Origin of the sequence: Mycolicibacterium anyangense, assembly GCF_010731855.1 — a bacterium.
Lineage (GTDB): Bacteria > Actinomycetota > Actinomycetes > Mycobacteriales > Mycobacteriaceae > Mycobacterium > Mycobacterium anyangense.
In genome coordinates this window covers 2,745,835-2,858,583 of record NZ_AP022620.1, presented here as the reverse complement: position 1 = coordinate 2,858,583, position 112,749 = coordinate 2,745,835, and the positions used below count along the sequence as shown (strand labels likewise).

At 65.4% G+C, this 112,749-nt stretch carries 112 protein-coding genes and 1 pseudogene (2 of these 113 cut by a window edge); 70 read left to right on the top strand and 43 right to left on the bottom strand.

Annotated elements, in window-relative coordinates:
* Window positions 1-444, bottom strand: the 5' portion of a protein-coding gene (locus G6N35_RS13285; protein WP_163804671.1) for a lipid droplet-associated protein. The gene continues 129 nt to the left of window position 1, outside the view; only the first 444 of its 573 coding nucleotides appear in the window; it begins with the start codon at window positions 442-444; its stop codon lies off the left edge, out of view.
* A 53-nt stretch (window positions 445-497) separates the two neighbouring features.
* On the opposite strand from G6N35_RS13285, the gene G6N35_RS13280 reads away from it, so the two are divergent.
* Window positions 498-1,502, top strand: a complete 1,005-nt coding sequence (locus G6N35_RS13280; RefSeq protein WP_163804670.1) for a 4-hydroxy-3-methylbut-2-enyl diphosphate reductase — start codon at window positions 498-500, stop codon at window positions 1,500-1,502.
* On the opposite strand, the gene G6N35_RS13275 is transcribed toward G6N35_RS13280, so the two are convergent.
* Complete coding sequence (locus G6N35_RS13275) at window positions 1,499-2,512, bottom strand: DUF6542 domain-containing protein (protein WP_163804669.1); 1,014 nt, start codon at window positions 2,510-2,512, stop codon at window positions 1,499-1,501. The two genes, G6N35_RS13280 and G6N35_RS13275, sit on opposite strands and share 4 nt — an antisense overlap.
* Before the next feature lie 181 nt (window positions 2,513-2,693).
* Between G6N35_RS13275 and ychF the strand changes: the two genes are divergently transcribed.
* The 6 genes from ychF (at window position 2,694) to G6N35_RS13245 (ending at window position 8,166) form a co-directional block, all read left to right on the top strand.
* Entirely contained in the window at window positions 2,694-3,767 is a 1,074-nt protein-coding gene (gene ychF / locus G6N35_RS13270; protein ID WP_163804668.1) for a redox-regulated ATPase YchF, read from the top strand.
* A 46-nt stretch (window positions 3,768-3,813) separates the two neighbouring features.
* Window positions 3,814-6,513, top strand: coding sequence for a hypothetical protein (locus G6N35_RS13265; RefSeq protein ID WP_163804667.1), 2,700 nt, complete (start codon window positions 3,814-3,816; stop codon window positions 6,511-6,513).
* A gap of 78 nt (window positions 6,514-6,591) precedes the next feature.
* On the top strand, window positions 6,592-6,960 hold the full coding sequence (locus G6N35_RS13260; RefSeq protein WP_163804666.1) for a zinc ribbon domain-containing protein YjdM: 369 nt from the start codon (window positions 6,592-6,594) through the stop codon (window positions 6,958-6,960).
* A 73-nt stretch (window positions 6,961-7,033) separates the two neighbouring features.
* On the top strand, window positions 7,034-7,444 hold the full coding sequence (locus G6N35_RS13255) for a VOC family protein (RefSeq protein ID WP_163804665.1): 411 nt from the start codon (window positions 7,034-7,036) through the stop codon (window positions 7,442-7,444).
* A 156-nt stretch (window positions 7,445-7,600) separates the two neighbouring features.
* Complete coding sequence (locus G6N35_RS13250; RefSeq protein ID WP_163804664.1) at window positions 7,601-7,798, top strand: type II toxin-antitoxin system VapB family antitoxin; 198 nt, start codon at window positions 7,601-7,603, stop codon at window positions 7,796-7,798.
* On the top strand, window positions 7,795-8,166 hold the full coding sequence (locus tag G6N35_RS13245) for a type II toxin-antitoxin system VapC family toxin (RefSeq protein ID WP_163804663.1): 372 nt from the start codon (window positions 7,795-7,797) through the stop codon (window positions 8,164-8,166). The genes G6N35_RS13250 and G6N35_RS13245 overlap by 4 nt, the downstream gene beginning before the upstream one ends.
* A 12-nt stretch (window positions 8,167-8,178) precedes the next feature.
* Here the strand turns inward: G6N35_RS13245 and G6N35_RS13240 are convergent, their stop codons facing one another.
* Complete coding sequence (locus tag G6N35_RS13240) at window positions 8,179-9,288, bottom strand: sensor domain-containing diguanylate cyclase (protein ID WP_197748424.1); 1,110 nt, start codon at window positions 9,286-9,288, stop codon at window positions 8,179-8,181.
* Window positions 9,289-9,622: 334 nt separating this feature from the next.
* Between G6N35_RS13240 and G6N35_RS13235 the strand changes: the two genes are divergently transcribed.
* Window positions 9,623-10,129, top strand: a complete 507-nt coding sequence (locus G6N35_RS13235; protein ID WP_163804661.1) for a DUF1942 domain-containing protein — start codon at window positions 9,623-9,625, stop codon at window positions 10,127-10,129.
* On the opposite strand, the gene G6N35_RS13230 is transcribed toward G6N35_RS13235, so the two are convergent.
* Complete coding sequence (locus tag G6N35_RS13230) at window positions 10,130-10,810, bottom strand: guanylate cyclase (protein WP_407664621.1); 681 nt, start codon at window positions 10,808-10,810, stop codon at window positions 10,130-10,132.
* 38 nt (window positions 10,811-10,848) lie between these two features.
* Here G6N35_RS13230 and G6N35_RS13225 point away from each other — a divergent pair, with 38 nt between their 5' ends.
* On the top strand, window positions 10,849-11,049 hold the full coding sequence (locus tag G6N35_RS13225) for a hypothetical protein (RefSeq protein WP_163804659.1): 201 nt from the start codon (window positions 10,849-10,851) through the stop codon (window positions 11,047-11,049).
* A 20-nt stretch (window positions 11,050-11,069) separates the two neighbouring features.
* On the opposite strand, the pseudogene G6N35_RS27335 reads toward G6N35_RS13225, so the two are convergent.
* A pseudogene (locus G6N35_RS27335) lies at window positions 11,070-11,213 on the bottom strand (adenylate/guanylate cyclase domain-containing protein); the annotation flags it as partial.
* Between the two features lie 39 nt (window positions 11,214-11,252).
* On the opposite strand from G6N35_RS27335, the gene G6N35_RS13215 reads away from it, so the two are divergent.
* Both G6N35_RS13215 and G6N35_RS13210 read left to right on the top strand, forming a co-directional pair.
* Window positions 11,253-11,387, top strand: coding sequence for a helix-turn-helix domain-containing protein (locus G6N35_RS13215; protein WP_163804658.1), 135 nt, complete (start codon window positions 11,253-11,255; stop codon window positions 11,385-11,387).
* Window positions 11,388-11,390: 3 nt separating this feature from the next.
* The gene (locus G6N35_RS13210; protein ID WP_163804657.1) at window positions 11,391-12,296 is read left to right on the top strand and encodes a 2-hydroxyacid dehydrogenase; all 906 of its coding nucleotides are present in this window, start codon (window positions 11,391-11,393) and stop codon (window positions 12,294-12,296) included.
* On the opposite strand, the gene G6N35_RS13205 is transcribed toward G6N35_RS13210, so the two are convergent.
* The gene (locus tag G6N35_RS13205; protein WP_163804656.1) at window positions 12,240-13,697 is read right to left on the bottom strand and encodes a purine-cytosine permease family protein; all 1,458 of its coding nucleotides are present in this window, start codon (window positions 13,695-13,697) and stop codon (window positions 12,240-12,242) included. The genes G6N35_RS13210 and G6N35_RS13205 overlap by 57 nt on opposite strands.
* Before the next feature lie 69 nt (window positions 13,698-13,766).
* Between G6N35_RS13205 and G6N35_RS13200 the strand changes: the two genes are divergently transcribed.
* Entirely contained in the window at window positions 13,767-14,396 is a 630-nt protein-coding gene (locus tag G6N35_RS13200) for a TetR/AcrR family transcriptional regulator (protein ID WP_163804655.1), read from the top strand.
* On the opposite strand, the gene G6N35_RS13195 is transcribed toward G6N35_RS13200, so the two are convergent.
* Window positions 14,386-15,243 (bottom strand): alpha/beta fold hydrolase, encoded by an 858-nt coding sequence (locus tag G6N35_RS13195; protein ID WP_163804654.1) that lies wholly within the window; start codon window positions 15,241-15,243, stop codon window positions 14,386-14,388. The two genes, G6N35_RS13200 and G6N35_RS13195, sit on opposite strands and share 11 nt — an antisense overlap.
* A gap of 149 nt (window positions 15,244-15,392) precedes the next feature.
* Between G6N35_RS13195 and G6N35_RS13190 the strand changes: the two genes are divergently transcribed.
* The 8 genes from G6N35_RS13190 to G6N35_RS13155 all read left to right on the top strand — a co-directional run bounded on the left by G6N35_RS13190 (window position 15,393) and on the right by G6N35_RS13155 (window position 23,208).
* A complete protein-coding gene (locus tag G6N35_RS13190; RefSeq protein WP_163804653.1) occupies window positions 15,393-16,019 on the top strand; it encodes an Rv1363c family protein in 627 nt (208 codons plus the stop codon).
* Complete coding sequence (locus G6N35_RS13185) at window positions 16,016-16,627, top strand: Rv1363c family protein (RefSeq protein WP_163804652.1); 612 nt, start codon at window positions 16,016-16,018, stop codon at window positions 16,625-16,627. Before G6N35_RS13190 ends, G6N35_RS13185 begins: the two co-directional genes overlap by 4 nt.
* Window positions 16,628-16,629: 2 nt before the next feature.
* A complete protein-coding gene (locus tag G6N35_RS13180) occupies window positions 16,630-17,529 on the top strand; it encodes an alpha/beta fold hydrolase (protein ID WP_163804651.1) in 900 nt (299 codons plus the stop codon).
* A gap of 7 nt (window positions 17,530-17,536) precedes the next feature.
* The gene (locus G6N35_RS13175; protein WP_246224301.1) at window positions 17,537-18,790 is read left to right on the top strand and encodes a WS/DGAT domain-containing protein; all 1,254 of its coding nucleotides are present in this window, start codon (window positions 17,537-17,539) and stop codon (window positions 18,788-18,790) included.
* Between the two features lie 40 nt (window positions 18,791-18,830).
* Window positions 18,831-19,346 (top strand): DoxX family protein, encoded by a 516-nt coding sequence (locus G6N35_RS13170; protein ID WP_163804650.1) that lies wholly within the window; start codon window positions 18,831-18,833, stop codon window positions 19,344-19,346.
* 57 nt (window positions 19,347-19,403) lie between these two features.
* On the top strand, window positions 19,404-21,128 hold the full coding sequence (locus tag G6N35_RS13165) for a DUF3556 domain-containing protein (protein ID WP_163804649.1): 1,725 nt from the start codon (window positions 19,404-19,406) through the stop codon (window positions 21,126-21,128).
* A gap of 110 nt (window positions 21,129-21,238) precedes the next feature.
* Complete coding sequence (locus tag G6N35_RS13160) at window positions 21,239-22,396, top strand: thiolase family protein (RefSeq protein WP_163804648.1); 1,158 nt, start codon at window positions 21,239-21,241, stop codon at window positions 22,394-22,396.
* A 2-nt stretch (window positions 22,397-22,398) separates the two neighbouring features.
* Window positions 22,399-23,208, top strand: a complete 810-nt coding sequence (locus G6N35_RS13155; RefSeq protein WP_163804647.1) for a crotonase/enoyl-CoA hydratase family protein — start codon at window positions 22,399-22,401, stop codon at window positions 23,206-23,208.
* A gap of 3 nt (window positions 23,209-23,211) precedes the next feature.
* On the opposite strand, the gene G6N35_RS13150 is transcribed toward G6N35_RS13155, so the two are convergent.
* Window positions 23,212-23,976 (bottom strand): fasciclin domain-containing protein, encoded by a 765-nt coding sequence (locus tag G6N35_RS13150; RefSeq protein ID WP_163804646.1) that lies wholly within the window; start codon window positions 23,974-23,976, stop codon window positions 23,212-23,214.
* Window positions 23,977-24,122: 146 nt separating this feature from the next.
* Here G6N35_RS13150 and G6N35_RS13145 point away from each other — a divergent pair, with 146 nt between their 5' ends.
* From G6N35_RS13145 to G6N35_RS13135, 3 genes are all read left to right on the top strand, one after another.
* Window positions 24,123-24,644: a gamma carbonic anhydrase family protein gene (locus tag G6N35_RS13145; protein ID WP_163804645.1), complete on the top strand. Its 522-nt coding sequence runs from the start codon at window positions 24,123-24,125 to the stop codon at window positions 24,642-24,644.
* Window positions 24,645-24,713: 69 nt separating this feature from the next.
* Entirely contained in the window at window positions 24,714-25,847 is a 1,134-nt protein-coding gene (locus tag G6N35_RS13140; RefSeq protein WP_407664547.1) for an NAD(P)H-binding protein, read from the top strand.
* Complete coding sequence (locus tag G6N35_RS13135) at window positions 25,844-26,539, top strand: CPBP family intramembrane glutamic endopeptidase (RefSeq protein WP_163804643.1); 696 nt, start codon at window positions 25,844-25,846, stop codon at window positions 26,537-26,539. Before G6N35_RS13140 ends, G6N35_RS13135 begins: the two co-directional genes overlap by 4 nt.
* On the opposite strand, the gene G6N35_RS13130 is transcribed toward G6N35_RS13135, so the two are convergent.
* Together G6N35_RS13130 and G6N35_RS13125 are read right to left on the bottom strand one after the other, a co-directional pair.
* Complete coding sequence (locus G6N35_RS13130) at window positions 26,536-27,822, bottom strand: MFS transporter (RefSeq protein WP_163804642.1); 1,287 nt, start codon at window positions 27,820-27,822, stop codon at window positions 26,536-26,538. The genes G6N35_RS13135 and G6N35_RS13130 overlap by 4 nt on opposite strands.
* 123 nt (window positions 27,823-27,945) lie before the next feature.
* Window positions 27,946-28,749 (bottom strand): enoyl-CoA hydratase, encoded by an 804-nt coding sequence (locus tag G6N35_RS13125; RefSeq protein ID WP_163804641.1) that lies wholly within the window; start codon window positions 28,747-28,749, stop codon window positions 27,946-27,948.
* A gap of 91 nt (window positions 28,750-28,840) precedes the next feature.
* Here G6N35_RS13125 and G6N35_RS13120 point away from each other — a divergent pair, with 91 nt between their 5' ends.
* Genes G6N35_RS13120 through G6N35_RS13110 form a run of 3 tightly spaced genes read left to right on the top strand, consistent with a single transcriptional unit; the run spans window position 28,841 to window position 31,741 of the window.
* Window positions 28,841-29,935 (top strand): CaiB/BaiF CoA transferase family protein, encoded by a 1,095-nt coding sequence (locus G6N35_RS13120; protein ID WP_163804640.1) that lies wholly within the window; start codon window positions 28,841-28,843, stop codon window positions 29,933-29,935.
* A 43-nt stretch (window positions 29,936-29,978) separates the two neighbouring features.
* On the top strand, window positions 29,979-30,731 hold the full coding sequence (locus G6N35_RS13115; RefSeq protein WP_163804639.1) for a 3-hydroxyacyl-CoA dehydrogenase: 753 nt from the start codon (window positions 29,979-29,981) through the stop codon (window positions 30,729-30,731).
* 8 nt (window positions 30,732-30,739) lie between these two features.
* Complete coding sequence (locus tag G6N35_RS13110) at window positions 30,740-31,741, top strand: NAD(P)H-dependent flavin oxidoreductase (RefSeq protein WP_163804638.1); 1,002 nt, start codon at window positions 30,740-30,742, stop codon at window positions 31,739-31,741.
* Between the two features lie 100 nt (window positions 31,742-31,841).
* On the opposite strand, the gene G6N35_RS27610 is transcribed toward G6N35_RS13110, so the two are convergent.
* Entirely contained in the window at window positions 31,842-31,973 is a 132-nt protein-coding gene (locus G6N35_RS27610) for a hypothetical protein (RefSeq protein ID WP_156432744.1), read from the bottom strand.
* A 159-nt stretch (window positions 31,974-32,132) separates the two neighbouring features.
* Here G6N35_RS27610 and G6N35_RS13105 point away from each other — a divergent pair, with 159 nt between their 5' ends.
* Window positions 32,133-34,391, top strand: coding sequence for an MMPL family transporter (locus tag G6N35_RS13105; RefSeq protein ID WP_163804637.1), 2,259 nt, complete (start codon window positions 32,133-32,135; stop codon window positions 34,389-34,391).
* Window positions 34,392-34,425: 34 nt separating this feature from the next.
* Window positions 34,426-35,070 carry a class I SAM-dependent methyltransferase gene (locus G6N35_RS13100; RefSeq protein ID WP_163804636.1) on the top strand — a complete coding sequence of 215 codons (645 nt, stop codon included), beginning with the start codon at window positions 34,426-34,428 and terminating at the stop codon, window positions 35,068-35,070.
* On the opposite strand, the gene G6N35_RS13095 is transcribed toward G6N35_RS13100, so the two are convergent.
* Window positions 35,056-35,772 carry an NAD-dependent deacylase gene (locus G6N35_RS13095; RefSeq protein ID WP_163804635.1) on the bottom strand — a complete coding sequence of 239 codons (717 nt, stop codon included), beginning with the start codon at window positions 35,770-35,772 and terminating at the stop codon, window positions 35,056-35,058. The two genes, G6N35_RS13100 and G6N35_RS13095, sit on opposite strands and share 15 nt — an antisense overlap.
* Before the next feature lie 37 nt (window positions 35,773-35,809).
* On the opposite strand from G6N35_RS13095, the gene G6N35_RS13090 reads away from it, so the two are divergent.
* Window positions 35,810-36,175 carry an Rv1152 family transcriptional regulator gene (locus tag G6N35_RS13090; RefSeq protein WP_163804634.1) on the top strand — a complete coding sequence of 122 codons (366 nt, stop codon included), beginning with the start codon at window positions 35,810-35,812 and terminating at the stop codon, window positions 36,173-36,175.
* A gap of 4 nt (window positions 36,176-36,179) precedes the next feature.
* On the opposite strand, the gene G6N35_RS13085 is transcribed toward G6N35_RS13090, so the two are convergent.
* Both G6N35_RS13085 and G6N35_RS13080 read right to left on the bottom strand, forming a co-directional pair.
* The gene (locus G6N35_RS13085; RefSeq protein WP_163804633.1) at window positions 36,180-36,995 is read right to left on the bottom strand and encodes a class I SAM-dependent methyltransferase; all 816 of its coding nucleotides are present in this window, start codon (window positions 36,993-36,995) and stop codon (window positions 36,180-36,182) included.
* A 24-nt stretch (window positions 36,996-37,019) separates the two neighbouring features.
* On the bottom strand, window positions 37,020-37,541 hold the full coding sequence (locus tag G6N35_RS13080) for a DUF1697 domain-containing protein (RefSeq protein WP_163804632.1): 522 nt from the start codon (window positions 37,539-37,541) through the stop codon (window positions 37,020-37,022).
* A gap of 162 nt (window positions 37,542-37,703) precedes the next feature.
* Here G6N35_RS13080 and G6N35_RS13075 point away from each other — a divergent pair, with 162 nt between their 5' ends.
* On the top strand, window positions 37,704-38,900 hold the full coding sequence (locus G6N35_RS13075) for a thiolase family protein (RefSeq protein ID WP_281357003.1): 1,197 nt from the start codon (window positions 37,704-37,706) through the stop codon (window positions 38,898-38,900).
* Window positions 38,897-39,310, top strand: a complete 414-nt coding sequence (locus G6N35_RS13070) for a Zn-ribbon domain-containing OB-fold protein (RefSeq protein WP_163804631.1) — start codon at window positions 38,897-38,899, stop codon at window positions 39,308-39,310. Before G6N35_RS13075 ends, G6N35_RS13070 begins: the two co-directional genes overlap by 4 nt.
* Window positions 39,311-39,362: 52 nt before the next feature.
* On the opposite strand, the gene G6N35_RS13065 is transcribed toward G6N35_RS13070, so the two are convergent.
* Window positions 39,363-40,160, bottom strand: a complete 798-nt coding sequence (locus tag G6N35_RS13065; RefSeq protein WP_163804630.1) for an SDR family NAD(P)-dependent oxidoreductase — start codon at window positions 40,158-40,160, stop codon at window positions 39,363-39,365.
* Between the two features lie 39 nt (window positions 40,161-40,199).
* Complete coding sequence (locus G6N35_RS13060) at window positions 40,200-41,849, bottom strand: AMP-binding protein (RefSeq protein WP_246224590.1); 1,650 nt, start codon at window positions 41,847-41,849, stop codon at window positions 40,200-40,202.
* 329 nt (window positions 41,850-42,178) lie between these two features.
* On the opposite strand from G6N35_RS13060, the gene G6N35_RS13055 reads away from it, so the two are divergent.
* Window positions 42,179-43,435: an aminoglycoside phosphotransferase family protein gene (locus G6N35_RS13055; protein WP_246224300.1), complete on the top strand. Its 1,257-nt coding sequence runs from the start codon at window positions 42,179-42,181 to the stop codon at window positions 43,433-43,435.
* On the opposite strand, the gene G6N35_RS13050 is transcribed toward G6N35_RS13055, so the two are convergent.
* The gene (locus tag G6N35_RS13050) at window positions 43,411-44,457 is read right to left on the bottom strand and encodes a TIGR03617 family F420-dependent LLM class oxidoreductase (RefSeq protein ID WP_163804627.1); all 1,047 of its coding nucleotides are present in this window, start codon (window positions 44,455-44,457) and stop codon (window positions 43,411-43,413) included. The genes G6N35_RS13055 and G6N35_RS13050 overlap by 25 nt on opposite strands.
* The gene (locus tag G6N35_RS13045; RefSeq protein WP_246224299.1) at window positions 44,454-45,353 is read right to left on the bottom strand and encodes an enoyl-CoA hydratase/isomerase family protein; all 900 of its coding nucleotides are present in this window, start codon (window positions 45,351-45,353) and stop codon (window positions 44,454-44,456) included. Before G6N35_RS13045 ends, G6N35_RS13050 begins: the two co-directional genes overlap by 4 nt.
* 321 nt (window positions 45,354-45,674) lie before the next feature.
* Here G6N35_RS13045 and G6N35_RS13040 point away from each other — a divergent pair, with 321 nt between their 5' ends.
* The 3 genes from G6N35_RS13040 to G6N35_RS13030 all read left to right on the top strand — a co-directional run bounded on the left by G6N35_RS13040 (window position 45,675) and on the right by G6N35_RS13030 (window position 49,097).
* Complete coding sequence (locus G6N35_RS13040) at window positions 45,675-46,424, top strand: SDR family NAD(P)-dependent oxidoreductase (RefSeq protein WP_246224298.1); 750 nt, start codon at window positions 45,675-45,677, stop codon at window positions 46,422-46,424.
* A 106-nt stretch (window positions 46,425-46,530) separates the two neighbouring features.
* Complete coding sequence (locus tag G6N35_RS13035; protein WP_163804625.1) at window positions 46,531-47,622, top strand: NAD(P)-dependent alcohol dehydrogenase; 1,092 nt, start codon at window positions 46,531-46,533, stop codon at window positions 47,620-47,622.
* A 35-nt stretch (window positions 47,623-47,657) separates the two neighbouring features.
* Window positions 47,658-49,097, top strand: a complete 1,440-nt coding sequence (locus G6N35_RS13030) for an aldehyde dehydrogenase (protein ID WP_163804624.1) — start codon at window positions 47,658-47,660, stop codon at window positions 49,095-49,097.
* Window positions 49,098-49,125: 28 nt separating this feature from the next.
* On the opposite strand, the gene G6N35_RS13025 is transcribed toward G6N35_RS13030, so the two are convergent.
* Complete coding sequence (locus G6N35_RS13025; protein WP_163804623.1) at window positions 49,126-50,109, bottom strand: Lrp/AsnC family transcriptional regulator; 984 nt, start codon at window positions 50,107-50,109, stop codon at window positions 49,126-49,128.
* A 381-nt stretch (window positions 50,110-50,490) separates the two neighbouring features.
* Here G6N35_RS13025 and G6N35_RS13020 point away from each other — a divergent pair, with 381 nt between their 5' ends.
* Genes G6N35_RS13020 through G6N35_RS13010 form a run of 3 tightly spaced genes read left to right on the top strand, consistent with a single transcriptional unit; the run spans window position 50,491 to window position 53,822 of the window.
* Window positions 50,491-51,858, top strand: a complete 1,368-nt coding sequence (locus tag G6N35_RS13020; protein ID WP_163804622.1) for a cytochrome P450 — start codon at window positions 50,491-50,493, stop codon at window positions 51,856-51,858.
* 5 nt (window positions 51,859-51,863) lie between these two features.
* Window positions 51,864-52,043: a ferredoxin gene (locus G6N35_RS13015; protein ID WP_163804621.1), complete on the top strand. Its 180-nt coding sequence runs from the start codon at window positions 51,864-51,866 to the stop codon at window positions 52,041-52,043.
* A 42-nt stretch (window positions 52,044-52,085) separates the two neighbouring features.
* Window positions 52,086-53,822: an N-acyl-D-amino-acid deacylase family protein gene (locus tag G6N35_RS13010; RefSeq protein WP_163804620.1), complete on the top strand. Its 1,737-nt coding sequence runs from the start codon at window positions 52,086-52,088 to the stop codon at window positions 53,820-53,822.
* Window positions 53,823-54,075: 253 nt separating this feature from the next.
* Here G6N35_RS13010 and G6N35_RS13005 read toward each other — a convergent pair whose 3' ends face one another.
* Window positions 54,076-55,623 carry a GMC family oxidoreductase gene (locus G6N35_RS13005; protein ID WP_163804619.1) on the bottom strand — a complete coding sequence of 516 codons (1,548 nt, stop codon included), beginning with the start codon at window positions 55,621-55,623 and terminating at the stop codon, window positions 54,076-54,078.
* 703 nt (window positions 55,624-56,326) lie between these two features.
* Here G6N35_RS13005 and G6N35_RS13000 point away from each other — a divergent pair.
* The 4 genes from G6N35_RS13000 (at window position 56,327) to G6N35_RS12985 (ending at window position 60,615) form a co-directional block, all read left to right on the top strand.
* Window positions 56,327-57,148 (top strand): AAA family ATPase, encoded by an 822-nt coding sequence (locus tag G6N35_RS13000; protein ID WP_163804618.1) that lies wholly within the window; start codon window positions 56,327-56,329, stop codon window positions 57,146-57,148.
* On the top strand, window positions 57,145-58,878 hold the full coding sequence (locus tag G6N35_RS12995) for a nitric oxide reductase activation protein NorD (RefSeq protein WP_163804617.1): 1,734 nt from the start codon (window positions 57,145-57,147) through the stop codon (window positions 58,876-58,878). Before G6N35_RS13000 ends, G6N35_RS12995 begins: the two co-directional genes overlap by 4 nt.
* Before the next feature lie 169 nt (window positions 58,879-59,047).
* Window positions 59,048-60,043 carry a spirocyclase AveC family protein gene (locus G6N35_RS12990; protein ID WP_163804616.1) on the top strand — a complete coding sequence of 332 codons (996 nt, stop codon included), beginning with the start codon at window positions 59,048-59,050 and terminating at the stop codon, window positions 60,041-60,043.
* A 23-nt stretch (window positions 60,044-60,066) separates the two neighbouring features.
* Complete coding sequence (locus G6N35_RS12985; RefSeq protein ID WP_163804615.1) at window positions 60,067-60,615, top strand: TetR/AcrR family transcriptional regulator; 549 nt, start codon at window positions 60,067-60,069, stop codon at window positions 60,613-60,615.
* 55 nt (window positions 60,616-60,670) lie between these two features.
* On the opposite strand, the gene G6N35_RS12980 is transcribed toward G6N35_RS12985, so the two are convergent.
* A complete protein-coding gene (locus G6N35_RS12980) occupies window positions 60,671-61,717 on the bottom strand; it encodes an Lrp/AsnC family transcriptional regulator (RefSeq protein ID WP_163804614.1) in 1,047 nt (348 codons plus the stop codon).
* A gap of 760 nt (window positions 61,718-62,477) precedes the next feature.
* Between G6N35_RS12980 and G6N35_RS12975 the strand changes: the two genes are divergently transcribed.
* The 13 genes from G6N35_RS12975 to G6N35_RS27330 all read left to right on the top strand — a co-directional run bounded on the left by G6N35_RS12975 (window position 62,478) and on the right by G6N35_RS27330 (window position 73,157).
* On the top strand, window positions 62,478-63,248 hold the full coding sequence (locus tag G6N35_RS12975) for an ABC transporter permease (protein WP_099250832.1): 771 nt from the start codon (window positions 62,478-62,480) through the stop codon (window positions 63,246-63,248).
* Window positions 63,249-63,319: 71 nt separating this feature from the next.
* Window positions 63,320-64,117, top strand: a complete 798-nt coding sequence (locus G6N35_RS12970; protein WP_233211460.1) for an ABC transporter permease — start codon at window positions 63,320-63,322, stop codon at window positions 64,115-64,117.
* 18 nt (window positions 64,118-64,135) lie between these two features.
* Window positions 64,136-65,182, top strand: coding sequence for an MlaD family protein (locus tag G6N35_RS12965; protein WP_163804613.1), 1,047 nt, complete (start codon window positions 64,136-64,138; stop codon window positions 65,180-65,182).
* Window positions 65,179-66,180: an MlaD family protein gene (locus G6N35_RS12960; RefSeq protein WP_246224297.1), complete on the top strand. Its 1,002-nt coding sequence runs from the start codon at window positions 65,179-65,181 to the stop codon at window positions 66,178-66,180. The genes G6N35_RS12965 and G6N35_RS12960 overlap by 4 nt, the downstream gene beginning before the upstream one ends.
* Entirely contained in the window at window positions 66,168-67,136 is a 969-nt protein-coding gene (locus G6N35_RS12955) for an MlaD family protein (RefSeq protein ID WP_179967355.1), read from the top strand. The genes G6N35_RS12960 and G6N35_RS12955 overlap by 13 nt, the downstream gene beginning before the upstream one ends.
* Window positions 67,136-68,242 (top strand): MlaD family protein, encoded by a 1,107-nt coding sequence (locus G6N35_RS12950; protein WP_163804611.1) that lies wholly within the window; start codon window positions 67,136-67,138, stop codon window positions 68,240-68,242. Before G6N35_RS12955 ends, G6N35_RS12950 begins: the two co-directional genes overlap by 1 nt.
* Window positions 68,239-69,231: an MlaD family protein gene (locus tag G6N35_RS12945; RefSeq protein ID WP_163804610.1), complete on the top strand. Its 993-nt coding sequence runs from the start codon at window positions 68,239-68,241 to the stop codon at window positions 69,229-69,231. Before G6N35_RS12950 ends, G6N35_RS12945 begins: the two co-directional genes overlap by 4 nt.
* Window positions 69,228-70,190, top strand: a complete 963-nt coding sequence (locus G6N35_RS12940; RefSeq protein WP_163804609.1) for an MlaD family protein — start codon at window positions 69,228-69,230, stop codon at window positions 70,188-70,190. Before G6N35_RS12945 ends, G6N35_RS12940 begins: the two co-directional genes overlap by 4 nt.
* Window positions 70,191-70,241: 51 nt before the next feature.
* The gene (locus G6N35_RS12935; RefSeq protein WP_407664546.1) at window positions 70,242-70,862 is read left to right on the top strand and encodes a hypothetical protein; all 621 of its coding nucleotides are present in this window, start codon (window positions 70,242-70,244) and stop codon (window positions 70,860-70,862) included.
* A 130-nt stretch (window positions 70,863-70,992) separates the two neighbouring features.
* Complete coding sequence (locus tag G6N35_RS12930; protein ID WP_163807653.1) at window positions 70,993-71,553, top strand: hypothetical protein; 561 nt, start codon at window positions 70,993-70,995, stop codon at window positions 71,551-71,553.
* A gap of 43 nt (window positions 71,554-71,596) precedes the next feature.
* Window positions 71,597-72,100: a hypothetical protein gene (locus G6N35_RS12925; protein ID WP_246224295.1), complete on the top strand. Its 504-nt coding sequence runs from the start codon at window positions 71,597-71,599 to the stop codon at window positions 72,098-72,100.
* A complete protein-coding gene (locus G6N35_RS27755; protein WP_407664545.1) occupies window positions 72,097-72,501 on the top strand; it encodes a hypothetical protein in 405 nt (134 codons plus the stop codon). Before G6N35_RS12925 ends, G6N35_RS27755 begins: the two co-directional genes overlap by 4 nt.
* Window positions 72,502-72,611: 110 nt before the next feature.
* Entirely contained in the window at window positions 72,612-73,157 is a 546-nt protein-coding gene (locus G6N35_RS27330; protein WP_246224589.1) for a hypothetical protein, read from the top strand.
* Between the two features lie 101 nt (window positions 73,158-73,258).
* Here G6N35_RS27330 and G6N35_RS12920 read toward each other — a convergent pair whose 3' ends face one another.
* The 5 genes from G6N35_RS12920 to G6N35_RS12905 form a co-directional block, all read right to left on the bottom strand.
* Window positions 73,259-74,368 carry an LLM class F420-dependent oxidoreductase gene (locus G6N35_RS12920; RefSeq protein ID WP_246224294.1) on the bottom strand — a complete coding sequence of 370 codons (1,110 nt, stop codon included), beginning with the start codon at window positions 74,366-74,368 and terminating at the stop codon, window positions 73,259-73,261.
* Window positions 74,286-75,029, bottom strand: coding sequence for an SDR family NAD(P)-dependent oxidoreductase (locus G6N35_RS12915; protein ID WP_163804608.1), 744 nt, complete (start codon window positions 75,027-75,029; stop codon window positions 74,286-74,288). The genes G6N35_RS12920 and G6N35_RS12915 overlap by 83 nt, the downstream gene beginning before the upstream one ends.
* A 458-nt stretch (window positions 75,030-75,487) precedes the next feature.
* Complete coding sequence (locus G6N35_RS27605; protein ID WP_281357001.1) at window positions 75,488-75,619, bottom strand: hypothetical protein; 132 nt, start codon at window positions 75,617-75,619, stop codon at window positions 75,488-75,490.
* Between the two features lie 75 nt (window positions 75,620-75,694).
* Entirely contained in the window at window positions 75,695-76,660 is a 966-nt protein-coding gene (locus G6N35_RS12910) for a zinc-binding dehydrogenase (RefSeq protein ID WP_163804607.1), read from the bottom strand.
* 38 nt (window positions 76,661-76,698) lie between these two features.
* On the bottom strand, window positions 76,699-77,988 hold the full coding sequence (locus G6N35_RS12905; RefSeq protein ID WP_163804606.1) for an acyl-CoA dehydrogenase family protein: 1,290 nt from the start codon (window positions 77,986-77,988) through the stop codon (window positions 76,699-76,701).
* Between the two features lie 499 nt (window positions 77,989-78,487).
* Here G6N35_RS12905 and G6N35_RS12900 point away from each other — a divergent pair, with 499 nt between their 5' ends.
* From G6N35_RS12900 to G6N35_RS12885, 4 genes are all read left to right on the top strand, one after another.
* On the top strand, window positions 78,488-79,129 hold the full coding sequence (locus tag G6N35_RS12900) for a TetR/AcrR family transcriptional regulator (protein ID WP_163804605.1): 642 nt from the start codon (window positions 78,488-78,490) through the stop codon (window positions 79,127-79,129).
* Window positions 79,130-79,495: 366 nt separating this feature from the next.
* On the top strand, window positions 79,496-80,260 hold the full coding sequence (locus tag G6N35_RS12895) for an enoyl-CoA hydratase/isomerase family protein (RefSeq protein WP_163804604.1): 765 nt from the start codon (window positions 79,496-79,498) through the stop codon (window positions 80,258-80,260).
* A complete protein-coding gene (locus G6N35_RS12890; RefSeq protein WP_163804603.1) occupies window positions 80,250-81,458 on the top strand; it encodes an acyl-CoA dehydrogenase family protein in 1,209 nt (402 codons plus the stop codon). The genes G6N35_RS12895 and G6N35_RS12890 overlap by 11 nt, the downstream gene beginning before the upstream one ends.
* Window positions 81,459-81,472: 14 nt before the next feature.
* A complete protein-coding gene (locus G6N35_RS12885; protein WP_163804602.1) occupies window positions 81,473-82,585 on the top strand; it encodes an acyl-CoA dehydrogenase family protein in 1,113 nt (370 codons plus the stop codon).
* Between the two features lie 309 nt (window positions 82,586-82,894).
* Here G6N35_RS12885 and G6N35_RS12880 read toward each other — a convergent pair whose 3' ends face one another.
* The gene (locus tag G6N35_RS12880; RefSeq protein ID WP_163804601.1) at window positions 82,895-83,830 is read right to left on the bottom strand and encodes an SDR family NAD(P)-dependent oxidoreductase; all 936 of its coding nucleotides are present in this window, start codon (window positions 83,828-83,830) and stop codon (window positions 82,895-82,897) included.
* A gap of 282 nt (window positions 83,831-84,112) precedes the next feature.
* On the opposite strand from G6N35_RS12880, the gene G6N35_RS12875 reads away from it, so the two are divergent.
* Window positions 84,113-85,645, top strand: a complete 1,533-nt coding sequence (locus G6N35_RS12875; protein ID WP_163804600.1) for an acyl-CoA synthetase — start codon at window positions 84,113-84,115, stop codon at window positions 85,643-85,645.
* A 27-nt stretch (window positions 85,646-85,672) separates the two neighbouring features.
* Here the strand turns inward: G6N35_RS12875 and G6N35_RS12870 are convergent, their stop codons facing one another.
* Window positions 85,673-86,611 (bottom strand): Lrp/AsnC family transcriptional regulator, encoded by a 939-nt coding sequence (locus tag G6N35_RS12870; RefSeq protein WP_163804599.1) that lies wholly within the window; start codon window positions 86,609-86,611, stop codon window positions 85,673-85,675.
* A gap of 204 nt (window positions 86,612-86,815) precedes the next feature.
* Window positions 86,816-87,703 carry a TIGR03620 family F420-dependent LLM class oxidoreductase gene (locus G6N35_RS12865; protein ID WP_197748423.1) on the bottom strand — a complete coding sequence of 296 codons (888 nt, stop codon included), beginning with the start codon at window positions 87,701-87,703 and terminating at the stop codon, window positions 86,816-86,818.
* 320 nt (window positions 87,704-88,023) lie between these two features.
* On the opposite strand from G6N35_RS12865, the gene G6N35_RS12860 reads away from it, so the two are divergent.
* Entirely contained in the window at window positions 88,024-88,467 is a 444-nt protein-coding gene (locus G6N35_RS12860; protein WP_163804597.1) for a PPOX class F420-dependent oxidoreductase, read from the top strand.
* A gap of 17 nt (window positions 88,468-88,484) precedes the next feature.
* Window positions 88,485-88,661: a DUF5302 domain-containing protein gene (locus G6N35_RS12855; protein ID WP_163804596.1), complete on the top strand. Its 177-nt coding sequence runs from the start codon at window positions 88,485-88,487 to the stop codon at window positions 88,659-88,661.
* Here G6N35_RS12855 and G6N35_RS12850 read toward each other — a convergent pair.
* The 8 genes from G6N35_RS12850 to G6N35_RS12815 all read right to left on the bottom strand — a co-directional run bounded on the left by G6N35_RS12850 (window position 88,658) and on the right by G6N35_RS12815 (window position 96,450).
* Window positions 88,658-89,881 carry an MFS transporter gene (locus G6N35_RS12850; RefSeq protein WP_163804595.1) on the bottom strand — a complete coding sequence of 408 codons (1,224 nt, stop codon included), beginning with the start codon at window positions 89,879-89,881 and terminating at the stop codon, window positions 88,658-88,660. The genes G6N35_RS12855 and G6N35_RS12850 overlap by 4 nt on opposite strands.
* Window positions 89,882-89,944: 63 nt before the next feature.
* On the bottom strand, window positions 89,945-91,573 hold the full coding sequence (locus tag G6N35_RS12845) for a monocarboxylic acid transporter (protein WP_179967465.1): 1,629 nt from the start codon (window positions 91,571-91,573) through the stop codon (window positions 89,945-89,947).
* Between the two features lie 5 nt (window positions 91,574-91,578).
* A complete protein-coding gene (locus tag G6N35_RS12840; protein WP_163804593.1) occupies window positions 91,579-91,929 on the bottom strand; it encodes a DUF485 domain-containing protein in 351 nt (116 codons plus the stop codon).
* Window positions 91,930-92,074: 145 nt separating this feature from the next.
* On the bottom strand, window positions 92,075-93,802 hold the full coding sequence (locus tag G6N35_RS12835; protein WP_163804592.1) for a sodium/solute symporter: 1,728 nt from the start codon (window positions 93,800-93,802) through the stop codon (window positions 92,075-92,077).
* Window positions 93,799-94,179 (bottom strand): hypothetical protein, encoded by a 381-nt coding sequence (locus tag G6N35_RS12830; RefSeq protein ID WP_163804591.1) that lies wholly within the window; start codon window positions 94,177-94,179, stop codon window positions 93,799-93,801. Before G6N35_RS12830 ends, G6N35_RS12835 begins: the two co-directional genes overlap by 4 nt.
* Complete coding sequence (locus tag G6N35_RS12825) at window positions 94,172-94,945, bottom strand: LytR/AlgR family response regulator transcription factor (RefSeq protein ID WP_163804590.1); 774 nt, start codon at window positions 94,943-94,945, stop codon at window positions 94,172-94,174. Before G6N35_RS12825 ends, G6N35_RS12830 begins: the two co-directional genes overlap by 8 nt.
* 17 nt (window positions 94,946-94,962) lie before the next feature.
* On the bottom strand, window positions 94,963-96,141 hold the full coding sequence (locus G6N35_RS12820) for a sensor histidine kinase (RefSeq protein ID WP_163804589.1): 1,179 nt from the start codon (window positions 96,139-96,141) through the stop codon (window positions 94,963-94,965).
* A gap of 12 nt (window positions 96,142-96,153) precedes the next feature.
* Window positions 96,154-96,450 (bottom strand): DUF732 domain-containing protein, encoded by a 297-nt coding sequence (locus G6N35_RS12815; protein ID WP_163804588.1) that lies wholly within the window; start codon window positions 96,448-96,450, stop codon window positions 96,154-96,156.
* Window positions 96,451-96,552: 102 nt separating this feature from the next.
* On the opposite strand from G6N35_RS12815, the gene G6N35_RS12810 reads away from it, so the two are divergent.
* Both G6N35_RS12810 and G6N35_RS12805 read left to right on the top strand, forming a co-directional pair.
* On the top strand, window positions 96,553-97,128 hold the full coding sequence (locus tag G6N35_RS12810; RefSeq protein WP_163804587.1) for an HhH-GPD-type base excision DNA repair protein: 576 nt from the start codon (window positions 96,553-96,555) through the stop codon (window positions 97,126-97,128).
* Between the two features lie 38 nt (window positions 97,129-97,166).
* The gene (locus G6N35_RS12805) at window positions 97,167-97,313 is read left to right on the top strand and encodes a hypothetical protein (protein WP_005147085.1); all 147 of its coding nucleotides are present in this window, start codon (window positions 97,167-97,169) and stop codon (window positions 97,311-97,313) included.
* Window positions 97,314-97,387: 74 nt separating this feature from the next.
* Here the strand turns inward: G6N35_RS12805 and G6N35_RS12800 are convergent, their stop codons facing one another.
* Genes G6N35_RS12800 through G6N35_RS12790 form a run of 3 tightly spaced genes read right to left on the bottom strand, consistent with a single transcriptional unit; the run spans window position 97,388 to window position 100,474 of the window.
* Window positions 97,388-98,797 (bottom strand): wax ester/triacylglycerol synthase family O-acyltransferase, encoded by a 1,410-nt coding sequence (locus G6N35_RS12800; protein ID WP_163804586.1) that lies wholly within the window; start codon window positions 98,795-98,797, stop codon window positions 97,388-97,390.
* A 7-nt stretch (window positions 98,798-98,804) separates the two neighbouring features.
* A complete protein-coding gene (locus G6N35_RS12795; RefSeq protein WP_163804585.1) occupies window positions 98,805-99,896 on the bottom strand; it encodes an Rv1157c family protein in 1,092 nt (363 codons plus the stop codon).
* 17 nt (window positions 99,897-99,913) lie between these two features.
* Entirely contained in the window at window positions 99,914-100,474 is a 561-nt protein-coding gene (locus G6N35_RS12790) for a hypothetical protein (RefSeq protein WP_163804584.1), read from the bottom strand.
* 240 nt (window positions 100,475-100,714) lie between these two features.
* Here G6N35_RS12790 and G6N35_RS12785 point away from each other — a divergent pair, with 240 nt between their 5' ends.
* Window positions 100,715-101,899: a mannosyltransferase gene (locus tag G6N35_RS12785; protein ID WP_163804583.1), complete on the top strand. Its 1,185-nt coding sequence runs from the start codon at window positions 100,715-100,717 to the stop codon at window positions 101,897-101,899.
* Here the strand turns inward: G6N35_RS12785 and G6N35_RS12780 are convergent.
* Window positions 101,874-102,161: a 4a-hydroxytetrahydrobiopterin dehydratase gene (locus G6N35_RS12780; protein ID WP_163804582.1), complete on the bottom strand. Its 288-nt coding sequence runs from the start codon at window positions 102,159-102,161 to the stop codon at window positions 101,874-101,876. The two genes, G6N35_RS12785 and G6N35_RS12780, sit on opposite strands and share 26 nt — an antisense overlap.
* Before the next feature lie 256 nt (window positions 102,162-102,417).
* Here G6N35_RS12780 and G6N35_RS27600 point away from each other — a divergent pair, with 256 nt between their 5' ends.
* The 5 genes from G6N35_RS27600 to G6N35_RS12755 all read left to right on the top strand — a co-directional run bounded on the left by G6N35_RS27600 (window position 102,418) and on the right by G6N35_RS12755 (window position 111,270).
* Window positions 102,418-105,657: an Ig-like domain-containing protein gene (locus G6N35_RS27600; RefSeq protein WP_179967354.1), complete on the top strand. Its 3,240-nt coding sequence runs from the start codon at window positions 102,418-102,420 to the stop codon at window positions 105,655-105,657.
* 43 nt (window positions 105,658-105,700) lie between these two features.
* Window positions 105,701-106,096 carry a (deoxy)nucleoside triphosphate pyrophosphohydrolase gene (locus G6N35_RS12770; RefSeq protein ID WP_163804581.1) on the top strand — a complete coding sequence of 132 codons (396 nt, stop codon included), beginning with the start codon at window positions 105,701-105,703 and terminating at the stop codon, window positions 106,094-106,096.
* Between the two features lie 18 nt (window positions 106,097-106,114).
* Window positions 106,115-107,317, top strand: coding sequence for a cytochrome P450 (locus G6N35_RS12765; RefSeq protein ID WP_163804580.1), 1,203 nt, complete (start codon window positions 106,115-106,117; stop codon window positions 107,315-107,317).
* Window positions 107,318-107,426: 109 nt separating this feature from the next.
* Window positions 107,427-109,325 (top strand): translational GTPase TypA, encoded by a 1,899-nt coding sequence (typA, locus tag G6N35_RS12760; RefSeq protein WP_163804579.1) that lies wholly within the window; start codon window positions 107,427-107,429, stop codon window positions 109,323-109,325.
* A gap of 28 nt (window positions 109,326-109,353) precedes the next feature.
* Window positions 109,354-111,270, top strand: a complete 1,917-nt coding sequence (locus G6N35_RS12755; protein WP_170313172.1) for an ABC transporter family substrate-binding protein — start codon at window positions 109,354-109,356, stop codon at window positions 111,268-111,270.
* Here the strand turns inward: G6N35_RS12755 and G6N35_RS12750 are convergent.
* On the bottom strand, window positions 111,254-112,270 hold the full coding sequence (locus tag G6N35_RS12750) for a hypothetical protein (protein WP_163804577.1): 1,017 nt from the start codon (window positions 112,268-112,270) through the stop codon (window positions 111,254-111,256). The genes G6N35_RS12755 and G6N35_RS12750 overlap by 17 nt on opposite strands.
* 233 nt (window positions 112,271-112,503) lie before the next feature.
* Window positions 112,504-112,749 carry the 3' end of a hypothetical protein gene (locus G6N35_RS12745; protein ID WP_163804576.1) on the bottom strand. 864 nt of this gene lie beyond the right edge of the window, so 246 of the gene's 1,110 nt are visible here — the last part of the coding sequence; its start codon lies beyond the right edge, outside the window; the stop codon is at window positions 112,504-112,506.

Genomic DNA, 112,749 nt, shown 5'->3' with positions numbered 1-112,749 from the left:
CAGCTGGGCCAGGGTCAGCGATTCGTAGTCCAGCTCGTCGACGATCGCCGGGGCCGTCACCTCGCTCCTGGCGGCGGATTTGGTGACCGAATCCTGACTCCTCGCCGCACCCTCGACCCCGTCAGCCACCGAGTAGAGGGCGAACCGGCCCTCGGTGCGGCGTTCGCCGTCGGCCGGGGCCGCGTCGTCGTCGGCGGGCAGGTCCTCGTCGAAGGTGGCCCACTCGGGCTGTTCATCCTTGGGCGGGAAAATGGTCTCCAGCGCCGCATCACCCTTGATGACCAGGTCAGCGACGTCCTGCTGCACCTTCATGACCATCTGCGCGACGGTGCTGACCATCGTCATCGGATACATCAGGATGGTCTGGGGCAGCTTGCGGGTCTCCTCGATGGCGGTCACGGCCGCCCCCACCAGCAGGCGGACCCCATACGGTGCTGTTGCCATGTGCGACAGCCTACGGCTGGCCCGTCCAGCGCGCGGGAACGTACCCTGAAACCATGCCGCCAACTGTCAACATGGGGATTCCCGGTGCTTCCAGCACGGCCGCCGGACGTGACGGCGGCGCCAAACGCGTCCTGCTGGCCGAGCCCCGCGGCTATTGCGCCGGGGTGGACCGCGCCGTCGAAACCGTGGAGCGCGCACTGGAGAAACACGGCGCCCCGGTCTACGTGCGCCACGAGATCGTGCACAACAAGCATGTGGTGGAGACGCTGGCCAAGGCCGGCGCCATCTTCGTCGAGGACAATGACGAGGTGCCCGAGGGCTCGATCGTGGTGTTCTCCGCCCACGGCGTGGCCCCGACCGTCCACGAGACCGCCGCCGCCCGCAGCCTGCAGGTCATCGACGCCACCTGCCCGCTGGTCACCAAGGTGCACAACGAGGCCAAACGCTTCGCCCGTGACGACTACGACATCCTGCTCATCGGCCACGAGGGCCACGAGGAAGTCGTCGGCACGGCGGGGGAGGCTCCCGATCACGTGCAGGTCGTCGACAACCCCGACGCCGTGGACAACGTCACCGTGCGTGATCCGAACAAGGTCATCTGGCTGTCGCAGACCACGCTGAGCGTCGACGAGACGATGGAGACCGTCGCGCGGCTGCGGGAGAAGTTCCCCACGCTGCAGGACCCGCCCAGTGACGACATCTGCTACGCCACCCAGAACCGCCAGGGTGCGGTCAAGGCGATGGCGCCGGAATGCGATCTGGTGATCGTGGTCGGGTCGCGGAATTCGTCGAACTCGGTACGGCTGGTCGAGGTGGCGCTGGGCGCCGGGGCGGCCGCGTCGTATCTGGTGGACTATGCCGAGGACATCGACCCGGCGTGGCTGGACGGTGTGACCACCGTCGGCGTCACTTCCGGTGCGTCGGTGCCGGAGATCCTGGTGCGCGGCGTGCTCGATCGACTGGCTGAATTCGGTTATGGCACCGTGCAATCGGTGACCACGGCCAACGAGACGCTGGTATTCGCGTTGCCGCGGGAGATCCGCCCGGCTCGGTCTTAGCGGTCTTCGCCGGTGTCCCGGTAGCGCACCCGGGATACCGGGTGGTGGCTGCTGTCCCCGGTCGGAACGCCTGATGGCGGCCGACGGCGGGGCGGCTCATAGGCCGGGTACGGCTCGTACGACGGCCGGTACGGCTCGTACGGCGGGTAGGGCTCATGACGGCCCTCGCGTGGTTCCCGGCTTTCCCGGCGGGGCGGCGGGGCGTAGGTATCGCGGCGCTCACGCGGCTCCCGGCGCTCGCGGGCTACCCGCGGCTCCCGAGGTTCGCGCGGCTCCCGAGGTTCGCGGCGGCGCGGTGGTGGCAGGTGCGGGTCGGCGTCACGCGGCGGACGCGGGCGACGGCGAGGAGCCTCGGCGGCCGGATCGAGATCCGGCGGGCGGCGTCGGGTGGTCTGCCGGCGCGGGCGCTCCTGCGGGGCCTCGGTGATGTCCTCCAGCGGAGGACGGGCATGCCGGGACCGGGTGGGGGCAGGTCGTTTGGTGGGCCGCTCCGAGCGGGGCCGCCGCTCCGCGGTCGCCGGCCGGTCGATGCTGTGCTTGCGCCTGGGCTTGTCCTCGGCGAGCTCCTCGGCGGGCGCGCCGAACAACGAACTGACCTTGGTGGCCAGCCCGGCGAACATGCTCGGCGCGGCGACGGCCCCGTCACCGGTAGGCGCCGCACTGGGCGAGGATTTGGCCGACATCCCGAAGTACCACCGGACCAGTCCGATCAGCAGCACGGCGGCCGAGGTGAACAGCATCAGCGGGAAGCGTTCGATCAGCGGGTAGCCGTAGTTGATCAAGGTGTCCTTGATCCCGGTGAACGAGGCGCCGTGCAACAGGAAGTAGGAGCCGGGCACCGCGACGAACAGCAGCAGCGGCGGCTGGATGACGGCGGTGAACAGGCCGGACTGCCGCACCGCCAGCACCGCGGCCACGCAGCCCAGCGCGTACAGGGCGGCGAACGTGCCGCCGAGTTCCTTGTTCCCCGAGCCGGCGTCGATCGCAAAGCCGATAGTGGTGGCGATCACAGCAATGAGGACAGCCGCCCACCACGGCACCCCAGGGAGATTCGGGTGCGCGGAGCGATTTTCGGCCGCAACCGACGACCGGGTCCGCTGTGCTGACACACGTAGACCGTACCGGTTTCCGATGAATGTGGGCCGTCGGCGGCACCGGGGTGCGTCGCACCTCTCGTAGACTGTGGTCCCTGTGAGCCTGAGCCTGGGAATCGTCGGACTGCCGAACGTCGGGAAATCGACGCTATTCAATGCGCTGACCCGCAACAACGTGCTGGCGGCGAACTACCCGTTCGCCACGATCGAGCCGAATGAGGGCGTGGTTCCGCTGCCCGATCCGCGGCTGTCCAAGCTGGCGGAGATCTTCGGATCGGAGCGGCTCCTGCCCGCGCCGGTGACGTTCGTCGACATCGCCGGCATCGTCAAGGGCGCGTCCGAGGGGGCCGGGCTGGGCAACAAGTTCCTGGCCAACATCCGGGAATGCGACGCGATCTGTCAGGTGGTGCGGGTGTTCGCCGACGACGACGTGGTGCACGTCGACGGCAAGGTGGACCCGCGCTCCGATATCGAGGTCATCGAGACCGAACTGATCCTGGCCGACATGCAGACGCTGGAGAAGGCGGTGCCGCGGCTGGAGAAGGAAGCCCGCAACAACAAGGACCGCAAGCCGGTGCACGAGGCGGCGGTGGCCGCTCAGGAGCTGCTGAACAACGGCACCACGCTGTTCGCCAGCGGCAAGGACTGGTCGCTGCTGCGCGAGCTGAACCTGATGACCACCAAGCCGTTCCTGTACGTGTTCAACGCCGACGAGTCGGTGCTCACCGACGCCGGGCGGATCGCGGAGTTGCGGGAGCTGGTGGCGCCGGCCGACGCGGTGTTCCTGGACGCCAAGATCGAGGCCGAGTTGCAGGAGCTCGACGACGAATCGGCGGCCGAGCTGCTGGAGTCGATCGGGCAGAGCGAACGGGGCCTGGATGCCCTGGCGCGGGCTGGTTTTCACACCCTGAACCTGCAGACCTACCTGACGGCGGGGCCGAAAGAGGCGCGGGCGTGGACGATCCACCGCGGTGACACCGCGCCCAAGGCGGCCGGCGTGATCCACACCGACTTCGAGAAGGGTTTCATCAAGGCCGAGATCGTCTCGTTCGACGACCTGGTCGAGGCGGGCTCCATGGCCGCGGCCAAGGCGGCGGGCAAGGTGCGGATGGAAGGCAAGGACTACGTCATGGCCGACGGCGACGTGGTCGAATTCCGGTTCAACGTGTGAGGGTCCCGTAAGCACAGATTCGACAACTCCTAGTTAGAGTTCGTCCGTGGCCGCCCGTGGAGTTACGCGTTGCGATCCCGTTTTCCTCGCATGCTCTCTCATCGTCAGCGGCTATCTGATTGCAGCGGCCCACTATCTAGGTGATCCTCCGTGGATCAAGTTGCATCTGCGGCCCGTTGACGGGAGCGATGCGGCTTTGTGGCAGGTGCAGACCACGTTCCTGTCGGTCGGATTTGCCGGACTTGCCATTGCCGCACAACTGTTTGCGGAGTCCCCCCTCGCGATCGGAGCCTCGCGCAGGCGAGTGCTTGAGTACATCAGAGCTGATTGGTTCGTCGGCGTTGGTCTTGGTGCAAACGCTCTGCTTGCGATCGAGACAATCTGGTTGCCGAGCGGACTTGGCGTTCTTGCTATTTCACTCTTCTGGTTCGTCCCGACGGTCGCTCTTCTCGTGATGTCGACCGTCAAGTTGGTGGGGCTTTTCGGCAACCCATCCCAGCTCGACGAAATGATCCGAGCGTCGCTGGTTGAGTCCTTGTCTAGACGTCTCAACAGTGTGTCGCGAAAGTACTCCGAAGCGGCTAAACCGCTGGACGGACTCGTTGATTCGAGTTTGTCTCTCTCCTATCTGAGATCTTCGACCGTCACACTGAGAGTTCCCGTGCCGCGGGTTGGTGTTGTCATCAAGTCGATCAAGCCGAATGTCGTCAGGCAAGCGTTAGACCTACTCGCGCCGCGGGTGGCTGAGGGACGCTCCGAAGCGGCAGAGAGCGTGGACGTAGACACACAACTACGAATCATGCTGGCCGTTGAGCTTGGTGATCGCACCCGCCTTGGCGACACGGCATTCCGGGTTATCACGCGCGAAGCCTTGGACGTACCGATGCAGGTCCGTGTCACTCGATTACTGCAGTCGAGCATCGAGTTCGAAGCTCCGGAGGCGGTCACGGCCGATGAGGAGACGGACCGCGAGATTGCCACCCTGAAAGACGCTGTCGGAAGTAGCATCCGGTCTGGCGCTTTTTCTACGGCAGAGCGTGCCCTGGAACTGCTCGGACACGTTGTGCAGGGCGGCTGGATGATTCAAACTGCCGGCATCGACCAGTCTCGCCGTGCTCCATTCGCCCGTAGAGATTGGCTGTTTCGCAGCATCGGGGAAGTTGAGCACGACGCTGTCCTGTCGGCCCGCGCCGCGGGCATGTTCGTTAGCCAAGCAATGACGAGGGCACTTGAAGCGCCTCACACAGGTTCAACCGAGTACGTCGATGAATGTCTCCGCAGCTTCACTCGAATCTGGTTCGACGTCCTCCGGCAAGGGGGGAATGAATTCGACCTAATTCCCGAACGCATCGTCGTCTGCGTGCAGAACCTTGCTGAGTACTCCTCCCCAGACCAGTATGAGGACCTCTCCATCCGCGCGACGTGGGCGATTGTTGAACTCGTCAAACTTGCACTGGACGCGGGCGAGCCTAAAGCTGCCATCCTCGCCGCCGAGGAACTCGGCGGGCTATTCGAGCATTTGGATCAAAATAGCACTGGGAAAATGCATGCCAGGGCGGGTCAACTAGTTCTCGCGGGCTGGCTGGATTATCTAGCGGAAACGGGCGACGACCGACATCCAGCCGATGCCAAACTCCGAGGATTGGTCACGCCCAGCGGCACTTGGATTGAGATTCTCGCCGCTCGAAATCTTGCTGAAAGAGGGGCCACTCCCTTCAGCCGATGGGACTGGTGGGAGATGACGTTCAACGGCTCCCGTGGCCAGTTCCTGGAGCTCTCCCATTACATCGATAGAGCCCAACTGGCCGCGCTCGCTTTGTCGTATGGAGTAATTCCTCCGGCCAGCGATCAAGAGACGGCGTCGGAGTATCAGCGGTTCGAGCGGCTGCTCGAAGAGCGGGACCACGACCTGAGCGCAGAAGAGTCAGCGCTCATGGCGGGGTTCCGCGAACGGATCGCAGAATGGGAAGCTTCTGAGGACGTGCGATTGGCTGCTGAACCGGTGTCCGACGCAAGAGTCGACGTCTTGCGGGCTGCATTGGAAGAAACGCTCGACGCCCGACACCGACTCGCAGACAAGATTCCCAACGTGCATGACGTTGCGCGAGACGCTAGTGCGTCGCGGCCTATCCTGGGGATGAACCTCCTTGTTCCGAGGCACTATTTCGTCGATGGAACCTTCAATGCGACCTACGCCGATCCGGCGGAGCTAGGCAGAATGATCGCGCGTGGTCTCGCCGACGGCGAGGAACGCAAGATAGTTGAGCTGCTGAGGTCACTTCAAAGTGAACGACGAGAACCGTCGCCGGAGGCGATCCATGATCAGATCGAGGCGCTCGGGGAGAATGCAGGGCACTACGTCCTCCTGACCCCTTACGGAGGGCTCAGTGACTCCGTTGCCTGGTACTCGCCCGCATTCTCAGAAGCGCTCGGACGAGTGATCCACATCCAAACCCCCACGTTAGATGGGGAAGCAATCCTGTTCGACCGCCGGACAACTCTGACTTCTTGTCGTAAGCCCGAAGAGAAAGAGGATCTGGTCCCAGTCGGCGATACTTCAATCGCGCTTGGTGTTTTCGACGATGTACAAGGTGGCGGCGCGCTGAAGGTCCGACTTGAAATCGGCGAGTACTTTGTTGTGTGGTCCGGCGTCGGACCTCGCGTAGTTCGTTTTGGCGTCGACCCGGTGGATGTAAATGGTCGTACGGTGGACGAGCCACGTGCCGAGTCGGCAGCAGAGGCATGATCAGCGCACTGAGAGCAAGATTCTATTCGGTGACGAAACGTCGTCGAATTCCGGTTCAACGTCTAGGAGTCCGCCACCATGCCAGATCAGTTGCCGCCCTGTCCGGCGTGTGCCGAGTCGTTCACCTACGAGCAGGGGGCACTGCTGGTGTGCCCGATGTGCGGTCACGAATGGTCGGCTGATGAGGCCTCCGATACCGATTCGGCGCCGGTCGGGACCAGTGATGTCAAGGATTCGGTCGGCAATATCCTCGCCGACGGAGACACCGTGATCGTCGCGACGACCGTGAAGGTCAAGGGCGGCGGTGGCGGGGTCATCAAGGCGGGCACCAAGGTCCGTGGAATCCGGCTCATTACCGATGGCGTCGGCGATCACGACATCGACGCGAATGTCCCCGGCTTCGGTCGCATGCAGCTCAAGTCGAGTGTGGTGAAGAAGGTCGGCTGACCCGGGTGAACCTGTCGGTGGGTGCTCCTAGCGTGTGGGTGCCCTAGCCGTTCGCCACCCGGGAGCCCGTGCGATGAGATTCGTTTCCACCCGCGTCATCACGGCCGACGTCGGTCGCCTGGTCGGCTTCTACGAGATGGTCACCGGAGTTGCGGCCCGATGGGGTAACGAGCTCTTCGCCGAGCTCCCCACGCCGGCGGGAACTCTGGCCATCGGGAGCGAGAAGACGGTGCCGTTGTTCGGTGATGGATCAGCCGAGCCGGCAGCCAACCGCAGCGCGATCTTCGAGTTCATCGTCGACGATGTGGACGTCGAGTGGGAGCGACTGCGCGGGCAGCTCTGCGACGTGGTCACCGAGCCGACGACCATGCCCTGGGGTAACCGCGCGCTGCTCTTCCGGGACCCAGACGGCAATCTGGTCAACCTGTTCACCCCGGTGACCGACCAGGCACGGGCCAAGTTCGGGTTGTGGCTAGCCCATTGAGTGAGGAGGCGCGGCCACCTCTACTACGCCACGCACCGTAGGGCGTGCGCTCGCCCCCGAAGCTGTCTGTCGAGATGCACAGCGTTCTGGTGGGGGCTACACAAGAATGGGGTGTGGCATCATGGTTAGCATCAATGATGCGTCTGGAGGTGCACGGTGAGGACGACGGTCACCATCGATGACGAGCTGCTCGCAAAGGCTGCTGAACTCACTGGTGTGCACGAGAACGTCGCACTACTCAAGCAGGGCTTGCAAACCCTCATCCGTGTGGAGAGTGCTAGGCGCCTTGCCGCGCTAGGCGGAACGGACCCGAAGGCGACGGCCGCTCCGCGGCGGCGCGGCCAGACTCGGTGATCCTGGTCGACACCGCAGTCTGGATCGACCATCTTCACGCCCGCGAGACCAAACTCGTGGAGCTGCTGGAAGTTGATCGAGTCGGCTGCCACCCGTTGGTCATAGAAGAGATTGCCCTCGGATCTATGGCCCAACGAGGTGTGGTGCTCGACTTGCTGGAGAACTTGCGGCAGTTCCCCACTGCCGACCACGCCGAGGTTATGCATCTCGTCGATCGGCGGAAGGTGTGGGGGCGCGGTCTGAGCGCTGTGGACGCCCACCTGTTGGCATCGGTCGCAATGGTTGACGGTGCTCAGCTCTGGACTCGGGACAGGCGGCTGAAATCGGCCTGCGCAGATGTGGGTATCCCTACCTTCGACCCTCGTTGAGTGAGGACTCAGTCAACGCGAGTGCTGGGTGCCCTCGACCTCACTGATCGTGGTGACGCGGTTTCGCCCGTTCTGCTTCGCGTGATAGAGGGCGCGGTCAGCAGCGTGCACGAGGTCGAACGGAGAACCGGTGGCCTCGCCTATAGCTGCGGCACCGATGCTGACGGTGACCGTGCCGTGTTTCCACGGTGCCCGCGCAATGGTGCGCCGGAACCGCTCGCCGAGGACGAAGGCGCCCTTCATGGTGGTGTCGGGCAGCAGCACGGCGAATTCCTCGCCGCCGTACCGGAACAGGCGGTCGTTGTTGCGAAGTTCGGACTGCAGCAGCTGCGCGACCGCGCGCAGCGTCTCGTCTCCGGCCGGATGGCCGAACGTGTCGTTGAGATGCTTGAAGCGGTCGACGTCGATCATCAGCAGCGCCAGCGATGTCCGGCGCGACAGTGCCCGCTGGCACTCGTCGTCGAGCGCGAGGTCGAACGAGCGCCGATTCTGTACGCCGGTGAGGACGTCGGTGACCGATTGAGACTCGAGGCTGACCCGAAGCTTCTCCATGTCTCGCTGGTACTCGTGCAACAGCTCCACATACGTCTCCTGATCAAGGAGGGTCTGCTCCAAGGTGGAGATGCTGCGCCTCAGCTCGAGCTGGACCATCACCTCACGAGAGAGGATCCGCAGGGCTGCCTTCTGGTCAGCGGTGAGCTGGTGTGGCCGGCGGTCGATCACGCAGAGGGTGCCTAGGGCTTCTCCGGTCGGCGCCACCATAGGTGCCCCGGCATAGAACCGGATGTGCGGATCGCCGGTCACCGAGGGGTTCGTTGCGAAGCGCTCGTCCTGGGTGGCGTCGGGCACGACCAAGAGCTCGTCGGGGGCCATGATGGCGTGTGCACAGAACGCCTCGGAACGCGGTGTTTCCTCGCCGGCGAGCCCGAGGTTGGCCTTGAACCACTGACGATCCTCGTCGATGAGGGTGACCAGGGCCATCGGTGTCCCGCAGATCAGCGAAGCCAGCTTCGTCAAGTCGTTGAACGACTGCTCGGGCAGGGTGTCGAGGACGCGGTATTCCTTCAGGACGGCAAGCCGCTGCTGTTCGTTGTCTGGAATCGGAAAACCGGCGCCAGTCAAAGGTTCCCCCAAATTGCGTCTACCAACGGTGGGCACAGCAGCGCGCAGTGTAGCGCCCCGTGTCCGCCGACCGCGGGACACGAGATTCCTCCGCAACCCTGGCTGATCGGGGGATACCGCGGGCGGGTGCGGTCGAGGAAGCTGAATCACATCGGGCACGGCCCGAGCCACACACCGGCAGTGAGACAACGGGTAGCAGGGTGAGTGCACGTGCGCGAAGAACACAGACCAACTACATGAGTGCATAGACGTTCTGCTCTCTCTCATGACGACATCCACCCCTGCGGGCGCTCCCTCCCGCAGGGGTGGATGCGCTGTGCAATACGATCCGCCCATGCGCGGTGTGGTCCCCTTGGCGGCAGCAGCAGTAGTCATCAGTGCCGGATGTGCCGGCCCGAACACCAACGCGCCGGCAAGCCAGGTCGCCAGCGCCGAGACGTCGGCGACGCAACCGGTGCGCCAGGCGGTGCTGTTCGGCGCCACCGAGACGGTCACCTACGAGGGCGCCACCGCCCAGTACACCGTCGCGAACCTGCGTCAGGTTCCCGCCGATGCCCAGATCATCCCGGCCAAGGGCACCATGTACGCCGTCGACGTCACCATCGCCGCGCAGACGGGCACCACCATCTACAACGGCTTCTACTTCGTCGCCAAGGCCGCTGACGGTACGACGATCGCCCCGGCGGTCGGGGCGGTCCGGCCGGGTATCACCTCCGGCCAGCTGCCCGCGGGCCAGAAGGTCGACGGACACGTCGCCTACGACGTCCCGCAGGGCAAGTCGATCACCGCCGTCATGCTGCGCGACCCGCACGGCAATCTGCTGGCCGTCTGGGCGCAATAGTCAGCCGGCCACCACCTCGATCTCGTCGCCCAGCCGGTAACCGTCGATCAGCGGCAGCGTGTCACCGCTCCAGAACCGCCCGGGGTCGAACCAGTTCTCGTTCTTCTCCGTACGCAGCAGCCCCATCTCCTCGTAGGTGATGGCGACGGTCTCGGCGCAATAGGCGGTTTCCAGCCCGCTCTCCCGCTTGGCGGCCTTGCGTCGCTCAGCTGACTCGCGAACCTTCTTGTGCAGGAACGGGATTCCCCGCGTCCAGTCCGAGACCGTGGGTACCTGGCCGCGGATCCACCGCCCGGCCAGCCGGGCGGTGGACGGGAAGGGTGTGCCATCCATCCTGGCGATCACCTTCAGCAGCCGGTCCTCCTGTTCGCGGCTGGCGTGCGGGCTCAGCTGACGCAGCCAGCAGCGCTGGTCGTAGTGGAACAACCACTGCTCGACGGCTTCCCGGGCGTCGTTGAGTTGCACGCCGCGGTGGTTGGTCCCGGTCCACATGTCGGTGAGTTTCTGGCCGAGTTCGGCATGCCACATCAGCGGCGGCAGGTCGTCGATCGCCACCGTCATCCCGACGTGGTTGATCGGGGCGTTGGTCAGGGTCTGGATCGCCCGGTCCGGCCCGGACCCGCCGCGAAACAGCCACACATCGCCGGTGCGGGTCTCGTTGAGCGCCTGAGTCAGCGACACGGTGTGCACGGTCACCAGCGCAGCTTAATGTGAACGTCATGCGCAGCATCTGGAAGTGGATCGGGCTGGCCGGGGCGGCCGGCGTGGTGGCCGGTGGGGTTCTGGTCGCCCGGGATCAGCGCCGCCGCAACGCCTATAGCCCGGATGAGATCCGCAGCCGGCTGCACCAGCGGCTGGCCGATGCCGAATCCGCCGAGACGGGCGTTGAGTCAGAACCTACGCACAAGAACGCCGAGTAAACCTGTGTGTGGTTTCTGAGTCAACGCGAAATCACCACGGCGTAGAGCCGGTGGGTGCCCGCGAAGCCTTTGAGCTCGGCGTCGCGTCCGCCGTCGAACTCGTAGTCCTCGACGGCCTGGCGCACCGGCGCGCTCACCAGCACCTCGCCGCCGTCGGCCTGAGCACCCGCGAGTGGGAGATCGCCAATCTGGTCGCCCGCGGGATGACCAATCGCGACATCGCCGAGCGGCTGGTCGTGTCCACCCGGACCGTCGAGGGGCACGTCTACCGAATGTTCGCCAAACTCAACATCACTGACCGCGAGGGGTTGGCCGCGCTGATCCGTGGTAACGATTGAGAGATGACCGTCCTGCTCGTCGGCAGCCCCGAGCCCTCGCTGGCTGCCGAGCTGTCCCGGCGTGAGCCGCTGTCGTCGTACCCGCTGCCGGACTCACCGGCCGTCACGGTGATCCTGTCCTGCGGTGGCCCAGTGGACGCCGACCTCATCGCGGGACTGCCGAACCTCGAGGCGATCGTGAACTTCGGTGCCGGGGTGGACGCCATCGACCTGGCCGCCGCTCGTGCCAGGGGGATCGCGGTGAGCAACACCCCCGACGTGCTGACCGACACCGTGGCCGACACCGCCGTCGGGCTGCTCATCGACACGATGCGCGGATTGTCGGCGGCCGACCGCTATGTGCGGGCCGGTCACTGGCCGGTCCGCGGCCCCTTGCGGTACGCCCGCGATGTCAGCGGCAGCCGGGTCGGCATCCTGGGGCTGGGCCGGATCGGCTCCGCGATCGCCACCCGGCTGGCCGCCTTCGACTGCACGATCGCCTACCACAACCGGCGACCGGTGCCCGGCAGTCCGTACCGCTATGCGGCGGCGCCCGCGGATCTGGCCGGTTCGGTGGACGTGCTGGTCGTGGCTACCGCAGGCGGCCCGGAGACGGCGCGCCTGGTGGACCGTGCCGTCCTGGAAGCGTTGGGACCGCAGGGCTTTCTGGTCAACATCGCCCGCGGCGGCGTGGTGGACGAGGACGCTCTGGTCGAGCTGCTCACCAATGGGGGACTGGCCGGTGCCGGGTTGGACGTCTTTGCCCACGAACCGCAGGTGCCGGCCGCGCTGCTGGCGCTGGACAATGTGGTGTTGCTCCCGCATGTCGGGAGCAACACCGCTCGTGCACGAACCGCGATGGCGCGCTTGGCGTTACGCAATCTCGACGAGTGGCTGGCCCATCGCCGACTGCTCACCCCGGTGGCCTAGCGCCGCGCCGACCACCAGGTAGACGACCACCGCCAGAACCGCAGAACCCACAGTGCTCAGGTCGACTCCCGCAGCGATATCGGCCAGCGGTCCGACGTAGAGCGTCGTGTTGACGGCCAGCACACCGAACAGCGAACCCGCCGCCCATGCAGCCACCGCCGGGATATTCCAGCCGCGGGTGAACCAGTACCGGCCGCCGCGGCGACCGTGCGCGAAGGCCTGCAGGTCCACCGGGTCGTAGCCGACTGTGCGGCTGCGCAGCGCGCCGACCGCCAGCACCGCCACCCACGGTGTGATGACCGCGTTGAGCACCACCGTCATCGCGGTGACCGAACCGACGGCGTCGAAAACGAACACCCCCACGTAGAGCAACGCGATGGCCACCGCCGCGGTGATGATAGTGGTTTGCGTCCGTTTCAATTGCGGCGCAAGACCTTCCAGGTCCAGCCCGCTGGCGTAGATGCACAGCACACCCTGGCTCAGCCCGCCCAGTACCGAGATCACCACGATCGGCAGTACGTACCACGCCGGAGCCGCGGTCACCAGGTCGTCGAGGTAGGAGTCGGTAGGGTTGGTGAAACTCAGCGCCGTGTAAGCGCCGAACATGCTGGGCAGCAGCACACCGACGAACATGCCCGCACCGAGGGCCAGGCTGATCTGCTTGTCGCTGAACCGGATTGGGGAGATGCGCCGGGTGTAGTCACCGATGGTGGGGCCGTAGGAGACCGGTGCGGCGGCGAACAGTACCGCGCACAATGTCCAGGTCGGCCAGAAGCTGCCGAGCGCGTACTCGCCCGAGCTCGCGCCCGGACTGAATCCGGCGGCGAAGGCGAAGACCCCGGCGACCATCAGCGCACCGACAACCGGGACCACGATCTTCTGCATCGCCACGATGGTGGCGTGGCCGTAGAGCGCGACGGTGACCATCAGCGCGGCCACGATCGCATACCCGATGCCGCGCACCACATTGGTCTCGGGCAGCGCGAAGATCCGGTGGGCGGCCGCCACCAGGGCGTCGCCGCTGGTCCACACCGTCACCGCGGCGAATCCGAGGGCGATGGCCAACGCCAGGAAGGAGCCGATGAACCGGCCGCGGATGCCGAAGAAGGCACCGCTGGACACGGTCATGTTGGTGCCGGTGCGCGGGCCGATGACCGCGGTCGGCAGCACGGCCAGTGTGCCGATGGCGGTGCCCACCGCCATGGACGTCAGCGTCTGCCAGAAGCTCAAGCCGAACAGGATGGCGAACGCCCCGAACACCACGTTGGTCCAGGTGAGGTTGGCGCCGAGGAAGACCGCGCACAGGTTGCCCGGGCTGGAGTCCCTGGCCCGCTCAGGCAGGTACTCGACGCCGGCGGCCTCGATGGCGCCCGGCCGGTCGGTGGTGGTGTCCAGGGCCATCGGACCTCCTTGTTGATGGGTACTTCAATAGTGTTGATGTAGTGTTCAACAAGACTCCGGCATCCGTCAATGGAAAGGGCGAAAGTGGCCGCGAAGGCGATGCGAGACGCCAAACGCAAGATGCCGACCGAACGCCATGACGAGCTACTCCGTCAGGCGGTGCAGATCAGCCGCACCGACGGCCTCGGCGCCGTCACGCTGCGCAAGGTCGCCACCGACCTCGGCGTGACGCCGGGCCTGGTCAGCCATTATTTCTCGTCGGCCGAGCAGCTGATCACCGCGGTGTTCCGGGCCGCTGCCGTCGAGGACCTCGATACCGCGCGCACGCTGATGGCCGGCCAAACCACCGCGACAGACGGCATCAACGCACTGATGGACTACACCCTCGACGAGTCCAGCATGGACGCCAGCGCACTGTGGCTCGAGGCGTGGAGTCTGGGCCGGACCAACCCGGCGCTGGCGGCAGCGGCGGCCACGCTGACCGACCAGTGGCTGGACAGCATCGCCGAGGTGGTGCGGGCAGGCAACGGTAACGGGGAGTTCAGCGTCGCCGACCCCGACGTCACCGCCCGGCGGCTGCTGACGATGATCGACGGGCTCGGCGCGCAGATGGTGGTGCGCGCGGTGGACTCCCGGGAGCTCAAGCACATCGCCCGCTCCTATGTTGCCGCCGAGTTACACCTGCCGGTCAGCGGGTGACGAACGCGACGACGGCGTCGGAGAAGGCGTCGTTGTCATCACCGGCGGCGGTGTGTCCGGCGTCGGACAGCTCGACGAACTCCGCGTGCGGCACCTTGGCCAAAAACGCCGTAACCCCCTCCATACTCACGACATCGGAGAGCTTGCCGCGGATCAGCAGGATCGGGACGCCCAGGTCGGCGGCTGCCTGCTCGAGTTGCTCGACGCGCAGGAATTCCGCACCTTCGACCGGCTCGAGGAACGCCGGATCCCAATGCCAGAACCAGCGACCCTCGCGATGCCGCAGGTTCTTCTTGAGACCCTCCAGATTGGTCGGCCGCGGGCGGTGCGGAAGGTAAGCGGCGATGGCGTCGGCCGCCTGTTCCAGGTTCTCGAAGCCGTGCACATGCGCGGCCATGAAGTCGCGGATGCGCGAGGTTCCCTTTTCCTCGATCCGCGGGACCACGTCGACCAGAACCAGCTTGGTGACCTCCTCCGGTCCGGCCAGCTTGGCCACCATGATGCCGGTGAGCCCGCCCATGCTGGCTCCGATCAGCACCACCGGCCTGCCGATCTGCTCGAGCACGGCCAGTACGTCGTTGCACAGCGCGTCCACGGTATAGACGCCGTTGGGTGCGCGGTCGCTGTCCCCGTGGCCGCGGGCGTCGAGTGCAACCACATGGAAACCCCGGTCGGCCAGCACCTGGCCGGTGTTCTTCCAGGAGAACCGGTTCTGCCCGCCGCCGTGCAGCATCAGTATCGTCGGCCGATCACCGGCGCCGGAGCGATTCCACTCTTCGCCGACCAGAGTCAACCCCTGATCGCCGTGGAACTGCACGGTCTGCGCGCCGCTGGTCGTGCTGGCCACTGGCGGACTCCTCTGCGCGTGGAAGTGAGAAGCACGTTACCCAGGCCCATTGCCGACTGTCGCCCCAGGTGACTCTCACCACAGGGACAGCCGGTAGCCTTTCGCCGGAGTAGGGGCGACGGCCCCGACATGCCGATGAGGGAGCAAGCATGGCCGACGCGCCAGACGAGCCCAAGGTGACCACCGAGGTGGCCGACGAGGCCTCCCCGGAGGCCCCCGAGGAGATCGTCGAAGAAACCACCGAGGACACCATCGAAGACACTGGTCAGGCGGTCAAGGCCCGGCAGCCGTGGTCACATGTCAAGCTGGCCACGGTCGTGGGCCTGGCCATCGTGGTCGCACTGGGCGGCCTCACCGGCTGGTTGGGCTACCGGGCCTACCAGGCGCGCCAGGCCGAGCAGCTGCGTGAACTACTGGTGAGCGTCGGCCGCCAGGGTGCGATCAACCTGACCACCATCGACTTCGAGCATGCCGACGACGACGTGAAGCGCATCCTCGATTCCGCCACCGACGCGTTCTACGACGACTTCGCCAAGCGGTCCCAGCCGTTCGTCGAGGTCGTCAAGCAGGCCAAGTCGAAGTCCGAGGGCACCGTGAACGAGGCGGGCCTGGAGTCGGTGAGCGGCACCGAGGGGCAGGTGCTGGTGGCCGTCACCGTGAAGACCCAGAACGCGGGTGCGCAGAACCAACCGCCCCGTAACTGGCGAATGCGCCTGACGGTCAAGAAGACCGGTGCCGACGAAGCGAAGGTGTCCAAAGTGGAGTTCGTCCAGTGACCGCATCCGACGAGAAGCCCGAGGTCCCAGTGGAAGAGATCGGCGAGGCCGTCGAGATCGACGAGCCCAGCCCCGGGGTCGAGGAGACGGTGACCGAGTCGGCGGACCCGGCGCCGAAGAAGAGGTTCGACGCGGCGCGACTGGTGGCGTTCGTGATCCTGCCGGTGCTGGCCCTGCTCTTCGGAGCCGCTGCCGGCTACCTCAAGTGGGAGGACTCCTCGCGTCGTGACGCCGACCAAGCCGCGGTCGCGGCGGTAGCGGCGGCCAAGGACTCGACGATCGCGCTGCTGAGCTACAAGCCGGACACCGTCGACAAGGATCTCGGCGCCGCGCGAGACCGGCTCACCGGCAGCTTCCTGGACGCCTATACCCAGTTGGTCAACAACGTGGTGATCCCGGGCGCCAAGGAGAAGAAGATCTCGGCGCAGGCCAGCGTGCCCGCCGCGGCTTCGGTCTCGGCAAAGCCGGACCACGCCGTCGTGCTGCTGTTCGTCGACCAGACCGTCGTCGTCGGTGCCGATGCGCCGACCAACACAGCCTCCAGCGTCCGGGTCACCCTGGACAAGGTGGGCGAGCGTTGGCTGATCTCCGGGTTCGACCCGATCTAGCCGTGTCGACGCCACGGTGGATCGACGTCACCGCCCCGACCGTGCAGTTACGGGCGTTGACGTGGGGGCCCGAAGAGGGGCCGATTGCGTTGTGCCTGCATGGTTTTCCCGATACCGCGTACGGGTTCCGTAAGCTGGTCCCGCATCTGGTGGAGGCCGGCTACCGGGTGGTGGCTCCGTTCATGCGCGGGTATGTGCCCTCGTCGATTCCTTCCGACGGCAGCTACCACATCGGCGCACTGATGGACGACGCTCTGCGGGTGCGCGACGCCTGCGGCCCGACCGACCGGGACGTGGTGATCGGCCACGACTGGGGTGCCATCACAGCGACCGGGCTGGCGGCGATGCCGGAGAGTCCCTTCGTCAAGGCAGTGGTGATGTCGGTGCCGCCGTCGGCTGCGCTGAACCCCGGCGGCCCGGTTCGCGACCGTGGAAAGTTGTTGCGGCTGCTGCCTGCTCAGGTGGTGCGCAGCTGGTACGTCAGCTATTTCCAGTTGCCGTTCGTCCCGGATCGGTCGGGTTCGTGGGTCGTACCGCTGCTGTGGCGGCGGTGGTCGCCCGGCTACGACGCCGCCGAGGATCTGCGCCATGTCGATGCCGCGATCGGCGCGCCGGAGTACTGGCGTGCCGCACTGGGCCCGTACCGGGCCGCGATCCGCAACACCAAGCCGCCGGCCCGCTATGCCGCTCTGCACGAGTGGTGGACCAAGCCGCCACGGCTGGCCACCCTGTATCTGCACGGCAACGACGATGGTTGTATGACACCGGAATTCACCCCGTGGGTGCGTGATGTCCTGCCTGCCGGTAGCGACGTGGCGATCGTGGAGCACGCCGGGCATTTCCTGCAGCTCGAACAGCCGGATGCGGTGGCCCGGCGGATCCTGGACTTCCTCAATCCCTGAGGCTGGTATGTCCACGAGCAGACCGATGGCCGCGGTGGACGCGCAGATGTTCTGGATGTCCGCGGTCAATCCCAGCGATCAGAACGTGGTGTACGCCTTCAACGGTGCGCTCCAGGACCCGGACACCGCTGTCGCGGAACTGATGCATCGGGCGCAGGAGTGCGACGAGCTGCGGATGCGGGTGGTCGAGGCGGGCAGGTGGCGTTATCCGCGATGGCAGCGTGGCCAGGTCGGCGCTGACCAGTTCGTGCTGCACCGCGGTGGGCCAGTGCAGTGGCAGGATTGCCTGGACACCGCCGCCGGGCTGCGGTACCACCAACTCGATCTGCACCGAATGACCTGGCGGGCACAGGTTTTCCCGCATGTGTTAGGAATCCCGGGCTGCTCTGGCGCGGGCTCGGTGGTGATGCTGCAACTAGGCCATTCGTTCGCCGACGGCACCCGCGGTACGGCGCTGGCGGGGGCACTGCTGGGCCGCCGGCAGCCGGTCGCGGTCCCGGTCGGTGCGCGACACGGATTCCTGCCGGCACGAGGTGTCGCCGCAGCATGGGCACATCGCCGTCTGGTGCGCGATACCGAGGCGAGCCTGGTGCCGCCGCCGGCCCCGGGATGCCCGCTGCTGAGCATCAACCGGCGGCCCGGTGCCACCTCGGTGGTACGAACCCTGGTACTTCACCGCGACGACCTCACGCCCACTGTGACGATCGGCGCGTTGGTGGCGATCTCCGAGGCGCTGGCGGGCTATCTGACCGCGCGCGGCGAGGACACCTCGGAGCTGGGTGCCGAGGTCACCATGGCCGGAGTGCAGGAACCCGGCGCCCACAACAACTTTCGCAACGTGGGAATCCGATTGCATCCCGATGCCGAGCGCGCCGAGCGGGCGCAGCTGATCGCGGCGGAGTTGGCCGCCCAGCGTCGGCGTGGCGAGCATCCCGCGATGCGGGCCTCCGCGGCGGCCTTCGCGGCGACGCCTGCCGCGCTGTTGCGCTGGGGTGTGGGCCAGTTCGACCCGAACGTCCGTGCGCACACCGTCACCGGCAACACCGTGGTGTCCAGCGTGAACCGTGGCCCGGCCGATCTGACGCTCGGTGGATTGCCAGTGTTGTTCGCGGCCGGGTTCTCCGCACTGTCACCCATGATGAGCCTGACCCACGGCGTGCACGGCCTGGGTGACACCGTCACGCTCAGCGTGCACGCCGACCCCGGCAACCTCGATGTCGAGGACTACATCGACCGGGTGAGAATGGCATTTGGCCGCTGAGGGGCACCGTCGATGACGTGGATGCATTAGGTTGACCAGCGTGACTGCCTACGATGTCGGACTGCTGATCTTGCGACTGGTGCTGGGCCTGACCATGGCCGCGCACGGCTACAACAAGTTCTTCGGCGGCGGCCGCATCAAGGGCACGGCGGGCTGGTTCGACAGCATGGGGATGAAGCCGGGCATCTTCCACGCCCGGGTCGCCGCGACGACCGAGGTGGCAGCCGGCCTCGGTCTGGCCGTCGGGCTGCTGACCCCGGTGACGGCGGCGGGTTTCGTCGCGTTGATGCTTGTCGCCGCGTGGACGGTGCACCGGCACAACGGCTTCTTCATCGTCAAGGAGGGCTGGGAGTACAACCTGGTGCTCGCCGCGGCGGCTGTCGCGGTGGCCGCGACCGGCGCGGGCCGGCTCAGCCTGGACTACGCCCTCTTCGGGAACACCGGCTTCTACGACCTGTTGCACGGCTGGACGGGCCTGGCCATCGCCGTGGTGCTGGGCTTGGCCGGCGGTATCGGCCAGCTGGCCATCTTCTATCGCCCGCCCGCCACAAGCTAGCGCGCCCTTTCGCCCAACTGCTTACACGGGACTAGAACACGTTCTAATCTGTCCCGCATGGGATTTCTGAAGCAGGAAGTACCCGTCATCGACTTCGAGACGTGGAGCAGGGGCACGCGCGCCGAGAAGATCAAGCCGATGGCGCGGCACTGGGCCGAGGTCGGCTTCGGCACACCGGTGGTGCTGCACCTGTTCTACGTCGTCAAGATCCTGCTCTACATCTTCGTGGCCGCACTGTTTGCCCTGGCCACCAAGGGAATTGACGGGTGGAGCAATATCGGGCAGTGGTGGTCGGAGCCCATCGTCTTCGAGAAGGCCGTGCTTTACACCATGCTGTTCGAGGTGGTCGGCCTCGGCTGCGGATTCGGCCCGCTCAACAACCGGTTCTTCCCCCCGATGGGCTCGATCATCTACTGGTTGCGGCCGGGCACCATCCGGCTGCCACCGTGGCCCAACCAGGTGCCACTGACGAAGGGGGATAGCCGCGGGCCCGTCGACGTCGTGCTCTACGGCGCGCTGCTGGCGATGCTCGTGGTGGCGCTGTTCTCCGACGGCACCGGACCCATTCCCGAACTCGGCACCGAGGTGGGTCTGTTGCCGACTTGGCAGATCGTCACCGTCCTGGCGCTACTGGCCCTGGCCGGTCTGCGCGACAAGGTGATCTTCCTGGCCGCCCGCGGCGAGGTGTATGCGAGCTTCGCCGTGGCGTTCCTGTTCGCCGGTGTCGACGTCATCATCGCCCTCAAGCTGGTCTGCATGGCCATCTGGATCGGGGCGGCTACCTCCAAGCTCACCCGGCACTTCCCGTTCGTGATCTCGACGATGATGTCCAACAGCCCGGTGATGCGGCCGCGTTTCCTCAAGCGCACGTTCTTCGCCGACTTCCCCGAGGATCTTCGGCCGGGCCGGATCTCGCATCTGCTGGCCCACATCAGCACCGCCATCGAGATGGGCATTCCGTTGGTGCTGTTCTTCTCCCACGGCGGCTGGCCCACCGCGATCGCGGCGTTCGTGATGGTCTGCTTCCACCTCGGCATCCTGTCGTCGATTCCGATGGGCGTGCCGCTGGAATGGAACGTGTTCATGATCTTCTCGGTGCTGTCGCTGTTCGTCGCGCACGCCCAGATCGGCATCGCCGACCTCACCAGCCCGTGGCCGGTGGTGTTGTTTGCCGTGCTGGCCTTCTTCGTGTTCCTCGGAAACACCGTGCCACGCAAGGTCTCCTTCCTGCCCGGCATGCGGTACTACGCCGGCAACTGGGACACCACGCTGTGGTGCATCAAGCCGTCCGCCGAAGCCAAGATCGACAAGAACCTGATCGCCATCGCGAACATGCCCGCCGCACAGTTGGAGAAGTTCTACGGCAGCAAGGAAGCCGCCCAGATCCCGATCTATATGGGATATGCGTTCCGCGCGTTCAACACGCACGGCAAGGCGCTGTTCACGCTGGCGCATCGCGCGATGGCGGGGCACGACGAGGACGACTATTCGGTTACCGACGGTGAGCGGATCTGCAGCATGGCCATCGGCTGGAACTTCGGCGACGGCCACATGCACAACGAGCAGTTGATCGCCGCGATGCAGAAGCGCTGCGGGTTCGAACCCGGGGAGGTGCGGGTGGTGCTGCTCGACGCCCAGCCGCTGCACCGGCAACGGCAGGAGTACCGCTTGGTCGACGCCGCCACCGGTGAGTTCGAACGCGGCTGGGTGGCAGTGGCCGACATGGTCACCCGTCAGCCGTGGGACGACGACCTGCCGGTGCACGTGACCAGCGGAAAGTAGCCACTCGCGCCGGCTGACCGAACGGTTGGTTGGCCCCGGGCGTGGGCCCGCTCACACGGTGTGTTAGACATCGAGGACCCACATCGTCACCCAGCAGAAGGAGAAGGTCGATGGCTGAAGCGGTCATTGTCGAGGCTGTGCGTTCGCCCGTCGGAAAGCGCAACGGCGCACTGTCCGGAGTGCACCCCGCCGAGTTGTCGGCCCAGGTGCTCAACGGCCTGGTCGAGCGGGCCGGCGTGGACCCTGCGCTGGTCGATGACGTGATCTGGGGCTGCGTCATGCAGGCCGGTGAGCAGGCACTCGACATCGCCCGCACCGCGGCGCTGACCGCGGGATGGCCGGAGACCGTTGCCGGTGTGACCGTGGACCGTCAGTGCGGATCGAGCCAGCAGTCGTTGAACTTCGCGGTGGCCGGCGTCATCGCCGGGCACTACGACGTTGTCGTCGCCGGTGGCGTCGAGTCGATGTCGCGGACCCCGATGGGCTCCTCGCTGGCCAACGGTGGCAACCCCTACTCGGAGAATTTCAAGGCGCGCTACACCAAGACCCCGAACCAGGGCATCGGCGCCGAGATGATCGCCGAGCAGTGGGGCTTCAGCCGCACCCAGCTCGACGAGTTCTCCCTGCGCTCGCACGAAAAGGCCGCTGCGGCACAGGATTCCGGCGCTTTCAAGGATCAGATCGTCGGCATCAAGACCAAGGACGCCGACGGTAACGACACTGTGGTGCTCGAGGACGGCGGCATCCGCCGCGGCGGCACCGTCGAGTCGATGGCCAAGATCAAGCCGGCGTTCTCCGAGGACGGCGTGATCCACGCCGGCAACTCCAGCCAGATCTCGGACGGTTCGGCCGCCCTGCTGATCATGTCGGCGGAGAAGGCCAAGGACCTGGGCCTCACGCCGCTGGCCAAGGTGCACACCGCGGTGCTGGCCGGTGCTGATCCGGTCATCATGCTGACCGCGCCGATCCCGGCCACCCAGAAGGCGCTGAAGAAGTCGGGGCTGACCGTCGACGACATCGGCGTCTTCGAGGTCAACGAGGCCTTCGCGCCGGTTCCGATGGCCTGGCTCAAGGACATCGGCGCCGACGAGAAGAAGCTGAACCCCAACGGCGGCGCGATCGCGCTCGGCCACCCGCTGGGCGGTTCGGGTGCCCGCATCCTCACCACGCTGCTGTACCACATGCGGGACAACAACATTCAGTACGGCCTGCAGACCATGTGTGAGGGCGGCGGCCAGGCCAACGCCACCATCCTCGAGCTGCTGTAACGGTGTCGGACGTGCAAGCCCCCGCCGCTCTCTACGAGCGGCGGGGCAACGTCGCCCTGATCACCATCAACCGGCCCGAGGCACGTAACGCCGTCAACGGTGCGGTGAGCACCGCGGTCGGTGATGCGCTGCAGCAGGCGCAGGACGACACCGGAGTGTGGGCGGTGGTGATCACCGGTGCCGGTGACAAGTCGTTCTGTGCCGGCGCCGATCTGAAGGCAATCTCGCGGGGGGAGAACCTATTTCACCCGCAGCATCCGGAGTGGGGCTTCGCCGGCTACGTCCGGCACTTCATCGACAAGCCGACGATCGCCGCGGTGAACGGCACCGCACTCGGTGGCGGCACCGAGCTGGCACTGGCCAGTGACCTCGTCGTAGCACAGGAGAGCGCGAAGTTCGGACTCCCCGAAGTCAAACGCGGTCTCTTCGCGGCGGCCGGCGGCGTGTTCCGCATCGTCGACCAGCTGCCGCGCAAGGTCGCCATGCAACTGCTGTTCACCGGCGAACCGATCACCGCCGACGAGGCGCTGCGCTGGGGCCTGATCAACCAGGTGGTGCCGGACGGCACCGTCGTCGCGGCCGCGCTGGCACTGGCCGAGCAGATCGCCGCCAACGCGCCGCTGGCCGTGCAGGCCAGCAAGCGCGTCGCAGTGGGTGTCGACCTCGAAGACGGCAGGGCCACGATCACCGCCGACGAGACCGGCTGGACCCGCACCAGGCGCGAAATCGGAACGCTGATGCGCTCCGAGGACGCCAAGGAAGGGCCGCTGGCCTTCGCCGAGAAGCGTGCCCCGGTCTGGAAGGCTCGCTGAGCCTTACGCGTTCGGTGCCTTGGTGGTGGTCGGCGTGCTCGACGCAGTGGTCGTCGGCGCTTCACTCGAGGTCGAGGTCGCGGTGGACGTCGTCGAGGTGGACGTGGCGCCGGCGACCTGACCCGGGGTGAGCACCGTGTCGATCATGTAGATGTAGGCACCCTTGGCGGTGTAGCTGCACACCACCTTGGCGGTGTCGTTGACCTTGACGTCGCCGCCCTTGCCGGTGACCGAGATCAGCCGACCATCCTGGGTGGGCATCTTGCCGTCGACGTCGTCGGGGCCGAGATAGCCCAGCACCATGTGGTAGTAGACCGTCGGCAGCAGCACCGCGGGATCGCTCTTCAGTGACGCCAAGGTGGCCTCGTCGAGCTTGTCGAACGCGTCGTTGGTGGGCGCGAACACCACGTAGGGGCCGCCGTCGAGCACGGACGTGACATTGACCGCCGGGTTCAGCTTGCCGGAGATGGCCGCGCTGAACGTGCTCAAATCGGGGTTGTTGGCGATGGCCACCGAGGCGACCTCGCTGCCCATGCTGGTGATCGACCCTGGGCCGGTGGGCACCTTGTTCTTGTAGGCATCGCAGCCCGGGCCCTGCGGGTCGGGCAGCTGGGTGACGCTGGGCACCGGGATCGACGAGGTCGTCGGCGCCGCGCTGGTGGTGGTCGGGGTGGTGGGGTCGGCGTAGGCCTGAACCGCCGTCGGGATCGCGACGGCGATGGCGGCGACAGCCGCGGCTACGCCAAGGGTCTTGGTGCGAGTGCTCACATCGGCTCCTTGCTGGGTATCGGAGTCGGCGAGTCGCGGGTCCCCGGACCGCCGCGACGCCTGACGCATCGTACTGTCCGCCCGTTGACCCTCACAAAAGGGCCTGGTCAGAGCGGCCAGGAGGGGGCACGCCTACGATGTCGGCCATGGCCGAGCCCCTGATCGTCTCGCTGCACGGACGCAGCCCCGAACTGCACCCCGAATCCTGGGTCGCACCCAACGCCAGCGTCATCGGCTGGGTCAGGCTGGGCGCACGGGCCAGCGTCTGGTATTCGGCGACACTGCGCGCCGAGGCCGAGCCGATCGAGATCGGGGTGGGCAGCAACATCCAGGACGGCGCCACCCTGCACGTCGACCCCGAATACCCGCTCACCCTGGGTGCCGGGGTGACCGTCGGCCACAACGCGGTGCTGCACGGGTGCACCGTCGAGGACGGCTGTCTGATCGGCATGGGTGCCATCGTGCTCAACGGCGCGGTGATCGGCGCCGGGTCAACGGTCGCCGCCGGCGCGCTCGTCCCGCAGGGTGTCGTGGTCCCGCCGCGGTCGCTGATCGCCGGGGTGCCCGGCAAGGTCCGCCGTGAACTGTCTGACGCCGAACTGGCCGGCAACCGGGCCAATGCCGCGGTCTACGAAAGCCTGATGGAACTGCACCGCGACGCCACTTAGCGGCCGATCTCACAGCGACGTCAGGTTTGTGTCACCGGCAAACGGCCGATATTTCGTACCGTGGAAGCAATGCGCATCCTGGTCACCGGTGCCACCGGATATGTGGGCTCACGCCTGGTCGCCGCGCTCGTCCGGGACGGTCACGACGTGGTGGCGGCCACCCGCGACCCGGAAAAACTCGGCCGCTTCGGCTGGTGTGACCAGGTGGATGCAGTGGCGCTGGACGCCGATGACCCCACGGCCGTCGAGGCGGCCTTCGCTGTGGCCGGACCCGTCGACATCGTCTACTACCTGGTGCACGGCATCGGCCAGCCGGGCTTTCGTGACCGCGACAACGCCGCCGCCGCCACTGTCGCGGAGGCGGCCGCCAACGCAGGGGTGCGGCGGATCGTGTACCTGGGCGGGTTCGTCCCCGATGCCGACTCCCTCTCCGAGCATCTGGCCGGCCGGGCCGAGGTGGCCGGCGCCCTGTCCGTCGACGGCGGCGCTGAACTGGTGTGGCTGGGGGCGGCCGTCATCATCGGTGCCGGGTCGACCTCGTTCGAGATGGTCCGCTACGTCGGCGACCGGTTCTGGCTGATTCCGTTGCCGCCGTGGGCCGAACATGACATCGACCCGATCTCGATTCGCGACGTGCTGTACTACCTGCTCGCGGCGGCCGATCCGGATACCGTGCCGGCCGGTGCCTACGACATCGCCGGACCGAGCACCACCACCTACCGCGGGCTGCTGCACAGCTACGTCGATGCCGCCGGTTCGGTGCGGGCCGGATTGCCGGTCGACGACGTCGTGCCCCGCTCAGTGGTGGCCCGGGTAGCGGGGACCGTCGTACCGGTGCCGACCGGCCTGGCCACCGATCTCATCGAATCGCTGGACCACTCGATGACGGCCTCGGACACTGTCTTGCGTGACTACGTGCCGGATCCGCCCGGAGGCCTCACCGATATCGACGACGCGATTGCCGCGGCGGTGTCCAGCCCGCCGCCGCGCCCGGTGGACCAACTCGCCGATCCGCACCACCTGGCCGACAGCGACCCGGTGTGGGCCGGCGGTGACACGCTGCGTCTGCAGCGGCTGGCCGCCGCGGTGACGCCGTCGGTGGCCCGGCCCGCACTCAGGATGCTCGGCGCGGTGCCGCGCCCGCTCGCCGGTGTGGTGCGCACCGGGCTCGACTTCCTGCTCGCCAAGGTGCCCACGTTATGACGGTGCTGTCGGAGATTCGCGCGGCTGCTACCAAAGCGGCTGTGCCGCATCAGGAATGGCCGTCGGTGGTGCGCCGCCGCAAGATCATCGTGTGCGTCGTGCTGGTTGTCGGCGCGGTGCTGTTGGGGTATTCGCTGAGCCGCCGACCCGGTGACGAGACGTTCTATTGGCTGACGCTGACGCTGGCCGCGGTATGGACGGCGGGCGCGGTGGCGTCCGGGCCGCTGCACCTGGGATGTATCCGCTGGCGCGGGCGCAACCAGCGGCCCGTCATCACCGGGATCACCGTGGGGCTGGTGCTCGGCGTGGTGTTCCTGCTGGGCGGCTTGGTGGTGCGGGAGATCCCGCCGATCGCCGAACGCGTGACCCGGGTGCTGGAATACACCAACCACGGCAGTCTCACGTTGATCGTCATCATCACCCTGGTCAACGGTTTCGCCGAGGAACTGTTCTTCCGGGGTGCGCTCTACACCGCGCTGGGTGCGTTCCACCCGGTGGTAATCTCCACCCTGCTGTACACGGCGGCGACATCGGCCAGCGGCAACCCCATGCTGGGCTTCGCGGCAGTCATCCTCGGCACGGTATGTGCCTGGGAGCGCCGGGCCACCGGGGGAGTGCTGGCACCGGTGCTCACCCACGTGGTGTGGGGTCTGATCATGGTGCTGGCACTGCCGCCGGTGTTCGGCCTCTAACGCAGCGGGTGGGCGATCTCGTCGCGGCGCATGCGAGCCGCGACCAGGGCGACCGCCGCCAGCAGGACAGGCAATATGCCTGCCGCACCGAAGATGACCTCGACGGGCACGACCTTCGACAGCGGGCCCGCCACGGCCATCGACACCGGCATGAATGCCAGCGAGACGAAGAAATCCAGGCTGGAGACCCGGCCCAGCATCTCCGGCGGGACCCGGCGCTGCAGCAGCGTGCCCCAGATGACGCCGGCACCCTCAGCGAGCCCGATCAGGAATAGCGCGATCAGCATCACCGGCAGCGAGGAGGTCGTTCCGACGATCACGAACGGCAGCGAGCCGACGCCCCACATGGTCATCATCACCGTGAGGTAGCGCCGAGGCAACGGTCGCGAGGACACCACGACGGCGCCGATCGCACTGCCGACTCCGAACGCGGCGAGCATCAGCCCGAACACCTGCTCACCGTGCGCGAACCGGTCGCGCGCGATGAACGGCAATAGCACCTCGATGGGCCCCATCGCCAGGAACACCCACGTGCTGGCGAACAGCAGAGTCCAGCGCAGCCACGGCGTGTGCAGCACGAAGCGCAGACCGTCGCGCAGATCGGTGAGGACATGCGGCTTTTCGCGCTCGACAGTCAGCACGATGTGCTCACCGTCGCCTCGGCGCATCGACACCAGAAGGACCAGCCCGAGCACCATCAGCGCGGTCACCGTCACCGAGCCGAGTGCGGGGAAGGTGAGCCCGACCAGGACACCCGCCGCCGCGGGGCCGACGGCTTGCTGCAACGTGGGCCGGACCGCGCCTTCCACCCCGTTGGCGGCCAGCAGGTGCTCGGCCGGCAGGATCCGCGGCAGATAGGCGTTGTAGGCGGGGAAGAAGAAGGCGGCGCCGACGCCGAGAACCGTTGCGGCAACAGCCATGTGCCACAACCGCAATGAGCCCGTCAGGCCCAGCAGGGCAACGGCACCGGTGGCCGCGGCATTGGCCGCCTCGACGGCGATGATGATCGCCCGCTGTGGCGCGCGGTCGGCGACGATCCCGCCGACCAGCATGAAGACGAGCATTCCGCACGCCATGCAGGCCGCGACGAGCGACAGTGCGGCGGGGTCGTCGTCCAGCGCGATGACCTGAAGGGCCATCACCACGGTCCACATACCTTCGGCGAAGAGGAACAACGACATCGCGGCGATGAGCAGTCGGAATTCACGGAACCCGAAGGGCGCGAGCACCCGCCAGCGGCCGGCGGTGTTCACCGGCTGCGCTACGTCACACGGCATGCCCATGACATCGATGGTGGCCGACCGAAGGGGTCCGCGTCCAACTGTTTTCGGGTCAGCGAAACAACTCGTCGAGCGGGTTGAGCATCGGCCGGCCCGCGAGCTTGTAGCGCACCCACTGGGTGCCGTTCAGGCGTCGCTGTAGGACGGCTTGCGGTGTTCCTGGAACGCCGTCGCCCCTTCGCGGAAATCAGCGGATTCCAACAGGATCAGCTGGCCTTCGGTCTCCCGGTCGATGGCATCGTCGAGCCCGGTCAGTGTTGTCTCGTTGATCGCTTGCTTGGTCTTGCGCAGCGCGACAGCGGGCCCGGTCACCAGCGTGTCGATCACGTTTGCCGCAGCAGCGTCCAGTTCGTCGGCCGGGTGCACCGAACTCACCAGGCCGAACTCGTAGGCGTCGGCGGCCGAAATCCGTTCTGCGAGAAGGGCCATCCGCATGGCCCGGATGCGGCCGATCGCAGCTGCCACCAACGCCGAGGCGCCGCCGTCGGGCATCAACCCGATCTTGGTGAACGCCAGCAGGAAGAACGCCTTCTCGGAGGCCAGCACAATGTCGCAGGCCAGGGCCAGCGAGACCCCGACGCCCGCGGTTGCACCCTGAACGACCGCAACGACCGGCTTGGGCAACGCGACGATCGCCTGCACCGCCCGGTTGGCGGCGCGCAGGGTCTCCCCGGCGGCGTCTGCCGCGCGGGTTGTCTGGCCCTCGGCGCCGATCCCGGCGCCCGAGCTGAATGCGCGACCAGCCCCGCCGAGACGCACGACGCGAACCCGCGGATCACCGGCGGCGATCTCCATGGTCGCGGCCAGCGCGTTGAGCATCTGCGGATTCAGCGAGTTCAGGCTGTCCGGGCGTTTCATCGTCACTGACAACACCGTGCCCTCCAGCGAGACGGTGACTTCTGGGATGTCGGGGTAGGCGGGAGCGGTCATTCGGCAACTTTCGCTGGGTGGGGACAGGCCAGTCAGGGCGGACTGGTTATATGAATACGCTATCCGCGTCAACCAACTGGAAGGTAGGGCCATGGCGGGACCACTGCAGGGTTTGCGAGTCGTCGAGTTGGCCGGTATTGGCCCGGGCCCGCATGCCGCGATGATCCTCGGGGATCTGGGCGCCGACGTCGTTCGCGTCGAGCGGCCGGGCACGGTGCCGGGCATCCAAGCCCCTGCCAGTAACGACTTCCTGTTGCGCAATCGCCGGTCGGTGGCCGCCAACCTGAAGAGTGACGAGGATCGCGAACTCGTCCTGCGCCTGATCTCGAAGGCCGACGTACTCATCGAGGGCTACCGGCCCGGTGTCACTGAGCGGTTGGGTCTCGGGCCCGAAGACTGCGCCAAGGTCAACGAGCGCTTGATCTATGCCCGCATGACCGGGTGGGGCCAGACCGGTCCGCGCAGCCAACAGGCTGGCCATGACATCAACTACATCTCTCTCAACGGCGTGCTGCATGCCATCGGCCGGGCGGGCGAGCGCCCCGTTCCGCCGCTGAATCTCGCCGGTGACTTCGGCGGCGGTTCGATGTTCCTGCTGGTCGGAATTCTCGCCGCATTGTGGGAGCGGGAGCGCTCCGGCAAGGGCCAGGTGGTCGATGCCGCGATGGTCGACGGATCGTCCGTGCTGGCCACCATGATGTGGGCGTTCCGGCACATGGGTATGTGGAGCGACGAGCGCGGTACCAACATGCTTGATACCGGCGCCCCGTACTACGACACCTACGAGTGCGCCGACGGTCGCCATGTGGCGGTCGGTTCGATCGAGCCGCAGTTCTACGCCGAGCTCATCGAAAAGCTTGGGCTCGACTCGGCAGACCTGCCCGGCCAGAACGATGTGGCTCGCTGGCCCGAGTTGCGTGCGATCCTCACCGCGACGTTCGCCGAACACGATCGTGACCACTGGGCAACCGTCTTCGCCGGCAGCGACGCCTGCGTCACGCCCGTGCTGTCGTTCGGCGAGGTCGAGACCGAGGCGCACAACACCGAACGCGACACGTTCTACAGCGAGAACGGCTCCCTGTTCCCGGCGCCGGCGCCCCGTTTCTCGCGGACGTCACCGGACACCCCGCGCGCGCCCGGCGTCCCCGGCGCCGACACCGAGGCCGTTCTCCGCGATTGGGTATAGTCCCCAACCAACCAGTAGGTCGGAAACTGAAAGGAACACATCTGTGCTGATCAAGGACTCGGTAGCCGTCGTGACCGGGGGTGCCTCCGGGCTCGGTCTGGCCACCACCAAGCGGCTGCTCGACGCCGGCGCATCGGTGGTCGTCATCGACCTCAAGGGTGAAGAGGTGGTGGCCGGTCTCGGTGACCGCGCCAAGTTCGTCGCGGCCAACGTCACCGACGAGGCCGCCGTCACCGCGGCGCTCGACGTCGCAGAGTCGATGGGCCCGCTGCGCATCAACGTCAACTGCGCCGGCATCGGAAACGCCATCAAGACCCTCGGCAAGGACGGGCCGTTCCCGCTGGACGGCTTCCGTAAGGTCGTCGAGGTCAACCTGATCGGCACCTTCAATGTGCTGCGGCTGGCCGCGGAGCGGATCGCCAAGACCGAGCCGGTCGGCGAGGAACGTGGCGTCATCGTCAACACCGCCTCGGTCGCCGCGTTCGACGGCCAGATCGGCCAGGCCGCCTACTCGGCCTCCAAGGGTGGCGTCGTCGGCATGACCCTGCCGATCGCCCGTGACCTCTCGCGCGACCTGATCCGCGTCGTCACCATTGCCCCAGGCCTGTTCAAGACCCCGCTGCTGGGCTCGCTGCCGCAGGAGGCGCAGGACTCCCTGGGCAAGCAGGTGCCGCACCCCGCGCGGCTGGGCGACCCCGACGAGTACGGCGCCCTGGCCGTGCACATCGTGGAGAACCCGATGCTCAACGGCGAGGTCATCCGCCTCGACGGTGCCATCCGTATGGCTCCGCGGTAGAGCCGGCCATGGCGCTCAAGACGAAGTTCACCGAGGTATTCGGCGTCGAGCATCCGATCGCCCAGGGTGGTATGCAGTGGGTTGGTCGGGCCGAGTTGGTGGCAGCCGTCGCCAATGCGGGTGCGTTGGGGTTCATCACCGCGCTGACCCAGCCCACGCCGGCGGACCTCGCCAAGGAGATCCAGAAGACCCGCGAGCTCACCGACAAGCCGTTCGGGGTGAACCTCACGATCCTGCCGTCGATCAACCCGCCGCCGTATGACGAGTACCGTCAGGTGATCGTCGACGAAGGCGTCAAGATCGTTGAGACGGCCGGCTCCAACCCGGCGCCGCACCTGCCGATGTTCCACGACAACGGCATCAAGGTGCTGCACAAGTGCACCTCGGTGCGGCATGCGGTCAAGGCGCAGAGCCTCGGCGTCGACGGCATCAGCATCGACGGCTTCGAGTGCGCCGGGCACCCCGGTGAGGACGACGTCCCCGGTCTGGTGCTGATCCCGGCGGCGGCCAAACAGATCGAGATCCCGATGATCGCCTCCGGCGGTTTCGGTGACGCCCGCGGACTGGTGGCGGCGTTGGCTCTCGGAGCCGACGGAGTGAACATGGGCACCCGGTTCATGTGCACGGTGGAGTCCTGCATCCACCAGAACGTCAAGGAGGCGATCGTGGCCGGCGACGAGCGCGGCACCGAGTTGATCTTCCGCAGCCTGCACAACACCGCCCGGGTGGCCAGCAACGTCGTGTCGCGGGAGGTCGTGCAGATCCTTAAGGACGGCGGACAGTTCGAGGACGTCCGGGACCTGGTCGCCGGCGTGCGCGGGCGGCGGGTCTTCGACGACGGCGATCTCGATGCCGGCATCTGGACCGTGGGCACCGTGATGGGTCTGATCCACGACATCCCGACGGTCGGTGACCTGGTCAGCCGGATCGTCTCGGAAGCCGAGGACATCGTCACCGGCCGGTTGACCGGCATGATCTCCTCGGGCCACGACGCAAAAGTGCCCGCCTGAACGTCAGGCGGGCACACCGCGCCAGGTGCGCGGAACGGTTGAGAACTCCGATTGGCGCCTCGCCGCTCACGAGCGGTGGAGGCGCCTTTCGGCGTTCAGGTCAGCTGGCGGTTGCCAACGGAGGCCGGTCCTCGAACTGCTCTGAGGTGTCGCCCTCCACGAGGACGTCGCCGTGATAGAGCGCGTCAAAGTCGACCTTGATGACATCGGCACTGGTGTCGTCGATCCACATGAGCCTGATCGTATTGGTCACCATTAAGGATTCTTTGAGTCACGTTTCGGAAAATGGTGGCAATTCTTACTCCGGAGTCAGGTCGGCTCCTGTCATAAGTCACGGTTGCGTCATCGAATACTGACGTTTGAGCTGGTGAACAGCGACAAAGATGAGACTGTGCTGCACACACTGGCGCACCTGGCTCTACGCGCACCCCGGCGGATCATCGCGGTGGCGGCCATCATCATGGCCGCCACCGCGATCTTCGGCATTCCGGTGGCTACGAGCCTGTCCGCCGGTGGCTTCGGAGACCCCACCTCCGAGTCCAGCCGGGCAGCGCAGCTGCTGGGCGAGAAGTTCGGCCAGAGCGACCAGCAGTTGTTGCTGACCGTCACGTCCCCCGACGGCGCCGCCGGCCCCGCGGCCCGGGCGGTGGCCACCGGCATCGTCGACCAGCTCAAGGCCTCGCCGTACGTGCTGCGGGTCAGCTCGGCCTGGACCTCCCCGCCAGCGGCCGCCGGCGAACTGATCAGCCGCGACGGCAAGACCGGCCTGGTGGTTGCCGTGCTGGACGGCGGGGAGAACAACGCCCAGAAATACGCGACCACACTGGTCAAACAGATCGGCGAGGGCAGGGACGGCGTCACGGTACGGGCCGGCGGCACCGCGATGATCTACTCCCAGATCACCAAGCAGACCGAACGGGATCTGCTGATGATGGAGTCGATTGCGGTTCCGTTGAGCTTTCTGGTGCTGATCTGGGTGTTCGGCGGGCTGGTGGCCGCCGCGCTGCCGATCGCCGTCGGGCTGATGGCGATCTTCGGCGCGATGACGGTGCTGCGGCTGATCACCTACGTCACCGACGTGTCGATCTTCGGGCTGAACCTGGCCACCGCGCTGGGCCTGGCGTTGGCCATCGACTACACCCTGCTGATCCTGAGCCGCTTCCGCGATGAGATCGCCGGCGGCGCCGACCGGGACAGTGCGCTGTTGCGCACCATGGCGACCGCGGGGCGCACCGTACTGTTCTCGGCCACCACCGTCGGGCTGTCGATGTCGGTGCTGGTGCTGTTCCCGATGTACTTCCTGAAGTCCTTCGCCTACGCCGGGGTGGCCACCGTGGCGTTCGCGGCGGGCGCCGCGGTGATCGTCACCCCCGCGGCGATCGTCCTGCTCGGTGATCGGCTGGACGCTCTGGACATCCGCCGGATGGTGCGCCGGATGTTCCACCGGCCCGAGCCCGTCGCCAAGCCACTGGAAAGCCAATTCTGGTATCGCTCAACCAAATTCGTGATGCGACGAGCCATCCCGATCGGCACCGCGATCGTCGCGCTGCTGGTACTGCTCGGCGTGCCGTTCCTGCACATCCAGTTCGGCAACCCCGACGATCGGGTGTTGCCCAAGACGGCATCCACCCATCAGGTCGGCGATCAGTTGCGCAACGACTTCGCCAGCGACTTCTCCACCGCGGTGTCGATGGTGATCCCGGACGCCGACGGCATCGCGCCACAGGAGATGGAGCGCTACGCAGCCGACCTGTCGCGGGTGCCGGACGTGGCGCTGGTGTCGGCACCGACGGCGACGTTCGTCAACGGCAAGAAGGTCGGTCCGGCCTCCGCGCCGTCAGGCACCTCTGCGGGCAGTGCATATCTGACGGTGCGCAGCACCACCCCGCTGTTCTCGGATGCGTCCAAGATTCAGCTGGACCGGTTGCACGCGGTGCCCCAGCCGGCCGGACACGACGTATGGATCACCGGCGGTGCCCAGGTCAACCGGGACAACGTCAACGCCATCGTGTCGCGGATGCCGATGGTGCTGGGGCTGATCGCGGTGATCACCTTCGCACTGCTGTTCATGCTGACCGGTAGCGTGGTGCTGCCGCTGAAAGCCTTGGCGCTCAACGTTTTATCGCTGTCTGCCGCATTCGGGGCGCTGGTGTGGATCTTCCAGGAGGGCCATCTCGGTGCCTTCGGCACCACCCCGACCGGCACCATGGAAGCCAACATGCCGGTGCTGTTGTTCTGTATCGCCTTCGGTATCTCGATGGACTACGAGGTATTCCTGGTGGCCAGGATCCGAGAGTACTGGCTTTCCTCCCAGAAGACCCGCGAGGACAACGACGAGAGCGTGGCGCTCGGGCTGGCCCGCACCGGCCGAGTGGTGACGGCCGCTGCCCTGATCATGGCGATCGCGTTCGCCGCACTGATCGCCGCACAGGTGTCGTTCATGCGGGTGTTCGGGGTGGGGCTGACGCTGGCTGTCCTGGTCGACGCCACCCTGGTGCGAATGGCGCTGCTGCCGGCGTTCATGCACGTCATGGGGCGCTGGAACTGGTGGGCTCCCAAACCCCTGGTCCGGTTGCATCAGCGCGTCGGCTTCAGCGAAGCGCCACCGGAGCCGGTGCCCGCCACGGTGGGTGCGCCGGGCGGCGGCTAGCGTGGGAGGGACACCGGCGGGAGGACCTTCGACAATGACATCACCGACGTCACAAACCTTCGACCACCCTTTCTTCGCGCGTTTCTGGACGCTGATGTCGACCCACGAGTCGGGTGCGATGAAGACGATGCGTCAGCAGAATCTGGCCGGCCTGCATGGCCGGGTCTTGGAGATCGGTGCCGGCACCGGCACCAATTTCGAGTTCTACCCCGATACCGTCACCGAGGTCGTCGCACTGGAGCCCGAGACCCGGCTGGCGCCTCAGGCCAGGGCGGCCGCAGCGGCGGCGCGGGTTCCGATCACCGTGATCGAAACCACGGTCGAGACCATGCCCGCCGCCGAACCGTTCGACGCGGTGGTGTGTTCGCTGGTGCTGTGTTCGGTGGAGAATCCGGAAGCTGTTCTGCGCCAAGTGAAATCGACGCTCAAGCCGGGCGGAGAGTTGCGCTACTTCGAGCACGTCGCCCAGCCGGGTTGGCGTGGCGGATTGCAGCGGCTGGCGGACGCGACGATCTGGCCGCGGATGGCCGGCAACTGCCACACTCACCGCGAGACGGAGCGGGCGATCACCTCGGCGGGCTTCGCCATCCAAACCGCCCGGCACGAGGCGACATTCCCAGCCTGGGTACCGCTGCCGGTGCAGGAGGTGGCACTGGGCCGGGCGCTAGCTGCCCAGTAACTCGGGCAGCTTCTGCAGCAGGGTGGGCAGCGCGGTGCTGGCCGACTCCCGGATCGTCAGCGTGGCACTGTCCGACAGCGGGGTGGCCTCCGGATTGACCTCGATCACCACGGCTCCCTGCGCCAGCGCCACCTCGGGCAGGCCCGCCGCCGGGTAGACGATGCCGGACGTGCCGACCACCACCAGGATGTCGGCGGTGGCGACGGCGTCGACCGCCGCCTGCCACGGCTCGTCGGGCAACTGCTCGCCGAACCAGACGATGCCCGGCCTGATCAGCCCGCCGCACTCACAGGTCGGCGGCATCTTCTCCAGCTCCGGTTCCGGCATGTCGGGCAACGGGCCGTGATAGCGCGAACCGCAAGTGTCGCACCAAAATTCGGACAAGCTGCCGTGCAGATGATGTACCGGCTTGCTGCCCGCCCGCTCGTGCAGATCATCGACGTTCTGGGTGATCACCGTGACGTCGGCGTAGTCCTGCCAGGCGGCCACCGCCCGGTGCCCGTTGTTGGGTTCCACGGTGGCGACCAGGTGATGGCGCCACAGATACCAGGCCCACACCCGTTCGGGATGGCTTTGCCAGCCTTGCGTGCTGGAGAGTTCGTACGGGTCGTACTTGGCCCACAAACCGGTCTCGTCGTCCCGGAAGGTCGGTACACCGCTTTCGGCGGAGATTCCCGCCCCGCTGAGCACCGCAATTCGCACATCCACCAAAATAGCCGGTCTCGGCGATAATCAGCACGTGTCGGAGTTGGGGGATTGGGTGCGCCTGGACGTCCACGCGCCCACAGCACTGTTCGATCAGCTGAGAACCCAGATCATCGAGGGCGTTCGGGCCGGTCGGTTGCCGCCGGGCACCCGGCTGCCCACGGTGCGCGAACTGGCCGGCCAGCTGGACCTGGCCGTCAACACCGTCGCCCGCGCCTACCGCGAGCTGGAGACGGCGGGAATCGTCGAAACCAGGGGCCGGTTCGGGACGTTCGTGGCCCGGGCCGATCCAGCCGACGCGGCCATGGCCGCGGCGGCGAACGCCTATGCCGAGACCGCGCGGGCGCTGGGCCTGGGGAAGGCCGAGGCGCTGCGCTACCTCGACGCCGCGTTCGAGTGAGGGCTCAGCCGAACTCCAGCAGGGTGTAGGCGCCGCGCAGGTTCCTGGCCGGGCGGAACGCCCAGATCGCCGGGAACACCTTCTCGAAGAAGAAGCCGCGGCCCCTGGGCATCGGGATGTCGTGCACGGCCGTCACGCCGGGCATGGTGTTGACCAGAGCGGCCAGCTGATCCACCGACAGGCTGAATGGCATCGGCGGTACCCGGTAGTGCTTGGATGACCGCATGCCCTTGGGGGCCAGCTTCTTGACCAGCACCGGCGGCAGGTCGAAGAACATCTGGCCGTCGGGAAAACGCTTGGCGCACTGGGCAATCAGGTCCATCGCCTGGTGCGGCTGCAGGTACATCAACAGGCCCTCGGCGGTGATGAACACGCCGTTGCTGCTGTCCACCCGGTCCATCCAGCTGTAGTCGAGTGCGGACTGCGCCAGGTTCGTGATGCGCGGGTCGGTCGGCAGCAGGCGTTCGCGCAGTTCGATCACCGGCGCGAAGTCCACGGATACCCAGCTGAACTGCGGGTCGCTGATCGCCTCGGACAGCCGCCAGAAGCTGGTTTGGAAGCCCTCGGCCAGCGCGACCACCGTCGCCCTGGGATGGCTGCGCAGGTATCCGGTGGTGCAGGCGTCGACGGCCAGCGAACGCAGCGCCATCTCCTGGCCCTTGCGGCCGAACTTGTCGTAGTCGAACGCAATGGCGTCGCGCAGTTCGATGGCCATCGGGTCATGCAGGATCGCCCCGGGCAGGCCGGCCTGATAGGCGCGGCCGTTGAGGGTCAGCAGTGCGGTTTCGGAGACTCCGGTGAGGGTGACGGGCTGGTTCATCACCAAAAACAGTACCCGCGGGACTCAGCGCAGGACTTTGGTCAGGGTGCGCAGGTTGCGGGTGGTGGTCGAGGACTTGTAGCGCTTCTTGCCCATCGTCTTGCCGATGGTGGAGTCCAGTGTCGCGGCCTTGGGCACCTGCCAATACACGACGCCGTCGCCACGGGCGATCCTCTCGTCGGCCCCGGCGTCGGCGGCCAGCGCGGCGAGTTCGTCGAGAATCCCGGGATCGCTGACGAACGTGACGTAGGAGTGCTGACCCTGTACCTCGCGATCGAAGGGGTAGTCCTGTGCGATCTTTCGCACGGTGTCCAGCTCGTAGACCAGAACCCAGGCGTCGTAGCCGAAGCGTTCCCGCAGGGCGGTCTCGGCAGTGGTGCGGACCTTCGGCGCGGATGATGGTGACTCGAGCACGACGTTGCCGGAGGCCAAGATCGTGCGGACTCCGGTGAACCCGGCGTTGGTGAAAGCGGCTGCCACATCAGACATCTTCATCGTCGTTCCGCTGACGTTGACACCGCGCAGGAAAGCCGCATAGCGCGTCATGGTGACGATGCTATACGTCGGCCGCGACGGGACTCCGAAACCTGTGTCCGGACCTACTGCAGGCGAGCTTCGATCGCTTGGGCAACGCATATTATGCTCTGATTGGGACATTGAAGATGAACTGCGTAGCCATAGGCCAATGCCCCGGAAGGGAATCTAGACGTGGGAGTCAGTGCGCGGGACGCGACAATCGTCGGGCTCGGTATGACTGAGATGGGCAAGGTGTACGGGCGGTCCTCGACACGGCTCGCCGCGGAGGCAGTGCTGCATGCGGTGGCGGACGCAGGGTTGCAGCTATCCGACGTCGACGGCCTGTTGGTGTCGCCGGGGGTCACCAATGACCTCGGGATCGGATTGTCGGCCGTCTTGGGCCTGCACGAGTTGGCCGTTCTGAACGAAATCAAGGCCTTCGGTGCCAGCGCGGGTGTGATGGTGGCGCAGGCCGCTAGGGCTATCGCCGAGGGCGCCGCTTCCACGGTGGTCTGCGTGTTCGCGGACACCCCGCTCAAACCCAAGGTATCTGCGGGGGCATCATGGGTGGGAGCGGCGAACAAGCGGCAGAAGGGAACCCCGGCATCGGGATTCACCGGGTGGTCGCTGGTCTCCGGTGCGGTCAACCCAAACATCCTCTATGCCCTGTGTGCGAGGCGGCACATGGAACGATTCGGTACCAGCTCTACGCAACTGGCGGAAATCGCGGTGGCGCAACGGTCCTGGGCGGCCCGCAACCCACTGGCCCAACTGCGCAATCCCATCACCGTTGCCGACCACCAAGAGTCACGATGGATCGCCGATCCGCTGCACCTGCTCGACTGCTGCCTGGTCAGCAACGGAGCAGTCGCGGTCGTCGTCACCTCGGCGGAACGCGCCGTTGCGCTGGCCCAGCCACCGGTCCACGTCTGGGGCTATGGGCAGGCGCACGGGCCACGGCGAATGCATGCCGGTTCCGAGTGGGGCCTCGTCACACCCGCTGCCCGTTCGGGGCCACAGGCGATGCGTATGGCCGGGATCAGCGTCAGCGACATCGACGTCGCGGAGCTGTACGACTGCTACACCTTTACGGTCCTCGTCACGCTCGAAGATTACGGATTCTGTGCGAAGGGCGAGGGTGGCGAGTTCGTGTCGGACGGGCGGTTGGCTCCGGGCGGGGAGTTGGCCTGCAACACGGGTGGGGGTCAGTTGTCCTCTTATTACATGTGGGGTTTCACTCCACTGTCCGAGGCGATCATCCAGGCTCGTGGGGCCGGTGGCGATCGACAGGCACCGCGCAACGACGTGCTCATCGTCAGTGGCAACGGCGGCATCCTGGAACATCATTCGACGTTGGTGCTGAGCCCGCATGAACGGAGTGCCGCATGAACAGCTATCCAACTGTGCAGCGCGACGATTCGTCGGCCGCTTTCTACGATGCAGCGAGTCGCGGAGAGTTGCAGCTGAAGGCCGACCGGTCGGGAGTGATCTGGCCTCCGCAAGCATCGTTGGATCCGGGTGATCCCGACGTGACGTTGCAACCGGTGATTGCCTCCGGGGCCGGGACATTGGTGAGCTGGTCAGTGGTTCACCAGGCGCCGCATCCGCTGTTGGCCGGTGCCGTTCCGTATGTCAGCGCAGTCGTCGAACTGTCGGAGGGGCCCTGGCTGTTCGTTCGGCTATATGGTGATGTAGAGCAGTGCGTAGTCGGTGCGAAGGTCCAGGTTCGCTTCGACTCGACCGGCTCGTCGGAGCAGCCGGGTGAGGTTGTGCCGGTGTTCGAGCTCGTGTCGGGGTAGTTGTTCTCTGGCCCAACGCTTTCCCCGGGCGCGAGCGAGGCCGACAGCGTTTTCAGTGGCCGGTCATGCCGCCGTCGACGACCAGGGTAGTTGCGGTGATGTAGCTGGAAGCGGGGCTGGCCAGGAACAGCATCGCGGCGTCGATCTCGCGCTGTTCGGCGAATCGCGGTATGGGACAGGCGCCGACGAGTCTGTCGCGCCACTCCGGAGTAAGTTCGGCGGTCATTTCGGTCTCGATGAATCCTGGCGCGAGGGCATTGACTCGGATGCCCCGTCGACCCGTCCATTGATTCGCGAGATCCCGAGTCAGCCCGATCAGCCCCGCCTTGCTCGCCGAGTAGGCCGCCTGCGGCAGTAGCGACCTGGACAAGCCCATCACGCTCGCGACGTTCACGATGCTGGCCCCGGGCTCCATGACCTGAGCGCACGCGCACGCCATCTGATACGCCCCGACGAGATTTACGTCTATGACGCGGCGGAACTCGGAGACGCTCTGTTGCAAAGCCGGCGCGACAGCGCTGATGCCGGCATTGTTGATCAAGATATCCAACCGGCCGAACTCCGAGACAGCTTGAGCTGCGGCCGCTTCGCACGACGCCGGGTCGCAGACGTCCATGCTGACCACCAGGGCCCGTCGTCCATGTTGGCGGACGGCACCGGCGGTTCGGGTGAGTTCTTCCACGCGTCGCGCGGCGAGAACCACATTGGCCCCGGACTCCGCGAGCGTACGAGCGAAGCCGGCACCCAACCCGGAACTAGCGCCGGTGACCACGGCGACCCTGCCGTCGAGTCGGAAGAGATCGATCACCGACCGTGCCTCACCGTCTGGCTTGCTCAGAGCACGTGGCATAAGTTCTCCTCCTGGGATCACGATGTCACCTGAACATGCTCATCTGGACTCGACAGCCGTCGCGAATAATTGGCGTGCGGCGTTGTAATCAGCCTTACCCGATGGGGTGCGCGGGACGTGCGGCACCCGGCAGATTTGGCGGGGCACCTTATAGCCGGAAAGCCGCTCGCGGACAACGGCCACAATAGCGTCGTCCGTCGTCTGGCTCGCGTGCTCGGTGAGCTCCACCACGGCGACGACGCGTTGACCGAAACGTTCGTCGGCGACGCCGAAGACCAGACTGTCGGCGACACCGGGATGTGCTTTGATTGCTTGCTCGACTTCTTCGGGATAGACCTTCTCACCGCCAGTGTTGATGCAGTTGTTGCCTCGACCAATGAGGTGAATCGAGCCATCAGCCTCGACGGTGGCCATATCGCCGGGGACGGAATGCCGCACCCCGTCGATTACGGGGAAGGTGCGGGCGCTGCGCTCAGGGTCCTTGTAATAACCGCGAGGAACCATCGTCGACGCAATTGCCACCGTACCAATCTCGTTCGACCCCGGTGGTATCTCGCTGCCGTCGTCCCGCAGCACGCGCACACCGCGTCTGAGGCGAAAGCGCGCCGAGGCACTGCTCTGCCCTTTCCGTAAGACAGCACCACCCATTGACCCCTCCGTCGAACCCAGCACGTCGGCCACCGCGACCTCGGGTAGGTGGTGCAACAGTCGGTCTTTTACGTCATCGGAGAGCATCGCGCCGCTGGACAAGATCATCGACAGGCTACTCAGGTCGGGTTGATCGGCTCGCTCGGCGTGTCGGTCGAGGGCATCGACGATAGGGCGGCCGAAAGCGTCGCCCACGATCACCGCGATAGCGACCTGGTGATCCTCGACTACCTGGATGAAGCTCTCGCCGTCGAAGCCATGCGAATCGTTCAGTACTACCGTGGCTCCGAATAGATGTGGCGTAATCGCACCCATCCACATCCCGGCACCGTGCATTAGTGGTGGACAGGCGAACGTCCTGGTAGGCCGTTGCTCACCGTGAATCGTCAACGCGCATAGTGCTGCCTGACTCGGATCTGTGACCGGCTCGTGGTGATAAGTGCCTGTTCCACCTCGCAGGAACGAGCGTGCCATGTCGCCGATGTCGTACATCACTCCCTTCGGCAGGCCAGTGGTCCCACCTGTATAGAGCATGTAGAGGTCGTCTTCGGAACGCTCGATGATGGGCTGAGCGGTGGCGTTGCTCAACGCCGACTCATAGTCCAGCGCGCCCGGTAATGATGTGTGCCCGTTGCCCGCGCCGGTTGCGTTTGCCTCTACTTCGACCAGTAGGCGAAGCTTGGGTAGGCGATCAAGCGCCGGCTTCACCCTGGCGGCGAGACTGGAGTGATACACCAGTGCCTCTGCGTCGGCATTGTCGAGTAACTGTGCCAACTCGTCGGCCTGGTATCGGTAGTTCACATTGATGGGCACCGCCCGTGTCTTGAAGGCTCCGAACTGTGCTTCGAGGTACTCCGGGCAGTTGTGCAGCAGCAAGCCAACTTTGGAATTGAGTCCGATCCCATGGGCTGAGAGCAGGCCGGCGAACCTGGCAGCGCGCTGTTCGTATTCACGCCACGTCAGGACCCTGCTGCCCTGGATGACGGCGGGGGACTCCGGTACGGCTGCTGCGATTGACTCCCAGATGTCGGCGAAGTGCATCAACACGTGGTTCTCCTAGGTGGGGTTCCATCCGAGAATGTACGGCGGACTGGCTGCTGCCGGGGCCGGGCAAGGCCCCGAGGCGTGATAGGCAATATGCGATGCTATCAGCACCCTGTATCACGCAAAACAGCAATCCTGAGCCCGACTTATGTCGATATTCGCGTCTTCTTCGCGCTGAAATGGGGACGGCTCGCGCGATGAACACCATGCGCGCCGCGGGCACGCCATGGGGTTGATGGTCCGCGTCACCAACAACCGCATAGTGGTTTTCGCGAACCAGAACGCAAGCTGTATTCAGTCGAACGGATGTGTTACGTTTTGCATTCATGAGTGACGTTCGCGATGCCCTCCATGAGGGGGCTGACGTAACGGCCCCCTCGATCGGCGCTCCGCCGTCACCTGCTGACGCCTTGCGTGCCAGCGCCGCTCTGGTCCCCCTTGTGGGCTATTGGGCGCTCGACAGGTTGTGGTCACGCTCGCTGCCTGTGAACGCCGTTGTTCCCGGCCGGGTCGAACTCGTAACGCCGGCATGGGTGACTCGTGTGCTTCGGCCGAAATTGGGCGGAGCACGCGTCGAATCGCTTACCGTAGAACCGCATTCGTCAGGAACGTCGGTTCGGGCGCGCATCCGGTTGCGCTACGTATCATCCGGCGACGCACCATCCCTTCCTGCGACATTGTTCGTCAAGTCCACACCGTCGTTGGCGACGCGGATCGGCAACGGGCTGACGGGATGCGCCCCTGCCGAGGCTGGTTTCTACAACAGGGTGCGGCCGCTGCTGCGGATCGAAGCACCCCACGGGTACTACAGTGCCGTCCAGCCGCTGGCCTACCGGGCCATCCACCTCTTGGAAGATCTCAGCGCTACTCGTGCGGCGACCTTCTGGACGCCGACTACCGCGCTCACCAGAGAGCAAGCCAACCAATTGGTCGAGCAACTTGCCCTGCTTCATGCCCAGGCTGCCAGGACCGGCTTCCTCGACTGGCGGCGGCCGCAGTGGTTGCGCACCTATCCGCAATGGTGGCATGCGACCGGAGGGATCTCGATGATCCGCCGCTATCACCTGCGTGGTCAACAGCGTGCAGACGAGCAGGGAATCACTCCACCCCGACTGGTCGGTCTCGGTAAGCGGCTGTGGCACAGCTTCGAGGCGTCGGTCGATGCTCATCGTCGGCTGCCACACACCCTCATTCACGGTGACCCTCACCTGGGCAATTGGTACATCACCGGCGAGGGCCGAATGGGACTCTGCGACTGGCAGTGCATCTCGACTGGGCACTGGTCCCGCGACCTTGCCTACACCCTCGCTTCGGCGCTGACCGTCGACCAACGTCGTGATTGGGAGGATTCACTCATTGATTCCTACCTCGATCGTCTGGGTGAGGAAGGTGGCCAGGTAGTATCGCGCGATCGCGCTCGGGCGCTGTACCGCTTGCAACTACCTGGTGCCCTGGCGATGTGGACGACTACCCTGTACCCGCCGAAGTTCCTGCCGGCCATGCAGCCTACGGAGACGTCGGCCGAGATGCTGCGGCGAATCCTCACTGCCATCGACGATCACGATGTGCTGCGGTTGGCGTGATCACGTCTGTCGGCGGCGCTCTGCGCGTGAATGGCGTGACTGATCCCGTCAAGCAGGCCGGGCTTGACTCGGTACGGTGTGTAGAATGTCACGCGGTCAGCGAGACCCTGGTAACGCCGGTACATCTCGGCCGCAACATGCTCGGGAGTCCCGACCACCGCGAAGGCATCGAGTACCTCATCCGGGATCGCCGAGCCCATCTCATCCCACCGTCCTTGCTTGGACAGGACGTGCAGCTCGCCCTGCAGGTCGCCCCAACCGTGTAGCTCCAGGACTGGGCGGTAGGCGGGGGTCGAGGCGTAGAACGCCAGCTGCTTTTTGGTCTTGGTGACCGCGTTGGCCATCTCGCCCTCATCAGTTCCGGTCACGGTGAAGACCGGCCATGCCACCTCGGTACGGCCGCGGCCGCCCTGCGCTTGGCCGCGCTCCAACGCCGGTAGCGTCACCTGCCGGAAGTACTCCGGAGTGCTGAATGCGTGCGCGATGAATCCGTCACAGACCTCGCCGGCAACCTCGGTCATCTTGATGCCGACGCCTGCGAGGAAGACTTTTGGAGTGCCGAACTCGCTCTTCCCGGGATTGAAGAAGGGGGTCATCAGCGTGTGGGTGTAGAACTCTCCGCGGAAGTCGAGCTTGGTGTCCTCATGCCAGCAGCTCCAGATTTCGCGCATCGCCATGATGTATTCACGCATCCGCGCTGCCGGATGAGACCACGGCATCGAGAATCGGTTCTCGATATGGGGCTTGATCTGACTGCCGAGGCCGAGGATGAAGCGGCCTTGTGAGAGCCGCTGAAGGTCATTGGCGGTGACGGCCAATGTCATCGGCGTTCGTGCGAACGCGACGGCGATCGATGTGCCGATCTCCAGATGTGTCGTCTCATGCGCCGCCGCCTGCACTGCGAGGAACGGATCGTGGCTCGTCTCGGCCGCCCAGGCACCGGCGTACCCGGCGGTCTCGGCGTTGCGCGCCGTCTGAGCCGCTTTTACCGGGTCCGCCGCGATTCCTCCATCTACCTTCATGACACTTTCCCACTGCTTGTTGTATCGAATACCGCGGGCCGACGTTCGATGACGGCCGCGACGGCCTCCCGCTGCTCGCGGGTGCCGAAACACAAAGATTGCGTACGATCCTCGAGCGCGATTGCGTTCGCGAGGCTCGGTGCTTCCAAGTTCGACCACATGACCTCCTTGGTCATGCGAACGCCGAACGGGCTGTTGGCGGCGAAGCTGCGAGCCACCTTGACGGCGGCGTCAACGACCTCCCCATCGGATACCACGCGCAACACCAGACCGCGGTCGGCAGCCTCCTCGGCGCTGACCATTCGGCCGGACAACATCATTTCGAATGCCGCAGTCGCGCCGACAATGCGCGGAAGCAGGTAACTGACACCCATGTCACAGCCGGAGAGTCCGACCCGGACGAATGCCGCCCCGAATTTCGCCGATGTGGAAGCCAACCTGGTGTCTGCACCGAGCGCCAGAGCCAAACCGCCGCCCACGGCAACGCCGTTGACCGCCGCGATGATTGGTTGCGGAAGCGCGCGCATAGCGGTCACCAGTCGAGCGAACTCCTGTTGGTGCTCCATGCCAACCGCGACCGGGTTGGACAGTCGGCGTCCACCGGAGGCTCCGTCTCGGAGTTCGCCGAGATCATGACCCGAGCAGAAGCCGCGACCGGCTCCGGTGAGGACGACTGCTCGGCAGCTGCGATCGCGCCCGAGCTCATCGAGCGTCTCGTGAAGGTGCTCAACCAGGCGGGCCGACATGGCATTGAGCGTGGAGGGGCGGTTCAGCGTGCATACCGCCACCCCGCCGTCGACCCTGTCGACCAGCACGGGAAGATCTTCGGTTGCCATCGGTTGTCTCCGCCCTCTCGTTGCCCCGCGCCGACAGCGCGAGCTGGTCAAAAGAAACATTCAGGATCGGCGGGAGCTCCTCCTGGCGGCACCGGCTCGGGCAGAACGCGAGGCCGGTAAGCATTTAACATCATTGCGGTACGCATTTACTAGCTCAGAGAGCATAGATATGAAACTCTTGGTGCTGAGCTATCGATATTGCTCCGCATGATGTGTTCTAATCGGAGCGTGGCCCGGGTGGCGAGCGCCTGTTCTTGGTGCGGTTGTCGGGTCGGGCCGGTTCACGGTTGGGCCGCGTGTCGAGACGGTTTGCGCTGACCAAGGAGAGTGAAGGGTTCCGTGGAGCCAAGGCTCGTGACAGTGGATCGTAGGGTGGCGCTGGTGAGCGGTGGCAGCCGTGGCATCGGTCGGGCCATTGCACTTGGCTTGGCGAAAGACGGCTGTGATATCGCCGTCAACTTCCGTCGAGACGTGGACGCTGCGGCGGCAACGGTTTCCGAGATCGAGGCGCTCGGCGCCCGTGCGGTTGCGGTGCAGGCAAGTGTCGACGACGAGGCAGCCTGCAATGAAATCGTGCAGAACGTCGTCGAGAAGCTAGGGCCGCCGAGCGTCGTGGTGCACAGCGGCGGCATCGCCAGTTCCGGCCGCAGCGTTCTCGACACCGACTTCGCCGAAGTCCAGCGCGTGATGGGAGTGCACGCTTACGGCGGATTCCACCTCGCCAAGGCGTGCATTCCCTATCTGGTTGACTCGCCCCGAGGCGACATCGTCATGGTGTCATCGATCGCTGCTGATGAGTTGGCGGCCAACGGCTCGCCCTACAACATGGCCAAGGCTGCCCTGGAGGCCCTAGCCATGACGCTGTCCAAAGAGCTCCTACCGTATGGCACCCACGTCAACATCGTCGCGCCGGGACTGGTGAGTACTGAGATGGGTGATCGTCTCACGCAGGCGATTACGAGAGGCAAGGTCAAGGAGGCGGCCGGCCTCGACGCCCGGGCGCCGTTCGGCCACGTCTGCCATCCCGACGAGGTTGCCGACGTGGTGCGGTTTCTGGTCTCCGACGCCGCCAGTTACGTTAGCGGGGTTCGGATCAAGGTGAGTGGTGGCTTGGGAAACCGCTGGGACTGAGTATCTTTCGAAGTTGCCCCTCGGCCGGTGATGGCGCGGCGAGCAGCCAAGTAGTCAGATCTATGCGTCGCAGTAGGACGCCGACGGACGTTGAGGAGGAGCATCGATGTGGATCAAGGCGGCTGTGCTGCGGTCCGCGGATGGGCCGTTTCTCATCGAGGATGTCGAGCTGCGCGATCCCGCGCCCGACGAAGTTCGGTTGCGGATCTCTGGCACGGGCTTGTGCCATACCGATCTGCTACCAAGGCATCCCGGCTTCGCAGCGGTGTCTCCCATAGTGCTTGGCCATGAGGCCTCCGGAGTCGTCGATGCGGTGGGCGAGGCGGTCACCAATGTCGTCGTCGGGGACCATGTGGTGGCATCCTTCGACTCGTGCCGACAGTGTGCTACCTGCACATCGGGCCACCCGGCGTACTGCGATGGCTTTGTGGTGCGCAATCTGACGGGTGTGGGAATCGGACACTCCGACTCGGTGCTTGATATCGACGGCAACACCATTGCCTCACGGTGGTTCGGGCAGTCGTCATTCGCCAGCCACGCCATTGTCGCTGCCCGCAATATCGTCAAGGTCGACCCGAGTCTTCCCCTGGAACTGTTGGGTCCGCTGGGGTGCGGAATGCTCACCGGCGCGGGATCGATCTTTGGAGCGCTCGGCGTGACACGGGGCTCGAGCGTGGTCGTTTTCGGTGCGGGAAGCGTAGGTCTGTCGGCCGTAATGGCGGCGCGAGTTGTGGGGGCCGCGGTCATCGTCGCCGTCGATGTACACCCGGCGCGCCTGCAGTGGGCACGTGAACTGGGTGCAACACATGTCGTACCCGGCGCCGCGGACGATTTGTCCGAACAGCTGGCCGAGGCCACCGGTGGGGGCGCTGATTATGCGCTGGACACCACTGGCATTCCCGCGGTGGTTCAGGTCGCCATCCGGTCGTTGAAACGCACCGGCACGTGCGGCTTGGTCGGCGCCCAGCAGGGCCCGCTGATGCTGGAACCCACCGACCTGGCATTCGGCCGCACCGTCAAGGGGATCTTGGTGGGCGATGCGGTACCCGAGGTCGTGATTCCTCACCTCATCGAACTGTGGCAGCAGGGTTGCTTCCCCTTCGATCGACTTGTCACACGCTACCGACTCGACCAGATCAACGAGGCCGAGAGCGCGAGCCTTCGCGGTGAGGTAGTGAAAGCGGTCCTGGTTCCCTGAATTCCTGGCAGCGTGCGTCTTGAAAGGAGCACACCATGCAGTACGAATACACCACCATCTACGTTGACGGCCAGTGGGTTGAACCCCAAGGGCAAGAACCGATCCCGGTGATCTCACCGGCAAGCGAGCGGCAGATCGGGGTGGTGCCGCGCTCGACATCAGCCGACGTGGACAAGGCTGTCGCTGCGGCACGGCGGGCGCTGACTGCGTCCCAGTGGAGCGGCCTCGGTGCCGAAGACCGGGCAAAGGTGCTGATGCGATTGGCCGATGAACTGGAAGCCAACTCGGCCGAACGTGCCGCCCTGACGTCGATCCAAAATGGCATGCCGATCATGATTGCGGGGCCAGCCGAGGGCAGCGCTCCCGTGGGTATCCTGCGGTATTACGCAGCCCTGGCAAGCGAGATGCCGGTAGAGGAGCGGCGGCCCCGGCTCGGCGGCGGGGGCACGACAGTGGTGCGGCGCGAGCCGGTGGGTGTGGTGGCTGCCATCGTGCCGTGGAACTACCCGCAGGCCTTGACGATGTTCAAGCTCGCACCAGCTCTCGCGGCCGGCTGCACCGTTGTTTTGAAGCCGTCGCCGGAGACGACACTCGATGCGCTGGAGCTGGCCGCGGCTGCCGAGCGGGCCGGCTTGCCGTCCGGTGTGCTCAATGTGGTTACCGGTGGCGCCGATGTCGGCGCGTATCTGGTCTCCCATCCCGATGTGGACAAGGTGGCGTTCACTGGATCGACAGCTGCAGGTCGTGCGATCGGTGAGGCGTGCGGTCGGCTGTTGCGTCCGGTCACCCTGGAACTCGGCGGAAAGTCGGCGGCGATTGTGCTCGATGACGCGGACGTGGCGGCCGTGGCTACCGGGCTGGCGTCGGTCTCGTTGCTCAACAACGGTCAGACGTGTCATCTGTCCACCCGAATTCTCGCCCCCCGCAACAGGTACGACGAAGTCGTCGGCGCGGTGGCAGCGATGGCGTCGGCGTTGCCGGTGGGTGACCCCCTCGATCCGGCGACGTTTATCGGACCCCTTGTCTCGCAGCGACAGCGTGATCGCGTGGAGTCCTACATCGAGCAGGGGAAATCGAGCGGCGCTACCCTGGTCGCCGGTGGTGGCCGCCCCGCGCTAGAGGCGGGCTGGTTTGTGCAGCCAACTGTCTTCGGAGACGTTGACAACAGCAGTGTAATCGCGCGCGAGGAGATTTTCGGGCCCGTGCTGAGCGTCATCCCTTACGGTGACGTCGACGAGGCGGTGAGCATCGCTAACGACTCCGATTACGGTCTCGGGGGCAGCATCTGGACTACGGACCTGGACAAGGGTCTGGATGTCGCCCGTCGCGTCGAGACGGGAAGCATCGGGGTGAACTTCTACGAACTGGACCTCGGCTCGCCGTTCGGTGGCGCCAAGGCGAGCGGTCTGGGACGTGAGTTGGGACCCGAGGGACTGGCCGCGTACTACCAGCTGAAGTCGATCTACCTGAGGTAGAGCCAGAACTCGCCGGGGCGCATCGACGTCACTGCGGGGAGTCGAGTCTTCTCATCGACGAGCTGATTCGGACCACCTCGACAATCAACGAGGTGTCGGTCGCCAGAACTCCATCCATGGACTGGATGGCACTGACGATGGACATTAACTCCCGGGCGGTTCTTGCGGTCACCGCAACGTTGAGATCCCAGCTGCCCAGGCAGGTGGCGGCAAAGGCCACACTGGGCGACTGGGCGAGCTCCTTGAAGGTCGCGTACAGGCAGTGCCGATCGACCCGAATCGACACTGTCGCAATTACTCGGATCCGCCCCAGCGCGACGGGCTCGACCAGGGCCAAGACGCGGATGAGCCCGGATTGGGTAAGTCTGGTGACACGCGCTCGAACGGTTCCTTCGGACACTCCGAATCGGCGGGCCATCATGCGGGAGGACTGGCGTCCGTCATCGGCCAACGCTTGCACGATCGCGAAGTCAAGGTCGTCGAGCCCAATCCGTGGAGCAGGCATGCGGATCGGAGAGGTGCTGTGGCCGAAAAATAGTTGCCGGCCGTGAGTGGGCACGGCAGTGTCGGTGGCCACGTCGACGTCGAGATCAGCCAAACCGTCGACCGCGGCGACCCGTTCGGTCAGGTCTCGCAGCTCCGCGCGATCAGCGACCAGGAAATACCCGAGAACTTCGAATGAACCCAGCACAACTGACACTGCTTCGCACTGCGGGAAGCTGCTGATGTCGTCGGCCACCTCTCGCGGGGTGCGGATTCGGGTCTTGATGCGGCAGATCACCAACCACTCGAAACCGGCCAGTTCCCAATCGATGATCGCGGAGAAGGCCAACACTCCAGAGTCGATGAGCTTGTGCAGGCGGATGCTGACAGCAGACTCGCTGATGCCGGTTCGACGGGCGAGTTCTCGGTTCGTGAGCTTGCCGTCCGCGATCAGCTCTTCGATCAACGCTGTGTCCTGGTCATCGATCGCGGCCGGCGGCGATGCGGTGTAACCGTCAGAGGGCGTCAACCCTGCCAGGTCCTGCCTGACCACTAATGCGCCGTTTCCCAGGCGCGGCAGTCACGATCGCTCGCCCTGTATGCGACGCGAATCATCGCCTCTTCCCCGTTCAGACCTAGAGTATGCAGAGTCATGACCGCTGCAATGTGCGCACACTCCAATCCACAAAGGGTACTGCCGAAGATTGCCGCCCGCGCCCGTTTTTGAACTGCGCTGGCATGCGCGTCACGGTAGGCCATCATCCACCTGAGCTACGAAGATTGGGTTTGTGGCCCTTGCATGGCGCCATTTCGCGTAATACTGTGGTCGATACGTGGGGTGATTCAGAACACGCAACCGAACAATGAGGTAGGTACTATCTTGGCGATCACGGAACGGCATGGTGGACCCGTGGCGGCCGTCAGCACTGCACGGCGACGAGCACCCGGCCCGGGGGTGGGCCGGCTGGCAGCGATGTTTGCGCGCTCCCGCGATCCGTTTCAACTTCTCAGCGATTGTGTCGAGCGCTACGGCGACTTCTACTCACTTCCGCTGGGGCCGGGCGGGACGATGGTGGTCAATGACCCTGAGCACGTTGGCAGTTGGCTGTTGGACTACTCGCGGTATCACAAAGGCGTGATGTCGAGAGCGTTGGTGCCCGCTATCGGCGAGAGCATCCCGGTGGCCGACGGCGAGCCATGGAAGCGCAACCGCAGATTGCTCAATCCGGCTTTCGCGCGCCGGAATCTCAACGGAATCGCGGCGATTCTGAGCAGCGCCGTCGATGACACGTTGGAACGTTGGGATGCGATCGCGGCGGCGGGCGATGAGGTGGACCTCTATCGCGAGCTCTCCATCCTGACGATGGCGGCACTGCAGCGGTCGATGTTCTCCTCCTCGGTGCCCTCCGACGGCATTCCCGAACTAGTTGATGACTTTCGGGTTCAGACCAACTACATGGGTGGGCTGATGCTCACCTTCTGGGCGCCGTCCTTCGTTCCTGTGCCACACGAACGTGGTGGCAAGGTAGCCGTGGCAGCAATTCGCCGCCGGATCGAGGCCGCGATCGCCCATCGGCGAGCCAACCCCAACGACAGCTCCGATGTGCTCAACACGCTACTGGCAGTTGGCGAAGGCGACGGCGAGGGGGCACTGGAGCACGAGAATCTCGTCGATCAATTGATCGGCTTGTGGTTCGGTGGATTCGACACTACGGCGTCTGCACTTGCCTGGACGGTCGCGATGCTGGCGCAGAATCCTGATGCCATGGAGGCGATGCGCGCCGAGGCGGACGGCTATACCGGCAACTTCGACTCGTTTGCCGACCTGAATCTACTGCCGTACTCGAAAGCGGCATTTGACGAAGCGCAACGAATGCAGGGCGCTCTCCTCCTGACCCGTCAGGCACTCGAGGACGACGAGATCGCTGGCTATCACGTGCCGGCGGGAAGCCAGGTGGGTGTCAGTGCCTACACCATCAACCGGCACCCAGCCCTCTGGGACAATCCCGAGCGGTACGACCCGATGCGCTGGCTAGACGAGCGCAAGGCAGCTCAGCATCGCTTCCAATTCGTCCAGTTCGGTGGCGGCCCACGGCACTGCATCGGCGTCGGCATGGCCTACCTCGAGGCACAGTTTGTTCTGACGAAAATTGCCCAGCGCTTCTACATCCAACCCCGCCCGGGATGGACACCACGTCACGACTTTCATCTCAGCGTCGGGCTCAAAGGTGGTCTGCCCGGTCGGATCATTCGCCGCAAGCATGGAGTCGCAGCATGAAAAGAGTGATCTTCGACGAAAATCTGTGCCAGGGCACCAAAGAGTGCGCATCGATCGCGGCACAAGCGGTGACATTCGCCAGCGATGGCATTGCGGAAGGTACCGATGCGGTGATCGACGACGACACCGCGGAGCGCATGGTTTCTTCCTGCCCAAGTATGGCCATCACCGCCATCGACGCCTGAGCACAGTCAACGACAACATTACGAGAACAGGAGTACATGAAAATGACTGCTAATGACTATGACGTAATCATCAAGGGCGGCACCTTGATTGACGGAACGAACACACCGCGCAAGTTCGCCGACGTTGCGATTCGCGACGGCCGGATCGCCCGGATCGGTGGACTGGGCAATGCAACGGCGACCCGGATCGTCGACGCGTCCGGAAAGATCATCGCGCCTGGTGTGGTCGACGTCCACACCCACTACGATGCCGCGATCTTCTGGGATCCGTACTGCACACCCTCGGGCTATCACGGGATGACGACCGCAGTGGTGTCGAACTGTGGCTTCGGTTTCGCGCCTTGTAAGAAGGAAAAGGCGGTGCAGGAACGCTACATGGGCATGATGGAGACCACCGAGCAGATTCCCACCGCGGCGCTGCGCGAGGCACTGCCGTTCTCATGGGAGTCGTTCCCGGAGTGGCTGGACGTCGTCAAGGGCCTGGGCAAGGGCATCAACGTCGCCAGCTACATTCCGCTGAACTCGCTGATGATCTTCGTGATGGGATCGGTCGAGGACGCCCGCGATCGACTGCCCACCGAGTCCGAACTCGCCGAGATGAAGCGCCTCTTGCGGGAAGCCTTGGAAGCTGGAGCCATTGGGTTCGCCTTCTCCAAGCTCAATGAGTTCAACTCGCACAAGGACCACGGCTCGCCGATGCCCACCGACGCCGCCGATGAGTCCACCGCCTATGCATTGGCCGAGGTGCTTCGAGAGATGGACTACGGCGTCATCCAGGCATTGGTCGACTTGCCGATGGCCATCGACAACAACCACATCGCTGAGAGGCTTGCCGAGATCTCGGGGCGCCCGGTGCTGCAGAACATCATCGTGCCGTTCGACCACATTCCCGAGGAGATCGACCGGGTTCTGAATTGGCTGGACGCGTGTGAGGCCAAGGGGCTGGACTGCTACTCACAGGCTCTTGCCTTCCGTACCTGGCAGGAATCGCGGCTGCTGGATTGGAACACCTGGGATATCCTTCCGGCGTTTGCTGAGTTCTCCGAGCTCGGTGACGACATCGACGCACGGGTCGCCAAGGCCAGCGATCCCGAGTGGCGGGCGAGGATCAAGGAAGTCCACACGGTGGACAACATGACATCCGGTGGCGGCATGCTCGACAACTTGAAGCTGATCACCATGCCCGACGCCAGTGATCCGCGCATCGGCAAGAAATTCGGCGACATCGCCGCAGAGGCCGGTATCCACGTTGTTGACGCCTTCTTCGACGCCGTTGTCGACTCCCGTTGCGAAATGGACTTCCGCACACTTAGTTCGATGAGCCAAGACCCGGCGCTGTTCGAAAAGCTCTACAAGCATCCGCGTGTCATCGCAGGCACCTCCGACGGCGGTGCGCACATCCGGTTCTTCAGCGGCGGGAATTTCTCGACCGACCTGATCCAGTGGCTTGCGTTGGAAGAGAAGCGTTTTACTCTCGAGGAACTCCATCACAAGTTCAGCATGATGCCCGCACGCCTGCTCAACCTGGTTGATCGAGGGGCACTGCTGCCGGGCTTCGCGGCCGACCTGATGATCTACGATCCGGAGACACTGGGCTACCCCGATCAGTATGAGTTGGTGACGGACCTGCCTGGAGGTGAGTTCCGGCGGGTGATCCCGGCATTCGGTATCGATCTGATCATGGTCAACGGTGTCGTGACGTTCGAGAGCGGCATGAAGTCCACCGGGGCAACCCCCGGTAGGGTGCTGGTGTCTGCAGGGGTTGGGGAAAACAACTGAGCTGACCGGTTCCTTCCCTCACGGGGGGTATGAAGGACTGGCCGAGATGGTCGGGGCGAAGGCGCTTGGCTCTCCACTGAGGAGAAGGGCGCCTTCGCCCTGACTGTGTATGCAGGCTCGGTTTGCGTCCAAGCAGCATGTCAGCTTCGGACAAGCATTACTGAGGCACCCGGGTGCCACGGGCGAAAAACGGGACCCCGCACGTCAAATGTGCGGGGTCCCTGTCATATCCGCGGGTCCGCTGGCACTTACCTCAATTCCGGCGGCTAGCTTGGTTCGCGGCAGTCATCAGCGCCGACACCCGTTCAGCGACCATCACGCATCCTAGGTAGGTGTTGCCCGCGGGTATGGTCGGCATGGCGGAGGCGTCGACGACGCGCAGTCCGGACACCCCTCGCACCTGACATTCGGAATCGAGGACTTGACCCATCGGGCAGGTGCCAACCATATGGCCGTAGCTGATGATGATGCGCGCCAGGGCATCTCTGACTGCTGTTGGAGATACGAGATCATGCGGTTCGGCAGGCCGGCAGCCGAAATCGCGGAAAGCAGAAGACTGCTCCCAGTCGGCGATTCGCTGGAATGCGTGGCCGAGCCGGATGTCGACATCGTCCGGTAACGGAGGTGCTGTCACAACGGGCGGGGCCTGGGGATCTTGGGCGAGTTCGACACGTCCTTGTCCGGTGGACTTCAAGACATAGGCGAGCAGCAGGAAATCTCCCGGCCGAGTGAGGTCCGGAGACGGCGAGGGGAATACGTGGTAGTCGATTTCGCGGCCATTGGAGGAGCCGACGAGAACGGTCTGTGCGGGCCCACCGAGCATCTCTGTCGGCCCGTCATGGTGATAACGCAGGGCAGTGCCGAGGTGGTCACTCATCGTCAAACCGACCGGGAGGTTTGCGTGCACCGCGATGCCACGTGCTTCGAGCTCGTCCCGCGGGCCGATGCCTGATCTCATCAGCAGGGTCGGAGATCCAATCGCGCCGGCGGAAACGATGACCTCGTCGGCCGTCAGTGTTTCGCCACTCTCGAGGTTCACGCCGACCGCCTTGCCTCCTTCGATGATGATCGTCGACACAGGCGAGTGAGGCCGAATGGTGAGGTTCGCTCGTCCGCGGACCTGCTCGGTCAAATAAGCCGCGCTGACCGTCAGTCGTTGCCGTGAACTGTCGAGTGTTGCGGGAAAGGCTCCGATGCCCGGCAGCTGATCGGGGTCATTGACGTCGCCGACGCTTGGAACACCGATTTCACGCATGCCCTCGGCGAATGCCCGTTGAAAGGTGCTGTTCTCCTCGGATCTCCAACGGCTCACCGACAGTGGACCGCGATTGCCGTGGATCGGTGCGTCAGGAAAGTCCAGATCGCTTTCGGCTGCGATGAAGTACTGGCGAACATCACGCCAGCCCCAACCGTCGAGGCCGGCCTGCTCCCAGCCGTCGTAGTCCTGCGGCTGACCCCGGATCGTCGCCAGATAGTTGACGGCTGAGGTGCCACCCAAGACGTTGCCCGAAACCATCGGGATAACGCCGGTAGGGTGCGCCATCGTGGTGACCGTGGAGTTCGCCAGCGTCGACCAGACTTCGTGCGCCCGGCGCGGATCACGAACCTCTGCACCGTAGTTGTCAATGGGACCCGACTCCAAGAGCGTCACCGACATCAGGGGGTCTTCGCTCAACCGGGCCGCCAGCACCGCGCCTGTCGTACCGCCACCGACGACGATGACCGACCGCGCCGGTCGGTCAGCCGCGAACGCATCAGACGGGGCGGATCGCTGATCAGAAGTCATGTTGGCATTGCTCATGGGCTAACTATACGCATCGACAAGTCAGACCTATGATGTATTGGCTATATGCGTAGCTAGTATCCGGATTAAGATGCCAATACTGCAGCCGAGTGCGCGCAAGAAGTATACTGTGCGTTCTCGAAATGCGTCGCTATGTGGACGCCGGGTGGTCAGCTCGAACAGGGGTGTGTGCGCTCGTCGTTTCGATGGGCGGCGTGGATGGCCGGAGGTGTCTCCTCTGGAAAGAAGGACCGAGTCGTGGATCGTGGCGCCGTAGTTCGTCTTGCTTGGGACCTGGCCGAGGCCGTGCGGCCGGCTTTGGCCCCGTCCGCTCGCACGCGTGTGTTTACCGCACTCGGTGCCGGTGACACCGAACGTGCAATCGAGATGATTCTCTGCGAGCACAAGGGTTCTCCACATGGATTGGACCCCTCTCTCGCGGCGTCCGTCGAACGCTGGATCGACGGCAGGGCTGATGAAGCAGTCAGGCTCAGGCTCAAGGCTAGGCTGCGCTCCGTCACCTGTTCATCGCACGGTGGCGGCCCAGCGGTTCTGCCGTTGGACTGTCAGCCGATCGCAGCCGAAGTGGACCCCATGTCGCAGTGGGCGCTCGGATAAATGCGTCAACTCAGCGGTAGTATCGAACGCGAATTCCGGTACACAAGCGCATACTATCCATGGTTTGCTTAGATTCTGCGCAACTCATGGTTAGACTGCCGGCATGGTCGATTCTTCGTCAGCCGCCAACGTTGTGCCGGCTGCGGATGACGTGACTCCTTACATCCCTTCCGGGCGAGAAGAGCAGCTGTTCGCTGCGGCGCACGCCTGCGGGCTCGCGGTCATGCTGACCGGGCCAACAGGCTGCGGCAAGACCAAATTCGTTCAAGCCATGGCGGCCAAGCTGGGGCGTCCCCTGATCACGGTTGCGTGCCATGACGACCTCAGTGCTGCCGATCTGGTTGGTCGATACTTGTTGCAGGACGGTCGAACTGCCTGGTTCGACGGCCCGCTCACCCGGGCGGTTCGGACCGGTGCCATTTGTTACCTCGATGAGGTGGTAGAAGCGCGCCAGGACACGACAGTGGTCTTGCATCCGCTCACCGACCACCGTCGCGAACTCCACATCGATCGATTGGGCGAGACGCTGGCGGCCCCGCCGCAATTCCAGCTCGTCGTGTCCTACAACCCTGGCTACCAGAGCATCATCAAGGATCTCAAGGACAGCACACGCCAGCGCATGGTGGCCATTGCCATGGACTTCCCAGCTGCGAGCACCGAGGTCACAGTGCTGTGCCAGGAGGCGCTCGTCAGCAAGGAGCAAGCCACCGAGCTTGTCTCCCTTGGTGTCGCAATCCGCAAGGCCGGCCGTCTGGATCTTCGGGAGGTCGCCTCCACCCGGGCACTGGTGTCTGCGGCCCGGCTCATTGCGGTCGGCGTCCCGGCGCGCGAGGCTGCTACGGCGGCAATTGCCGGTCCGCTGTCCGACGAGCCGTCGATCCAGGCCGGGTTGACGGAACTGATCGAGAGCTATCTGGCCGAGTGACCCAACCGCAGGGGATTGGCGGTTCTGCCGCCGCCGATCACGATGCCGATGAGAGTCGGCTCCAGCGGTTGTCGTTTCTCGCAAGTGCGTTAGCCGCGCGTCCGATCGACGTCACCTATGCGGCGAACGGTCGGGCACGGACCGATGGACGTTCGATATTCGTTGCCGCCGAGGCCGATTGGAAGACATCGCGCAAACAGGTGCTTGTCCACGCTGCACTGCTCGCCGGCGGGATGACGGCTGAACAGCTCAGGCCACTACGGCGGCGACGGGAGGGGTTGCAGCGGTACTTCCTGCTTCAAATCCTCTGCGCGGCTGCCGCTCCGACCGTAGAGGGCGCGATAATCCAACGCGGAGTCGATGATCTCCCGACTGGAGTGCTTCCTCCACATGGCCCCGCCGACGTCATGCGTCGCGCACTGAGCGTTGAAGACCTCCCTGCCGCGCCGGCCTGCTGGGGCACAATCGATGTGCGACTGCTGAGGTCTGCTGGCGCCGTGGCCGATCCGGCTGCGGGTCGGCCCGCGGCTTCGGCGCTCAGCGACATGCTCGATGAGGATCAAGGGCAATGCCTCGAACTTGATGACGGAGGCTCGGAGCCGGACGGCTTGTTCGATTCGCCGACAGGCAGTGGCTTCCTACGCCGACTGTTCCAGAATGTGGCAGGTGTGCAACGGGCGCGCACGACCGACAGCCCGGAGGGTGCCGAGTCATCGGCCGGATCGGCGATGCGAGGTCGGTTGACCGGCGCAGTCCGTCCGGCCACGAGCTGGCGGGGTGGCAGGGGTCGCGCAGCCGATCCACCCGGCCTGTCCCGCCTGCAATACCCTGAGTGGGACCACGTTTCGCAGACTTTCAAAGCCGATTGGTGCCACGTCGTGGCTACCTCGGCAACCGATTGTCCGGTGATCAGCGGTGGCGAGGTAGCCGGTGGGATCACAGCAGCAACGTTGGTCCCACGCCTGCTACGGGCTTTGTCGACAGTCGGGATGAGGTCTATTCCAGTCGGCCGGCTTTCGGACGGTCCTGAGCTGGACATCGACGCGGCGATCGATGCCATCGTCGACCCCGGGGCCGACCAGGATGCCGTCTACTCTCGTGCATTGCCCCGCTATCGAGATCTGGCCATTCTCGTGCTTCTGGACGCCTCGGCTTCCACGAAGGACCCGAGTTCTGCCGGTGGCATGGTGTTCTCACTGCAGGCACAGCTCGCCTGGGCTGTCATCGCCGCGACGACGCGATTGGGTTGCCGCACATCGGCGATGGCGTTTCAGGGAATGGGGCGCAAGTCGGTGAAACTGAGCTCTCTGAAAGACTTCGACTCGGTGCGGGAGGCACAGTTCTTGCGTCGGATTGCGGAGGTGGAACCGGGGGGTTACACCCGTACCGGCGCCGCCGTCCGCCACGGCACGCATGTGCTGAGCACTCGGTCTGGTGCGTCACGGGCCTTGCTTGTGGTGATCACCGACGGATTGCCGTACGACATTGGCTACACCGACGATTACGCGCGTGCCGATACCGCCCATGCTTTGGCTGAGGCGCGCGCGTCCGGGATCGGTTGCGTATGCCTGTCGGTGGGCTCCGATAATCCGAACGCTGAATTGGCGCGTGTCTTTGGGGGGTCGACGACGGCCATACTTCCCGACAGTTCTGAACTGCCCGAAATGGCACGGCGCCTGTTCATTGATGCGCTGAAAGGAGCCGATCTTCGTCGACGCCTTGCGCACTGACTACGACGCCTGATGGGGTGCGCCACCCGACTATCTGACGGAGCAGAACGGATATGAGGCGGGAGCGCGACTTTGGCGTGTCGCGGCATTGGCCTCAGTTACGTATTCCATTGCTGTACTAGAAAATTGGCTATTGATTTAGCGTATGTGCGACACTAATGTCGCACATATGGTGAGCTCCGAACAACGCGCCGTCGGTCCAGCGACCGGCGGCAATCAACGTCCTGTCGCCGGTCGCTGGACCGGCGCATTCATCGCGCTTGGCGCAGTCTTTGCCCTGGTGGCCTTGGTCGCTATCGCCCGGTGGGGCTTGCAGGGCCCACACTCGGTAAATCCGGGCCCGGACGAGTTCGGTGGCGTAAAACTCGTCATCCTGCGTGTGCTCGAGTGGGGCCAGTTCGCAGCGTTTCTGGTCCTGGTGGGATGGTTCGTCGTCAAACCCCTCGTCGAACGCCGCGGCCTCGGGTTCGATGGAATCTTCATCCTTGTTTCCTTCGCGATGAACATCTGGGATCCGCTGGACAATTACTTCGTCTTCGCCTTTCAGTACAACGCACATTTCCTCAACGTCGGTTCGTGGGGCGGCTTCATCCCCGGTTGGCAGGGTCCGCACCCAGAACTCTGGGCCGTGCCGCTGGGGTTCATCTTTGGCTGCTATACGTGGTCGTGGTATGCCGCTGTTCGGCTCGGTAGCTTCATCTACCACCGACTGGTGGTGGCCCGGCCGGATTGGGCGCAGTGGCAACGCTACGGGTTGGTCTATCTCGCAGTTGTCGCCCAAAGCGCGATCAGCGAGATCATCTTCATTCGCCTCGAACACTGGACCTACCCAACTCAGAACTCGTTCTTCGTCATTGGTCACGGTCAGTACGGCTGGCCCTGGTTCAACTGCATCATCTACGGCATGACCTGGATGGTGATGGTGTGGCTTCGCGAGTCCGCCAATCAAGACAACGGGCAGGGATTGTCGTTCGTCGAGAGGGGCATCGATCGCTACCAGATCGGCAGTCTGCAGAAGACCACACTGCGCTTCCTCGCCATTTTCGGCTTCGTGAGCGCGGTCTACATCCTGATCTACTTCGTTCCCTTCAACGTGATCATGATGAACGGAACACCGGTAACCGACCTGCCGTCCTACTTCCCGGTCCCTTGGGGCGGTCGATGATCTGACTGCGACATAATGAGTTGATGCGCGCATCGTCACGCCCACGTCGTGCCGATGCGCGCATCGCTCGTGAACGGATCCTGGCCGCAGCGGTGAGTGTCTTGGGGACTGAGCCGCTGGTGTCCTTGGAGCGGGTTGCGCAACTGGCAGGTGTGCATCGCGCGACTGTCTACCGGCACTTCCCGTCCCGCGAGCACCTTATCGAGGCGGTGGTGGAACAAGCGCTGGTCGAGGGGCGCGACGTGGTGGATCGCACGGCACGGCACCCCGTCGGCGAGAAGGCGGTGTACGTCCTTGCCGCTGAAACCACTCAATACGAAGATCGCTATTCTTTCCTCATCGGCTTGCCGGAGGTCGCGGCTGCGGGCCCGGACCCGATCGGGCTTTCCGCGCTCATGCAAAGCTGGCAGGAACACGATGTACTGCGCGATGACATGAGTCCCCAATGGTTGGCGGCGACCTTCGTCGCCCTGGCCCAGGCGTTGCTCGCCCCGGGCGCGGTTCTCCCGGGTCAACTACCGCATGAGGTGCTGGCCGCTATGTTCCTGCGGGGCGCTTCGGCAAGCGACTGAAGAGCTGCGGCCGGTGCGGCGTGGTTTGGGCCCACCGCATCGCATCGCGGCGCTCTCAGACGATCCATGTCCATTCATAGGTGTGCTTGAGGCTCTGGCTCATGTGCAAGGTCTCGGTCCGTAGCACCCCGGGTATGAACGTGATCTCCTCATTGACAGCGGCCATGATCGAACTGTGATCTCGTGCAGTCATTACAAGAATAAGAGCGAAATCGTCGAGAACGTGGGTGATTTGGGAGATGTCGTCCCGTGCCGCGAGTATCGCTGCGATGGACTCAACCGTGCCGGGCTCCGCGGTGATCAGCACGAAGGCATAGGCATATCGGCCGAATGCGAGCAGGTTCGTCACAGCCTGAATGCGGAACACGCGTTCGTTCAGCATGCGCTTGATTCGTCCGCGAATGGTCCCTTCCGAGAATCCGAGCTCAGCGGCGATGCTTCGATTACTCCGGCGTGCGTTTTTCTGCAGCAGCTGGATGATCTCCAGATCGACGCCGTCGACGGTGTCGCTGGGCTGTGCTTGGGGTGTGGTTCCGGGGTTATGGAAACTCGCCCAGTTCGAGTCGTACTTCAGGACGTCGAGAGCAAGAGTGCCGTGAACTCCTTCGACGCCGTCAATAGCGGTCAAGACTGTTCCGAACATCTCCGCAGTGTGTGCGCGATCTCGGCACACCACGGGTAGAACGATATCGAAGCGCCCTGAAGTAACTGTGACACCGATGGTTTCGGGCAGCGCAGCTAACTTGGCCGCGACATCCTGGACTGAGCGCCCTCGTACTCGAAGGAGGGCGAAGTTGAATTCGCGATGGCCGAACAATCTGATGTCGGTCACGGCCACGACTCGCATGATGCCGGCATCTTCCATTCGGCGGAGCCGAGCAGCGACCGTCACCTCGTTGACACCGAGTCGCTGTGCCAAGGAGCGGTTGCTCTCGCGTCCGTCGAAGCGGAGCCGATTGATCAGAGCGCGATCGAGGTCACTGATCTCCGTTGCGCGCTGATGGTGGGGAGCTGTGCTCGGATCGCTCTCTTGTGCGATCGCCTCGGGCTCGCGCGCCACATCATCATCCTGTCGCTCGGCACGGGTTAGCAGCGCCGTCACTCTATGGCATTGTGGCAACCCTTCCGTGCATAGACTGCCGAATGCGCCAGCAGATGCGCCACAGACTACGCAGAGTATCGTAAAGCCAAGGCCCTCGCGTAAGTTTGCTCCCAGCATTGTGTGCCGTAACGGACGAGATGGCTGGTGAAGAATCAGGTTCCCGACAGTCATCCTGATCGGTTTGCTCAGAACAGCTTGACGCGGGTCGCCACAGCGGTCACACGCAGTGGCCTGCAACGTCCTGTGCGGCTGTCGTTCAGAACCAAACCAGATGTAGACGGCGGCCCGCGCAGAGCGCCGGACGATGGCTGCGTGCGACGAAAAGCTCTGCCGATTGCGTCGCCGTATGCCGTCGGGTTGGCGGGCCTGCCGGCTAGCGCCCAGGGTCTCGGCTGGCGGCCTCGCGCATCGTCGGGCGCGGCAATGGGCAACAGGCCGTGGTATCCCGCACCGTGGCGGTGCGGCTCTCAAGGGTGCAAGTGGCTGGAGAATTTATCGCAGCTGTTGCGCACTGAAACTACGCGTTCTTGACACTCACAAGCCAAGTACTGGCACCTTCCGATGCGAATCATCTGTATCTCACGCGAGTGATGTGGTAGACATCTCACTTGTACTGCACATGTGAGACTCGTGAGGTAAGGCATGCGGCACATTGACGGCAACGGTGACCGTTAACGCTCGGACCGAAAGCTCGGTCACCCTATTGACGACAGCCAGAGGCGCGGCCGAGAGAGTGGCGGCCCGCTTGGTTGCCATCCCGATGCGCAGCATGGCGACGACCGGCCGCAGTGTGCACTTGGCGCTGGCGGTGCTTCGCTACGCGGTAGTCGATACGGTGAAACTGCGGATACCTGTCGGAGAGATGATTGTCCAGGCGTGGGGTTTGCTGAAAGTGACAGCCACTCCTGCTTTGTTGATGGCCATCCCGATCGGCGCGATGGTGTCGGTGCAGGTGTCCGGGTTGGTCAACCAGGTCGGTGCCAGCTCGCTCGTGGGTGCCGCGAGCGGAGTCGGAGTCATTCGGCAGGGTGCGGCGATCACGGCCGGCTTGCTCATGGGCGGTGCAGCGGCATCGGCAATCGCGTCCGATCTCGGCGCCCGGCAGATCCGAGAAGAGCTCGACGCGCTGCGCGTGCTGGGAATCGATCCGGTGCGGCGACTTGTGGTCCCGCGCTTCCTTGCCCTGATCATGATTGCGCCGATTCTGTGCACACTGATCATCGCGTCGGCAGTGGGGGCCGCCTTCATGCTTGCGGTGACAGTCAGCGATGTGACGTCAGGGAGCTTCTGGATGTCATTTGGCTCGTTCGCGAAGATGGTCGACGTCTGGTTCGCCATGGGCAAGGCGGTCATCTTCGGCGCCATCGTTGCCGTCATCTCTTCGCAGCGCGGAATGGAGGCCAAGGGTGGTCCACGTGGTGTCGCTGATGCCGTCAATTCATCGGTGGTGCTCAACGTCGTCGGAATTGTGCTGGTGAACCTGGTGATGACTCAGTTGCAAGCGATGTTCTTCCCCATGGAGGTGTCCTAGTGGCGGTGCCGAAGGGCGGAAGTGCAGTTCCTGCTAGGCGTTTCAGCCTTCCCGGCAGGCCGGTCGGGGCGATTCGGCGGACCTCCGAAACCGCCGGGCAGTGGGTGGTATTCATCGGGCAGACACTGTGGCTGCTTCCGCTGACGGTGCGCCAGTATCGGCGGCAGACGCTACAAGAGATGAATAGCCTTGCCTGGGGAAGAGGCTCGCTCATCGTCGACGGTGGCGTGATCAGTGTTTTGGTCATCCTCGGCCTGGCGGTCGGCGCATCGGTGGCCATCGAGGCGTTCGCCACCCTGAACCTGCTCGGCTTCGGCGCATTGTCCGGGATCGTCGGTGGTTTGGCGAATGTGCGCGAGATGGCTCCTCTGGTCGCAGGCATCGCATTCGCCACCCAGGCCGGTTGCCGTATGACCGCCGAGATCGGCTCGATGCGGATCGCTGATGAGATCGACGCGACCGAGGCGATGGGACTCAGAGCCATCCCATTCGTGGTCGGAACCCGCCTGGTTGGTGGCATGTTGTGTGTTGTGCCGGGCTTCTTGCTGACGCTCGTGGTCAGCTTCTTCGTCTCGGACTTCATGTTGCGCGTTCTGTACAGTCAGCCGGGCGGTACCTACCAGCACTACTTCGTGCAGTTTCTGTCCCCGACCGATATCGCGTATGCAGTCATCAAGGCCGTCGTGTTCTGTGCGGCTGTCACGCTGATCCATTGCTACTACGGATATTTCGCCTCCGGAGGCCCCGTCGGTGTAGGCCAGGCGTCAGGTCGTGCCGTTCGGGCGAGCCTCGTGGTGATCATGGTCCTGGACTTCATGCTCACGGTCACCCTGTGGGGCCTGCGTCCCGAGTTCGTTTTCAAAGGCTAGGAAGGGCAGGGCACAAGAATGTTGTTCCGAGCTTCGGCCGAAGAAGAAGCGCGTCGTCTGGCATTTGTCGGGCTAGGACTCTTTCTCGCTGTCGCGTTGGCGATAACGCTGTGGGTGCTGAATCCGTTCGGCGGTCGGCCGGCGAATCAGCTGTCCTTGACCATCGATACGCCGTACTCCGGGCAAGGAGTGGTGAGCGGGACACCGGTCATCATGCACGGTGTCAAGGTCGGTGAGGTCAAGAATGTTTCGAGCATGGCTGACGGTGGTGTCCGGCTCAATGTTGATCTTCAGGGACCGTCAGCAGCAGGTCTCACCGACACCTTTGGAATTGACTACCGGCCGGCCAACTACTTCGGTATCACCGGTATCAACGTAGTCAAAGGTGAAGGGGGGCAACCACTCCGTGACGGAATGCGAATCACCACAGTTCCACGCGGCAACTTTGCCCTACAGACTCTGTTGTCAAGGCTCGGGCAGATCACCCAGGGAGTGGTCACACCACAGCTGGTGGGCGTCATCGACCGATCGACCCGATACATCAACGGCATGGAGCCACTGTTGGAGACCATGTTGACGGTGACCAGAGCTGTCGACAATGTCCAAACCGTCAGTACCGCAAGGCTTCTCGAAAATGCGACCGGGCTGAGTGTCGCATTCCCCGCCTTCACCGATGCGCTCATCAAAACGGGCACCGAGTTCGACAATTCGGGCCTGGTCGTGCTCGACGACGGCGGCGCAACAGTGACCGAGGAATTCTGGCAGAATCGGTACCTACCGACGGTCGAGCTGACCGCGAAGGGTTTGTTTGGTGCCGCTGGCAAGCTGGAATCCTCCCACGTCAGTGACCTGCTGCCAGTAGTCGGCATCACGAAGATCTTGTCCGACACAGTTCCGGGATTGGTGCGCCCCGACGACATCGCCGCAACGCTGGTCGAGCTTCGGCGTCGGTTCGAAAGCCTCTACGGCGGTTCACCGGAACAACGCGCCCTGCAAGTACATATCGTGCTGGATGCGCTTCCCGGCATGGCCGCACCGCTTGGTGAGATGGGAGTCGCGCCGTGAAGCCGAGAGCCGCGTTGTGGCGGTTTGCCCTGAGTGCGGCGCTCGCAGTGGTTGTTTTCATCATTTTGGCGAACGTCATGCTCCAGCCGGTCCACAGTGAAACGCGTTCGTATACAGCTGATTTCACCGACGTATCCGGCCTTCATCTGGACGCGGACGTCCGGGTACGCGGGGTTCGGGTCGGCAAGGTGAACTCGATCGCGCTGGAGCGTAGAAGCGGCCAGAGCCTCGCAGCAGTCGGATTCACGCTGGACAAGCGCTACGGGGTGAGCTCCGCGACTCGTCTTGCGGTCAAGTACCAGGCCCTCACCGGCCTGCGCTATGTGGACGTCATGAACCCGTCTGATGCGGGTCCCAACACTGCCACCGTGACGCACATACCCACCACGATGACGCAGCCGTCGCTGGACATCACCACGTTGTTCAACGGCCTGCAGCCTGTCTTCGCGACATTGAGCCCAGAGGAGATCAATACCTTCACGGCCAACGCGGCGGCGTACCTCTCCGGTGACGGCAGCGGCGTCGGGCCGATGCTCGACAGCATCAGGAAACTGACGGCCTTTGTCTCCGATCGTCAGGAGGTTGTGGCCACTCTGATGCAGAACCTGACTGCGGTGGCGGACAAGCTCGGTGGTCACAGCAAGGACATGGTGCAAATTCTCAAGTGGGTGAACCGTCCGATGGATCAAGCACTGCTCATCCTCGACGAATTCCGCAAGTCCGATCTCTATGGGCTCGGATTCACCAGTGTCGTCGTGCGGCTGTTGCACAACGCCGGCATCAAGCCTGGAATCAACTTGGACACCGCCTTCGACAAGGCGTTCACGAATCTCGACAACGCCGTTGAGGCGTTCAAGTTGGTTCCTGTGATGTGGGACAACATCGAACCCCCGCAGAAGGAGGGTGTTCCGCTCACCTGCTCGCGGGGTCGAGCCCAACTCCCGGCGACCATGGATGTGCTTCTCAACGGACATCGGGTGGTGTTATGCAATCAGTGAAGTTCCTGCGCAACCCCACCGTGTGGGGAGCGGCGGCCCTGGTCTTCGTTGCGGTGGCCGCGATGGTCATTGCCTTGGTGTACGTAAGTCCTCCCGGGGAGAAGACCGTCAGCTTCTATACCGATGACGCAGCATCAGTCCGGCCTGGTGACACGGTACGGATCGCCGGTGTCACCGTAGGAAAGGTGAAAAGCCTTGCAATCGAGCCGAATCAAGTCAAGGTCGACACCACGGTCAAAGGCGATGCCTTCGTCGGCGACCAGTCCCAGGTCGATGTCCGGATGCTGACGGTCGTCGGTGGTTATTACGTCAACGTAGTCTCTCTGGGCGACAAGCCACTGGGGGACAGAGTCATTCCGCGGGAACGTGTCACGATGCCCTACAGCCTGGTGCGCACACTCACCGATGCGGTGTCGATCACAGATCAGATCAAGACGAAGCCGATCAACGAATCCCTGGATGAGATCTCGAAGGGATTGACCGGTACCAACGTCGATTCGCTGAGTGCGGTGATCAACGCCGGCAATTCGTTGACCCAGACGATCGACAAGCAGCGCGGTCAGATTTCGGCGATCCTGAATCTCTCCGACGAGTACATCCAGGAATTGAGTAACTCAACCGCCGAACTCAAGGAGGTGATCTCCAAAGTCTCGATACTCGAGCAGACGTTGACGGTGTATGGCAAGGGGTTCGGCGCTGCGTTGATGGGCATGGGCGATCTCGGCGACGCCATTGGGCCCATCGCGCCGTTCTACAACGCACATCGGGAGCGGTTCCTGGAGAAGATCCACAACTGGCAGGCGATTTTCCGGAGTTGGGCCGATCGGAGCGGCATCATCGTTCGTGGACTCCGTCGGGTACGTGACAAGCTAGATCGCGTTCTCGACGCTCAGAACGCGCGGCCAGAACTGCTCGCAACCGACGTGTGCATCCCGATGCCGGGGAGTGCGTGTTGATGCGTTATCACCTCGGAGTCTCATTGCACCGCGCTGCGCTGTCTGGCGCTACCCTCGCTGCGGTTGCCGCCGCGGCGGTGTCATGCGCCACCCCATCGGCTTCCCCAGCAAGCAGCAACAGCGCCGACTATTGCGCCGTGATGCCCGACAGCATTGGGCTCTACGTCGGAAATCCCGTGACGCAGATGGGCTTTCCCATCGGGAAGGTGAAATCGGTTACACCGAGCGCGAAGAGCGTCAGGGTCGATTTCACTTTGACCGATGATCGGCCGCTGCCCAGTGATGTGCGCGCGGTCGTTCGCTCACCATCGGTTCTCGCCGATCGTGCCCTGGAGATGGTCGGCAATTATGAGAAGGGTCCCCGGCTCAAGCCGGGGGAGTGTGTCCCATTGGACCGCTCGCTCACACCGAAGTCGCTGTCCCAGGTGATCGGGTCGACAACCGAGTTCGTGAATGCGATCAATCCCAAGGATTCGACCAATGTCGGCGGAACTGTTGCCGGACTCGATCAGCTCATGCGCGGCAATGGAGAGGCCACTAACAAGCTGCTGACTTCCACCTCGGCACTGCTCGACAGCCCCGACCGGGCGATCAGCGAGATGGGATCGATCGTCACCAATCTCGCTGACCTCACCACCTTCCTGAGCGATGTCAGAGGGCCGATGAAGCAGATCCTCCTCGATGCGGTGACCACGACCCCCGACCTCAATCGATCTCTCGACGGTGGCACACGCCTAGTCCGCCCGTTCCCCGCATTGATCACAGCCGTCGGTGACCTCGAGCAGCATGCCGGTGATGAGATCCAGCTGACCCTGGATTCCATGTCGGACGCGCTCAGAAAGATGACTCCGCACGCCAACGCGATGGCCGATCTGTTCAATCCGGTGCCATGGTGGATCAACACATTCGCCAATCATGTCAACAATCGGGGCCTCAGCATCCGGTATCGGCCCCCGATGTATCGAATTCCCACACACGACGGGCTGTTGCAATGTGGATACATGAACGCTCAGGTGCCGGGCAGCTGCATGGACGTCGCCGGCCAGCCCTACGCGGTCGATGTCGCGCTGCTGCAATACGTTCTGACGATGGCCAACAAACGATGAACCGTGCGATTCCGTCGTTACTGGCGTTGTTGAGCGCAGTCGTCCTGCTCACATCCTGTTCGTCGCTATCGGTGAACAATCTGCCCCAACCGGGCAAGTCCTACAGCGACGGCTACGACATCGTCATGGAGTTCGCCAACGTCCTCAACCTGCCGGACAGGGCCAAGGTCGTCATCGACGGGACGGCGGTCGGGGTGGTGACCAAGGTGGCCAGCGCCCGCGATCACGTCGACGTGACAGCGCGCATCGAGCCGAGCGTGACGGTGCCGTCGAATGCGCATGCGACGCTGCAGCAGGCCACCGTCCTCGGTGACATCTACGTTGCGCTTGAACGCTCCCAACAAGATTCCGCGACTACTGCGCTGTCAGCTGGTGGTCGGATCCCCCTGTCGAACACGACGTCGCCGCCACAACTCGAAGACACCATCGCCAACATGGCGAACTTCGTGGCCAGCGGGTCGATTCAGCGGGTGCAGCAAGCCATCATCGGCATCAACAGGGTCACCCCGCCCGAACCCGACGTTCGAAAGCTGACCACGCGGGTCGCTGTCGACCTCTCCGATCTGGCCAGCAATATGGATCTCGTCGATCAGTGGCTCGACGGTGTCTCACGAGCCGGAGATGTCATGGCCGTCCATGTGCCGGACTTCCAGCACTGGTTCTCCCCGGCCGGAATGCTTGGGTTCGACCGGGGCACAACAACTGCGTCATACGTCGGGTTGTTGCTCCCATCTATCGGCAGTATCTACAACGGCGGCTTCTGGTTGGTACCGCTGCTGGATTCGCTCGGCGTCACGATGGGGGCGATTCAACACAGCAAGTGGGCCGTCGAAGACGAAGTGCCTCACTGGAGAAAGCTTTTCACGGACTTCTTCCTTCCGGTCGACAAGAACCCGGCGATCAACATCACCTCGATTCAGGGACCAGACGGGCGAGAACTCTCCGGCAATATCCAAGACGTGCTGCGAATTCTGGGAGCAACGCCATGAGGCTACGTGACGCGGTGTCGTTTACCGTCTTTGCGGCGATCATCGCTCTGTCGATCACCTACATCGCGTCCTTCGGACTACGACTCGGGCCGCCGTCGGATCGGACCAACCTGTCGATGACGGTCGCCGACGTCAACGGACTGGTCGTGGGATCCAATGTGTTATTGCGCGGTGTGCCAGTGGGCAAGGTGACCGGAATCCAATCCACTGTTTCCGATGCCACGGTCGACTTCTATATCGACCGCAGCCAGCCCATCCCGGTCGACACCGATGTACGCCTGGACAACTTGTCGGCCCTCGGCGAGACGTATCTTGGCTTACTGCCACGCACCTCTGACGGCCCGATGTTGAAGAACGGTCAACGGATCGCCGCCGAACGAGTGCACCAACCGGCTTCGATCTCGGAACTGGCCGCCAGCGTCGTCCGGGTGATGAATCAACTCGACCCTGATCAACTCAAACGCATCGTCAACGAAGCCGACGCGGCGCTACCGGATCCGGGTTCGGTGCTGCCGAACCTCGCCCGCACGAGCTTGCTGCTGCGAAACACCACCGCAGGCATGAATGGCCGTGGGCAAACGGTGTTGGCGAATATGCAGACACTGCTGCAGAACGCGGACTGGCTTGGCCCGACGCTGACCAGCTTGGTCGACCCCTTCACCAAGATTGGGCCACTGATCCACTCGACCTACGGCGCAGCCATGAAGGTGGTACTTGTGAACGGTCCGCCGGGGCTACGGCTGTTCCAGTCGCTGCTCGCCCGGCTGCAGAAGTTCCTCGACGACCGTGCGCCCGATCTCAAGGTGATCTCCGAAGCTCTTCTGCCCAAGATGAACGGCATCGCCGGATCGTTGATGAACTTCGACACCGGCCAGATCCTGTCGAACATGCTCGCAGCGGTTCCTGAGGACGGTGCTATCACACTGCATGTCACCGTTCCGGATCCGGCGGGATCTTGAGAGCGAGACTCACCCGTGACCGAAAGCCCCATTGAGAGAAGGACATCTGACATGACTGCCGCGATGGATACCGAGAATAGTGCGACCCCGCGCAGCGCTGAGGAGATTTCTGCTGCGCCTGAGCCCGACGCCGCGAGGGCGGAGCGGAAGCCACCTAAGGCTGTGTCGGTGCGAGCGCTCGTCACGGGTGCCATCCTGGCTGTTCTCGCCGCCGTAGTCGGAGTGCTGGCCTGGCTCTACATCAGTGCTGAGGGCACGATCGATGCCCAAAAGCGGCAGGCCGCAAACGACAAACATGCCGAGGATGTGGCCCTTGACTATGCGGTGAATGCAGCGGTCATGGATTTCCATGACCTCGGTAGCTGGAAGACCAAGCTGGTTGCCGGGACGTCACCGGAGCTCAAGGACAGGCTGACCAAGGCCGCCGATTCCATGGAGCAGATCCTGGTACCGCTGCAATGGAATTCGACCGCGAAGCCGCTAGTTGCCAAGGTGCGGTCGGAGTCTGGCGGAGTTTACGTGGTCGATTCGTTCGTCAACGTCGTCACCAAGACGATGCAGGCGCCGGATGGTCTTCAATCGACGGCGACCTACAGCATCACCATGGATGCCAACAACAATTGGCAAATCACTGATGTCGGCGGCATCGACGCGGTCATGCCGCCGAAGTAAGACGCCTGTTGCGTTGGTGCTTGGCACCGTGTTTCTGATGGAGGGAGCTGGAGTGGTCGGTCGCCTGAACACGGCACAGAGCGTGTCCGCGCTCAGATGCCGAACGGGGGTCGTCGCGGCGTGTGCGGCGATGGCCGCGGCAGCGGTGCTCTCGCTGACCGGCCTCGCGACCGCGGACCCTGCCGGCAATGACGCCCCACCACCGCTGTTGCCTGTCGTCACTCCGACTCCGACCAATTGGCAGCCTCGTTTCCCGTTCCCGTACGACCAGACGCGAGACAAGGTCACCGCCGCCGACATCACCGCCGCTGGCGAGATGTGCCAGTGGTACAACGCGCAATATGATCAGTTGATACATCAAGTCGAGACCTTCAACTTGAACCTGATCGGCGAGAACGGCAACTGGAATGCGCCCGGCATCAACGAGCAAGCCGACGCGGTGGTCGCCAATCTCAACGAGTCACTGGACTTCCTCACACCTCGTGCGCAGGCGTTGACTATCACCCAGGACTCATCGAACGACCAGTATTTCCCACTTTTTCAGGGCGAGAGCTTCTACCGCCTTTGGCAACAACTGTCCAATGTCCGAGACGGCCTCAGAGGGCGCCAACCCGCCTGGTTCACGGGCCCGTCGTTCCAGCATGCGCAGCGTTTCGGCAGCAAGATCCATCGGTCGCACGTCTGTGACTGACGGGGATGGCGCGGCGAACCGCGCGGAGAGAAGGGCCATTCACGTGAAGTGGCAATCCTTGCGGAGCCGGACGCCCGAAATCCTTCGAGGGGCAGGCATCGTCGCATCGATCGCACCGTCGGTGGCACTGGCTCTCGGCACCGGCCTGGTGCAATCGGCACCCGCCGGTGCCGAACCATCGCCGACTTTGGCTGACGCTGTAGCGCAGATGCGTGGCGGTACAAGCTGCCCCGCGCTTCAGTATGACCCGCTCGCCGAACATACGGCCTCGATCGTGAATCGATCCACCGACACCTATCTCAGCCATCAGGCGGAGAACGTCCCCGTGGAGGATGCATTTCCGATCTACCGGGACCTTGGCGGCAAGGGGGCCAAAGTGAAGGTTCTCCTCGGCGCGGCCGACAACGATGGTGATGCGACGAAGGGACTTCTTTTGCAGGGGTTTTCGGCCATTCCGGACTGTTCCTTCACCACCTTCGGCGCAGACAGATTGTGGAACGCAGACGCTGGCAAGGTGCTTCTCGCCGTCGTGTTGGTGGGATCATGACAGCGAGGCTGTGGCCAGGGGCGCGTTCCGGAGATGTGGTTCGCGCTTTGGCAGTGCTGCTCTCAACAGCTTTCGTTGCGGGGCTCCTCAGCCCGTACGGGCGCGCGACCGACGACGTAGTGACCTATGAAGTGGTCTCCGACAGCGTCGGTATCGCCGGTATCGAGTACATGGATGCTCAGCGCAGGATGTTGATCAGGGATGTCCCCCTCCCCTGGCGGCTCGATACGACAGTGGCCGGGGGAGTTGCACGAAGCGAGCTCCGGGCGGATTGGAGACCTCGAGCTCAGGTTCGGAATTGGGTGAGCGTCCGAATCTGGTATCAGGGAAAGCTGCTGTGCCAGAGCACTTTGGACATCGGCAATGCGACCTGCTACGGGGATACGCCGCACATGGCCTAACGGACGAGAGTGACCTTCGTAGACGAAAGTAGATGCTTGTGATTGCCTCAAACAATATCCCGCGTCCGAACCGATGCAACATTGCCGGATTGAGCGCCATATGTGTGGCGATGATGTTGACAGGCGGCACCGCCACGTCTCAGGCAGACCCTGCATCTCCGCCGCCGGATCCGCCAGCGGCGGCCGGCCCCGCGGACTCCCCGGCCGCTGATCCTGGCGCCAACCCATGGCCGGATATCAGATACTACGATCGCCTGGACGCCAATGACTTTGCGCTGCCGGGTGGAGTGTGGTTCCTGTCGCCGACCGGATTGACTTGCGGAATCTGGGGCAGGGGAAACTTCGGCTGCAGCGGCCAAATACCCGGTGCTCCTGCTGATGTGACCCACATCGGTTGGATCAACGGTGACCGTGATGTCCACTACGATTGGTCGATGGCGGTCAGGTTCCCAGCCACCCAGGCCCAGCAGCCGCTACCCCCGCGGTCGTTCATCACGCATGAGGGCACTACGTGTGCAGCGACACCAGACAGCCGAATCTACTGTGAACGCGGGCCCATGAAGCTGTCGGTCGAACCCACAAGAACGTGGCTGTCTGCGCCCTGGACGGATCTCAGCTGGCAGGTCCTTGGCCCCACCACCAGCGCGCCGAAGTAGACTGCCACCGGTTGGGCCCACTTCGCGGCCTGAGGCCTCGTCGGCGCACCTGACTGGCGGCGTGCCGCCATCCCACGGGTAGCCCTGCCGGTCATCAGTTGTCATCCGGTGAAGGCACGGCCAATCGAGGCAATAGCTTCCGGTGACGGCGACGGCTGACCCTTGGCGGGCATGATCGCCAGCACCGGCGTGGTCACCCCGGCATCCACGTACTCCCTTGTTCGCGTGGCGATATCGTTCGGACTACCGTAGATGAAAAGGTCGTCGATGACCGCCTCGGGTATTGCGGCAAGCGCGGCGGCACGGTCACCGGACTGCCAGGCTGCCCACATCGGTTCCAACTGGTCGCCGCGGCCCAGCCAGCGATGAAACTCTGCATACACCGGCACATTCAGGTATGCCGCGATCGCCCGTCGTGCGGTGGCCCGTACAAGCGCCACATCTTCGCTCGGAACCACGAACAGGCGGGCGACGATCTCAGCATCAGAGCCAGTCGAGCGCACACACCGCTCCACCCGGGGCACATCGGAGGCCGCGAGCCAGTTCACGATCGCCCCGTCCGATATTGCACCGGCTAGGCGCAGCATGCCTGGTCGCAGCGCCGCTATCAACAACTTGGGTTGTCGCCGGGGGACACGTTCGAGTCGGAAACCGTCGATCCTGAAGCTGTCACACACCATGTCGATGCGCTCACCTGTCAGCGCCCGGCGTACGAAGGACACCACATCACGAACCTGTTGAAACGGTGCCTGGAACTTGAGGCCGTTCCACTTCTCGACGATGACGTCGGAGCCGGCGCCGATGCCAACGGCGACATCGCCTTGTGCGACGTCGGCCAAGGCTGCCGCAGACATCGCTATCAGCGCCGGGCCGCGCGTGAATGCCGACGCGATCGCCGTACCGAGTCTGAAGCCCGGATGACTGACCGCGGCGGCAACCAGCGGAGTGAAGGCGTCGGCGCCAGAGGCTTCGGCCGACCACAGGTCGGTGAAGCCGCCGCCTTCGATGGTGTCGAGGTGACATTGCTGCTGTGCTAGGGCTGTTCCTTCCAGTGGGATCGTCAAGCCAAGACGGGACATGGTGATCCGACCTTTCTGGTGGAATTGAGGACGGTACGCGGAACTGGCGTCAGGCCGTGCCGCCGTCGATGCGCAGGACAGCCCCCGTGCAGAACGACGACGCCGAGGTCGCGAAGTAGAGCGCAGCCCCAACGATTTCATCGGGATTGCCGCAGCGTTGCAGGGCGGCAGAGTTCTCCATGTGGGCGCGTCCTTCGGGCGTCCATGCCGAGGCGATGTCGGTCAAGAACGCGCCCGGCTGGATCGTGTTGACGCGGACCGTCGGCGCATATGCCTGGGCGAGGCCTTCGGTGAGCGAATTGAGGCCGGCCTTGGCCGCCGCATAGGGAATGGCGCTGGCATTGGGTCGGATCGCGGCAATGGAGCTGATGTTGATGATCGATCCGCCGCCGGCCTCGACCATCCGAGCGCCGATCTTCGCTGAAAGCCGGAACGGCCCTTTGAGATTCACACCGATCACCTTGTCGAACAGCGCCTCGTCGACCTCCGCAAGCGAAGGGTACAGCGGCGATAGACCGGCGTTGTTGATCAGCACGTCAACGCGCCCGAACTCGTCATACACAGCCTCGGTTAACCGGTCACAGTCTGACCAGTTGCTGACGTTGCAACCCACCGGAAGCGCTCGGACCCCGTAGCGGTCAGTCACGAACGCCGCCAATTGAGTGCAGTTCTCCTGTTTCCGGCTCGCGATTGCCACATGCGCGCCCCGTTCGGCAAAAGCCACGACCATCTCGCGCCCCATGCCCCTGCTACCGCCCGTGACAACGACTACTCGGTCCTTAAGGTCATCCATCCAGTTAATGTACCAAGCGCTCGGTTAATGTCGGACATATCTCCCTACCGCAACGGGTTTCGCTTCGTCCGGGGCATACGACCGGGGTCAATAAATGTCCTATCTAACCTATTAATGGTCTGCCATCGTGTGGGTCGTGCGGACGCCGACGCCCATCGAGGGGCTCAACCCGAGCGCGATCGAATCGTGGATGGCCGAGCAGGGTCTCGGCACCGGGCCGCTTGGTTTGTAGCGGCTAGTGCCTCGGTGGCTTGGTGAGCTTGAGTCCTACTCGACCCTGAGCGACTACACCCCCGGTCGGCTACAGGGGCACACGCACATTGTGGCCTCATCCCGGGTTCGAAGATTCCGCGGAGCGCGGCCCAGTCCTTGCCGCCGGCGGCGAGGCATCCTGTGGGGACCCCGTCAAGCGCTACTCGGAGCGAACGGAACGCGACGCGTCGGCTATCACGTGATGTCTAGTCCTTGCCGGATTCAAACTCGGCATCATTGCGGCGGCCACGCAAGCCCGCGCCTGTGCGGGCAAGGCTTCCCAGCACGTCGGTGACCGGCTTCATCGAAGTGCGCGACGCATATTCGAGCCAGCCCATGAACTTCGACTGATGCCATCTCGCTGTTTTGAGTGATCGGACCCGTGATGGATCAGCCGAGTGGGTCAGTTCAGCTCAATGACTCGGACGGGTGAACAGTCGACCGCTGACGGTGCCGGTGTCGAGACGGTCCAGCGCCTCGGTAAGAGCGTCGAACGGCACTTCCTCGAGTACCGGCACGAGCGACCCGTCGGCGATCAATCCGAGTACCTGGGCGAGCTCGTCCCGCGAGGAACCCAGTGAGCCCTGCAAACGGACGTTCCGGGTGACGAGATCGACCGTGTTGATGGTGGCCAGCTCCGCGCCAAGTCCGACGACGACGACGCGTCCGCCCAGACGCACGGCAAGTGCCGCCTCTGCGGTGGTCGTCCCGACACCGGCGAAGTCCACGACCACATCGATCGGCCTTGGTACGTCAGCGATACTCGTGAAGCACTCCGTCACGCCCTGCTGGCGTGCGGCGTCGAAGCTATTGATGTCGATATCGACGCCGTAAACGGTGGCGCCGCGCAGTACCGCGATGCGTGCTCCGCTGAGACCCAGGCCGCCGAGGCCGATGATGGCCACCCGCATGCCGCTGACGATTCCCGCCTCGGTGACAACCGCGTGGTAGGCGGTGGAAATGGAATCCGTTGCGACGGCCGCCTGTTCAAGGCTGACTCGGGGTGGGATCTTCACCAGGAAATCAGCAGGGAAAACTGCTTGTTCGGCATAGCCGCCGTCGCAGCCCAGTCCCGGTGCGGTTCTCGGATCCATCTCGGATAGCGGATGACTCACGAGCGCTATCGCGACTCGGTCGCCGAGCGCCACATTGCTGACGCCGGATCCGACCTGGCGAACCGTGCCCGCAATTTCATGGCCGAGAATGATGGGCCGTTTGGACGCCCAAGCCCCTCCGGGCCCCTTCAGGATGTGGAGATCGGAATGACAGAGGCCGGCGGCTTTCACGTCGATAACCACCTGACCCGGCCCTGCCGCTAGGTCATCGAGCTCGACGAGCCTCAGACCTTCACCGGCGGAGTTGAAATGGTAGGCCTTCATGCGGTCGCCATCGCTTTCATCACGGTCGGTGCCGTGCTCTAGTGGGAAGAGGCTTCGAGTAGGTGCGCGAACCGCTGTTGGGCGGCCTGTCGGCGGGTGGGGACGTGTTCCGTGGGAATGCCGTCGAGAGGCGGTTGGTAGTCGCGCAGGATCAGCCGCGCGACCGTCTCCCGGTGCACCTCGTCCGGCCCGTCGTACATGCGTGCAGCGCGTGCGGCCTTGTACATCCATGCCAGCGGTAGGTCATCGGAGTATCCGAGCGATCCGTGCACCTGGATGGCGCGGTCGATCACGTTGTGGAGCACTGACGCCCCGTAGAACTTGATAAGAGCGATGTCCTTACGGGCGGCCCGGACCCCCTGCTGGTCGATCACCCATGCTGCGTGCAGCGTCATCAGCCGGGCCGCCTGGATCTCGGCAGCGGAGTCGGCGATCCACGCCCGGACGGTCTGCTTGTCACCTAATACGCTGCCGTGTGCCCACCGATAGGTGGCCCGCTCGCACAACATGTCGAAGGCCCGCTGGGCCTGTCCAATCCAGCGCATGCAATGGTGAATGCGGCCGGGGCCCAGGCGTTTCTGCGCGATGGCGAAGCCCTCGCCAACGCCCCCGAGGATGGCGTGCGCAGGTACGCGTACGCCGTCGAAGACCACCTCGGAGTGACCGCCGTACAAGTTCTTCTCGGATGCGCCGTGGTCCAGTGAGGGAATGTCGCGAATAATGCGAAGGCCAGCGCTATCAGCCGGCACGATGAATTGGGAGGTGCGGCCGTGGCTGGGTGCATCGGGGTCGGTGACGGCAACCACGATGAAGAAGTCGGCGATAGACGCGTTGCTGATAAACCACTTGTGCCCGTTGATGATCCAGTCATCACCATCGCGTACTGCCGTTGTGGTCAATCCGGTGGGATCTGAACCCGCATTGTCGAGTTCGGTCAGCGCGAATGCTGAATATGCTTGCCCTGCAAGCAGGGGGCGCAACCACCGGTCCTTCTGCTCGGGCGTGCCCATTTCGGCGAGTATCTCGCTGTTGCCCGAGTCTGGGGCCTGGTTGCCGAAAGTCAGCGGAGCGTAGAGGGATTTGCCCAGAATCTCGTGCATCAGCCCCAGCTTGACCTGACCGTAGCCCTGGCCGCCCAGTTCGCGGCTCAAATGGGTGGCCCAGAGACCCTGAGCCTTGACCTCTTCCTTGAGTGGTGCCACGGCCTGAAGCAGCCCCTGCCAATCCAGGTCGATGGTCTCCAAGGGCAGGATCTCGGATCGGACGAAGTCGTCCATCCAGTCAAGTTTCTTCTGGAAGTCCTCATCGGCAAACAGTTCGGTGATCATGGCTTTCCCTTCTGGTCATGGGAGTTACGAGCGACGTCCAGCGACAACATGCGGGTGCAGGAGGGTCCTTCGCTGCGGCCACATCATCGGACGGGGGCCAGCGGACGAACCAAGGCGGCGCCTTGCGATGTCGACAGCGCGCCGAGGCGAAAGCCACTGCGGGTCTGTTTCGCCACGACGGTGTGCATGGCCCCGAGAGTAGTCCTCATTAAATTGGTTGTCTACTACAATTGTAGAGGCATCACGGCCGACACCTGCTGTCCCATAGGGATACTGGCGGCGATCGGTGCTTGATTAATTGTGTGAACACTCCATTACTGCAAGCTGTGTTGAACGCCGCGTTCTGGTCGGCTCGAGAGCACAGCGGGTGTGTGGGCGGGAAGTCGGCAGCTGTTTGCGCTGGCGTCTCGAGTGGCGGTTCCGGCTTAGCCGGCGATCTTGTGGCTCGGCGGCGGCGCGGCCTGAGAGACGCGATCAAATGTGCGAATATCATCCAGTCATGTCCCCGACCCGCCCGCAGAAAGACTCTGAGCATCGAGGTCCTGGCCGGCCTCGCGGCAGCGTAGCGGCCAATCGTGACATCACCCGTGACCGTATCTACGAGGCGGCCACCGAGCTATTCGCCCTGCGGGGATACCACGGCACCAGTGTGGCTCAGATCAGTGCGAGCTCTGGCATCCAAACTGGTGCCCTCTATCACCACATCAAGTCGAAAGAAGAGTTGCTGTGGCAGATTCTACGTCGCTACACCGGTAAAGCCCTTGCGGCCGCGGTAGGCGTGACGTCGGCTGCTGCAGACCCCGTCGACAAACTTTCGAGGCTCATCGACACCCATGTCGAGGTTATCGCCACGCACCGGCGGGAAGTCGCAATCCAGACGCGTGACGCGTCTGAACTCAACTCCGAGCACGGCATTCAGCTGCAGGCACTGCGCCAAGGGGTCCAGGATTGCTGGGAAAGCGTGATCGGAGATTGTTGGCCGGACAAGCGGCCGGCCGAGGTTCGGGTGGTGGCCAATGGGATGCTCGGGATGGTGAATTCCCTGTGGTACTGGTTTCGGCCCGAAAGGGGCGATACGGCAGCGGAAGTCGCGCGCGAGTTTCGCGACGTGATCATCAACGGGGTGGGACGGACGAGGTAACGGTCGACGGCCGTCAAGAGACCCGCGCAAATAGCTCGGCAACATTGTCCGCATATTGCAGTATCGATAGAACTGGCGACGCGTATTGCGTATACTTCCGTCGCTGTGCTACGCATACTGCGTCACTGTCGGCCCACCGAGTGAGCTATTACGGACGAACGCTCCAGGGAGTAGGGCTCAGCGTTGTAGCTTGCCCATACGCGAGGGGAGTCCCTGATCCGATCGTCATTGGCGGGTGTCCCCAGCCCCCGCTTCGGTCTCGAAGTGGCCGACGTTGTGGTGTTCACCAGCATGCGTCCTGCGTGAGTGCCCGTGCGCTCGTGCGTTTCGCCGGCCGTTAACCCCAGACCGACAGAGGAGACTGTCATGGATGCTCTGGTCTATCGAGAAGACCACGATGGCTGGACAACGTTGTGGTTGAACCGACCTGAGAAGCTCAACGCGCTCACTACTGCCATGTTCACCGAGTTGCGCAAGCATATCGAAGCTCTTGCCGGCGACGACTCCGTCCGATGCGTTGTCTTGCGGGGAGCGGGGCGGTGCTTCTCGGCCGGGCACGACCTGACCGACATTTCGGCGGGGGAGACCTCGCCTGCGCCCGGTTGGCACAGTCAAACCCTTCGCCTCTTGGAAAGACTTCCGCAGCCGGTCATCGCCGCCGTCCATGGGCACTGCTACACCGGCGCCCTTGAAGTCGCGCTCGCCTGTGACTTCATCGTCGCATCGGACAACGCGCGATTCGGTGACACCCATGCAAAGTGGGCGTTGACGCCAGTCTGGGGAATGAGCCAGCGGCTGCCTCGACGGGTCGGCCTGGCGACAGCAAAACGGCTGATGTTCACCTGCGACATCATCGATGCTGCCGAAGCTGTGCGCATCGGGTTGGCCGAGTTCCTGATAGCCGATGGCAGCTTTGATGAGGAGGTCAGCGGGTTGGCGACTCGGATCGCAACCAATTCGTCCTTCAGTCACCAGGCCGTCAAGGGTCTCTTGGACGCAACAGAGGGCAGCTCCATCGACGCGGGGCTGCATTGGGAAGTGATGGAGAGCGCGGGCACAGGTCCTGACATGCAGGAGCGCATCGCCACGTTCTCCGGCCGGGGAAAGGGCAGTGAGTCGCATGCATCTTGACGTTGATCCGCGACTCGAGGCGTTTCGCGGGGAGGTCGCCGAATTCCTGGACACCGCGCCGACAGAGGCCATCCGTGAGGCGGGCCGCAAGACGACGAGCGTGTTCGCGCCCTTTGAGGAAGTCATGCAGTGGCACCGAATACTGCACGAGCGAGGCTGGGCCGCGCCGGCATGGCCGGCCGAATACGGCGGTGCCGGTTGGACTGACGAGCAGCGGTTGATCTTCACCGAAGAGTACTGCGATCGCGACCTCCCCCCGCTGCTTCCCAACGGCCTTCAGATGGTGGGGCCCCTCCTCATGGAGCTGGGTACCGAGGAGCAGAAACGGAAGTATCTGCCGGGAATCCTCTCCGGAGACGACTACTGGACACAGGGGTATTCCGAGCCGAACGCGGGGTCTGACCTGGCTGCCCTCGCCTGCGCCGCCGTCGCGGACGGCGAGGATTACGTGATCAACGGGCAGAAGACCTGGGCGACTCTGGCGCACAAGGCCAACCGCATGTTCATGCTGGTGCGTACCAGTAGGGAGGGTAAAAAGCAGCACGGAATCACCTTCTTACTGCTGGAGGATCTGGATCAGCCAGGCCTCACCGTGCGGCCGATCATCGGGTTGGACGGTCACCCTGAGCAATGTGAAGTGTTCTTCGACAACGTCCGGGTTCCGCAGTCAGGCCGAGTGGGGGCTGAGAACGACGGGTGGTCGGTGGCCAAGCAGTTGCTGCGCCACGAGCGGGGCGGGGCACTGCACAGTCCGTGGATGCGCCGGAACCTCCGGCTGATTCGAGGCGCTGCCGAGACGGTGCCGGCGCCCACGGGAGGGTCGCTCGCCACCGATGCCGTTTTTCAGCGCGATATCGGTGAGCTCGAAGCGGAGGTAGCTGCGCTGGGAGCCCTCGAAAAACTGATGATCACCGGCCATGGGCTGGTATCCGACCCGGCCACTCCATCGCTACTCAAGATCGTGAGCTCTGAACTCACGCAGCGAATCTCAACCGCCATGACCCGGGTGTCCGGCATCGATGCGGTTCCGCTACAGGTTGACGCGTTGACGGTGGGGGCCGGTGTGGAGCCATTGGGGAGTGACTTTGACCTTGTTGCTATGCCGTACTACCTGAATTCGCGGGCAACGACCATCTATGCAGGGACCAACGAGATCCAACGAGACCTTCTCGCCCGTACGCCGGCGCCCCTAGGCTGAAAGATCTATTCACAATGGACTTCAACTTTTCCGACGAGCAGACGATGTTGCGGGACTCGCTGACCGAGTTGCTCACCCAGCATTATGGTTTCGAGCAGCGCCAATCCATCGTGCGATCGGCCGCAGGCGTGTCCGAGAGTGTGTGGACACTGTTTGAGGCGATGGGGCTGCTGGCGCTTCCGCTTCCCGAGTCTGTCGGTGGCTACGGTGGATCGGGTTCTGACATCGTCGCCATCAGCGAGCTGTTCGGCCGCCACCTGGTGGTCGAACCCTACCTCTCGTCGATCATCTTCGCCGGGCGCGCGCTGGCCCGGTCCGAACGCAACCCGCAGGCGACCGGCTGGCTGCGACAGATTGTGGCGGGCAAGCTGCGAGCTGCGTTGGCCCACGAGGAGTCTCGGGGAACGGCGACGATCGACATGATCTCGACAACTGCCAAAGCCGACGGGGACGGCTATGTACTTCGCGGGCACAAGCGCCTCGTCCTCGACGGAGCAACCGCCGATGTTCTGGTGGTGACGGTGCGGCTGACCGAAGCGACGTTCGGCATCGTGGCCGTCGATCCCGGTTCCGACGGGGTCACGCTGACCCCTTACCGCACCATCGATGGTCGTCGTGCGGCGGACATCCGATTCGACGACGTACGGGTGCCGGCAAGCGGTCTGGTTTGCGAGGACGCCGCAGCGGCCATTCAAGACGTCATCAATGACGCGGTGTTGGCTCTGTGTGCCGAGGCTGTCGGTGCGATGGGGGCGCTTCTGGATGCGACGGCGAGCTACGCGAGCACCCGCAACCAGTTCGGGTCTCCGATAGCTGGTTTCCAGGCGGTAGCACACCGCATCGCGAACATGAAGGTCGCCTACGCGAAGGCTCGGGCGACGCTGATCTATGTCACAGCGGCCATCGACAGCGGCCTGGCCAGCCAGCGCGACTACTCACTGATCAAGGGGCAGGTCGGCCGGCTTGGCCGCGAGATCGCGGAGTCCGCGGTCCAGATTCACGGCGGTATCGGAATGACCGAGGAGTGTGCCGTGGGACATCACTTGAAACGGATTCTCACAATCGACGCGTTGTTCGGTCCTGCTGACTACCATCTCCGAATCCTCGGAATCCGGCAGTCCGCCTGACCACTGAGGCGCAGCCGCACAGGTGTGCGCGCCCACCATTCCGTAGTGGTCCCAATGACGTAGTCGCCCTCCACCATCGAACGGGCATCCTGAAGGGGCTGGCGCCGCCTACCCGTGCGCGCCGGAAGCAGATCCTCGATCAGCCCCACTGAGCGTCAGACAAAGCGGTAAGCGTCATCCCCTGAGCCTCAGGCGCAACACCCGAAACCATCGTCAGACACTTTATAGACGCACTGTGCGTGCTATCGGTGTCCAACCGGCCGAGTTCAGGCCAGGACGCCTCTTCTGCAGTGTTGTGTGCGTGGAGCGCTAGCAGCGCTGTGGTGCGGCGTTATGCAGTTCTGGCATCGCCTTGAGGGCAAGACGTCCGGAGATGAGGTAGCGCAGGGGCCGCGGCGCATGGGCCATGAAGAATGTTCCGATCTGATGGTGCTTGCCGTGCACGATCATGCGGTCGCCTCGCTTGGATGCCTCGAAGCCTTGCCGCGCCACAGCAATTGGGCTCATCATCGACATCTGCATGGCCAGACCTTCGGTAAATTCCGTCACGTTGCTGTTGTCGAAAATGTCGGTGTCGGTCGTACCCGGGAGGCTGACAGTCGAGTGCACGCCCAATCGCTCGACCTCTTCAGCCAGACCTTCAGAGAATTTGTGTACCAAAGACTTTCCTGCGGAATACAACACCTGGCCGGGCAAGCCGGACATTACCGCAGCGATTGATGCGACGAAAACAATCCGGCCCCAACGACGTTCGATCATCGATGGAAGCAGCAGGTGCGTCAGCTCGATACCGCTCAGTCCGATCACCCGGAGAAAAGCCTCCTGATCGGACCACGAATTATCAATGAACCGGCCAGCGATCGAATACCCCGCGTTGTTGACCAGTACATCCACAGTCGTGTTACGACGAGCCAGTTCGGTGTAGATCTCCGCGGGCGCGCCCGGCCTGCTCAAGTCGGCGGTCATCGGTGACACTGACACAGACCAATCGGCTTCGAGACGTTGCTTGAGCGCGTTCAGACGATCCAAGCGGCGCGCGACCGGCACGATGTCGAAGCCTTTTGCGGCAAGTAGTTCGCACCATGCCAGGCCGATTCCCGACGAGGCCCCGGTGACCAGTGCCGTGCGCCCGCTGCCCTCGGAGCTGCGGTCGTGCTCACCGATCGGCTTGGTGCGGCGTGCGAGCCAGTATCGGCTCTGCTGGGGAGTGATCGTGGGAGCCCAGGACGTTGCATCTGCAGCCATGAACTACGCATAGTATGCATATTGTCGGATTCTGTCTATAAGGAGCGTAGCGAAGAGGTGTCAGCTCCCATGTTTTCTCGCACTCTTGCAGGGCATGGGCGCTGGCTCCAATCGATCCGAGCCATGTGTCCGGATAGTGTGATACCCGTGAGATCTACAGTGCATTATTCGTAGTAGACTAAGGCTTTTAGACTGCAAAGATGAGTCATAGGGTTCGTCGGTGCATGCCTGTCCATGCCCAGTAGGCCACCGTCGCGGCCATTGCCCACTCAGGAGGTCCTGATGTTTCCCGGAAGTCACCCTCGCGACAAGGTTGCGGTGATCATGGCCGATTCGGGGCGCACGCTTACCTATGGTGAGCTCGATGACCGATCCGCACAGCTGGCGGCAGCCTTGCATCAGCTCGGACTACGGGGAGGTGACGTCATCGCGATGCTCGTCGACAACATCCCCGAGGCTTTTGAAATCTACTGGGCCGCAATCCGGTCTGGGCTCTACATCACCGCGATCAACTGGCACCTGCGAGCTGCTGAAGTCGACTACATCCTTAGGGATAGCGGAGCACGTGCTCTGTTCGTCTCATCCGGTGTAGGAGATCTGGCCGACGAGATCGGCAAACAGTGCACTGGAGGCGTCTCAGGATTCGCGGTCGGAGGAGCGGTGGCGGGCTGTGCCCCGTATGAGGAGCTGCTGGCCGGTGGCCATCCCCGTCTGAGCGACCAACCCAGAGGCGCAGACATGCTGTACTCGTCGGGAACCACCGGCCGGCCGAAGGGCATCAAGTCTCGATTGCCGGGCACTCAGGTCACCGATGGCTTCGACCCGCAAACAACACTCCTCACAAAGCTGTTGGGTCTCAGCGCCGACGATGTCTATCTGTCACCTGCCCCCATCTATCACGCCGCTCCGCTCCGCTACTGCGCCACTATCCACGCACTGGGGGGGACGGTGGTACAGATGGAGAAGTTCGACGCGGCAGCGGCTTTGGAGGTGATCGAGTTACATGCGGTCAGCGCCACCCAAATGGTGCCCACGATGTTTGTGCGCATGCTTCAGCTCCCGGAGGTGGTGCGAGACCGGTTTGATGTGTCCTCGCTTCGGGTGGTCGTTCACGCCGGGGCGCCATGTCCTCCCTCGGTCAAGGATGCGATGTTGACATGGTGGGGGCCCATCCTCACCGAGTACTACAGCGCGACTGAAGGTCATGGGATGACGCTCATCACTGCGCAGGAGTGGCTGGAGCGACGGGGTTCGGTGGGCCGCGCTGTGGTCGGGGAGATTCATATCTGCGACGAGCAGGGCAACGAATTGCCTGCCGGGCAGATCGGAACGGTCTACTTCGAGCGGGATGTCTCTGCCTTCGCTTATCACAACGACTCGGAAAAGACTGGCTCGAGTCGACATCCGGCGCATGGCAATTGGTCAACAGTCGGCGACCTCGGGCACATAGACGAAGATGGCTATCTCTATCTGGCGGAGCGCCAGTCCTTCGTGATTATCTCGGGCGGGGTGAACATCTACCCCCAGGAAATCGAAAATGTCCTGACCTTGCACCCCGCCATTTTCGACGTTGCGGTCATCGGCGTGCCAGATCCGGTGATGGGTGAGCAGGTCAAAGCGCTGGTGCAGCTACGCGACGGACATGCGGCGAGTAGCGAATTGGCGGGCGAACTGATTGAGTTCGTCCGCGAGAACGTCGCGCACTACAAGGCGCCGCGATCAGTTGGCTTCGTCGACGAGTTGCCGCGATCTGCGGCCGGAAAGTTGATGAAGCACAAGCTCGTCGACACCGTCGTGCAGGATGTCTCGGTCTGAGCGGATGCCCGTAGGTATTGTCCGGGATCAGACGATCCAGGTCCAGGCGTACGTGTGCTTGGGCGAGGCCACCCCGGCCACGATCTCTGCGCGGCGCACCCCCGGCAGCAGAGCAATCTCGTCGAAGACGCTGGCCACCAGTGTTGCGTCGTCGGGCGACTGCATCACCGCAACCACTTCGACAGTGTCGAGCACGCGGGTGACCTGGACAATGTCGTCCCTGCGGGCTAGCGCCTTCGCGATATCGTCGGCCTTTCCCGGCGCGGTAGAGACCAACAGATAGGCGTGTGCGCCAAGTCCTGACAACTCCACGTCGGACACGGCCTGGATGCGAAAGACCCGTTCTGCCACCATTCGCTTGATGCGAACCCGCACTGTGCCTTCGGAAACGCCGAGGTCGGCGGCAATCTGTCGGTTGCTTCGACGCGCGTTCTGCTGGAGGAGCGCGATGATCGAGAGATCCATTTGATCAACGGTGTCGCTGACTTGTGCTTCCGGAGTCGCCCCCGCCTCCGCCCGCAACAAACCCCACTTCGAGTCGTGCTTCAACACATCGAGTGCGAAGCTCCCGTGAACGGAGGTGACTCCCTTGATCTTTGGCAGCACCCGGCCGAAGAGATCGGCAAGGTGCTTCCGGTCACGGCCGAGGATGGCCACCATGATGTCGAATCGGCCGATGCAGATCGTGACACCGATCGACTCCGTCAGCTTCGCTATCTCGGTGGCGACGGCGTGCACGGGTCGACCTGCCACCTGGATCATCGCGAAGGCGAATTCGCGGTGCCCGAACAGGCGCATGTCGGTGATCGCGACCACGCGCATGACACCGGAATCTTCCAGCCGGCGCAGTCGCGCGGCCACCGTGACTTCGTTCACCTTGAGTCGAGCCGCGAGCGCTCGATTGCCGGCGCGGCCGTCGACTGTCAGCGCCTCGATGAGCGCCCGGTCGAGGGTGTCCAGATCCACCGGCTCGGTGGGCAGTCCTTGGCCGAACGTGGTGGTCTTGGCTCTATTGACGCCCGGCCGAGGTGCCACTGCGAATACCATCCGATCTGACGATTGCGGTGATGTCTCGGCACGTCACTCTACGCAATCTGGCAGGAAGTCTGGGTGAAGGTAACGGCTCTCGGATGTTGGGTGGGAGATTTGTCGCCCGGGAGTGCTGCTTAGTCAGGCATTTGCCGGAAGCAACGCTTCGGAAAGCTGCCGCCACTCATTCACCGGGAACCGGCCGAGCTCGGGGCCCATGACCTGAATGCTGACATGATCGGCGCCGGCCTCGACGTGTTGCTGAACTCTGGTGAGGATGGTGTCGAGGTCGCCCCACACGACGAGGTCGTCGACGAGACGGTCGCTGCCCCGCCCGCCGTCGATGTCGGCTTCGGTGTAGCCCAGCCGTAGGAACTTCGCGATGTTGTACCGCGTCGTGAAGTACGGGCGGAGCTGTGCGCGCGCACGTTCGCGCGCCTTGTCGGCATCTTTCTCGAAGATGACGGACTGCTCCACGCCCAAGAAAGCTTCAGGCCCCAGAAGCTCGCGTGCCTGTGATGTGTGCTCGACCGGGACGTGGTAGGTGTGCGCACCCTGGGCACGCTCGTGGGCAAGCTTGATCATCTGCGGACCGTAGGCAGCCAGCAACCGGGGCCGCGGTCCCGGTGGCACCGGGGCGGTGCAGAATGCCGAATCCAGCTCGTCGAGGAACTTGGTGACAGCTTCCATCGGCTTTATCCCTGGTCGTGCATCACCGAATCCGAGGCCCAGAACGTGGCGGCCCGGATAAGCGTCGGCGAGCAAGACCGAAGCGGCATGGGTCGCAGCGGCAGTACGCGGCCAGATGCTGGCGATGGCGTTGACGACCGTGATGTTCTCCGTGCAGGACAGCAGGAAACCGGCGTTTGTCATCGCTTCGCGGCCGAAGGCCTCCGGAATCCAGATGGCTTTCCACCCGGATTGGTCCAGCTCCTGGACCACGTCCCGAATTGCGGCAACCGGCATGAACTCGAAGTCCGCCGTCCACACCCCGTAGCGGCCTAGGTCTCTGCCTTCAATGGTGCCCACGAGCGCTTCTCTCATCCATCCGAACTCGGGTCATGTCAACGTCGCCGACTGTCACCACGCAGCGGTGCATCTGCGGGTGGCGGCGAATTCACAGCAGTGGCCGGGGACTCGGTGCCGCTCATCGATCACCCAAATGATCTTTCTCTTCTTCTCGCCGCCGCGGCGTGCCAAATCGCGCGGCCAGTCAGCGAGAGTATTACGAAAAATGTGATCAGACAACAGTGGATGCCCAAGAAGCCGATTCCGGCATGTGCTGAGCGGTACTCGGTGAGTCGTCCGGCAAGCCCTGCGCGCGTCGGCCAGGTCGTACGCTCGAAGGCATGTCTCGCCACGTGTTCGACGACAAGCTGCTGGCGCTGATCGCGGGCAACTCCCTCGGGGTGCTGGCCACCATCAAACGCGACGGACGGCCGCAACTGTCCAACGTCACCTACCACTTCGATGCGCGCGAACCCGCCATCGAGGTGTCGATCACCGAGCCGCGCGCCAAGACCCGCAACCTGCGCCGCGACCCGCGCGCCTCGCTGCTGGTGGCCTCCGATGACGGCTGGTCCTATGCGGTTGCCGAGGGCGACGCGGTGCTGAGCGCTCCGGCCGCCGCGCCCGACGATGACACCGTCGAGGCATTGATCGCCCTGTATCGCAATGTCGCCGGGGAGCACCCGGACTGGGACGACTACCGCCAGGCGATGGTGACCGACCGGCGGGTGCTGTTGCGGATGCCGATCACCCACGTGTACGGGATGCCCCCGGGCAAGCGCTGAACCGATAGGCTGCCAGCATGGCCGAGTCAGAGTCCGAACCGCAGGACGACACCAAGCGCAAGTTCCGTGAGGCGCTGGAGCGCAAGAAAGCCAAGTCGGCGGGCGGCGCCGGCCACACCGACGGCGGCAACAAGCAGCCTCGTGCGCACGGCCCGCTGGAGAACCGCCGCGAGTTCCGCCGCAAGAGCGGTTAGTCGCTGCGGGCCACCGACACTGCCGCAGCCGTTGCCGGCGAGCGGTTCTCGGGGCGCGACTCCTGGCGCAGGATCGCGGCCAGACAGCCCAGTGCCAACACCCCCACGACCGCGGCGAACACGATGCCGCTGGGCCGAAGACCCACGGCGTGGGCTGCGAAGCCCTCACTGATCACCGGTACCGAGATGGCGATGTAGGCCACCACGAAGTAGGTCGAGCTGACTTCGGCGCGCCGCTGCGCCGGGGTGCGTTCGGCGACGGCGGCCAGCCCGCGGCTGAAGCTGATGCCCTGCCCGACACCGGACACCACCGCCGCGGCGATCAGCCCGGCCAGCGACGAAAACACCAGGGCGACAACCAGGATCGCCATCCCGGCGGCCAGGATCGCACACCCGATCGCCACCGCGCGGGCGGGCTGCATCCGGGTGGCGGCGATCTGCGCAACCGCGGAGGCGGCGAAGATGGACCCCGCGATCACACCGGCCAGCGCGTGATTGTCGATGCCGACGACGGTGGCCAGGAACGACGGCGCCACCGAGGTGAACAGGCCGGTGACCGAGAACCCGGCGAACGCCGCCAGTGCGGCGGTGATGAACACCGATCGGACCTCTGATGGTACCGAAAGGCGTTGGAAACCAATGCTTCCGGTGCGACTCGAGGTCTCGGGGACGATCAGCACCGCGATGGCCGCCAACGTGGCGAGCACGATGTGGACGATGAAGGTGAGGTGCAGCGGGGCAGGGGCGTACTGGGCCAGCACCCCGGCCAGCACCGGCCCGGCACCCAGGCCGCCGATATTGGCCACCGTCGCCACCGCGGGCGCCCGGTCGCGCCAGCTCGGCGGGGCCGCCTCGATGATGGCCGCCGTGCCCGTGCCGGTGAACAGCCCGGCCGACAAGCCCGACAGCACCCGCCCCACGAGTAGCACCGGAACCGAGTCTGCGCCCAGGAACACCGCGGCGCTGGCCAGCGCGCATGCCGTCCCGGCGAGCAGCATCGGCCGTCGGCCCACCGCATCCGACCACCGGCCGAACACCAACAGCGCCACCAGCACCCCGCCGGCATAGCTGGAGTAGATGACCGTGGTGGTCAGCACGGCGAAGTGCATGCGCTGGGAGTACAGCGCATACAGCGGCGTGGGCAGGGTGGTGCCGGCCATCATCGCCGCGAAGGCGTAGGCCAGCAGCGCGAACGAGAATCGCCGGGTGCGGGTGGTCATAGTGACATGAACATCATCGACACACCATGACCATTCCCGCACCCGGCGAGATTCTCACCTCATTCAGTGGTGGGTGGCCTTCTCCGCGCCCACGCCGGTCAGTGAGCGGACCTCCATCTCGGCGTTGAGCTCCGGATCACCGGTGTCCGAGGACGTCAGCGTGCCGATGATGCCCAGGATGAAGGCCAGCGGGATCGACACGATGCCGGGGTTGGCCAGTGGGAACCAGTCGAAGTGCGCACCGGGGATCATCGAGGTCTTGGTCCCCGACACCGCGGGGGAGAACACGATGAGCACGATGCAGCTGATCAGGCCGCCGTACATGCTCCACAGTGCGCCGCGGGTGTTGAACCGCTTCCAGTACAGCGAGTAGACGATCGTCGGCAGGTTGGCCGAGGCGGCTACCGCGAACGCCAGTGCCACCAGGAACGCGACGTTCTGCCCGTTGGCCAGGATGCCCAACCCGATCGCCGCGACACCCAGCACCACGGCGGTGATCCGGGAGACCCGAACCTGCTCATCCTCGGTGACCTTGTGGTTCTTGAGCACGCTGGCGTAGACGTCATGGGCGAACGACGCCGACGCGGTGATCGTCAGGCCGGCCACCACCGCGAGGATGGTGGCGAAGGCGACGGCCGAGATGACGCCCAGCAGGATCACCCCGCCCAGTTCGAAGGCCAGCAGCGGAGCGGCGGAGTTCTGCCCGCCCGGTGCCTTGAGGATCCGGTCCGGCCCGACGATGGCCGCCGCGCCATACCCAAGAACCAGGGTGAACAGGTAGAACGCGCCGATCAGCGCGATCGCCCAGACCACGGACCGCCGGGCTTCCTTGGCAGTGGGCACGGTGTAGAAGCGCATCAGCACATGCGGCAGACCCGCGGTGCCCAGCACCAGTGCCAGACCCAGCGACAGCAGGTTGATCTTCGAGGTGGTGTTCGCGCCGTACTGGGCGCCCGGTGCCAGGACGTCGCGGCTAGAAACCCCCTTGGTGGTGGCCTCGTGCACCATGTGCTGTGCGGAGCCCAGGATCTCGGAGAAGTTCAACCCGAACTTGGCCAGCACCAGCACGGTCATGAACGCCGCACCGGCGATCAGCAGCACCGCCTTGATGATCTGTACCCAGGTGGTGCCCTTCATGCCGCCGATCAGGACGTAGACGATCATCAGCACACCGACCACCGCGATGACGAACGACTGGGCGGTGCGGCCGTGGATGTCGAGTAGCAGGGCCACCAGGCCACCGGCGCCGGCCATCTGGGCCAGCAGGTAGAACAGCGACACCGTCAGCGTCGAGGTGGCAGCGGCCAGCCGCACCGGCTTCTGCTTGAGCCGGAAGCTCAGCACGTCGGCCATGGTGAATTTGCCTGTGTTGCGCAGCAATTCGGCGACCAGCAGTAGGGCCACCAGCCAGGCCACCAGGAAGCCGATCGAGTAGAGGAAGCCGTCGTAGCCGTAGACCGCGATGGCTCCGGCGATACCGAGGAAGCTGGCTGCCGACAGGTAGTCGCCGGCGATCGCGATGCCGTTCTGCGGGCCGGAGAAGGCGTGGCCCGCGGTGAAGAACTCGGTGGCGTTGGTGTTGGAGCGGCTGGCCCGGATCACGATGAACAGCGTGATGATCACGAAGCCGACGAAGATGCTGATGTTGACGGCAGGATTGCCGATGGTGCTGCTCTGTGCGAGCAGGGTCAGGTGATTCACTGCTGGCTCCAGTGCATGTCGTTGCGGATCTTCTCCGCGCGCGGGTCCAGCTCGCGGTTGGCGAAGCGGACGTAGAGGCCGGTGATGAGGAACGTCGTCACGAACTGGCCGAGCCCGAGCAGCAGTCCGACGTTGATGTTGCCCCACACCTTGATCGCCATGAAGTCATGGGCGAAGGCGCCGAGCAGCACATAGCTGGCGTACCAGATGAGGAAGAACGCCGTCGTGGGGAAGACGAAGCGGCGCAGGGTGCGGCGCAGCTCCTGAAACTCCGGGCTGGCCTGGACGGCCAGATATTGGGCACCGCTGGGTTGGGTTTCCCGCGGTGGGATTTCGGTTGAGGACACCGCACGCTCCTGTGGTTGTGAACTCGATGGTGTTCCACAGGGTATTGAGAGGTGGATCACAGCCCTAGGGCTCAACGACGAACAGTCGCAGCGTGCGCCCAACGGTTGTGCGGGGGCGATGAGCGGTCGTGTCGAGCGGGCGCCGTTAGCCCCGGGGCACGCGCTCCACACCCATGCCGAGGCGTTCGGGCACATGCATCCGGGCGAAGGTGCGCGCCACGTCGGTCGGCACCGTGCGCCGGGTGAGTCGGCTGGCCACCACCATCGTCGCGAAGGCCAGCGGCACCGTCACCGCGGCCGGATATCCGATGAGGGTGGCCGGCCAGCCGCGTAACGCGTCGTCATCGACCCAGCCGGTCACGGTCACCAGCGCGGCGAAACCCGAGGACACCGCCCCGACCACGAGCCCTGCCACCGCGCCCGCCGCGGTGAGTCCGCGCCACCAGATGCCCAGCACCAGCAGCGGGCACAGGGTCGATGCGGCGACGGCGAACACCAGGCCGACACCGCGGGAGATCTCCAGTGAGGACGCCACCAGCGACAGCGGAATCGGGATGAGGCCGGCGATCAGCGCCACCAGCCGGAAGTCCCGGACCCGCCCGCGCAGCACATCGGTGGCCAGCGCGCCGGCGATGCTGACCAGCAGACCCGACGACGTGGCCAGGAACGCTGCGATGGCGCCCGCCGCGACCAGGGCCGCGATCAGTTCGCCGGGTAGCCCGGCGATGGCGGCCGACGGCATCAGCAACACCGCCGCATCCGACTTGCCGGTGATCAGCAGCTGCGGCACGTAGAGGCGGGCGAACACGCCGAGCAGGGTGGGGAAGAGGTAGAACAGCCACAGCAGCGCGATCACCGCCAGCGCGGTCCGCCGCGCGGCGCGGCCGTCGGGATTGGTGTAGAAGCGCACCAGCACGTGCGGCAGGCCCATCGCACCCAGGAAGGTAGCGATGATGATCGAGAACACCTGGTACAGCGGGTGTTCGCCGCCGAACCCGCCGCCGTTGTCGATCCACTGTGCACCGGTGGTCGGGGCGCCGGCCACCACTGGCGTCTGCGCCCCGGCCGCCAGCGCCAGTGTGGTGCCCGCGGTCAGGGTGTACTGACCTGGTCCGGGCAGCGCACCGCTGCCCGTCGGCCCGCGCAGCGTGACACCGGCGGGGTCGTTGACGGTGACGACGACGTCGGTGTCGATGGTGACGGTGGTTGCGTGCTCCACGGTGGGCGGCAGCGGTCCGCCTAGCTGCGGGTGCTCGATGCCGACGTGGACCAGCAACACCAGTGCCGGCACCGCGACCGCGGTGAGTTTGAGCCAGTACTGGAAGGCCTGCACGAAGGTGATCGACCGCATGCCGCCGCCGACCACGTTGACGATGACGATGACGCCCACCAGTGCCGGACCGATCCAGACCGGCACGCCCAGAAGCGTTTTCAGCGTCAACCCGGCACCCTGATACTGCGGCACCAGGTAGAGGACGCACACCGTGACCACCACCAGCATCGCCGCCCGGCGCAACCGCGGCGAGCCGAGCCGGAACTCGGCGAAGTCCGGAACGGTGTAGGCGCCGGAGCGGCGCAGCGGTGCCGAGACGAACAGCAGCAGACCCAGGTAGCCCGCGGTGAAGCCGACCGGATACCACAGTGCGTCGGCCCCATATTTGGCGATCAGCCCGGCGACACCGAGAAACGAAGCCGCCGAAAGGTATTCACCGGAGATGGCCGCGGCATTCCAGCGCGGACCGACGGTGCGGGAGGCCACCAGGAAGTCCGATGTGGTGCGCGCCAGCCGCACTCCGTATGCGCCGACCGCCACGGTCGCGACCGCGGCGGCCAGCAGCCCACCGGCGGTCAGTGCGGTCGCTGTCGAACTCACGGCGATCCGTCCTCGTCGACCACGCCGATGAAGTCTCGCTCGCCCTGCTCGGCCAGCCGGATGAACAGCCGGCCGACTCCGTACATGGCCGGGTAGACCAGCACCGCCAAGATCAGCCAGTTCAGTCGCATCCCGAAGACCGTGACGGCGGCCAGTTCCGGGAAGGCGGCGTTGAGCAACGGCAGGGCGACCATGGCGCCGGCAACCACCGTGGCCAGCCGCAGAGCCAACCCGAGCTGGGCGCGCACCAGACCGCGCACCAGCGCGTCACCGACCTCGGTCTGTTCCTGGACCTCCACCCGGGTGTGCACCATCCGGGTACCGCGACGGTGGGCCAGCACCACCCGCTCGCGTTGCGGGCGGCCCGCTCTAGTCATCGCCGCCGGGCCGGAAGGTTCGCATCGGGTCGCGGATGAGCCGGTCGCGCAGTTCGCGGGCCTGGCGGCGGCTGACGGGCAGCTCGACCGCGGGGGAGGACCCGTTGGCCCGCAGCCGCACCATGGTCGAGGCGCCCGAGGTGCGCAGCCCGGTGACCATGTTCAGGGCCACCAGATACGAGCGGTGCACCCGCAGGAAGCCGCGGCTGCGCCAGCGATCCGCCAAGGTGCTCAACGGAATTCGGACCAGATGCGATCCGGATGCCGCGTGCAGGCGGGCGTAGTCGCCTTCGGCCTCGACCCAGCCGATGGTGTCGCAGCGCACCAGCTGGGTGACCCCGCCGAGTTCGACCGGAATGGTGTCGCCGGTCGCGTCGTCGGACGGCGCCGCCGGTTCGGCACCCCGGGCGGCGGCGACGCGGCGGACCGCTTCGTCGAGACGTTCCTTGCGGATCGGCTTGAGCAGGTAGTCCAGTGCGCCGACGTCGAAGGCGGCCACGGCCTTGTCGTCGTGGGCGGTGACGAACACCACCGCCGGCGGGTGTGCGAAGTTGCCCAGCACGCTGGCCAGTTCCAGGCCGGACAGACCGGGCATGTTGATATCGAGGAAGATCGCGTCGGCGGTGCGCTCGTTGAGGATTCGCAGTGCGGAGGTGGCGTCGCCGACGCCGATCACCTCACCGATCTCGGGGTGCTCACCCAACAGGTAGGTCAGCTCGTCGAGGGCGGGCGCTTCGTCGTCGACCGCGAGTACCGACAGTCCCATCCCACCTCCCCGAGGGTTCACGCCCGCACACCGGCGCGGAACTTGGGCACCCGCATGATGACCTTGGTGCCCGCACCCGGAGCCGTCTCGACCACCAGACCGTAGTCGTTGCCGAACGCCGCGCGCAGTCGATGGTCCACATTGGTCAGGCCGACGTGCGCGGCCTGCTCGCCGTCGGCCAGCACGTCGCCGTGTCCGGAGCGCAGGGCGTCGGGATCCATGCCGATGCCGTCGTCCTCGACGGTGATCACGCAGTCGGATCCTTCGTTGCGCGCGACGATTTCGATGGACCCGCTCTGCCGGCCGGCCAGGCCGTGCCGAACGGCGTTCTCGACGAGCGGTTGCAGCGCCAGGAACGGCACCACCACCGTGAGCACCTCGGGAGCCACCTGCAGGGTGACCGACAGGTTCGGGCCGAAACGGGCGCGCTCGAGGGTGAGGTAGCGGTCGATGTTGCGCAGCTCGTCGGCGAGCGCGGTGTAGGGCCCCGCAGAGCGGAACGAGTACCGGGTGAAGTCGGCGAACTCCAGGATCAGGTCGCGGGCCCGGTCGGGGTCGGTGCGCACGAACGAGGCGATGGTGTTCAGCGCGTTGTAGATGAAGTGCGGGCTGATCTGGGCGCGCAGGGCCAGCACCTCGGCGCGGTCGAGACGGGCGCGGGAGGCGGCCAGCTCGGCCAGCTCCAGCTGGCTGGCGGCGTAGCGGGCCACCTCGCCGATGGCGCCGAGCATGCCGGGCGCGGGTTCGGCGGCGTTGACCACCACCAGCACCCCGATCACCACACCGTCGTCGTCGAGCAGTGGTTGGGCGACCACCGCCGGGGTCTGGTCGCGGGCCAGCACCCGGCGCTGCCCGGCGATCGAGGCCGCGGCGGTCTGCTGGCAGACCTTGATGGTGTGCGGGGCCCACAGGTCCCCGCCGGGGTCGGTGGCCAGCAGGGTGCCCTCGCCGTCATAGAGGGCCACGCCGTCGGTGCCGGTCAGGCCGCGCAGGTGGGGCGCGGCGCTCTGGGCGGAGTCGGCGTCGAGGCCCCGGCGCAGGGAGCGGGCGGCCAGCGCGGCGGTGTGCAGGGTGGCGTGCACGGCACGCTCGGCCGGCGTGCTGACCCGCCGGCGGGTGAGCACGGCCAGTATCCCGATGATCAGCGCGACCGCGGCAAGGGCGACCGAGACCGCGATCGCCACCGCTCCCGACATGCCGCCTCCTGCCTATTGGACGGGGCAGGCGTACTTCCGGGCCACGTCGAATACCCGCTCCTGAGCACCGGGGCCGATAACCCCCTGCGCGGCCAGCTCCAAACCGATGTAGCCCGGTATACCGCCGATGCAGGCCTGATGGGCGACCCGCCAGGCCGTGTCGGGAATCAGGTTGTAGCCGTTGCGTTGCAGGCCCTGCATGTACTGGTCGAATTCGGGCGTGCCTTGGTCGGGGATCGCGTGCGCCGGGCCGGCCAGGGCGAGAGCGGCAATGACTGCCGCCACAACAGGTGCCATCACCCTTTTCATGTCCGTCTCCTCAAGGTCTCTCCGGGATTGCTGCTCACCATCGCATATCCCGGCGACAGGAACGGCTGAACCGTCCAGTCGGTCTCGACTTACACTGACGCCATGGCCCAGCTGCAACTGACCCAGGATCCCGCGGCGGACACCCTGCTGTCCGAGGATCCGTTCGCGTTGCTGACCGGCATGATGCTCGATCAGCAGATCCCGATGGAGGTCGCGTTCGCCGGTCCGCGCAAGCTGCTGGACCGCCTCGGTGGCATCGACCCGCGCCTGATCGCCGAGTACGACCCGGAGGCGTTCGCTACGGAGTTCGCGAAAACCCCTGCGGTGCATCGCTTTCCGGGATCGATGGCCAAGCGGGTGCAGGACCTGGCCCGCGAGATCGTCGACCGGTACGACGGCGACACCGCCCGGCTGTGGCTCGACGGCGACCCCGACGGGGCCGAGGTGCTGCGTCGGCTCAAGGCGCTGCCCGGGTTCGGTGAGCAGAAGGCCAAGATCTTCCTGGCGCTGCTCGGCAAGCAGTATGGCGTGACGCCCCGTGGCTGGCGCGCCGCCGCGGGAGACTACGGCAAGGCAGGCACCCACATGTCGATCGCCGATGTGGTCGACAAGGGGTCGCTGGAACAGGTCAGGGCGTACAAGAAGAAGATGAAGGCTGCAGCGAAGGCGAAGGCCTGAGCAGTGAGATTCAGCCAAGGCGAATAACAGGAGGCACCATGAAGACTCACATCAACTGCCCGTGTGGTGAGGCGATCAGCGCCAAGGACGAGGACGAGCTCGTCGACCTGACCAAGCAGCACCTGGCTGCGGCGCACCCCGGCATGGACTACGGCCGCGACGAGATCCTGTTCATGGCCTACTAGGCCGCGTTCAGATAGAACTCACGCAGGGTCGTACTCGAACTTCTTCTGCGTAGGTTCTGGCTCAACGGACACTACTAGGCCACCCGAACAGCGGCCTCCAGCTCCGCCAGGGCCTTCTCGGTCAGCGGGATGAGGTCGTCGATCTCGGCCACCACATCGCGATCGGCGACGTAGCCGACTCCGATCTTGTCGGCGTAGGAGCACACCGTTACGTTCAGGGCCATCCCGTCGTAGACCACCGAGACGGGGTAGATCTCGTCGACGTGCGCCCCGTTGAAGTACCGCTGCTCCTGCGGTCCGGGCACATTGGAGATCGGCAGGTTGTAGCTCGGCCGCACCCATGAGGTGAACGGCAGCTGCGGCAGCAACACTGTCGGCCCGATCGCGGGCATCAGCACCAGCAGCATCGCCCCCGGACCCTGGGCGGCCACCTGATGCTTGACATTGCCCATCGCGTAATGCACCAGGGTCAGCCGCTGCCCGGGGTCGTCGATGTTGGTGCCCAGCGGGCACAGTCCGAGGCCGAACATGTTGCCGTGCTCGTCGCCGGGTGCCGCATCGGGATCGCGCACCGTCACCGGACAGATCGCCACCAGCGACTGGTGCGGCAGCTCGTCGTGGCCGGCCAGCCAGTCGCGCACCACACCGGAGACCACCGCGGTCACGACGTCGTTGCCGGTGACTCCCGCCGCCTGCTGGATGGCACGAATTCTCTTGCGGTCCAGGCTTGTTGCCGCCACGGCGCGCTGGGCGCCCAGCTTGGTGTTGAACCGGGTATGCGGGGCGCCGAACGGTGGTGTCACCGCCGGGGTGGCGATGCTGCCGAGGATGTTCGCCAACTCGCCGGCCACCACATGGCGGGTCAGGTTCACCCCCGAGGCCGCAATGCCGGCGGCGGCCTTGACCGCCGAGACCGGGTTGGGCAGCCGACGGCGCGTCGGTGAGGGCCGCGGTGGCACCGCCTCGGCGCTGGCGTAGAACGGCGGCATGTCGCGCTGCCCGGGATCCGGGGACAGTGAATCGCCGATCATCTTCAGCCCCGCCACCCCGTCGACGACGATGTGGTGGACCTTGATGTAGAACGCGAACCGGCCGTCGGGCAGACCGTCGATCAGGTAGGCCATCCACATCGGCGCGGTGCGATCCAGCGGCAGCGCGTGCAGCGCAGAGACCAACTCCCACAACGCTTCCGGGCCGGAGCCCGCCGGCAGGGTGCGCCGCTGCACGTGGTGGCGCAGGTCGATGTCGTCGGCGTCGCGCCAGGCCCACAGGCCCGCGGTGTCGATACCGCGGTAGGGCCGGCGGCGCAACCGCGGGTCGATCGGCACATCGGCGGTGAAACTGTCGGAGTAGAGCTGCTCGACGTAGCCGCGGGGTTCGACTCCTGGCGGCGGGGACAGGATCATCACCACGGCCACGTGCATCGGGCTCGACAACAACTCACCCGTCAGCATCAGGGCGTCGATCGGGTCGAGCGTGTCCATGTCCCAATCAGGGTACGACGGTGGACCCGATCGTCGGCATGAAAGTGCACTGCTTGTCGACGGTGGTCACCTGGCCGAAGATCGTCGACATGATGCTGCCCGAGCCGGTGTCGGCGACGGCGGTCAGCGTGGTCGGGCCCTGCGGGTTGATCGCCGGGTTCGGCTTGAGCGTGACGCTGCCCGACTTACCGGTGGTCAGGTTCACCCAGGTGACGTTCAGCGGCAGCTTCTGCTCGGCGGCGGGCGCGGGAGTGCCGACTGCGGTGAACACGTAGGCCGTCTGGCCGGGTCCGGGGCCGGGGGCGGGGATCTTGGCCGGGCCGGCCACCGACAGTGCGGTCGCGATCACGTTGCCGCCGTCGGCCAGGCAGCCGTTGGAGATCGACGGGTACATGAAGTCCTGCGTCGGCGGCGTGGCCGGGTCGTAGTTCGGCGCGGCGGCCGGCGCCGGGGCGGGCGAGGGTGCCGGGGCGGGGGCGGGAACGGCATTGGCGACCGGCATGGCAGCCGGTGCTGCGGGTGCGGCCGGGGGAGTCACCGGCGTCACCGGCGTCGGGATCTCGGGCAGTGCGTCGGGCGCCGGCCCGACGGCGTGTGCCGGGTCGATGCCCTCGGGAAGGTGCGCGTCGACGCCATAGGCGGCGGCGGTGGGATCGGTGAGGTGTTCAGGCAGGGGGGCGGGGCCGTTACCGGTGCCGGGTGTCGCCAACGGCGTGGTGCCGTGCGCGACGCCGGTCAGTGCCGCCGCGGCGGGGGGTGCCGCAGCGGGCATGGCGGCCGACGGGCCCGCGGCCCCGCCCTCCTGCACGAATTTGGTGACCTGCTGAGCCAGGGCCGCCGACCCGGCCGGCGTGGCGGCGTTGCCCGCCAGCTGGGACGCGGCGGCCAGCAGCAACTGCTGCGCCGATGAGGGATTGCCCGCGGCCTGCTGAATCACCGGGCTCAGGTTCTGCACGGCGTCGAGGCCGGGCAGCTGGCCGGGATCCAGCGGGATGGACGGGTCGGCGGTCGCGACCGGAGCCAGACTCAGGGCCGCGACGAGCGCGGCGGCGGTCAGGCCGGCGGACAGCTTGGCGATAGGCACGGGGTGCTCCCTCATCGGGTTGATAGCGACGGTCAGGGCAGAGCGGACAGCGGCAGCAGCTGGCCGAGGCCGGCGCCGCCCGGGGTGGTCGGGGCGATCGGCGGGTTGCTGGCCGGCGGTACCGTTACTGGGGCGCTGGCCGGCGGGTTGGAGATGCCGGGGGTGTTACCGATGGCCACCGGGAACGGCATCGACTCGGGAGTCAGGTTGGCCAGGTTGCCGGGCACCCCGAGCTGGTTGAGCAGCGGGATGATCGGGCCGGCCAGACCGCCGGCGGTCGGTGCCGGAGCGGGCGTGGCGGGCAGCGGCGCGGTGGCCGGTGCGCCGGCGATCGGCGAGACGGGCAGCGTCTGCGGGGCGGCTCCGGTGAGGGCCGACGCGCCGGTCAGTGCGGTCGCGGCGGTCTGCACCAGTGCCGCGGCGCTGGCCGGGTTGGTGGCGATCTGCTGGAGCATGTTGAGCGCGGGCACGCCGGGGACAGCCGGCGGGAGGGCGGGGTCGGCGGCGGCTGTGGGGCTCAGTGCCAGGGCGGCAGAGCACAGTCCGGCGGCTCCAATCGCGTTGGCGGCGAACAGTTTTGTGAAACGTGACATGGTGATCCCATTCCTTCGATGGCAGGTCTGTTCCCGAAGGTAGTCCGTTACTAGAGTTACTCAAGTGACACGTGTGGCGGTTATCCAACCGTTACGGCAGTGATGGCCGATGGTGATACGCGCGCCGTGTCCCGCCCCGACATCGACACTGCGCCCAGGGCGGCGACACGCCGACGGCGCACGCCCTGAGCGCAGCCTCGGTGCGGTCGACGGCCCGCGGAAACTGGCTACAGTCTTGGGGTGAACGCGACGGCCCGGGCGGCCCGGCTGGCCCCGGTGGTGCTCGTCGTGTCGATCGCCGCCCGGCTGGCGTGGACCTATCTGGTGCCCAATGGGGCGAACTTCGTCGACCTGCACGTCTACATCGGCGGCGCGGCCGCCCTGGACCACCCCGGCACGCTGTACTCCTACGTCTACGCCGACCAGACGCCGGACTTCCCGCTGCCGTTCACCTACCCGCCGTTCGCGGCTCTGCTGTTCTACCCGCTACACCTGCTGCCGTTCGGTGTGGTGGCGTTCTGCTGGCAGATCGGCATCATCGCCGCCCTGTACGGCGTGGTGCGGGTCAGCCAGCGACTGCTGGGCATCGCCGACGGCCGCCGCACCGCCATGCTGTGGACCGCGGTGGCCATCTGGATCGAACCGCTGCGCAGCACCTTCGACTACGGACAGGTCAACGTCATCCTGGTGCTGGCCGTGCTGTACGCGGCGTACAGCTCACGCTGGTGGCTGTCGGGTCTTTTGGTCGGCGTGGCCGCCGGCATCAAGCTCACCCCGGCGATCACCGGCCTGTACTTCCTGGGGATGCGGCGCTGGCGCGCGGCGACTTTCTCGGCGGTGGTCTTCTTCGCCACCGTCGCACTCTCGATCGCGGTGATCGGCCAGCAGGCCCGCTACTACTTCACCGACCTGCTCGGCGACGCCGGCCGGATCGGCCCGATCGGGACGTCGTTCAACCAGTCGTGGCGCGGCGGCATCTCCCGCATCCTCGGCCACGACGCCGGCTACGGCCCACTGGTGCTCGCCGCTCTCGCGGTGACCGCGGTGCTCGCGCTGCTGGCGTGGCGGGCGTTGGGCGCCGAAGCCAACTGTGAGCGGGACCGGCTGGGCTCGCTGCTGGTGGTGCAACTGTTCGGGCTGCTGATCTCGCCGATCTCCTGGACCCATCACTGGGTGTGGTTGGTGCCCTTGATGATCTGGCTGCTGCACGGGCCGTGGCGCACCCGCCCCGGCGCGCGGGTGCTGGGCTGGGGATGGTTGGTGCTGACGCTGATCGGGGTGCCGTGGCTGCTGAGTTTCGCGCAGCCGACGATCTGGCAGATCAGCCGGCCGTGGTACCTGGCCTGGGCCGGACTGATCTACATCGTGGCGACGCTGCTGACGCTGGGCTGGATCGCGGCTAGCGGTCGCCGAGAATCTCGTTGAGCTCCCGCGCCAGCTCGACGTCCTTCTCGGTGATCCCGCCTTCGGAATGCGTGACGAGCGCGAAGGTGACTGTGCGCCAACGGATATCGATATCTGGGTGATGGTCACGACGTTCGGCGTGCTCGGCCGCCCGGCGTACCGCCTCGATGCCGTCGAGGAAAGATCCGAACGTCACCGAGCGCCGTAGCGCACCATCGCGGCGTTCCCAGCCGTCGAGTTCCGCGGCGGCGGCGTCCACTTGTTCATCGCTCAGCACGGCCATCGCTCCAGTGTCCCCGCCGCGGCGCCCGGAAGCCAGCCCGTCGTTCAGATTCCGTCTGGGAGTGGGAAACGTTGACGAGCAGCAACATTCACCCGTTAGACCAACATCGGTACAAAAATGACACGCACGTTCATTTTTTCGCGAATCCTTAGACAATCCAGTACAGCCGTCCCTATTCTTCTGATCGGCTCGTTGCGAGGTTGGTTGGGGCGCGACAGCGAAGGTGACTTCTGCTTACGACGAGGGGAATTTTGTGATGCATGGGGCATGGTTGCGAGCGCTGCCCGTCGAATTCGGCGGACTGATGGTTCGCAAACCCGACGCACGGCTGGCCACGTGGCTGACAGCCTCGGCGATCGCCCTGGGTGTGGGCGCCGCCATCGCCGCCACACCAGCGGTGGCGTCCGCTGACGCAACCGGATCGGCCGGCTCACGGGGGTCGTCGTCCAGCAGCAGCGCCCCCAAGACCGGCGACCACTCGGCGACTTCGTCCAGTGTGGCGTCCCATGCCCGGCCGACCAGCACCGTGGCAGGTAGCAACGCGCGCAGCGCGGCAGCCAGGAGCGCCGCAACAACGAGTGCGGTAGTGCCCAGCGCCGCTGCGAACAGCCGGCCGGTCTCCGCACTGGTCGCCCAACCCGGCCAGAACACCGTCGTCCCGATCTTCTTCGGCAACGGCACCGCCGAACATCCCGACGGCGGCATCATCGTCGGCAACGGTTACTCGTGGACCGCCGAGACGTGCACAGGTGGCAATAGCTGCCGGGGCGGCAATGGCGGCCTGCTTGGCAACGGTGGCAACGGATTCAACGGTGGTAACGGCGGCGCTGCCGGGTGGTTCGGCAACGGCGGCAGCGGTGGTGACGGCATCGCGCTGGTCAACAACGGCCGCGGCGGTAACGGCGGTGCCGGCGGGCTGATCAGCGGTAACGGCGGATCCGGCGGCCTCGGGGCGAACATTGTGGGTGCCGGTGCCGCCGGCGGTAACGGCGGCTCAGCCGGCCTGTTCGGCAACGGTGGCGGCGGTGGTGACGGTGGGCAGGCCGCGGACTCGCCCGATCCGGGTGGAACCGGTGGTGCAGGTGGTCGTGGCGGATCCGGTGGCCTGCTGGTCGGGGATGGCGGTGCCGGCGGATCCGGAGGGGCGGCGATTCCAGCCGACGGCACCGGAGGTGACGGGGGCCATGGCGGAAGCACCGGCGTGCTTGCGCTGTGGGGCGCCGGCGGCGCCGGGGGCGCCGGGGGTGACGCCGCTACCGGAGGCCGGGGCGGCGATGGCGGAAGCGGCGGCGCGTTGGCGGTGTTCTCCATCGGCGGCGACGGCGGTGCCGGCGGTAACACTCCACTCCAGGGCCACGGGACCTACCTCGGCGGGCGGGGCGGCGACGGCGGTGCGGGCGCCCTGTGGTCGGGCAATGGCGGCGACGGCGGCGCAGGTGGCCGAGGGGGCGGCAACGGCGGAAACGGCGGCGATGTCGGGCGGTTGTCGTTGCTCGGCGCCGGCGGCAACGGCGGTGACGGTGGTGTGGGCCAAGCCGGAACACCGGGGAGCAACGGCGTCATCGGGCGTCCTGACGGCCTTGACGGCGTGGCCGGCCGGCAGGGCGGTTCCGGCGGCAACGGCGGCAATGGCAGCGTGGTCTTCGGTGTTGGCGGAGATGGCGGTTCCGGCGGCCCCGGGGGAGCCGGTGGTAACGGCGGCAAGGGCTACAGCGTCCCCGATACCGGAGCCGTCGACACCGGCGACGGCGTATCCGGCGGTAACGGCGGCGTCGGAGGCCGCGGCGGTGACGGCGGTGCTCTCGGTGGCAACCCTGGGTCGGGCCGGTACTTATTCGTGATCCCGTCACACGGCGCGGGCGGCGCGTCCGGTGCCGGCGGCGCGGGTGGCGCTGGCGGCCAGGGTGGTCTTGGCGGCCTGACCAACGACGTCAATGCCGTCGGCGGCAGCGGTGGCCAGGGCGGCGAGGGGGGCGCAGGCGGTTCCGGCGGAGCCGCGACGGCCGTGAATGCCGCCGGTGAAGGCGGTAAGGGCGGTATCGGCGGTGCGGGTGGCGGAGGCGGCTACGGATACGGCACCGGCGGCCCAGCCGGCGCCGGCGGCCGCGGTGGTGTCGGTGGTGAAGGGGGTGCCGGGAGCTCCGCTCAGGTGGGCGCGGACGGCGGTGCCGGCGGAGCGGGTGGCGCAGGTGGCGCGGGCGGCAATTCCCAAGCCTCTGGCGTCGGCGGCGTCGGCGGCCGCGGTGGTGACGGTGGTGACGGCGGCAACGGCGGCCCGGAGGGCGGAGTCGGCGGCGATTTCGGCCAGGGCGGTCTTGGTGGCGAAGCCGGTAAGGACGGCCAGCGCGCCGACAGTGGCGCCGCTGGTGTGCGCGGGCAGCACGGGACTCCCACGGCTGCGGTCATGCCCGCGGCTGCACTCAGGTCTGTCACCGACGTGCTGACCGTGTCGGCATCGGATCAGCCCACCGTGCAGTCGCTGCTGTCTGACTTCGTCGCTCGCCTGAACTACATTTTCTTCAACAGCGCACCCAGCGTGACGATCGACGTGAATCCCCAGGATCCGCTGACTGGCGCGATCAACGGACGCCTGGACGGGGTGAGCCACAACGGTTACCAGGTCACGTACTCCATCGCCAGCGGGCCCAAGTACGGCCAGATCACTGATTTCAACTCGGCCACCGGGGAGTACACCTATGTTCCGAATCCGAAGCTGGTCAATCCGGGAGTAACCGATAGCTTCACCATCGTCGCCGACAATGGCGCCGGGGCGCAGCTGCCGGGCGTCTTGGGACTCATCCAGGACGCACTGCATTCCTTGGCGATCCGTTTGAACCTGGCTAGGCCCGACACCGTCGAGGAGACGTTCACCGTCAAGGTTCTCGGTGACGGCGCGTACGGCGACACGACCAATGCGCAGTGGGCGATTCTCAATCAGAGCTACGAGAACTGCACGTTGAACGCGACGGCGGCGGCGATTCGTCAGGTGACCAGCGGGGCCAAGGCGCCGGACGAGCAGGACATGGTGGCACTGGCGAAGGCGAACAACAGTGTCGACCGGCCCGGGGCGAAGATGTACCTCGACGAGAACACCTCCGACGGTGTCGCGGTCAAGGACGCTGTGGCGCTGATGGCCAAGGAGTTCGGCTTGACCGCGAACACCACGCACTACGACGACAGCCCGGGTGCGATGGCGGACCTGCAGGCCAACCTGGCCTATGGCAACGCCACGATGGTGACCGTTTCGGCGTCGCTGATGTGGAACGCCATCCCGGACGCTTCCAACGACGGCAACCCGAACTACACCGACCTCGACCATGAAATCGTAGTCATCGCGGTAAATCTCAAAGAAGGCGTGGTTTACGTCAACGACAGCTCGGCGACCAACACGAAAGACCAACCGATCGGTGCCGGTATGAAGGTTTCGCTGGCTGCCTTCCTGTCCTCCTGGAAGACCAGCCGATATGAGCTGACGGTCGTCGACAAGCCGGTTTGATCGGCGGACGGGCTCAGCGGCTGAGGGTATACCGTTGCACCCCATGCCCGGACAGATCGTTGTCGCCGGAGCGTTGATCTCCGACGCCGCGTTGTTGGTGGCCCAGCGGGAGCGGCCGCCCGAACTGGCCGGCCTGTGGGAGCTGCCCGGCGGCAAGGTCGCCGCGGGGGAGACCGAGGCCGACGCCCTGGCCCGCGAGCTCCGCGAGGAACTCGGTGCCGAGGTGACCGTCGGGCAACGGCTGGGGGATGACGTCGCACTCGGCGAGTCGCTGATCCTGCGCGCCTACGTCGTCACCCACACCGGCGGCACTCTGCACCCGCACGACCATCGCGAGTTGCGTTGGGTCACCGCCGCCGAACTCGACGATCTGCCCTGGGTGCCCGCCGACCGCGCCTGGCTACCCGAGCTCTCGAAACTCCTCGGGCGCCAAGGCTGATCGCCCTATGATCTGGGCGTGCCCACCGATGTGAAGCCGGACATCGACCTGACCGACGGGCGGTTCTACGCCGACGGTGCCGCGCGCGAGGCCTATCGCTGGATGCGCGCCAACCAGCCGGTGTTCCGCGACCGCACCGGCCTGGCCGCCGCCGCGACCTACCGGGCCGTCATCGATGCCGAGCGCAACCCCGAGCTGTTCTCCAACGCCGGTGGCATCAGGCCGGCGACCCCGGCCCTGCCGCACATGATCGACATGGATGACCCGGCGCACTTGCTGCGCCGCAAGCTGGTCAACGCCGGATTCACCCGCAAACAGGTCAGAGATAAGACGGAAGCCATTGCGGCACTGTGTGACACGCTCATCGACACGGTGTGCGAGCGCGGCGAGTGCGACTTCGTCCGCGATCTGGCCGCACCGCTGCCGATGGCCGTCATCGGCGACATGCTGGGGGTGGCACCCGAGGACCGAGAGACCCTGCTGGCGTGGTCCGACGACCTGGTCGTCGCGCTGAGTTCGACGGCATCCGAGGAGATCCTGGCCGCCTCGGTCAACGCGCTGCTGGCGTACAACGAGTTCATGGCGGACACCGTCGCCAAGCGCCGCCGCCAACCCACCGATGACCTCGTCAGCGTGCTGATCGGTGCCGAGGTCGACGGTGCGAAGCTCACCGACGAACAGATCATCTCCGAAACCCTGCTGATTCTCATCGGCGGCGACGAGACCACCCGGCACACCCTGTCCGGCGGCACCGCCGAACTGTCTCGGCACTCCGAACAGTGGGAGGCGGTGCGCGCTGACCCCGACCTGCTGCCCGGCGCCGTCGAGGAGATGCTGCGCTGGACCTCACCGATCAAGAACATGTGCCGAATCCTGACTGCGGACACCGACTTTCACGGCACCGAGTTGCACGCCGGCGAGAAGATCATGCTGCTGTTCGAGTCGGCCAACTTCGACGACACCGTGTTCGGCGACCCGGATGAGTTCCACATCGACCGCAACCCCAACAACCACGTCACCTTCGGCTTCGGCACCCACTTCTGCCTCGGCAACCAGTTGGCCCGCCTCGAGCTGACCACGATGACTCAAAAAGTGCTGCAACGCCTGCCCGACCTCCGGCTGGCCGACGGCGCGGACCTACCGCTGCGCCCGGCCAATTTCGTCAGCGGGCTGGAGGCCATGCCGGTGGAGTTCACGCCAACGGCTGCCGTTCACCACTGACGCAAGAGAGATCCTGACCACAGCTTCGGGTCGCATTCGCCCAGCATGAGGGCCGGGCGCGGATCACTCGTTTTCGCAATCGGGGCTCCGCACTGCGACAATCACCGTCGTGAATACGCAGGACTTCCGCAATGTCGCCATCGTGGCGCACGTCGACCATGGCAAGACCACCCTCGTGGACGCCATGCTGCGGCAGTCCGGTGCACTGTCGCACCGCGGCGACGACGCCATCGAGCGGCTGATGGACTCCGGTGACCTGGAGAAGGAAAAGGGCATCACCATCCTGGCCAAGAACACCGCGGTGCACCGCCACCACCCGGACGGCTCGATGACCGTCATCAACGTCATCGACACCCCGGGCCACGCCGACTTCGGCGGTGAGGTGGAGCGCGGCCTGTCCATGGTGGACGGCGTGCTGCTGCTGGTCGACGCCTCCGAAGGCCCGCTGCCCCAGACCCGGTTCGTGCTGCGCAAGGCGCTCGCGGCACACCTTCCGGTGATCCTGGTGGTCAACAAGACCGACCGCCCCGACGCCCGGATCGCCGAGGTGGTCTCCGAAAGCCACGACCTGCTGCTCGACGTCGCCTCCGATCTCGACGAGGAAGCCCAGGCAGCCGCCGAGAAAGCCCTCGACCTGCCCACGCTGTACGCCTCGGGCCGGGCCGGCATCGCCAGCACCACCGAGCCGGCGAACGGCCAGAATCCCGACGGCGAGAACCTCGACCCGCTGTTCGACGTCCTGCTCGAGCACATCCCGCCGCCGCAGGGCGATCCGGAGGCACCGCTGCAGGCGCTGGTGACCAACCTCGACGCCTCGGCATTCCTGGGCCGGCTGGCCCTGATCCGGATCTACAAGGGCCGGATCCGCAAGGGCCAGCAGGTGGCCTGGATGCGCGAGGTCGACGGCCATCCGGTCATCACCAACGCCAAGATCACCGAGCTCCTGGTCACCGTCGGCGTCGAGCGCACCGCCACCGACGAGGCCGTCGCCGGTGACATCGTCGCGGTCGCCGGCATTCCCGACATCATGATCGGCGACACCCTGGCCGACCCGGAGCACGCGCACGCGCTGCCGCGCATCACCGTGGACGAGCCCGCCATCTCGGTGACCATCGGCACCAACAGCTCGCCGCTGGCCGGCAAGGTCTCCGGGCACAAGCTGACCGCCCGGATGGTCAAGTCGCGGCTGGACTCCGAACTGGTCGGCAACGTCTCGATCAAGGTCGTCGACATCGGCCGCCCCGACGCCTGGGAGGTGCAGGGCCGTGGTGAGCTCGCGTTGGCGGTGCTCGTCGAGCAGATGCGCCGCGAGGGCTTCGAGCTGACCGTCGGGAAGCCGCAGGTGGTCACCCAGACCGTCGACGGCAAGATCCACGAGCCGTTCGAGGCGATGACCATCGACTGTCCCGAGGAGTTCGTCGGCGCGGTCACCCAGCTGATGGCCGCCCGCAAGGGCCGGATGGAAGACATGGCCAACCACGCTGCCGGCTGGGTGCGGATGGACTTCATCGTCCCCAGCCGCGGCCTGATCGGCTTCCGCACCGACTTCCTCACGCTGACCCGCGGCACCGGCATCGCCAACGCGGTGTTCGACGGCTACCGGCCGTGGGCCGGCGAGATCCGGGCCCGGCATACCGGTTCGCTGGTGAGCGACCGCAGCGGCACGGTCACCCCGTTCGCGATGATCCAGCTGGCCGACCGCGGCCAGTTCTTCGTCGAACCCGGTGACGACACCTACGAGGGCCAGGTGGTGGGCATCAACCCGCGCGCGGAGGACCTCGACATCAACGTCACCCGCGAGAAGAAGCTCACCAACATGCGCTCCTCCACCGCCGACGTGATGGAGACGCTGGCCCGGCCGCTGGAACTGGGCCTGGAACAGGCCATGGAGTTCTGCGCCGAGGACGAGTGCGTCGAGGTGACCCCGGAGATCGTCCGGGTGCGCAAGGTCGAACTCGACGCGACGATGCGGGCGCGGGCCAAGTCGCGTGCCAAGGCCCGCGGCTGATCGGGTCACCGCGAGGCGGGTGGATACGCTGAGGGGCGTGCCGAGGGGACCGCAACGCCTGCAGACCGTGGCGGCCCTGCTGTCGGTGCTGGTCACCGCCGCGTGCACGGTGAGTCCGCCGCCGGCCCCGCAGAGCACGGAGACCTCGCAGAGCCCGACACCCCCACCGCCGAAGGCCACCCAGATCATCATGGGGATCGATTCGATCGGGGCCGGGTTCAACCCGCACCTGCTCTCCGACCAGTCGCCGGTCAACGCCGCCATCGCCGCGCTGGTGCTGCCCAGTTCGTTCCGCCCGGTGCCCGATCCGTCGACGCCGACGGGCTCGCGCTGGGAGATGGACCCGACGCTGCTGGTGTCGGCCGAGGTGACCAACCAGAGCCCGTTCACCGTCACCTACAAGATCCGGCCGGAAGCGTCGTGGACCGACAACGCCCCGATCGCCGCCGACGATTTCTGGTACCTGTGGCGGCAGATGGTCAGCCAGCCCGGTGTGGTCGACCCGGCCGGCTACGACCTGATCACCGGCGTGCAGTCCATTGACGGGGGCAAGACCGCGGTGGTGACGTTCTCCCAGCCCTACCCGGCCTGGCGTGAGTTGTTCAACGACCTGCTGCCCGCCCACATCGTCAAGGACGTCCCTGGTGGCTTCCCGGCCGGGCTGGCCCGCGCGCTGCCGGTGACCGGCGGCCAGTTCCGGGTCGACAACATCGACCCGCAGCGTGACGAGATCCTGCTGGCCCGCAACGACCGGTTCTGGGGGCCGCCCGCCTCGCCCGACCAGCTGCTGTTCCGGCGCGCCGGTGCGCCCGCCGCGCTGGCCGACTCGATCCGCAACGGTGACACCCAGGTGGCCCAGGTGCACGGCGGCGCAGCGGCTTTCGCCCAACTCTCGGCCATCCCGGATGTGCGCACCAACCGGATCAACACCCCGCGCGTCATGCAGCTGACGCTGCGCGCGCAGGAGGACAAGCTGGCCGATCCGCACGTCCGCAAGGCGATCCTGGGCCTGCTCGACGTCAACCTGCTCGCCGCGGTCGGGGCGGGCAGCGACAACACCGTCACGCTGGCCCAGGCCCAGGTGCGCGCCCCCAGCGACCCCGGGTACGTGCCCACCGCGCCGCCCGCGCTGGGGAGGGAACGGGCGCTGGAGTTGTTGGAGCAGGCTGGTTTTCAGGTCGACCGCACGCCCACCGAGGCACCGGTCGCGCCGCCGCCGTCGGCCGGTTCGCGGACCAGCTCGCAGCCGCCTGGTCCACCGGAGATCACCCGCGGGCGGATCAGCAAGGACGGGGAGACACTGGCGCTGGTGATCGGGGTGGCCGCCAACGACCCGACGTCGGTGGCGGTGGCCAACACCGCGGCCGACCAGTTGCGCAGCGTCGGCATCGCCGCGACCGTGCTGGCGCTCGACCCGCCGGTGCTGTATTCCGATGCCCTGGTGAACAACCGGGTGGATGCGATCGTCGGCTGGCACGCCGCCGGGGGTGATCTGGCGACGCTGCTGGCCTCGCGGTACGGCTGCCCGGCACTGGAGGCCACCGCGGTGTCCACCACGCCATCGGCTGCACCGTCGCCCACCTCGTCGCCCGCGCCGAATCCGCCGCCCCCGCCGCCGACGCGGGGTACCACCACCGCCTCGGCCCCGCCGCCGCTACCGGCGCCGGACAGCGGAACGCTGGTGCAGGCGCCGTCCAACCTCACCGGGATCTGCGACCGCGGCATTCAGCCCAGTATCAATGCGGCACTGGACGGTTCGGCCGAGATCGGCGAGGTCATCGACCAGGTCGAGCCGCGGTTGTGGAACATGTCGACGGTGCTGCCGATCCTGCAGGACGCGACGATCGTTGCGGCCGGCCCGAGCGTGCAGAACGTCAGCCTGACCGGAGCGGTCCCGGTCGGCATCGTCGGCGACGCGGGCCGCTGGGTCAAGACCGCCCAGTAGGCTCAGTCCGCCGCGTGCTGGCGCTTCGAGCCACCGGTGGACTTTGCGGCTTTGCCGGCTGATGGTGATGCCGCGCCGGAATCGGTTGCCGCCGAAGCATTGTCGCCACCGGTGGCCGCCGCTGCTCTCGCGGTGCGAGCAGGAACCGCCTTGAACGAGGCAATCGTCTTGGTTGCCGGACCGGCGACGGCGGTCGCCGCGAGTGGCGGGGAGCGACGGTGGGGATGGGCGAGGTGGCCACACCGGGTCCGGTGTTGAGGTCGGCGTAGACCGTGGAACGACCCTCGTTGATCTCATTGGTCAGGGCGGTCAGCGACGTGTTCACCGCCGCCTCGATCGGCGCCCGGCCGGCATTGAACGCGGTGATGAGATCGCCGGTCGTGGCCAGCGTGCCCGCGAAGATCTGGGCGCCGGTCACCACACCGCCGATGACGGTGACCGGGCCGGTCACCAGCGCCTGCGCCAGGATGTTGACGGTGTAGTCGACGATGTCCTTGGTGGCGTTGAAGGCCCGGTCCAGCGCGGCCTGCAGCGCGAATCCGCCTGCGGCGCGGGGTGCTTGCAGCAGGGCGAAGGTATTGGTCAGCGGTGTCTGGATGGCCAGCAGCGCAGCGCCGAGCGCCTGGTTGACGTTACCGCCGGCCTGCAGCGTCTTGACGAGCACGACGGGGCTGGTGATCAGGCCGGCCCCGACACCGATCAGCCCCCACCCGGTGAACGGCACCGCGGGATTACCGGCCGGCCCCAAGCAGGCCGTGCACTGTTCGGTACTGCCGATCAGGATCGGCGCCAGTGCCAGCAGGTTGCCCAGGGTGTTGATCCCGATCTGGTAGGGGATGGCGCCCAGGGCCGGGGTGGCCAGCCCGCTCAACTCGACGAACGGCAGCGTGACGGTGGGGACGCGGGCATCGTGCGTCGGCACCAGGGGACTCATTGCGATGGCGCCGGCCCCGGCGAGCGCGACACCGGTCTTGAACACAGAGCTGACAGCGGTGGACATTTGAGCTCCTTTGCCCGTCGAGACGTGATGAGCGCAAGGTACCTGAGAGCAGCCTGAGGAATCGCGAGTTCGGCCAGGCGACATGGAAGTAGTTGCACATGCGATCACTGTCAGGAGTGAAGAGCACTGCGCTGACGGTGGGTCTGCGCTGGTGAATCGCGTATCGACCCGGATATCTGGACTGTGCAGCGCGTGTTGATGACGCTGACTCCGGCGTCAATACGGCACGGGGCTCAGTCGCCGGCGGTGGCTCCCTGGCCGCCCGCGCTCTGATCCTTGGCGCTGGCCGTCGCCGGCTTCGATGTGCCCGGGTCATGCGGCTTGGGCCGGGTGACGGGGCGTGTGCCGCCAGGCGTACCCGCTGCACCGCGGCCGCTCTCGGCGACCGAGGTGCGCGTCGGGGGGGACCCGGGCTGCGGGGCGCTGTCGGCGTTGTCGTCGGGGGCTGTGGAGGTCGGGCCCGGATCGGTCTGGGCTGA

What these genes read in the sequence shown, in the direction of transcription:
- G6N35_RS12825 (WP_163804590.1), bottom strand. Translation starts at nt 94,945, where the DNA reads ATGGGACTGTCGGTACTCGCGGTCGACGACGAAGCGCCCGCCCTCGAC.
- G6N35_RS12800 (WP_163804586.1), bottom strand. Translation starts at nt 98,797, where the DNA reads ATGGACACGCTCGACCCGATCGACGCCCTGATGCTGACGGGTGAGTTG.
- G6N35_RS13145 (WP_163804645.1), top strand. Translation starts at nt 24,123, where the DNA reads ATGGCCGAGCCCCTGATCGTCTCGCTGCACGGACGCAGCCCCGAACTG.
- G6N35_RS12780 (WP_163804582.1), bottom strand. Translation starts at nt 102,161, where the DNA reads ATGGCCGTGCTGAGCGATGAACAAGTGGACGCCGCCGCCGCGGAACTC.
- G6N35_RS12965 (WP_163804613.1), top strand. Translation starts at nt 64,136, where the DNA reads ATGTTGTTCCGAGCTTCGGCCGAAGAAGAAGCGCGTCGTCTGGCATTT.
- G6N35_RS12915 (WP_163804608.1), bottom strand. Translation starts at nt 75,029, where the DNA reads ATGGATGACCTTAAGGACCGAGTAGTCGTTGTCACGGGCGGTAGCAGG.
- G6N35_RS13120 (WP_163804640.1), top strand. Translation starts at nt 28,841, where the DNA reads ATGGCGGGACCACTGCAGGGTTTGCGAGTCGTCGAGTTGGCCGGTATT.
- G6N35_RS13255 (WP_163804665.1), top strand. Translation starts at nt 7,034, where the DNA reads ATGAGATTCGTTTCCACCCGCGTCATCACGGCCGACGTCGGTCGCCTG.
- G6N35_RS12990 (WP_163804616.1), top strand. Translation starts at nt 59,048, where the DNA reads ATGGTGAGCTCCGAACAACGCGCCGTCGGTCCAGCGACCGGCGGCAAT.
- G6N35_RS12910 (WP_163804607.1), bottom strand. Translation starts at nt 76,660, where the DNA reads ATGAAGGCCTACCATTTCAACTCCGCCGGTGAAGGTCTGAGGCTCGTC.
- G6N35_RS13235 (WP_163804661.1), top strand. Translation starts at nt 9,623, where the DNA reads ATGCGCGGTGTGGTCCCCTTGGCGGCAGCAGCAGTAGTCATCAGTGCC.
- G6N35_RS13225 (WP_163804659.1), top strand. Translation starts at nt 10,849, where the DNA reads ATGCGCAGCATCTGGAAGTGGATCGGGCTGGCCGGGGCGGCCGGCGTG.
- G6N35_RS13215 (WP_163804658.1), top strand. Translation starts at nt 11,253, where the DNA reads ATGACCAATCGCGACATCGCCGAGCGGCTGGTCGTGTCCACCCGGACC.
- G6N35_RS27755 (WP_407664545.1), top strand. Translation starts at nt 72,097, where the DNA reads ATGACAGCGAGGCTGTGGCCAGGGGCGCGTTCCGGAGATGTGGTTCGC.
- G6N35_RS12945 (WP_163804610.1), top strand. Translation starts at nt 68,239, where the DNA reads ATGAACCGTGCGATTCCGTCGTTACTGGCGTTGTTGAGCGCAGTCGTC.
- G6N35_RS12885 (WP_163804602.1), top strand. Translation starts at nt 81,473, where the DNA reads ATGGACTTCAACTTTTCCGACGAGCAGACGATGTTGCGGGACTCGCTG.
- G6N35_RS12875 (WP_163804600.1), top strand. Translation starts at nt 84,113, where the DNA reads ATGTTTCCCGGAAGTCACCCTCGCGACAAGGTTGCGGTGATCATGGCC.
- G6N35_RS13055 (WP_246224300.1), top strand. Translation starts at nt 42,179, where the DNA reads ATGAGTGACGTTCGCGATGCCCTCCATGAGGGGGCTGACGTAACGGCC.
- G6N35_RS27605 (WP_281357001.1), bottom strand. Translation starts at nt 75,619, where the DNA reads ATGGGCTGGCTCGAATATGCGTCGCGCACTTCGATGAAGCCGGTCACC.
- G6N35_RS13260 (WP_163804666.1), top strand. Translation starts at nt 6,592, where the DNA reads ATGCCAGATCAGTTGCCGCCCTGTCCGGCGTGTGCCGAGTCGTTCACC.
- G6N35_RS13200 (WP_163804655.1), top strand. Translation starts at nt 13,767, where the DNA reads ATGGAAAGGGCGAAAGTGGCCGCGAAGGCGATGCGAGACGCCAAACGC.
- G6N35_RS12805 (WP_005147085.1), top strand. Translation starts at nt 97,167, where the DNA reads ATGAAGACTCACATCAACTGCCCGTGTGGTGAGGCGATCAGCGCCAAG.
- G6N35_RS13280 (WP_163804670.1), top strand. Translation starts at nt 498, where the DNA reads ATGCCGCCAACTGTCAACATGGGGATTCCCGGTGCTTCCAGCACGGCC.
- G6N35_RS12935 (WP_407664546.1), top strand. Translation starts at nt 70,242, where the DNA reads ATGACTGCCGCGATGGATACCGAGAATAGTGCGACCCCGCGCAGCGCT.
- G6N35_RS13100 (WP_163804636.1), top strand. Translation starts at nt 34,426, where the DNA reads ATGACATCACCGACGTCACAAACCTTCGACCACCCTTTCTTCGCGCGT.
- G6N35_RS13085 (WP_163804633.1), bottom strand. Translation starts at nt 36,995, where the DNA reads ATGAACCAGCCCGTCACCCTCACCGGAGTCTCCGAAACCGCACTGCTG.
- G6N35_RS13125 (WP_163804641.1), bottom strand. Translation starts at nt 28,749, where the DNA reads ATGACCGCTCCCGCCTACCCCGACATCCCAGAAGTCACCGTCTCGCTG.
- G6N35_RS12850 (WP_163804595.1), bottom strand. Translation starts at nt 89,881, where the DNA reads ATGACCACCCGCACCCGGCGATTCTCGTTCGCGCTGCTGGCCTACGCC.
- G6N35_RS12955 (WP_179967355.1), top strand. Translation starts at nt 66,168, where the DNA reads ATGCAATCAGTGAAGTTCCTGCGCAACCCCACCGTGTGGGGAGCGGCG.
- G6N35_RS12750 (WP_163804577.1), bottom strand. Translation starts at nt 112,270, where the DNA reads ATGTCCACCGCTGTCAGCTCTGTGTTCAAGACCGGTGTCGCGCTCGCC.
- G6N35_RS13110 (WP_163804638.1), top strand. Translation starts at nt 30,740, where the DNA reads ATGGCGCTCAAGACGAAGTTCACCGAGGTATTCGGCGTCGAGCATCCG.
- G6N35_RS27330 (WP_246224589.1), top strand. Translation starts at nt 72,612, where the DNA reads ATGATGTTGACAGGCGGCACCGCCACGTCTCAGGCAGACCCTGCATCT.
- G6N35_RS13175 (WP_246224301.1), top strand. Translation starts at nt 17,537, where the DNA reads ATGTCCACGAGCAGACCGATGGCCGCGGTGGACGCGCAGATGTTCTGG.
- G6N35_RS13060 (WP_246224590.1), bottom strand. Translation starts at nt 41,849, where the DNA reads ATGCACTTCGCCGACATCTGGGAGTCAATCGCAGCAGCCGTACCGGAG.
- G6N35_RS12930 (WP_163807653.1), top strand. Translation starts at nt 70,993, where the DNA reads ATGGCCGCGGCAGCGGTGCTCTCGCTGACCGGCCTCGCGACCGCGGAC.
- G6N35_RS13010 (WP_163804620.1), top strand. Translation starts at nt 52,086, where the DNA reads ATGACTGCTAATGACTATGACGTAATCATCAAGGGCGGCACCTTGATT.
- G6N35_RS12830 (WP_163804591.1), bottom strand. Translation starts at nt 94,179, where the DNA reads ATGACTAGAGCGGGCCGCCCGCAACGCGAGCGGGTGGTGCTGGCCCAC.
- G6N35_RS12890 (WP_163804603.1), top strand. Translation starts at nt 80,250, where the DNA reads ATGCATCTTGACGTTGATCCGCGACTCGAGGCGTTTCGCGGGGAGGTC.
- G6N35_RS12795 (WP_163804585.1), bottom strand. Translation starts at nt 99,896, where the DNA reads ATGAGGGAGCACCCCGTGCCTATCGCCAAGCTGTCCGCCGGCCTGACC.
- G6N35_RS12900 (WP_163804605.1), top strand. Translation starts at nt 78,488, where the DNA reads ATGTCCCCGACCCGCCCGCAGAAAGACTCTGAGCATCGAGGTCCTGGC.
- G6N35_RS12880 (WP_163804601.1), bottom strand. Translation starts at nt 83,830, where the DNA reads ATGGCTGCAGATGCAACGTCCTGGGCTCCCACGATCACTCCCCAGCAG.
- G6N35_RS12905 (WP_163804606.1), bottom strand. Translation starts at nt 77,988, where the DNA reads ATGATCACCGAACTGTTTGCCGATGAGGACTTCCAGAAGAAACTTGAC.
- G6N35_RS12855 (WP_163804596.1), top strand. Translation starts at nt 88,485, where the DNA reads ATGGCCGAGTCAGAGTCCGAACCGCAGGACGACACCAAGCGCAAGTTC.
- G6N35_RS12985 (WP_163804615.1), top strand. Translation starts at nt 60,067, where the DNA reads ATGCGCGCATCGTCACGCCCACGTCGTGCCGATGCGCGCATCGCTCGT.
- G6N35_RS13000 (WP_163804618.1), top strand. Translation starts at nt 56,327, where the DNA reads ATGGTCGATTCTTCGTCAGCCGCCAACGTTGTGCCGGCTGCGGATGAC.
- G6N35_RS13035 (WP_163804625.1), top strand. Translation starts at nt 46,531, where the DNA reads ATGTGGATCAAGGCGGCTGTGCTGCGGTCCGCGGATGGGCCGTTTCTC.
- G6N35_RS12940 (WP_163804609.1), top strand. Translation starts at nt 69,228, where the DNA reads ATGAGGCTACGTGACGCGGTGTCGTTTACCGTCTTTGCGGCGATCATC.
- G6N35_RS13130 (WP_163804642.1), bottom strand. Translation starts at nt 27,822, where the DNA reads ATGGGCATGCCGTGTGACGTAGCGCAGCCGGTGAACACCGCCGGCCGC.
- G6N35_RS13045 (WP_246224299.1), bottom strand. Translation starts at nt 45,353, where the DNA reads ATGTTTCTTTTGACCAGCTCGCGCTGTCGGCGCGGGGCAACGAGAGGG.
- G6N35_RS12950 (WP_163804611.1), top strand. Translation starts at nt 67,136, where the DNA reads ATGCGTTATCACCTCGGAGTCTCATTGCACCGCGCTGCGCTGTCTGGC.
- G6N35_RS13160 (WP_163804648.1), top strand. Translation starts at nt 21,239, where the DNA reads ATGGCTGAAGCGGTCATTGTCGAGGCTGTGCGTTCGCCCGTCGGAAAG.
- G6N35_RS12770 (WP_163804581.1), top strand. Translation starts at nt 105,701, where the DNA reads ATGCCCGGACAGATCGTTGTCGCCGGAGCGTTGATCTCCGACGCCGCG.
- G6N35_RS12820 (WP_163804589.1), bottom strand. Translation starts at nt 96,141, where the DNA reads ATGTCGGGAGCGGTGGCGATCGCGGTCTCGGTCGCCCTTGCCGCGGTC.
- G6N35_RS12895 (WP_163804604.1), top strand. Translation starts at nt 79,496, where the DNA reads ATGGATGCTCTGGTCTATCGAGAAGACCACGATGGCTGGACAACGTTG.
- G6N35_RS12975 (WP_099250832.1), top strand. Translation starts at nt 62,478, where the DNA reads ATGCGCAGCATGGCGACGACCGGCCGCAGTGTGCACTTGGCGCTGGCG.
- G6N35_RS12815 (WP_163804588.1), bottom strand. Translation starts at nt 96,450, where the DNA reads ATGAAAAGGGTGATGGCACCTGTTGTGGCGGCAGTCATTGCCGCTCTC.
- G6N35_RS13065 (WP_163804630.1), bottom strand. Translation starts at nt 40,160, where the DNA reads ATGCCACGTGCTCTGAGCAAGCCAGACGGTGAGGCACGGTCGGTGATC.
- G6N35_RS13005 (WP_163804619.1), bottom strand. Translation starts at nt 55,623, where the DNA reads ATGAGCAATGCCAACATGACTTCTGATCAGCGATCCGCCCCGTCTGAT.
- G6N35_RS12790 (WP_163804584.1), bottom strand. Translation starts at nt 100,474, where the DNA reads ATGTCACGTTTCACAAAACTGTTCGCCGCCAACGCGATTGGAGCCGCC.
- G6N35_RS13205 (WP_163804656.1), bottom strand. Translation starts at nt 13,697, where the DNA reads ATGGCCCTGGACACCACCACCGACCGGCCGGGCGCCATCGAGGCCGCC.
- G6N35_RS13135 (WP_163804643.1), top strand. Translation starts at nt 25,844, where the DNA reads ATGACGGTGCTGTCGGAGATTCGCGCGGCTGCTACCAAAGCGGCTGTG.
- G6N35_RS12810 (WP_163804587.1), top strand. Translation starts at nt 96,553, where the DNA reads ATGGCCCAGCTGCAACTGACCCAGGATCCCGCGGCGGACACCCTGCTG.
- G6N35_RS27610 (WP_156432744.1), bottom strand. Translation starts at nt 31,973, where the DNA reads ATGTGGATCGACGACACCAGTGCCGATGTCATCAAGGTCGACTTTGAC.
- G6N35_RS13080 (WP_163804632.1), bottom strand. Translation starts at nt 37,541, where the DNA reads ATGACGCGCTATGCGGCTTTCCTGCGCGGTGTCAACGTCAGCGGAACG.
- G6N35_RS13050 (WP_163804627.1), bottom strand. Translation starts at nt 44,457, where the DNA reads ATGAAGGTAGATGGAGGAATCGCGGCGGACCCGGTAAAAGCGGCTCAG.
- G6N35_RS13030 (WP_163804624.1), top strand. Translation starts at nt 47,658, where the DNA reads ATGCAGTACGAATACACCACCATCTACGTTGACGGCCAGTGGGTTGAA.
- G6N35_RS12860 (WP_163804597.1), top strand. Translation starts at nt 88,024, where the DNA reads ATGTCTCGCCACGTGTTCGACGACAAGCTGCTGGCGCTGATCGCGGGC.
- G6N35_RS13165 (WP_163804649.1), top strand. Translation starts at nt 19,404, where the DNA reads ATGGGATTTCTGAAGCAGGAAGTACCCGTCATCGACTTCGAGACGTGG.
- G6N35_RS13140 (WP_407664547.1), top strand. Translation starts at nt 24,714, where the DNA reads ATGCGCATCCTGGTCACCGGTGCCACCGGATATGTGGGCTCACGCCTG.
- G6N35_RS27600 (WP_179967354.1), top strand. Translation starts at nt 102,418, where the DNA reads ATGCATGGGGCATGGTTGCGAGCGCTGCCCGTCGAATTCGGCGGACTG.
- G6N35_RS13210 (WP_163804657.1), top strand. Translation starts at nt 11,391, where the DNA reads ATGACCGTCCTGCTCGTCGGCAGCCCCGAGCCCTCGCTGGCTGCCGAG.
- G6N35_RS13070 (WP_163804631.1), top strand. Translation starts at nt 38,897, where the DNA reads ATGAACAGCTATCCAACTGTGCAGCGCGACGATTCGTCGGCCGCTTTC.
- G6N35_RS13190 (WP_163804653.1), top strand. Translation starts at nt 15,393, where the DNA reads ATGGCCGACGCGCCAGACGAGCCCAAGGTGACCACCGAGGTGGCCGAC.